The organism is Promicromonospora sp. NPDC090134, assembly GCF_044746965.1.
Taxonomy (GTDB): Bacteria; Actinomycetota; Actinomycetes; order Actinomycetales; family Cellulomonadaceae; genus Promicromonospora.
The window spans coordinates 169,961-285,303 of record NZ_JBIVCZ010000001.1; the positions used below are offsets into that span (position 1 = coordinate 169,961).

Below are 115,343 nucleotides of genomic sequence, written 5' to 3' on the forward strand. Positions count from 1 at the left end.
CGGCTCCCGCCTCGGGCCGCGCCGACGCGGGCTCCGGCTCGGGCGCCCGCTCCCCGACGCCGGCAGGCGCGGGCGGCCCCATCACCGACAGGACCCGCTGGATCTTGGCGATCTCGCGGAGCGCGGCGGCCGGGTCGGCCTCGTGGCCCACCGTGCGCAGCACGTCCCCGACGGCGGCACGCGTCGCCGCCGGCCCCTGCACCACCGCCTCGCCGAGCGCGATGACGTCGGCGAGCCCGGCCAGCCGCACCGTGATGGCGACGCGCCGCGTCGTGGGCCAGCCGACGCCCGCGGCGTTCAGCCGCTGGACCGAGCGGGCGATGGTCTCCGGGCTCATCGGGTGCCCTCCGCCGTACCGACGTCGACCCTGCGCTGCTCTGCCATCCAGCTCCCTCTCCGGCGTCCCCGCACGTCACAGGGATTTTCGGCAGCCTAGGCGGCGGGCGACCGGCGCGACATGGGGAGCGATCCCCATCGGAACGGCCGGATGCCGCGCGGCGCCGGGCCGGCGCCGTCGGGCGCCCGGGGCTGTTGACGGATCGCCGCATTGCCGTGAGTCTGGTCGGGCCGCCGGCCCGCGGGCCGCGTTCGCACTGCTCCACTCTCCATCGACGGACGAAGTACGAGCACAGGGAGAACCGATGACAACGCTGTCAGAGACGCCCCCGAACCGCACGCACCGACGCATCAGGAGACACCCCGGCGCACGCGCCGGGCGGCAGGCCCGCGGCCGCACCGCGGCGCTCGTCGTCGCCGGCCTGCTGGCGGTGCCGCTCGCCCCCGCTCCCCCGGCCCAGGCCGCCTCGGCGGCTCAGCTGGCCGAGATCTGCGACATCTACTGCGACGCCAGGGACCCCGCGTCCGCGACCGGCGACCGGGTGCCCGTGACCGCCACGATCCACGGCCGGACCCTCCGGCTGCACGTCTCGGACCCGGACGTCATGGGCTGGGGCTCGATCGAGGGCGGCCAGCCGGGCGACGAGGTCTGGCTGGACCGCTCGTTCGACGGCGGAAAGACCTGGGCGTCCGGCAGCCGGCTCGGCGCCACGACCGTCCCGAGCGGCTCCACGGGCTGGCGCACGCAGATGTACAACGTCGACGACTGGAACAACACCGGCGTCGGCGCGCTGCGCGCCTGCGGCAAGGCGGGCGACCGCGCCGAGATCGCCTGCACGGCCTGGGCCCGCAACGACCGCAACGCGTGGAGCCGGTCCACGGAGGCCGCGACCGCGCTCATGATGCTCTGGGACCGGAACACGGGCCTGTTCGAGACCAACGGCTGGTGGACGGGCGCCAACGCGCTGACCGCCGTCATCGACAACGCCCGGATCAGCGGGATGAACAGCTACCGGTACGCGATCGCGCAGACCTACGACAAGAACGTGAACGCCCGCGACGGCCAGTTCCGCAACGAGTACCTGGACGACACCGGCTGGTGGGGCCTCGCCTGGGTCGCCGCCTACGACCTCACGGGTGACAGCCGATACCTGAGCACCGCCCGCGCGGACGCCGACCACATGCGCGCCTACTGGACCGACAAGTGCGGCGGCGGCGTGCAGTGGAACACCGGCATCGCGTACAAGAACGCCATCACCAACGAGCTCTACGTGCAGCTCAACGCGGCACTGCACAACCGCATCCCCGGCGACACCACCTACCGGCAGCGGGCGGTCGAGGGGTGGGAGTGGTTCCGGGACAGCGGCATGATCAACTCGGGCAACCTGGTCAACGACGGGCTGAACGACTCGTGCGCCAACAACGGCCAGCCCACCTGGACCTACAACCAGGGCGTGATCCTCGGCGCCCTGGCCGAGCTGCACCGGGCCACCGGTGACGCGGCGCTGCTGGAGACCGCCCAAGACCTGGCCGACGCCTCGACCACGTCCTCGTACCTCAACCCCGGCGGGATCCTCCGCGAGGTGAACGAGGGCGACGACTGCACCAGCGACGGCGCCTCCTTCAAGGGCGCCTACGTGCGTGGCCTGGGCAAGCTCAACGCCTACCTGGCCGACCGTCCGTACGGTGCGTACCTCGACCGGCAGGCCGACGCCGCGTACGGCAACGACCGCGACGCGCTCGGCATGTACGGCCCGCACTGGGCCGGGCCGCTCGTCCGGCCCGCGTCGGGGCACGGCTGCCAGCACGGGGCGTTGGACCTGCTGAACGCGGCGGAGGCCGGCTAGGCCGCACGCACGTGTCAGACGTACAGATCACCCCCGTGACCTGTACGTCTGACACGGCGGGGTGCGCCGGCGGGAGCGCGCGGCAAATCACCTTGCCGTTCCTGGGAGAATGGGGGGTTGTGAGTACCGAGCCTTCCTCCACCCCCGTGTCCGACGGCGATAGCGGTCGCCCGGGCGGAGGCCGGAACCGTCGGCGCGGCTCGGGCCGGCGGACGGACAACCAGAACCGCCGGCCACGCCGCTCCGGGCCGCAGCGCGTCACCGCCGCGCAGCTCGAGGCGGCGGCCGCCAAGCGCGCCGCCGTCGAGATGCCGCCCATCACCTACCCGGCTCAGCTGCCCGTCTCGGCCCGGCGCGAGGACATCGCCGCGGCGATCCGGGACAACCAGGTCGTGATCGTCGCGGGCGAGACCGGCTCCGGCAAGACGACGCAGATCCCCAAGATCGCGCTCGAGCTGGGGCGCGGCCGGACGGGCCAGATCGGCCACACCCAGCCCCGCCGCCTGGCCGCGCGCACCGTCGCGGAGCGCATCGCCGAGGAGCTCGGCACGCAGCTCGGCGGCGTCGTGGGCTACCAGGTGCGGTTCACCGACCAGTCCAGCGACGAGACGCTGGTCAAGGTCATGACCGACGGCATCCTGCTCGCCCAGATCCAGCGCGACCCGCAGCTGCTCGCCTACGACACGATCATCATCGACGAGGCGCACGAGCGGTCCCTCAACATCGACTTCCTGCTCGGCTACCTGTCGCGGCTGCTGCCCCAGCGGCCTGACCTCAAGCTGATCATCACGTCGGCCACCATCGACTCCGAGCGGTTCGCCGGCCACTTCTCCCCCGCGGCCCTGGCCGGGCGGGCCGGCGCTCCCGAGTACGTCACCGACGTGCTGCCGGACCTCGCCCCGATCGTCGAGGTGTCCGGCCGCACGTTCCCGGTCGAGATCCGGTACCGGCCGCTCTCGCCGGACGAGGGCGAGCCGGGTACGGACGGCGACCGACCGTCGTCGGCCCGCGACTCGGGCAGCCCCAAGAGGAAGGGCAAGGCGCGCGGTGAGGACGAGAAGGACCTCGTCACCGGCATCATCGAGGCCTGCGACGAGCTCATGCGGGAGGGCAGCGGCGACATCCTCGTGTTCCTCTCGGGCGAGCGCGAGATCCACGACGCCGCCGACGGCCTCGCCGGCCACCTCAAGGAACGCGCGCGCGACCCGAAGCACCCGCAGCACGTCGAGATCCTGCCGCTGTACGCGCGGCTGTCGAGCGCGGAGCAGCACCGCGTCTTCCAGCAGCACGCCTCGCGGCGCATCGTGCTGGCCACCAACGTCGCCGAGACGTCGCTGACCGTCCCGGGCATCCACTACGTCGTGGACCCCGGCACCGCGCGCATCAGCCGCTACTCCAAGCAGACCAAGGTGCAGCGGCTGCCCATCGAGCCGGTGTCGCAGGCGTCCGCCAACCAGCGCAGCGGCCGCTCCGGCCGTGTCGCCGACGGCATCGCGATCCGCCTCTACTCGCAGGAGGACTTCGAGGGGCGGCCCGAGTTCACCGAGCCCGAGATCCTGCGTACCTCCCTGGCATCGGTGCTGCTGCAGATGATCTCGGTCGGTGTGGTCAGCACGCCCGACGACGTCGCCCGGTTCCCCTTCGTCGAACCGCCGGACACGCGTGCGATCCGCGACGGCGTGCAGCTCCTGACCGAGCTGGGCGCGCTGGAGGAGGTCGACGGCGTCACGCGGCTCACCGAGGTGGGCCGCACGCTCGCGCAGCTCCCGATGGACCCGCGCCTGGCGCGCATGGTCATCGAGGGCTCGCGGCACGGCGTCGCCCGCGAGGTCGCCGTCGTGGCGGCCGCGCTCTCGATCCAGGACCCCCGCGAGCGCCCCGCCGAGCAGCGCGCGCAGGCGGACCAGCTGCACGCCCGGTTCGCCGACCCGCGCTCCGACTTCCTCACCTACCTCAACCTCTGGGAGTACGTGCGGGAGCAGCAGCGCCTGCTGTCCAGCTCCGCGTTCCGGCGGCAGTGCAAGGCCGAGTACCTGAACTTCCTGCGCATCCGCGAGTGGCAGGATGTCGTGGCGCAGCTCCGCGAGATGGCCAAGCCCCTGGGCATCGAGATGTCGTTCCAGCCCCGGCACCGGCGGGACGGCGGGGCTCAGCCCGGTCCGGCGGAGGGCTCCTCCGAGGTCGAGCCGCCCTCGTACCGGCAGACCTGGGACGACGACACGATCCACCGGTCGCTGCTGGCCGGGCTCCTGTCACAGCTCGGCATGCAGGACACCGGGGAGGTCAAGGCCTCCGCCGTCGCGCACCTGCGTGGAGCCCAGCGCGAGATCGCGCTGAAGCGGGCGAAGAAGCAGGCCCGCAACGAGTACATCGGCGCCCGTGGGGCGCGGTTCGCGATCTTCCCCGGGTCGCCGCTGTCCAAGAAGCCGCCCGTGTGGATCATGGCGGGCGAGCTCGTGGAGACCAGCCGCCTGTGGGCGCGCGACGTCGCCCGGGTCCAGCCGGAGTGGGCCGAGGAGCTCGCCGGGCCGCTGGCGAAGCGCACCTACTCCGATCCGCACTGGTCCAGCAAGCAGGGCGCCGCGATGTGCACGGAGAAGGTGCTGCTGTACGGGGTGCCCATCGTGTCCGACCGCCGCGTGCTCTACGCGAAGGTGGACCCCGAGGCGGCACGCGAGATGTTCGTGCGGCACGCGCTCGTGCAGGGCGAGTGGACCACGCACCACCGGTTCTTCCACGACAACCGTGCCCTCCTGGAGGAGGCGGGCGAGCTCGAGGCCCGCTCCCGGCAGCGCGGCCTGGTCGCGGACGAGGACGACCTCTTCGCCTTCTACGACGAGCGTGTCCCCGACTCGGTCGTGTCCGCCGCGCACTTCGACCGCTGGTGGTCGCAGGCGCGCAAGGAGACGCCCGACCTGCTCACCTTCACCATGGAGCAGCTCGTCGGCGACGCCTCCGTGGACACCGCCGAGTTCCCCGAGACCTGGCCGCAGGGCGAGCTCTCCCTGCCGCTCACCTACCAGTTCCAGCCCGGGTCCGACGCCGACGGCGTCACCGTGCACATCCCCGTGGCCGTGCTCGCCCGCGTGGTGCCGGACGGGTTCGACTGGATGGTGCCGGGGCTCCTCGAGGAGCTGACGGTCGCCACGATCAAGTCGCTGCCCAAGACCGTGCGGCGCGAGCTGGTGCCGGCGCCCGACGTGGCGCGCGACGTCGTCGCCTGGCTGCGCGCCGAGACCCCGGCCTGGGAGGACATCGCGCGGGCCGGCGACATGGCCGAGCCGTACACCGCGGCGTTCACCCGGGCGGTGCGCGCGCTGCGCGACGTCGTGGTGCCGCCCGAGGTGTGGGACGACGAGCGGGTCTCGCGGCTGCCGCGGCACCTGCGGGTCACGTTCCGCGTGATCGAGGAGCGCGGGCGCGGGCGGTCGGCGTCTGCTGTGGTGCTGGACGAGTCGAAGGACCTGGTGCTGCTGCAGCGGAAGTTGGCTGGGCGTGCTGAAGCGGCTGTGCGTTCTGCGGTGAAGGGTGCTGTCGGTCGTGCTCTTGCTGAGGCTCGGGTTGCTGCTGTTGCTGGCGGTGCTGGGGCTGGGGCGGGCGCGGACGGCGAAGACCCCCGCGCGGACGCGTTCACGGGCCCCAGGGGGCCCTCCACCTCGGGAAGGGATACGTCCGCGCGGGGGTCTTCGCCGTCCGCGCCCTCCGTGGTTCCCTCGCCCTTGGGGATGGGCGGCCGCTCCGGTGATGGGGTGGGTGGCGGGGGTGTCGGTGTTGGCGGGCTTGCTGGTGGTTCTGGTGCCGGGGTTGTGGTCGGGGAGCAGGGTGGGCTTACTACCTGGCCTGTTGGGTTGGCCGACGGCGGGGTGTTGCCCGGGTCGGTGGCCACCGATGTGGGGGCCGGTGTCGTCGTGCGCGGGTTCCCGGCGCTCGTCGAGGAGGTCGCGCCCAAGGTGAAGGGGCAGGCGCGGACCGTCGGCGTGGCCTTGCGGATCCTGGCCGACGAGAATGCTCAGGCCGCCGCGCATGCCGCCGGCGTGCGCAGGCTGCTGGTGTCGGAGGCTGCGCTCGGGACCGGGCGGATCACGTCGCGGTGGACCGGGACGCAGTCGCTGACCCTGGCGGCGTCGCCGTATGCGAGCACCGAGGCGCTCGTGGCGGACCTGCAGCTCGCGGCCGTCGTCTCGCTGACGTCGCCGACGGACGAGGCGCGGTACGACACCCCCGCTGGCGGGCCGGACGCCGCCTCGGTGCGGTCGGCGGCGGCCTACGGGGACGCGCTCGCGTTCGTGCGGAAGCACCTGGAGGACGAGGTGCACCGCGTCGTCGGGCACGTGGTCGCCGCGCTGTCGGCGAGCCGGACGCTCGAGGCGGAGGTCCGCGCGTCGGGCAGCCTCGCGCTGCTCAACACGCTGCAGGACATCCGCGAGCACCGCGCGAGCCTGATCCACGACGGGTTCGTGTCGGCGACGCCGCCGCGGCGGCTGCCGCACGTGGCGCGCTACCTGCGGGCGGACTCGCACCGGCTGACCAAGGCGACGGAGAACCCGGCGCGCGACTCGGACCTCGCCTGGCGGATCGGCGACGTGACCTCGGCCTACGAGAAGGCTCAGGCCACGTACGCCGTGGGCTCCCCCGACGCCGCTCGCGCGGCCGAGCTCGCCGAGGTGCGCTGGATGCTGGAGGAGCTGCGCGTCTCGCTGTTCGCGCAGCAGCTCGGCACGGACGGCCCCGTCAGCGAGAAGCGGATCCGGAAGGTGCTGGCGCCGGGCGGGTGGTGAGCCCGGCGCAACGACGGAGGGGCGGGGTGCGGCTGTCCGCACCCCGCCCCTCCGTCGTCCGGCGGTCAGCGCTTGTAGGCCGCCCGGCCGTAGGCGCTCATCAGGGGGCGCTCGCCCTTCTTGACGAGCACCGCCTGCACCGCCGTGTTGCGGGACCCGTACGACTCGGTGCCGGCGCCCGCGCCGTTCCTCGCCCAGCCGAGCCAGCCGGTGCCGGCCACGTGGACGCGGTAGTAGATGTCGTACTGCTTGGCCATCTCACCGGTGAGTCGCATCTTGTACGCCGACGTACGGTCGGTGCGGTGGTACGTTCCCGCGACCTTGGTGTCGCCCACCCAGGACCGCCAGCCGTCGCCCTCGACCTTGGCCGACACCTGGACACCGCCCGAGTACCGCAAGCCGTCCACGTCCACGCGCACGGCGTTCAGGCGCTGCGAGGTGTTGGTGAGCCCGGCGGTCGAGCCGCCGTGCACAGTCGTCTTCCAGCCCGCCGGCCGCAGGTAGGGCTGAACGGTCACCTGGTTCTGGGTCGCCTTGTCGTAGAAGGGCGCGTTCCCCGTGCCCGACGTCGTGGGTGCCTTGCCCTTGGGGAGCACCCGAATCTGGACATCCTCGATGCCGTAGCCGAATCCGGTCGTTCCCGCTGCCTCCCCGTTCTTGGCCCAGCCGAGCCACCCGAACTTCGGCACGTACGCCCGGTACCAGACGTCGTAGAACGGAGCGTGTGGGCCGCCGGGCGTGATCCGGATGGCCTCGAGACGGCGCTGCTCCCCGATGCTGCCGACGTAGTAGATACCGTTCTTGGCCTTCGGACCGACCCATCCGCGACCCTGGACATAGCCCTCCGTCTCGAACCAGAAGGCTGCCGGCATCTCGCTCTCGGCGCTGGTCGGCGGCACCAGACCTGTCGTGTACGACTGCGACGACGGGAAGGCGACCAGAGCCTGCGCCGCCCTTCCGCTGCCTGCCCGGCCGGTGCTCTGGCCGTCCGTGGCGGTGCAGTAGCAGTAGCTGTTCGACAACGAGGACCCGACGGGGCTGAGGTCATAGTTGACGTGCATCGCGTCCCGCGGCTTGACCGTGAACGGTGTCGAGGTGACCGAACGCGGGCTCATGGTGGGCCCCTGTGCCGTGACGCGGACGGAGATGCTGTGTCCGATGTCCGCCGGTGAACTCAGATACAGCTCGCTCGTCGCGTCCTTGATGGCTGCACCGTTGCGGAGCCACTGGTATGTGTAGGACGCCGGTGCCGGGCTGAAGCCCTCGGCCACGGCCTGGTAGGAGCTGTTGTAGCTGGGATGGGAGTTGGTACCCGACCAGAAGGTCGACCGGACCGTCGCAGACCCACCGGTGAACGGGCACGACACGACGCAGACTCGCAGCGTGGTCGTCACGGTCGGAGCGCCGGTGAACTGCTCGTACTCGACACGGAGATCGCGATGGCCCGGGCCGATCTGGCTCTGCCGCAGCACCACGTCCTTGACGCGTGCGTCGAACGTTGTCCGGCCGAGCTCTGTGGCGCCGTCGTACAGCGTTGCCTGCCCCGCCACCGCCACGAGATCGTCCGTGAGAGTGAGGCGGACCGTGACCAGGTCGTCGTCCGGCTGCGTGTCCGTGAGCTTGCGGGCGGTGACGGCAGGAGTGACCGTCTCGGCCTGATCCGGGCGCGCGACGAAGACCTTCTGGTTGGTCGCCATACCGGTGAGGCCTGTCTCGTCGACCTCGGCCACCTTGAGCACCTGTTGTCCCGCGGCCGTCGGGACGAACGGGATCACTGCGTGCTCCGTCGCGGGCACGGTGGTCCAGACCGCAGGCTCCGCGGTGTCCTTCGCGGCGTATCCGTACGCGAAGGCGACGGTGTCCGGGGACTGGGGAGCGACGACTGCGAACGCACCGGCCACGCCCACGCCGCCTCGGACGGACCAGGAGCTGTAGACGGTCTCGGCACCGAGCACCGGGACGATCGACAGTTCGGCGACAGGACCACGGTGCAGCAGGAACGTGCACTCGGCCGCGGGGCCGCTCGTCCCGTCCTCGGCCAACGCGCTGACCCGAAGCATGTTGACGGCGTTGTCGGTGAGGTCCCTCGCCGGAAGCGTTCCCTGCACGACCTGGTTGTCAGCGGCGTATATCCACGTGGCGACGGCGTTGCCGACCGCGTCGAGGGCGACGGCCGTGACACGGTTGACCCCTGCGTCGACCTCGGCGGTGAACGGCAGGTCTTCGGAGCCTTGCCGGTCGCGGACGACCGTCACCGGGTCCGCCCCGCAAGCCTGGCCGCCCACCGTGACACCGGACGGAGCCGGCAGGTCCGCCACCGATGCGATGGCCGGGACAGCAGGGACCAGTATCGACGACGCGACGAGCGCACCACCGGCGAGGGCCGCTGCGGCCCGGAACCTCACGGGAAAGACAGGAACAGCAACAACCACCACGGCCTCCGGTCGTCGATCGAGCGGCCCAAGACTAGGCGCCGTCGAAGGGCCGTCCGGACCGTTTCGAGGAACTTCACCCGTGCCAGTTCTCGGGGACGCTCCACCCTCTGTCAGGGGCAAGATCCGGGTGAGCCCGGATGTCGCCCTGCCCGCGGCGCACGTACCGTCGAGGACATGAGCACACAGACACTCTCCCGTCCCCGCCAGGGGCGCGTGATCGCCGGCGTCTGCGCCGGCATCGCCCGCCGGTTCGACTGGAACCCCACCGTGGTGCGGGTCGTCGCCGTCGCCTCGATCCTTATCCCGGGCCCACAGTTCCTGGCCTACCTCATCTGCTGGGCCGTCATCCCGAACGAGCGTCAGGCTGCCTGACGCCGGACGACCACGCCCGGCTCAGAGCGGCTGCGGACCGGGCAGCACCACGGCGATCCCGGCGTCGGCCGCCGCGTCCCGCAAGCCGACGAAGTCGGAGCACGTGACGGCCACGTGGCTCTCGTCGGGCAGCACGAGCCACTGCTTCCCGTCACGCATCTGCTGACCGACGCCGCTGATCAGCGCTTTCACGGGCACCTCCACCTCCTGGACGTCACCCTCCAGGGGGTACAGGTGTGCACGTCCGTCCGAGAAGGTCAGGGTCGCGTCCCCCGGCGGCACAGCGGTGGTCGGCACGGGAGAAAGGTCCGGAACCTCGACCCGGACCACGAAGCCGCCTCCGTCCCGGCCGACGGGCTGCCGCCCCGACCGGTGCCACAGCACCAGCGCCCCGCAGACCAGCGCGGCGAGCGCGAGAACACCTGCGAACACGAGCGCCTTGCCGGGCTCCGTCTGCGCGAGGAGCACGGCCACCAGCCCGAAGACCCCGAAGAGGAACACGGCACCGACGACGATGACTGTCCGCGCCCCGCTCTCGTCCGCGCGCAGGGCGCGCGGGCTCACAGGCGGACGACGGCGCACGTCCTGGGGCCCCGCCGACCCGCAGTGGCCGTCCTCCCGAGCCGGCGCGTCGGAACCCACCACCCCGTGCAGCTGCTGCCAGCCCATCCAGCGGTGACGCTCCTCCGTCTCCGCCCGGGCAAGGGCCGCGCAGAAGGCGATCCGCCGGAAGAAGCGGACGAACGCCCAGGCCACCGGGGGCAGCACCGCGAGCAGCCAGGCGGCGAGCAGCACGCCGTACTGCCACGGGCCCGCCCCCCACCTGAGCTGTCCCCCGGCGATCGCGGCGCCGACCGTCGTCATGAAGGGGACCACCACCAGCACGTACAGGCGGGCAACCTCCCTCCTGCGCACCCGGTCGGTGAACGCGCCGCCGACCGTCAGCTCGGCGAACGGACGGTCCTCGATCCAGACGTGCGACCGCGCCCGGTAGGGATGAGCCATCTCCGGGTCGGTGTCGAGGTCACGCTCCTCACCCGGGGCCAGCGGCCGCACGGGCAGGGCCAGCACCCGAGGGTCGTCGATGGCCCACGACCAGGCCTTGCGCAGCGCCCAGGCCCGGTTCCACCGGCGCCGGTACACGGCCCAGCCGGTCCAGACGACGGCGAGCAGGGCCGTACCCGCGAGCGCAGCCCAAGGGGCAGGAGCCGCCACTGCCACGCCCGGCAGCGCCGAGGCGGCGAGCTGCACCAGGGGCAGCAGGCCGGCGAACTGGAGGAGGATCAGGAGGCCGCCGGCGCACAGGCGGACCAGCGAGAGGTCCACCTGCTCCGCGCGCCAGAGGTGACCGCACGCGACGTCGTACCAGTCACCGAAGGTCCCGGCGGGCGGCGTCTCATCGGGATGGGGCGGCAGCCCACGTTCAGGCCGGCCCGGCCTGAGCGGGACAACGCCCCAGTACGTGCTGCGGTCCTTGGCACCCAGCGGGCCGGCCCACGCCGGTGTCCTGTGGACGTACCCCAACGCTGACCTCCCAGGTGGACCGGTGCGACCGGGAGCCAGCGTACGGGGGTGCGGTGATCCACCCTTGGCCTCGGTGGTGTTTCACCCCGACGATTCCCAGGGCCGGTTCAGGGACGGTCCGGGGGATCACCGGATACCCGGCGACCCGGTCCGCACGTACCGTCGAAGACATGACCACACAGACACTTTCCCGTCCGCGCCAGGGGCGCATGATCGCCGGTGTCTGCGCCGGCATCGCCCGCCGTTTCGGCTGGGACCCGACGCTCGTCCGGGTCCTCGCCGTCGCCTCGATCTTCATCCCGGGGCCCCAGTTCCTCGCGTACATCGCGTTCTGGATCCTCATGCCCAACGAGGACTGACCCCGCTCAGACCACCGACACGCCCGGCCCGGGTTTTTCACCCGGGCCTCTGGCGTGTCGCCGTACGCTTCTGCAAGGCTTTGCAGCAAGATCCGGAAACGGCCGTGCAACGCCGCATGCGCCTCAGCCGGGACGACGCCGCAAGGAGCCGCCATGACGCGCCATCCGAACGTGCCCCGACGCCTGCTAGCCACCCTGACGACATTCGCCACCGCACTCACGCTGGGCCTGGTCGCGAGCGCCGCCACGCCTGCCGCCGAGCCCGCCCGGGCAGCGACCCCGGAGCACGGCGACGGGGACGTCATCCTGAACCTGTTCCAGTGGACCTGGGACTCCGTCGCCGCGGAGTGCAGAGACGTCGTCGGGCCCGCCGTGTTCGGCTACGTGCAGGTCTCCCCGCCGATGGAACACATCCGCGGCTCGCAGTGGTGGACGTCGTACCAGCCGGTGAGCTACCGGATCGAGTCGAAGCTGGGGACGCGCGCCGAGTTCGCGAGCATGGTCGCCGCGTGCGACGCCGCCGGGGTGGGCGTGATCGCGGACGCCGTCGTGAACCACATGGCGGGTGCCGGCCAGTCCGGCACCGGTGTGGCCGGCACGCAGTTCTCGGACGACAGCTTCGCCGGGACGTACGGCGCGGCTGACTTCAACGACTGCCGCAGCAACATCTCGGACTACTCCGACCGCTACCAGGTGCAGAACTGCCGGCTGGTCTCGCTCCAGGACCTGCGCACCGGCTCCGACTACGTGCGCGGCCGGCTGGCCGCGTACTTCGACGACCTGGTGTCCCTCGGCGTCGACGGGTTCCGGATCGACGCCGCGAAGCACATCCCGGCGTCGGACCTCGAGGCGATCAAGGCCCGGATGGGCAACCCGAACGTGTTCTGGGTGCACGAGGTGATCGGCGGCGCCGGCGAGCCGATCCAGCCGTCCGAGTACCTGGGCAGCGGCGACTCGCACGAGTTCGACTACGCCCGCCAGCTCAGGTCGGACTTCGACGGGCAGATCAAGAACCTGCGGTTCATCGGCGACGGCAAGCTGCCGTACGACCGGGCGGGCGTGTTCGTGGACAACCACGACACGGAGCGCAACGGCGAGTCGATGAACTACAAGTGGGGCGCCAAGTACGTCCTGGCCAACACGTTCCTGCTGTCGTGGCCCTACGGCTCACCCTCGGTCTACTCGGGCTACGAGTTCTCGAACAACGACGCCGGCGCGCCGGGCGCCACCGAGACCACGGTCCCCGACGCGACCTGCGGTGCCGGCCGGTGGACCTGCACGCAGCGCTGGACGGAGATCCGCGGCATGGTGGGCTTCCACAACGAGGTGGCCGGCACCGAGGTCACCAACTGGTGGGACGACGGCGGCAACCTCGTCTCCTACGGCCGCGGTGCCAAGGGCTACGTGGTGCTGAACAACACCGCGTCGGCCGTGCAGCGCTCGTTCCAGACGTCGCTGCCCGCCGGCACGTACTGCGACGTCGTCGCGGCGACGGACTGCTCGGTGAAGCGCACCGTGGACGGCAACGGCTGGTTCACCGCCTCGGTCCCGGCCTACGGGGCGCTGGCGATCCACGCGGGCGCTCGGGGCTGAACCGGAGGCGCCGGGGGCATGCTCGTCAGACCCTCCCGCACGTGTCAGACGCTCAGGTCACGCGGGTGACCTGAGCGTCTGACACGTGCTCGAGGATCTGACAGGTCAGCGGAAGATCTTGCGGGCGCTGCCCAGGTCGAGGAACACCGTCTCGCCGGTCGCGTCCTGCACGCCGTCGTTGTCGGTGATCACGTACACGCGGCCGTCCCCGCCGATCGTGAGGCCCTCGAGCTTCTCCTGCGTCCAGCCGTTGGTGGCGCGGAGCGCGGGCAGCACGTCGATCGCGAGCATCTTGCGCAGCACCGGGACCGTCCCCGGACGCGGGTCGCGCTTCGGCAGGTCCACCGTGTACACGGCCTTGAGCTTCGCCGCGGGCCCGTTGAGCTTGTCGCGCTCGATCACGGCGAGGGTGTCGCGGTCGACGACGGTGATCTCGGACAGGCCCACCCAGTCGCCGTCGGCGGACGGCTCGGACAACTCGTAGCCGAACCAGGTCCACTCCTGGGTCGCGACGTCGTACCTCCCGATGCGGGCGTAGCCGCCCACGCCGTCGTCGCTGGTCAGGCCGCGCTGCAACGCGACGAACAGGTGCTCGCCGTCGCGGTCCACGGTCCCGGCCACGCCCTCGATGCCCCACTTGCCGAGGCCTGCGGCGACGTCGTCGGGCAGGCTGACGCGCTCCTGCACGCGGCCCGACGCCGAGACGCGCACCAGTGCGTTGTCCGGACCGGTCGCGCCCTCGACGCCGAGCCAGAACCCGCCCGCCTTGCCGCGGACCGACGGCCGCGCCCAGATGCCCTCGGCGTCCAGCCCCACCGGCTCACCGTTCTCCGTCACGACGATCTCGCGGTCGATGACGGCGGGGCCGTTCTTCGTCCCGCGCGAGCCCGCGGTCGAGACGGAGAGGATCGACGTCGGCGACTTCGCGGCGTCGGTCACGGTCCACAGGCGGTCGCGCTCGGCCGGGTCGGCCGAGAGCGCGCCGAGCGCGGTCCAGCCGATCGGCTTGCGCTCTCCCGTCGCGGTGCGGGCGTCGGCCGACACGATGGACGGGAACTCCGCGGCTGAGGAGTGAGCTTGCGAGCCCCGCAGAGCCGCGGCATCAGGCAGGGCTGTCCCGGCCACACGCGCGTACCGCTGGCCCTTGCCGAACAGCGAGACCGACGCGCGGACGCCGTCCTCGGCCGCGTCCTCCTCGGAGGAGACGACGAGCAGGTTCCGCGACGGGACCGGCAGGATCCCCTCCGGGCCGTTCGTCGTCGCCAGCACCTGCACGAACCGCGGCTTCGCCGGGCGCGACACGTCGTAGACGGCCACGAAGTTCGACCGCTCGGAGCCGACGAACGCGTAGCGGACGCCGTCGAGCGTGGCGACGGCGAGGCCCTCGATCTCCACGCCCTTCTTGCCGGCCCGGTCGTCGTTGTGCAGGCCGACGCGGACGGCGAGCTCCTCCACCGAGGAGCCCGCGTCCCAGACGACGTCGCCAGTCGCGGCCTCGAAGACCGTCCAGCCGCGCGTGCCGCCCTTCCAGTCGCCCTCGTTCGCGGTGGCGAGGCGCTCGTCGTCGATCCAGCCGATCGCGTCGGGCTCGCGCGGGGCCGCCTCGACGGAGCCGGTCTGGTCGATCGCGCCGTCGTCCTCGGCATCCACGCCCTCCAGCGCGACGGACCCCGCCGAGAAGACGTTCTCCAGCTCGCCGGACTCGACGTCCAGCACGGCGACGCCGTTGTTCTCCTGCAGCGTCACCGCGACCTTGGTGTCGGACGGGTTGATCGAGACGTACTCGGGCTCCGGGTCCTGCGGGGTGTCCAGGCCGGCGGCCGCGAGCGCCGCCTCGTCGAGCGCGACGGGGCGCACCTGCCAGGCGGCGGGGTCGGTGCCCGGCAGGTCGACGAACTGCAGGAACCCGCCGGGCGCCTGCGGGAGATCGCCGTCCTCGCCCTCGCCGGTGTCGGGCAGCACGTCCTCGTCGCGCTGGTTCTCCATCGCGATGACGGCGTGGGCGCCGTCGTGCGTGACGGCGATCGAGTCGGGCTGGCCGCCCAGGTCGATCGAGCGCACCAGGGTGCGCGTCGCGAGGTCGACGACGTCGAGGCGGCCGGACGGCGCGGTGAACGACGTCGAGCTGTCGACGACGACGAGCACGTGGTCGCCGACGATCGCGACCGACGTCGGCTCGTCGTGCTCCGAGCCGAGCTCCGCGAGCGACAGGGTGCCCAGCCCCCGCGGCGTCGCGGGGTCGCTGATGTCGACGAAGCCGATGCGGCGCGCGGCGGCGTCGGTGTGGACGAGGGTCCGGCCGTCCTCGCTGACCGCGGAGATCTCGGCGACGGTCGCGTCGGCCGGGTCCGTGCCCGCGGGGACGTTCTCGAAGACGGGGTAGGTGGCGAGGCGGTGGAACGTCTCGCGTGCGCTGGTCCCGCCGAACGATCCGGTCGATCCGGTCGGGACGTGCTGGCCGGCGGCGACCGCCGGGAACGTGCTCAGGCCGAGCGCGAGAACCGCGCCGGAAGCGATGAAGGCCGCATGGCGGCGGTGAGGAGACACGCTCGGCACCGTCGCGCGATCCGGTGTCGGTGGGAGGACCACGGGCTGGCCCGGGGGTGTCGCGCAGGTGAACTTCCGGGCGGCCGAACCAGGTGGTATCCGAAACACGCGGATAGGCTCGACCGCGTGACCGTCCTTGCCGAGCTACGCGCTCTGCTGCGCCTTCCCGGGTTCCGCAAGCTGTTCACGGTGCGGCTCGTGTCCCAGGCGGGCGACGGCATGTTCCAGGTCGGCCTCGCCAACCTGTTGTTCTTCAGCCCGGAGTCGCAGGGGTCGGCGTCCGCGATTGCCGGCGCGTTCGCCATCATGCTTGCGCCCTTCACCCTGGTGGGCCCGTTCGCCGGCGTGTTCCTGGACCGCTGGCAGCGGCGTCAGGTGCTGGTGTACGGCAACGCGGTACGCGTGCTGATCACCGGCACCATGGCGGTGCTCATGCTCACGCAGGGCGTCACGCCCGCGATCTACGTGCTGGGCCTCGCGGCCCTGAGCGTCAACCGCTTCCTGCTCGCCGGCCTGTCGGCGGGCCTGCCGCGGGTGGTCCAGGGCGACCTGCTGCTCACCGCCAACGCCCTCACGCCGACGCTCGGCGCGGGCGCGGCGTTCCTCGGCGGCGGCCTGAGCTTCCTGCTCGGCTTCGCGATGCCGGCCGGCCGGGTCCACGACGCGACGGCGCTGGCGTGCGCCGCCGTCGTCATGGGCTGCGCCTCGCTGCTGGGGCTGCGGATGTCGCGGACGCTGCTGGGCCCGGTGCGGCCCGCCGTCGGCTCGATCAGCAACGACCTCGTGGCTGTCGCCCGCGGTCTGGTCGACGGCGCCCGCTACCTCGCCGCTCGCCGCACCCCGGGTCAGGCGCTGCTGGTGATGGCGGTACACCGTTTCCTGTACGGGGTGGTGTTCATCGCGGCGATCCTGATGTCACGCAACCTGCTGGTAGAACCGGGCGACTCCAGCGCCGGGCTCGCGACCTTCGCCACGGTGATCGGCGCGACCGGCGTCGGCGGCGGGCTGGCGATCCTGCTCACCGCGGTGCTGGCCCGGCGCATGGCCCCGCAGTCCTGGATCGCCGTGATGCTCCTGGTCGCGGGCGTCTCGCAGCTCATCCTGGTGCCCGAGCCGAGCTTCGCCACGGTGATCACCGCCGCCGGGCTGCTGGGCCTCGCGGCCCAGGGCGCCAAGATCGCCGTCGACACCATCGTGCAGCGCGACGCCGAGGACGCCTATCGCGGCCGCGCGTTCGCCTTCTACGACGTGCTCTACAACGCCGCCTTCGTGGGGGCGGCGGCCCTCGCGGCCTTCCTCGTGCCCGACGCCGGCTGGTCGCCCGGGCTCTTCGTCGCCCTCTCCCTGGGGTACGTCGCGGCGGCGCTCCTGTTCGGGATGCGCGGCACTCGCACGGCAGCTCTGGTGCGGCAACCGGTAAGCGGGTGAATTTATGGATGAGGTCCGGTCTTTTGAGGCGAACATGCCTGTTTTGCCGGTCGAACGGTGCAAGGATTGAGACTAGTTACCTACAGGGACTGGAGGTTCTAGTTCATGTCCGACGCACCCGCCGTCACATCCACGCCAACTTGGGGAGAAGTGTTCCCCTGGTTCCGTGAGGTCATGGCCGAAGACGACGCCTGGTACGTCGGCAAGGTCGACAACCAGACCGATGTCGGCGTCGCGCGCCTCGCCGACGCCGCAGTGACCCGGCTCAAGCCGCTTCCCGTCGGCCGCCTCTACCCCGCAGTGCGGCGGGTCGAGCGGCTCGACGACCTGACCTGGCCCAAGCACCGGCTGCTCAACGCCCTGCACCGGGGCGGCTGCTTCACCGGGGACGACCTGTCCTACATGGTCATCGCCGAGATGCTCTCCTGGGAGTCGGTCGGCCCGATCATCGTGAAGCAGATCCTCGAGGTCGTGGCCCTCGAGGAGATCAGGGCCAGCTCCGCGAAGTAGTACACGTTCTATGCCTCGACGGTGGCCGGATCAGGGGTAACGGCCACCGCCAGGCGCCGGGCCGCGACGACGGCGCACGGCACGGCAGCCAGCATCAGCACCCCCTGCAGGATCTGCACCACCGCGTACCCGGCGCCGAGCACGCCGAAGGAGCCGGCAGCGGCCAGGAGGCCGAGCACGGCGACCACCGCCGCCAGCGCCGCGCCGATCCGCCGCGTGGTCGGCGACGCCCACCCGCACAGCGCGGCGGCCGCGACGACGAGCAGCGCCAGCGCAGCGCTCAGGACCAGGGAACCGACCATCCCGGGCAGCAGTCCGCCGAAGGACAGCATCGAGACGACCGGGAGCAGCACGCTCGTCCACAGGGTGTGGATGACAGCCCCGACCAGGGTGACGACCAGCCCGGCCCGGCGGGCCGTCCACGGGTCACGCAGGAGCAGTGCGAGCAGCACCCCGGTCGCCATGACGGCCAGCACGAAGACCTCGGCCAGCGTGCCCAGGAGCAGGTCGGGGCGGGCGCCGAGCACGAGCTGCACGACCGCCGTGCCGATCTGGACCAGCAGGTGCACACCGACCACGACCACGGCCCCGATCAGGAGCCGCCGGGCCCGGAGCGCCGCCGATCCCACCGCCACCAGGACCGTTCCCGCCGTCGCCGCGTTCACCACGACGAAGACCGCGTTGTTCACGGTGAACCCGAGGTCGAGCTCGGTACCGGGGATCACCAGGCGCAGTGGCACGGCCGTCCACGCCGCGAGGGCGAGGGCGAGCACGCTGAGCGCGGCGGGCCGGCGGCCGGCGTCGGGCAAGGGGTTCATGCCGACACCCTCCCAGAGACCACCGACATCCGTGATCTGCGGCACGCTGTGGATAACTCGGCTCTGCCGGCTCCACGCCGTGGAACCATGGACGGGTGCCCCCGCCGACCTCCGCCCCGCGCATCCACCCCGCGGCCATCAGGCTGCTGGTGGGCAGCGGCGCGTTCCAGCGCGGCGAGGACTACCAGCAGCAGGGCCGGGTCATCTCGTGGGAATGGCTGCCGGACGACCTGCTGCTCATCTCGTGGGTGCGCGGCAGCGGCCGGAGCACGTACTCGTGCTCCGTCGAGTTCAAGGCGGACCCGGCCGGCCCGCCGGTCGTCGTCGGCTCGGACTGCACCTGCCCGGTCCGGTCCGCCTGCAAGCACGTGGCCGCCACGCTCCTCGAGTCCGGCACGGACGGTCTGGCGTCGATGGTCCGGCCCGCCTCGTCGCTGAACCGGGCCCCGCAGGTGCCGGAGTGGAAGGCGGTCGTCCAGCAGCTCGTGCCCGCGACGCCCGCGCCGCTGCCGGCCGGTCCGGCGACCGACTCGGAGACGACGCTGGCGCTGCAGCTGCGGATCGACGGCTCCGCCGCCGCACACACCCTGTCCCTGTCGATGCGGCCCGTGCAGCGCAACGACCGGGGAGCCTGGGTCGGCGGCAACGCCTCGTGGAGCTACATCCGCAACGGCTTCCTGCGCGGCGTCGACCCCGCCGTCCGGGAGTGGTTCACCACGCTCGACGCCCTCCGCGCCACGAGCCCGCGCGGCTACGGGTACCTCAGCACGGGCGACTGGATCAGCCTGGACGACGTGCTGCCCCGCCCGTTCTGGCACCACCTCGCCGACGCCGCCGAGCTCGGGATCGAGCTCGTCGGCAAGTCGAGGCGGGAGTCGGTGCGCCTGGCCCACGAGGCGTCCGTCGCGCTGGACCTCTCCCTGCCGGACGGCGGCGCGCGCCTCGAGCGGACCGTCGCCTTCGACGGCGTGGTCACGGGCACGGCGTCGGTCGGTCCGCTGCGTCATCACGGCCTGTTCGCGGTGGAGGAGTCCTCCTCGGGCCGCACCATCACCCTGGGCCCGACGGCGGCGCCGCTCACCGACCAGGAGCGCACCGCGGTGCACTTGGCCGACGTCGCGATCCCCGCCGACGCGGTCGACGAGTTCCTCGCGGACTACCTGCCGCTCCTGCGCCGTGAGGTGCGGGTCAGGGCGGACGCCGGCGTCGAGCTGCCGGAGCTTCCCCACCCGGAGCTCGTCGTGTCCGTCGAGGCGGTCTCGGCGGCGGAGGTCCGGGTGACGTGGCGGTGGGCCTATCCGCCGTCGGACAAGGAGTACCCGCTGACCACCGCGCTGGAACCGGGCTCCGACCTGCGCGATCTCGCGGCGGAGGCCGCGACCCTCGGCCGGGCCGTCGCCGCAGTGCGCGAGGTGCCCGGCTTCGGCCACTTCCGGGTGGCACCCGAGGTGTTCCGCGGGCTGCAGGCGATGGACTTCGCCACCACGGCGCTGCCCGCGCTGCGTGCCCTGCCGGACGTCCGGGTGGAGAGCGACGAGCTGCCCGAGTACCGCGGCCTGGAGGCCACACCCGTCGTCAGCATGCGCGCCACCGACAGCGGCGACATGGACTGGTTCGAGCTGGGCGTCACCGTCACGGTCAAAGGGCACGAGATCCCGTTCGGGTCGCTGTTCGACGCGCTGGCCCGCAACCAGAAGCGGTTCATGCTGACCGACGGCACCTGGCTCCGTACCGACCTGCCGGTGTTCGCGCAGCTCCGGGCCCTCATCGAGGAGGCGCAGCGGCTCTCCGACCAGCCGGGCAAGCTGCGGATCAGCCGGTTCAACGCGGGTCTTTGGGCCGAGCTGGAGGACGTCGCCGACGTCGTCGAGCAGTCGGACCGGTGGCGGCGCTCGGTGAGCGACCTGGTCGCCCTGACCGCCGACGGCGTCGACGGGCCCGAGCCGCTGCCGCCGCCCGTCGGCCTCAAGGCCGAGCTGCGGCCGTACCAGCAGCACGGTTTCGAGTGGCTCACCTTCCTGTGGCGCCACGGGCTGGGCGGGATCCTCGCCGACGACATGGGCCTGGGCAAGACCATCCAGACCCTCGCCTTCGTCGCCCAGGCCCGCCAGGAGGGCGCCCGGCCGCCGTTCCTCGTGATCGCGCCCGCCTCGGTGGTGAGCAACTGGGCCGCCGAGGCCGCGCGGTTCACCCCGGACCTCAAGGTGGTGACGCTCCCGACCACCGCGCGGAAGGCGGGCACCTCGGTGGCGGACGTCGCCGCGGGGGCGGACGTCGTCGTGACGTCGTACGCGATCTTCCGGCTGGACTTCGACGCGTTCGCCGAGGTCGAGTGGAGCGGCCTGATCCTCGACGAGGCGCAGTTCGCGAAGAACCACCAGACGCGCGCCAACGAGTCCGCGCGCCGCCTGCGGACGCCGTTCAAGCTGGCCATCACGGGCACGCCCATGGAGAACAACCTCATGGAACTGTGGGCGATGCTCGCGATCGTCGCGCCGGGGCTGTACGGGTCGGCGATGAAGTTCCGGGAGGACTACGTCAAGCCGGTCGCGGGCGAGGGCGACTCGGGGCCACTGCTGAACCGGCTCCGCCGTCGGATCAAGCCGCTCATGCTGCGCCGGACCAAGGGCCAGGTCGCACCCGAGCTGCCCGAACGGCAGGAGCAGGTGCTCCGCGTCACCCTCGATCCCCGGCACCGCCGGATCTACGACACCCACCTGCAGCGCGAACGGTCCCGCCTGCTGGGTCTGCTGGACAGCTTCGACGAGAACCGGGTGGCGGTGTTCCGCGCGCTGACGACTCTGCGGCGCCTGGCGCTGGACGCCTCGCTGGTCGACCCGGAGTACGAGGGTGTCGGGTCGGCCAAGCTGGACCTGCTCGCGGAGCAGCTGGCGGAGGTCGCTGCCGAGGGGCACCGCGCGCTGGTGTTCTCCCAGTTCACGTCGTTCCTGACCAAGGCGGCCGAGGTGTGCCAGGAGCTGGGGATCCCGTACGAGTACCTGGACGGGTCCACTCGGCGGAGGCCGGAGGTGATCGGCCGGTTCAAGGACGGGTCGGCGCCGGTGTTCCTCATCAGCCTCAAGGCCGGCGGGTTCGGGCTCAACCTGACGGAGGCCGACTACGTCTACCTCCTTGACCCGTGGTGGAACCCGGCGACGGAGGCGCAGGCGATCGACCGGACGCACCGCATCGGCCAGACGCAGAACGTGATGGTCTTCCGGCTGGTGTCCGAGAACACGATCGAGGACAAGGTGATGGCGCTCAAGGAGCGCAAGGCCCGGCTGTTCGACGCGGTGCTGAGCGACGACGCGGGCGCGTTCGCGGGCGCGCTGGGGGCGGAGGACATCCGGGGGCTGCTCGAGGGCTGAGCTCCTGCTACTCGTCGGGGCGTCCCACCCCATGGCCCCTGACCGGTACGTTTGCCCCCGTGACTCCCGTTGCCGACCTGATCGGGGCTGTCGCCAGCCTCCTGTGGCCCCTGCTCGTCATCGTCGTGCTGCTGGTGTTCGGCCGGCAGCTCCTGTCGAAGCTGCGCAGCTCCGACGACGTCACGCTGGAGATCGGCGGGCAGCGGCTCAACCTCAAGCAGGCAACGGACCAGCAGTCCGACATGATCACCGACCTGCAGCACGAGGTGGCTCTGCTGAAGCGGCAGCTGGACGGCGTCCTGCCGAACCCCGAGACCGCGGCCGCCGGGCAGTCCCAGGGTGCGACCCCGCACCCCGACGAGACCGACTGGACGTCGCCGGAGCAGGAGCGACAGGTCTCGGTCCCGGCGAACCTCCCGGTCCTCTGGGTCGACGACCACCCGGAGAACAACGCGATGGTCACAGAATCGTGGCGGCGCGAGGGCGCCGAGGTCGACACCGCGCGCTCGACCGCCGAGGCGATGCGCCTCCTCGCCGGTCGCCGGTACGGGCTGGTGATCTCGGACATGGGCCGGCACGAGTCCGGCGTCGACGTGCCCGACGCCGGACTCCGCTTTCTCGCCGAGGTCCGCGCGGCGGACGCTCACCTGCCGTTCGTTCTCTACGGGAACGTCGAGCCCGTCTCCGACGTGGCGCGAGCTGCCGGCGCGACCCTCGTGACGGGCTCGACGTTCGAGCTGGTCGACTTCGCGAGCAAGCTGGGAATGCTCCAGGGCGTCTGACGCCCGGCGTCAGCTCCCGGACTTTGCGGAACGGTTCCGCGTCGACGCGAGAGCCCACGCGACAAGGACCGGCTGACCGAGGAGCCGCAGGGCGCGCTTGCGGTCGGTGTCCAGGCCGAACGCGTCCCGGCGTCCCGCGTACTGCGCGATGTTCCCGGGGAAGACCGCGACGAAGAACGCGGCGGCCAGGGCCCCCAGCCGTCGTCGGGCCGGCTGCTTCCAGGTGGCCACCAGGGCGGTGCCGAGGCCGATCTCGACGATGCCGGACCCGACCACGACGGTGTCGGGATCGGCCGGGAACCAGGTGGGTACCTGGGCCTGGAACTCCTTGCGGGCCGTGGTCAGGTGACTGATGCCGGCCGTGAGCAGGGCGGCGCCGAGTGCTACCTGACCGATGCCGCGGAGGACGGAGGAGGTGGATGCCATGGGGTCCATCCTGGACTCCACGCTGCGACCGGGCATCCCACGAGGGGGATGCCGGATCGCATCAGTTCCGGAGGAGCGCCTGGAGCTCGCCGATCCGGATCTGTGTCGTTTTCGGCTCCGCCGTGAAGAGGATCTGGCCGCGCTCCCCTCCGGTGCTCTGCCATTCGACGACCCAGTGCGCTGTACCAGTGAGGGTCAGCGTGCCCGGACTGCTGTTCAGGTCGGCCCCGAACCCGCAGGTGGGCGACGGCTCCGCACTGTTGCGCCCGTCGTACGGCGTGCCGGGCGCGTTGGCCCCGTCGCACGAGATGGCACCCACCGTGGTGCCGTTCGCAGACGAAAGGGTCCACTCGACACGATCGAGTGTGCCCGTGGCCGTGACGGTCAGCCCGATGCCGGGGGACTGGCTGGTGATCGGACCAGTGGTGTTATTGGCGGGGTTCGCGATCCACAACCAGATGGGCAGGCCGATGGTTCCGACCGCGTTCTGGTTGTTGGTGGACGCCGGCGGGGTAGAACCGATCTCACCCGTGGAAAGTTCCATGGCAGCTACGGCGCGCTGGGCGAGCTCTTCGGCGCTGGGGCCTACGGGCGCGGCCGGGTCGGCAGACCAGTAGTACGAATGGCCCGGGCAGTTCTCGAGATCTCCACCTGCTTCTGCGCAAGCCCGCGGCGTGCACTCGAGAACAGTTCCGTCACCAGGCTCGTGGCCTTCCCATGCCGGGTCTCCAGCGGGAGGTTGCGGGCTTGCATTCCGCACATAACACCGACCGTTCCACCCGCCGTACTCGGTGGAACAAGGAACCTCCTCGTCGAAACGCTCACATATCGGGGGGCCACCGCCTCCATTGCCGCCATCGCCTTCGTCTCCGTCACCCCCACCACCGCCGTTGTCCTCGCATGGAATCAAAACTCCGTCTGGCGTCGTGGATGGAATGCATTCGTCCGCGGAAACAACCGGAGCTGGCACGAAAAGGACGAGCAGAGTTGCGATCATCCCTACAGATGCGACCAAGACTCGCCCGAACCGAACGGCCGCCGGTGAGGTCAGCATGCCTGCTCCGGGTGAGGTACCTGCTCGTTCACGGTCCAGATGCTGTCGACACCCTGGTGCCGCATGACGTAGTCGAACCTGTAGCGAACTGGTGCTCCTGCGGTACGGGCAATCGCCTCGCCGTCTCGTGCGAAATTCTGCACCTTGCGGAAGTCGATACATGCACCGAGGTGCACTTCTTCGTTACCAACATTCGAAGTCTTGTAGTTAGTTACCGCCATCGACTCAACTGAGGCCGCACCCGTGGTGTATTGCCCCTGTTCGGCCAAATCGTCGTAAGAAGTTGCGAGGTGAACCCAAACATCCGGATGACCCCAGAATGGGTCGAGTTTCTCGTCCCAGTCCTTGTAGCCGTTGTTGGCCACCTGCGCCGTCGTCTCGTAGTACTTCACGAGCCGCGCCTTCGCGTCCGCGATGTTCTTGGCCTTGATCTGCTCCGGGGTTGTCGGCGTTGCAGAGGGCTCCGGGGCCGGCGTCGCAGAAGGACTCGCGGAAGCCGACGCCGAAGGAGACGATGATCCCGGCCCGGGGATCGCACCCTGGACCGTCTCCGGCTCGAACACACCCGACCGCACGACCGCGAACGCCGCCACCGCTATGACTGCGACCCCGATGAGGACGGCGATGGTGCGCTTGGGCGTGATGGCGGACGAGACCATCGGCGACTCCCTCAACTTCGGGCACAACTCAGTGAACACGGCCGGAACAAGGGTGCGCTACATCCGTCTTCCCGGCAAGGCGCCTCCGTGATAATTCACAACATCTCGCCAACACAGGGCAAGCACGAGCCACAAACTTGCCATGCCCCGACCTCGACGGGGGCCGCGCTCATGTCGATTCGTTGCGTATACGCAACTCGGGTGGCGAATGTTGCAATGCCTCTACAGGCTTGTGCCATGAACCTTCTGGCTGCACGATCTGAATCCGTCTACCGGACCGGTGAGCGATGAACATGTTCCGGCGCTCCGACTCCGGACCCGAGGGGTTCGAGGACGTCATCGACGAGATCACCGAGTCGATCCGCCGCACCTTCACCGGCATCGTCGTCGATCACCTGGAGGACCTCCTCGCCCTGCCGCACCGGCACATGTGCGTGGTTGACCGGCACATGGAGCTGATGGAGGACGAGCGCGACTACACCGTGGACCTGCTGCTCTTCCATGTGACCCAGCTGCGCTACATCGCGATCCAGGTTCACGTCGGTCGCTTCAATCCTGTCCTGATCGGCCGCACCCGATACACGGTGTCACTGGTGGACGACCTCGTACGCATTCCTGAAACGCACCGCCCGACGGTCGGGATCCTGCTCTGCACCGACGCGCCGGCCGACCAGCTGGCAGGTCCGGTCGCCATCGCCCTGTACGACGATCTGTCCCACGCAGAACAGGCGGATTTGCCGCTCCCGCTTGAGCTCACCGCACTGGTCGATCGCTGCGTTGACACCACGACCGCCAAGCACGCGATGTCGTGAGCACCGAGAGAACGGCGGGCCGAACCGCCCGGGGGCTGGCCTCAGCCGCCGTACAGATCCTCGACCAGTCGCGCTCTCGCCTCCAGGATCTCCAGGCTGCCCGACGACGACGCAGTGGTCGCCTCTCCCGGCACGTCACGCCAGGTGGGCTCTCCGGCCAGGCGGAACTGACCGCTCCAGGTGGTGGTGAGCGAGATGGTCGCTGTGCCCTGTTTCGCGTAGGCGTGCGCGATGGTGTGTGCGGGATAGGGAGCACCCGGGTCGGTGGTGTTCAGCGGAGCGGTGCCGTCGCCGAAGTCCCAGGAGTAGCTGGCTGGAACTGCGCGGATATCCACAGGGATGCCGAACAGTTCGGTGCTGACCGTACGGGGTTCCCGATCAGTGAACGCGATGGTATCGGCGTTGACGAGCGTCCAGCCGTCCGGCGGCTGCACGTTCACCTCCGACGGCGCGATCTGCATCTCCTGGAACGCCCGGGCCGCGGCGGCAGGGATGTCGACCTGCCGACGCCGTTCGGCCAGGCAGGACTCGTCCTCGACCAGTGCGGCGTCCGACCACTCGCCCGAGACCTGACGCTGTTCGAACAGGGCCCCGACCGCTTGCTCGTCGTCCTCGCACTCGATGCCCTCGTAGGCGAGCTGGTGGCCCTCGTCGCAGGACTCGGCGAGCACGGTGGCCCCACCGAGGTCACGCAGGTAGCACAACGCAGGAGTAACACGCCATTGGCGTTTTGGAGGCGAGGGCTGGTCGGGACCACCGCTAGAAGCTGATCTTAGAGCGGGAGCATTGGCCGTACGGGGTGCATAGCGTTCGGCGGACACGTGCACTGACTCGTCACTCATTTGACCGGCGATGTCATCGAAGCCGTCTACAGGAACAGTCGCACCAATCGCGAGGCTGAGCCCGATCAGCCCGATCACTGCTGGCCCACTGGGATCGGTGCCACCGTGACAACAACCCAGCTGCCGCCACGGATCCCCATCTCAACCCGCGACTCGGAAATCTTGTCCACTGTCGAGTGGACTTCCTTGCCATTGCTATCCGAGATCTGCGACGACTTCTGGGAGATTTCCGTGTCCAGCGGATAGATCCCGGTGACATCATCTCGAACGTAGGTTTCAGTCACTTCGAGAGTCGCATCGCCACCCGCGTACGTGTATCCGTGCTCCTTGATTCGCTTCGCCTGCTCAAGCGCGTCGCTGCAGAACCCGCACGCCCGGTGCGACATCGCCTCGAACTCCTCCGTGTCCCCCGTGGCCATCACGTACGGGTAGAGCTCGATGAAGTACTCCGCCGCAGCCGCCGCCCCCTCCGCGTCCGTGCGCTTCATCGCCTCGGGACGCACCGGCTTGACGGGCGACGACGGGGACGGGCTCGCACTGGCCGCTGGCGTCGGTACACCGGTAGGGGCCGGGGAAGAGACGTCGGGCTCCGACGGCGATCCCGTGCACGCCGTCAGCGCCAAGCCAGCCGTCACGATCAGCCCGACCGCGCGCATCACCATGCCGCTCATCCACGCACCCCGCCCCCTCGGCCACGCCGTTGCGTATCCGCAACGGCCGGGAATGACGCTAGCCGGGCCCTCGTGATCCGGAAAGTGGGCCCTGTGGAAAACCTTGGGGACAGAGCGCATCAGCGCCTGCCGGAAGGGCCCGTCACACCCGACATATAGGTTGATATCACCGCTAATAGGTGGCCAATATGAGTTTCAAGTAGCGGATCACAATGTTCCTCTACAGGCTTGCCATCATGACATCTCATCACGTCGCCATCACCGCGCCACGGCCGGCGAGCCCGGAATGAACAGGTACACCGTGGTCGCGTACCGCGACGACCAGCGTTGGACGTTGCGCGCGGTCGGCGTCCCCGGCGCCGTGAGCCAGGCGGTCTTCCTGGACGACGCCGAGGCCACCCTCCGCGCCCTGCTCGCGCGCCTCACCGGTGAGGACGCCGAGAGCTTCGCCATCGACCTCGCGCCGATCCCCGGCCCCGGCGGGTTCGACTGAGGGCAAAGAGTTGCGGACAGTAGACGTTGTCTACTGTCCGCAACACAACCCCAGCGGCAACGCCCTCGGCGGGCCCGACCTCAGCCCCCGGTGCGCTCCCGCCGCCTCTCCTGCTCGTCCACCTGCGCCAGCAGCTCCTCGGTGTCCGGCTCGGGCTCCATGGCGAGCTGCTCCAGGTGGTCGCGCAGCCGGTCCACGAGCCGGCCCACCGCGTCCCGCCGGCCGGAGGCGATCTCCGCGCGGATCCCGTTGCGCCATGACCGCTCGTCCACCGGGTCGGCGAGCCGCCCCACCTGGGACGCGTGCCGCGCGGTCGCCACGTCACCCTCCAGGAGTGCGCGACGGGCCACCTCGTGGGACACGTCCACCACACCCGACGAGATCGTGTGCATCAGCTGCTCGGCCCACACGTACTTGCGCAGCGGCACACCCTCGAACGGCTTGCCCCGCACCATGTCCAGCGCGGCGAGCAGGTCCGACGTCGGCGTCTGCGTGAGGTCCGGGCCGACCAGGTCGCAGAACTTGTGCCAGTCCGTGGCGACCCCGCGCAGGCGGTAGCCGGCGGACTCGACGTCGGCCTGTCCGCCGTCGTCCGCGGACCAGTAACGCGGCAGGTACTCGAAGCCGCTCGGGTCGGTGCCCAGCCAGCGCCGCGCGCGCGAGACGGCGGAACGCCGGGTCGCCAGGTTGGGCTCGCGCGAGGGCCACAGCGCCTTCGAGATGTCCGAACCCCGCGAGCCCGGGTTGAACGCCAGGAACGCGATCAGCTCGGTCGCCTGCCGCTGGTGCGTGGAGGGCAGCTCCACACCCGTCGTCCCGGCGAGCTCGACGTTGCCCAGCACCCGCACGATCGGCGGCTCGACCACGACCGGCTCCGGAGCCGGTTCGGCCGGCCCCGACGCCTCGGCCGGCCCACCCGTCCCGACGACAGGCGTGCCCAGCGGCGGGGTCGCCACGCTGACCGCGGCGCGCGCCCACGGCGAGAAGCTCTCGGGCAGCCTGCCGTGGGTCGCCGGGGCCGCCGGGCCGGCAGCCGTCCCCGCCCCGTAGGCCGACGGCGCGAGCACTGTCGCCTCACCCACCGCCACGTCCGAATCCGCGACACCAGCGCGGACAGCTTCCACAGGGATCTCCTCGAGCGTTGGTTCGGTGCGGTCGATCGAACGGCTCCACTCGGGGCCGGGCGCGGTCTCGGGCTCGGCCAGGAGGGCCAAGGCCTGTGCGTAGGTCTCGGCGTCGAGCTGTTGCGGGCGCACCGCGATGTAGGCCGGCATGAGGATGCCGCGGGTGGTGTCGCCGTTGGTCAGGTCGCCGGTCAGGTCGAGCACCCAGTCCCCCACCTCCGCGCTGGACGTCACGGCCGCGATCCCGACGCTCGGCACGCGCTCGACGAGGCTCTCCAGCCTGGCGCGATCGGTCAGTCCGAGCCGCTCGCCGACGAGCAGGATCTCCGGCGTCCAGGCGTCGGTCGCCAGCCCACGGCCGCGCGCCTCGGCCACGGAGGTGGCTCCGACCTGCGCCAGCGTACGGTCGACGTCGGCGGCGCGCGCCTCGAGCTCGCGCACGATCTCCGCGAGGCCCGCGACGTGCCGCACCCGGCCCGTGTCGACCACGCCCGGCAGCTCGCCGAGCGTGCCGACGACGGTGACCTGCAGGTCGTCCGCCCACAGGCTCGTGGCCAGCTCGACCGCGAGCGCCGCGAGGGTGGCCTGCGCGGCGGCGTCCGTGCCGCGGATGTCGAGGCATGCGAGGTTCTCGAGGTCGAGCATGAGGTGCGCGTCCTCGTCGTCGTGGCCGACGGTGACGAGGGCCGGGTAGGGCGCCTCCCCGTCCTCGGTCTCGGTTGCTCCTGCAGAGCCGACCTGCGCGGCCACGTCGGCGTCGCCTGCCCCGAGCTGCCAGATGAACCGGTCGGTCGTGCTGGCCCAGGGTTCGGGCAGGTCGGAGGCGCGGTCGAGGTAGAGCTCGACGAACTCGCCGCTCTTCAGCCGCGCGATGCGCACCCCCGGCAGCGGCAGGCCACGCTCGCGGTGCCACAGCGCGAGGCTGCGCAGCGCGCGGTCCACCTGGTCGCGCCCGAAGGGGTCCTCGACGCCGTGCAGGTCGCGTTCCAGCGTCCCCGCCGGCGTCTCCGGCCCGGGTACGACGACGGTCTCGCCGGGTTCGCGGCCCTTGCGCACCCGGCGCCGCTTCACGGCGACCAGGGCGAGCAGCCCCGCGGCGAGCAGACCGCCGACGCCGGACGCGGTGCGCACACCCACCGACTCGTCGATCTCGTCCACGAGGTCGGAGGCGACGTCGGTCGCCGAGTCCAGGAGCGACGGGTCGCTGGCGGCGGCAGTGGCACCGGCCGCCGTCGTCCCGGCCGCCACGACGCCGGGCTGGGCGTCCGGGATGGCCGGCTCCGCGGGGCCGTCGGCTTCCACCGGTGCCGCCGCCTCCTCGGGCGGCGACGACTCGACGGCGACCTCGGGAACGGACTCTCCCGCGACGGGCTCGTCGCTCGTGAGGTCCCCGGGCAGCACGTCGTCCGCCCCCTGGGACGGGTCGATGCCCGCGCCTCCGACCGTGGTCGGCTCCACCTCGTCCTCCGGGACGAGCTGGGCGGGCTCCTCGATCACGCCCTCCAGCGCGTTGCCCGTCGCCGGCTCGTCGACGGACGCCGGGTCGCCGCCCCAGGTCGTGCCGCTCCCGGACGACGTCTCCTTTGCGGCCGGCTCGTCGGCGGCCGGCTCGTCGCCCTGGTCCTGTGGGAGGAGCTCGTCGGCGATCAGCCCGCTGCCGGGGATCGACTCGTCGAGCGAACGCCCCTCCGGCGCCGACTGGTCCGGCTCGAGGTTCGGATCGTTCTCGAGGTCCTCAGGCGTGACCTCGTCGTACTGGGGACCCTCGGTCTCCCGCGGTGCGGGCGGCGCCTGCGGGACGAGGTTCCCCTCGGCGGTCTGCTCGGGCTTCGGTTCGGGCTTGTCGCCGTCGGTGCCGCCGTCGTCCGTGCCCGCGTCGTCCTTGGCGTCCCGGCCGCCGATACCGGCCGTACCGGTCGCGACGTCGGCAGGGTCGGGCTGGTCGGCACCGTCGCGGCCCGCGTCGTCCCGCCGCTCGCCGGCTGCGCCGTCGGCCGGCGGCCTCGGGGCGGCGTTCTGCCCGGCACGGTTCGGCTCGTCGGCGGCCGGGGCCTCCCCGGTCGGCTGCTCGCCGGCGGGCCGCTCGTCGGACGGTGTCTGCTCGTCCTGCACGACGTCGTTCCCCGCGCCGCCCGGCTCCTCGATGTCCTCGGGCTCGACCTCGACCGTGCCCTCGGCGGACGGCGTGGCCGGCTCGGGGGCGGGCTCCTTCGCGTCGGCCCGCTGGCCGATCCTCGTGGCGCCCACCGCCCCCGACACGCCGCCGTCGGCCTGGGCCTCGTCGCCCGAACCCTCGGCCTCCGGTGCGGACCCGGCCTCGTCCGGCGTCGCAGCATCCGAGCCCGCGGCGTCCGAACCGGCATCCGACTCGGCCGGCTGCTCCGCACCCGCGTCCGCGGACTCCCCCTCGGACGCCGACTCGTCGGTGTCGTCCGGCGCCGGCTGCGCGGCGTCGTCGCCCCGCGTGCCCTCGGCGGCCTCGTCCGGCGCGGACTCCCCCGCGCCCGGAACGGTCACGGTCCAGCCCGGGTAGATGAGGTCGGGGTCGGTGAGCCGCTCCCCGCCCGGCTGGTCCGTGGCACGCGACGCCTCGAAGACCTCCGGGTACTTCGTGCCGTCGCCGAGCTCCTCCTCGGCGATCCCCCACAGGGTGTCGCCCGGCTCCACGACCACCTCGGCCGCGGCCTTCCCGGAGCTGGTCACGTCGACGGCGTCCCCGTCGTCCGCGCCAGACTTCGAGGGACCGATCCCGACGGGATCGTCGCCGTCCGCGTCGGTGAGGACGACGTCAGCAGCCCCGGCAGCCTCCGCGGGCAACCGCAGCACCCAGCCCGGCTCGATCCAGTTGCCGGCGTCGAGCGCGCTGCCGTCCGCCTGCGGCACGCCGTAGTTCAGGTCGGCGATCTGCTTGAACCGCGCGCCGTCGCCCAGGGTCTCCTCGGCGATCCGCCACAGCGAGTCGCCGGGCTGCACGGTGTAGGTGGGCGACGGTGCCTCGTCCGCGCCGGCCTTCTGCTCCGTCGCTCCCGTGGAGACGTCGGCCGGGACGACAGCCTCCGACGAGACCGGAGCCGTCACGACCGTCCCGGTCTCGGCGACCTCCACCGGCGTCGTCGCCGCCATGGCGGGCGACACGGACGGCGCCGCGACCAGCATCGTGATCACCGCACCCACGAGTACCGCCGCCGCGCGCTGCTGCCCGCCGAGCCCGCGCACGTGCGGCGACCGGCGTCCGCGCAGGGCCGCGACCACCTCGATCACCACCGCGATCGCGAAGGTCAGCCACGCGACCCAGCCGACGATCTTGATCAGCCCGATCAGCACCGAACCGGTCACGTCGGGGCTGCTCAGGATCGAGATGATCTGGCCCACGCTGACGGGTCCGGTCCAGACCGGCCCGCCGAGCACCCACAGGCCCACCGGGATCCCGACGACGAGCGCGCACAGGAGCAGCGCCGCACCGAGCCCTCTCAGCACGCGTGCGCCGGTACCCCGCCGCGGTCCGCCGGGCTCACCGGTCACCGCACGACCCTGGACTGTCGAGGTGCTCATCAGGATTCCTCCTGTCCTATGCCGCGGACCGCCCGCGCCTCGGCATCGGCCGTGACACGGAGCGAGCTGATTCCGATCAACGTCAGGAACGTCGTCTTGTAGGTGACCTGAGTGCCCACGGTGACGGTGGCGCCGTTCACGGCGGTCACCCCGCCCTGCACTCCCAGCGCGCCGAGCGTGTCGGCGGCAGCCTGTGTCGCGCGCGCGGGATCCACCTCCGGGGGCAGTCCCATCTGCGCGCGATCGATCCGGATCTGCTGTGCGGCGGCCCGAGCCGCCTGGTCAGCCGCGTACTCGGCCTCGTCCTCGGCGTGCAGTCGCCCGCCGCCGTCGACCACGAGACCGATCGCGATGATGAGTGCAGGCACCATGCCGGCCGCGAGGATGTTGATCTCGCCCCGCTCCCGCACCCTCCGCGCTCCCGCCGGCGTCGCCGCCGTCCGCCCACGCCGTACCCACATGCGCCCAGCCCCCCTGGTCATGACCGCCCCCGATAGGCGTCGAGCACCGATGTCCCGGTCGCACTGATCGTCCGCGAACCGGGCGCGCCCGGCAGCCCGAGGTCGCGGAGCGGCACCACGCACTCCACCCGCACGGTGATGGTCCCGACCGTCCCCAGCGGCAGGTCGAACGCGTCCGTGGTCGGCCGGACCGACGTCGACGAGCACCGCACCCCGGAGTTCACCAGGGTCGACGTCGCCGTCGACGTCGCCTGCACCCCGGCCACGGCCGCCGTCCGGCTGATCGACGCCGCCCGCGCGGCCTCGTTCGCGGCCGACTGCACCACGCCCTCGGCCAGCACGATCCGGCCCGCCATGATGAGCAGCAGCCCGATCAGCAGCAGCACGGGAAAGATCACGGCGGTGTTGATCGCCACATTGCCCCGGTCGTCGGAGCCCTCGCCGGCACCGCCCATCAGCCGTTCACCGCCGACGTGAACCTCTCCACGGGACCCGTCGCCGACTGCTCCACCCGCAGCCCGCGGAAACCCGGCACGATCGACGGCGCCAGCCCGGTCACCGTCGCGGTCGCCATCTCCTCGCCGCGCGTCACCGAGACCCGGACCGAGGCGAACGCGTCGCCCCCGCGGGCGAGCCGCGAGGCGGCCTCCGCGTACCCCGAGTCGACGCTGCCGCCCTCCACGCGCGCGGCCTGCACGGCCCCGTTGGCCACGGACTGCGCCGTGTTCTGCGCGTGGAAGTAGAGCACCCCCTGGACCATCCCGAAGATGAGCATCAGCACGATCGGGTAGGTCAGGACGGTCTGCAGGGAGGCGGCACCGCGCTCGTTCATCCGCTACATCCCTAGAGCTGAGACATGTACTCGTCGACCAGACCCTTGATCGCCGCACCCAGCGCGATGGCGATGCCGAGACCCACGACGGACAGCACGACCACCTCGATGGACTCCAGTCCGGCGTCGTCGGGCTCGCCCGCGCGACCGGCGGACAGCCGACGGCGGAGCTCGGCCGAGCGCTCGGCGAAGCGGGCGTTGAGGGCGTCGACGCGACCGCGCGCAGCGGCCGCGCGCAGCGACGCCCGCGCGGCGACTCGCGACGCCGCCGTCCGGCCCTGGCTCAGGTGCTGGTTCATGGTGACTCCTGGGGTGATGTCGACTTCAACAAATGGGTAAGAAGCGGCTCGTGTGACACCGCGACGCCGCCGGGGGCGAGCCGGCTCAGGGTGCAGTCTGAAACATAGTGACCCCGATTGGAAAGATGAGCATCAAAAAGTACACAAATACGGTAAGTGTCCCAGGGACGGTCATCCGGACCGTCGCGTCGTGCGCGAGCTGCTGCTCGACGTCGAGCTGCGCGTCCCGCATCGCGGCCGCCTTGGACTGCAGCTGGTCGTGGATCGCCGAGCCCTGCGTACCCGCGAGCTCCACGATCGAGGCGACCTCGCCCAGAGCGTCGACCTCGACCTCCTCGCCCAGCTCGCGCAGCGCCACCCACGGCGCCTGACCCTCCCAGCGGCTCCGTTCGAGCGCCGCGGAGATCCGCCGGAACGGCCACGACTCCGCGACCTGCGCCGCGGCGAACGTCGCCTGGGTGGCGCCGGCCCCGGAGACGCGCTCGATCGCGAGCAGCTCGAGGTACGTCGAGACGGCCCGCGCGAACTCCTGCCGGGCCCGCCTGGCCTTCGACCTCGCGTCGAGGTCGGGCAGGAACCAGGCGCCGAGCGCGAGCACGAGTGCCGCACCGAACGGCACCGAGACCGGCATGCCGAGGTTGAGCAGCCCGACGCAGAGCCCCAGGAAGGGGACCGCCACCAGCACGATCACCGTGCCGAGCGCCTTCTCGCCGTAGTGGTCGGTGGCGGTCTTGCCGATCAGGTCCAGGTCGGCCCGGGTCGGGCCGCCGCGCCCCAGCAGGGAGAGTGGGAGCCGGCGCTGCGCCCACGCCCCGAAGACCTGTGTGTACCGCTGGGTCGCGGTGAGCTCGGTGCCGTCGGACACCGTGATGGGCTCGACCTTGTCGTCGCCGCTCATCCGGTCAAGCGCGGACTGGAGCCGCGGGGTCGACGGGAGGAGCTCCCGCACCACGAGGAACAGGCCGAGTCCCGCGACCAGGCCGCTGCCGATTGCCCAGGGCCACATGTCAGACCTCCCGCTCGTGCGGCAGGAACCGCGGGATCGGCTGGCCGAGGCTGATCTTGCGCATCCACAGCAGGCAGACCACGTAGGCGCAGAACAACACCACGGCCACGACCTGACCCAGCGGCGAGTCGTACCCGCTCAGGTACCCGGACATCGCCGTGGCCCCCAGCACCACGAGGGTCACGATGGTCACCCAGCGCACCGTCGCCCGGCCGGTCGCGCGCTCGGTCTCGATCTCGCGCCGCGCCTTGGCCTGCGCCGACAGGGACTCGGCAAGCTGCCGGAGTGCGGGCGCCACGGCGCCGGTCCGGTTGTCCGACTCCAGGATCATGGCCGACGCGATCATGTCGGCCGAGTAGTCGTCCATCTCCTCCGCCCACCGGTACAGGGCGGGCTTGATGGGCTGGCGCGCCTCCAGGCGCGCCACGAGCCGTGCGAGGGACGGCCGTACGGACGGCGCGGCGCTGTGCAGCGTCGCGGCGATCCCCTGCTCCAGCCCGACGGCGCCGCCCGACAGCACGCCGATCAGCGACCGCACCCAGGCCGTCAGGTCGGTCAGCTTCTCCACCTCGTTGGACTGGGTGGTGGTACGGAACAGCGACGGCAGGCCCACGATCAGCACCGGCACGATGAGCACGAGCGACCACCAGCCGGTGACGATCCCGACCACCAGGCCCACGGCCGCGCCGATACCCAGGATCTTGCGCTGTGGGTAGAGCGGTCCGCCCTTGGTCAGGCCCAGCAGGCGGAGCAGCCCGTGGAACGGTGGGGTGGTGCGCTTCGGCTTCGGCGTCGGCTCGTACCGCTGCGCGCCGACGACGACGAACCACACCCCCAGGCCCAGGCCCAGGCCGGTCAGCACCGCGATGAGGGTGGTCATGACGCCTCCCAGAGCCCGTCGCGATAGTTGAGGAGGCTCGCGTCGAAGCCCTCGGCCTCCAGGTCCGCGAGGAACGACGGCGTCACCTTGGGCACCGCGCGACCGCCCGGCCCCGGTTCGAACACGTCGGTGATCGCCACCGGGTTGCCGGCCTCGCCGCGCGTCACCTCGATCACCTCGGAGACGTAGCGGACGCGCCGCCCGTCGCCCTCGGAGTCGACCCGCAGGAAGACGATGAGGTCGATCGACTGCGCGACCTGCCGGTACGCGTACGTCTCCGACAGCGTCGAGTCCTGCACGGCCATACCGACCAGGCGCTCGACGACGTCGCGGGCGCCGTCGGCGTGCACCGTGGACAGCGAGCCGTTACCCATCTGCATGGCCTGGAACATGGACACGATCTCGGGCCCGCGCACCTCGCCGACGATGACGCGGGAGATGTTGTGCCGCAGCGACTCGTACACGTTGACGTTCGTGTTGATCTCGCCGACGCGGCGCCCCGACGTATTCATCTCGCCGGAGCCCTCGCGCGTGCGCAGCGCGACCACGCGCTTGTGCTTGTCGGGCTCAAGATGGAGGTAGAGCTCGTAGTCGGTCTCGATCGTCGCGATGGACTCCCACGGGTCCAGCCCGGCGCAGAGCGCGCGCAGCAGCGTCGTCTTGCCGCTGCCCTGGCCCTGGCCGGACACCACGATCGACTTGCGCGCGCGCACCGCCGCCGTGAGGAACTCGACCAGCACGGCGTCGATGGTGTGGTTCTCGCGCAGCAGGTCGAGGTCGACCGACTGCAGTCGCTGCAGGCGGATGGTGACGCGCGGCCACGGGACCACCCAGCCGACGGCGGCCAGCCGCACACGCCCGGGCAGGTCCAGGTTGAGGAACGGGTTGGCCCGGGTGAACGACCGCTCGTTCGCCGGGTCGCGCGCCGCGAGGAACTGCAGGAAGTCGATGAGCTCCGCGTCGGAGTCCGCGATGGGCTCCGCGTACATGCGGCGCCCGTCGCCCATCAGCAGGAGCACGGGTGCGGTACCCGTGATCTCGATGTTCTCCACGTCGGGCGTGTCGATGAGCGGCTGCAGCCGGCCCAGGCGGAACAGCGCGTCGAACAGCGCACGCGTCACCTCGACCTGGTACTCGGTGGTCCAATTGCGCTGACCGCCCGACAGCAGGGCGTCGTTGTGGTCGCGCACGACCTGCTGGATCAGCTCCTGGCCCAGGGCCTCACGCTGCTCCTCGTCCAGCTCACGCGTCGAGAGCGCCGTCGTCAGCCGCGAGGACACCTCGCCGCGCAGGCTGTTGACCTGGCGCCAGAACTCGGAGTCGCGCAGCCGTGGGTTGCCGGGCTGGCCGTGGTACTCCCGCTCGGCCCGGGCCAGCGCCCCGACCCAGGGCGAGGCCCCGCCGCCCGACGACGGCGGCGTACCCCCCGCGGGTCGTGCCGGGCCCGCGCCCCCGGGGTCGACGGCGCGGGGCCCGCCGTTGCCCGGTTCCGCGGCCGGAGGGGTCCAGGTGTTCTGCACGGCGGCAGGGCGTCGGCCCGGCATGGTCTCCGCATCGGTGGCAGGGGCACGACGCGGGAGGGCCGGGGCCCGGTCGTCCGCGTCGTGGAAGATCGGCAGGGAGGAGAGGTCGGGGAACTCGGGTGTGCTCACGCGTCACCCCTTCCGTCGCCCTGCCACGGTCCGGCACCCTGCACGCTCCACGACGCGGAGCGTGCGCTCGTACCGGACTGCTCGGGCGGACGCCGCGGGCCGGTTCCCCGGCCGGCCTCGCGCGGCCCGGTGGAGAACCGGGCGCGCCGCTTCTCCGTGCGGTCCTGGAGGCGGGCGATCACCGGGGCGGCGGAGCGGACGAGCGGGGACGTCGAGTAGCGCCGTCCGGCGGGCGAGCCCACCGACAGCACCTCGGCGTTCACCGGGTCCCAGGCGAGCGAGCCGACGGTGCCCAGGCCGAGCGTCCGCGCGATCTCGTTGGCGTCGTAGGGCCGGCCGGGCCCGATGGTGAGGGCCGTGAGGTTGGTCAGGTCGCGTGCCGCGGCGTCGACGACGGACGTGCGGGACTTGACGAGCTCGCGCGTCACCGCGATGTCGGGCAGGCGGGACCCGGTGGTGATCAGCACCTGGTCCGCGAGGCGGACGATCGGCTCGCGGTCCTCGCGCACGGCACCGCCGGTGCCGAGCCGGCCGAGGTCGACCAGCACGTCGATGCCCCCGCGCTCCAGCGCGACGAGCTGGTTGGCCAGCGGCCCCCAGAGGTTCGCGACGGCGGGTGCGGTGTGCGGGCTGACGATGCCGGGGAGCACCTTCTTGTCCGGATCGTTTCGAACGAGGGGAATCGTCTGCTCCCAGAAGGCTGCCTCGAGGTCGCCGTGGGAGTGCGCGATCGCGAGCGGCTGCAGGCCGCGGTCGTGCGGGAGCTGGCCGCGGAAGTACCCGGCCAGGATCGACGACCCGGCGAGGTCGGCCTCCACGAGCAGCACGGGGCGGGGCCACTGGAGCGCCAGCACGAGGGCCGCCGTCGTCGTACCCGGCGAACCCTTCGCGTTGGCCAGGGCGATGAGAGCCACCGGATCACCCGGCCCCGACGGCGTCGATGACGATGGCGACGCGGCCGGTCGCCGCGCGCGCAGCGAGCGCTGCGGCGTTGGACGAGGCAACCTGCACGTCGACGACGGTCTGGTCGCCGAGGGCGACATCGGTGCTGACTCGGACCACCGTGGCGGCGATGGCGAACGGCGCCTCCACGGGCGGCTCGCCGCCGGTCGCCGGCGTCTCGACCACGCGGACGGCGTCGCCGGCCTGCACTGGTGTCGTGGGCATCTGGTTGGGAGCGAGTGCGACACCCACGATCGACTGTCCGGACGGGGGCGAGAGCTCCGGGACGACACCCTTGCGCGTCAGTAGCTGCCCCTCCTTGAGGTCGGCAGCCGCGACCTGGCCCTCGATCTGGTCGAGCTGATCCGCCGGGATCGCCTGGAGCAAGGTCGGCCCGGTGGGCAGGTCCACCGGCGCGAGGTCGCTCGCCGTGATCTCGGTGCCGCGCGGGATGTCCTTGTTGACGGCCAGGACCGGGTACGTCTCGCCGAGCGAGCTCGTCAGGTAGACGCTCGCGAGCACGCTCAGCGCCACGAGCGCGAGGCCCAGGGCGATGAGGGCGGGCCTGCGGCGGGCGCGCGTCGGTTTGAGCGGCCCGGGGGGTGCGGGTCGCTGGGGTCTCGTCGCGGACCGGACGTGCTGTTCCTGGTTCGCGACCTTCGTGCCACTGCTCACCGTGCCGTCTCCTCCGAGCCCATCGACAGAGTCCGCCAGGGGTCTTCCCGGAGCGGAACCCGTCGAGGATCCCATGCCTGCGCCTGTCTCCACCGTGCTCCCGCCCGTGCTGTCGAGGGCTACCTGCGGTGTCACATGCGTGTCACCGCAGGTAATCCTCATCCAGACGGGCGAACCCGGCAGGTTGAACGCTAATCAGCGTCCAGGATGCCCGCTAGGTCAAGGAGACTTCAAAAGTGTGGAGATGGCTTGAATATTGAGTGACCCTCAGACAATCGTTCCCTGGCACGTCAGAACCACAGATGTGGCATTGACTCTGCAGGTCAGCCATGAGATGGCGGGTCTTCCACCCGGCGTCGGCCGTGGAGGAATCGTCGAGGCGGCCTTGACGATGCCGTGCCGACGAGCACCCTCGACCGGCCTCAGCTCGGCCCCGGACAGAACGAGAGGGCCCCGCTGGCGGTGGGACCCTCTCGCGATGAGGCGAACTTCGGACGACTTCAGGGCATCACGCACCCCCCAGTGCTCAGCCCGTCGGCCGTCGTCGTCCCTCACCATCCCGTTCGCCCGGTTGTCCCCCAGACAGACCACCGGACTGAACGGCTTCCGCCAGCCGTCGCACTGCGCGACTCGCCCGCTGGCGCAAGGCTGCGTGCGAGATGCCCAGCTCGTGGGCCACCCGCCGCTGATAGTTCCCGCGACCCGAGCCGAGCTCGGCGTACTCCGGGAGATCGGGGTCCGGCGCGTAGAGCCGCGCCAGAAGTGCTGACTCGTCGCGTGTCAGGACGTCCTTGTCCAGCCCCCACGCGATGACATCCAGGACCTCGCCCGTCGGGCCGAGGGACAGGCTCGCGAGCGAGTAGACCGCATCGGGGCCCGGCTCGGGCACGATCGGCCGCTCGAGGACGGTCAGCATGTCCGTGTCGGTGGGGATCTCCGCCACCTGGGGGCCGCGGCTCGCCCGGCCACCCCGGGCGTGCGGGGCCCGGTCGCCGACGACGCGCGTCAGGGTGTGCCCCTGCAGACGCATCGCGACCCGGCTGCTGCGCTCGAGGTCGTAGTGGGTGATCGCGTCCCACATCGCGGCGGCGGCCTCCTGCTCGAGGTCCTGCACGTCCGGGTAGTGCCGGCGCGACCGCCGCACGATGGTGCGGACCGCGGGCAGCATGCACTGCAGCACCGCGCGCCCGGCGGCGAAGCTGCCGCTCGCGTGCTCGACGATGAGCGCGTACAGCACCTCGTCCGCCTCGTCGGGCGCGAGCCGCACGGGCTCGCCTCGGCGCAGCCCTGCGAGCCGGGGGAACCGTGCGACGAAGCGGTCGATCTCGGTGGCGAACGACCGCGTACGGACCAGGTCTGCCCAGTCGTGGTCAAGCTCTCGCATCAGTGTTCCTGATGCCGACGCCGGTGTGCGTGCAGGCATGGCGGTTCCCCCCTCCGTCTGCCCCGAGTCCATCGGGAGGGTGTTGCCCGCCACTGTTGCCCGCTCGCTCCAGACCCATGTGACCTGCGTCACACTCGGGCAAAACCCCTGCTCGACCGATGTCACACGAACACATCACCAGCCATTTGTGCTGAGCAGACGCAACTGACGGATCAACGGGAGAGGCGAGATGAGCAAGGACGAGCTCGACCAGGCGCCCGGCGCCGGACTCGGCAGCACCGACCTCGGCAGTACGGACCTGCAGGCCGCGGACCCCGGTCCGACGGCCTTCGACCACACGTGGTCCCTGCTCCGGGACACCGCCGAGGTGCATGCCGCACGCGGTGAGGTGGCGCCTGTGGTGCGCGACCTCATCGCATCGCTCGCCGAGGACCCCCTCGGTGAGAACGACACGACGATCCGCCTGACCGAGGCGCTCGACAACCCTCGCGTGCGCAGCGCGCGCGAGGCCCGCGCGCGCATCCGGGCGGACCTGCAGAACGAGGTGCACACCCGATGAGCTCGCTCCTCGTGCGCCGTCGGGGCAAGAAGGCCGCCAAGCCGGCCGAGCTGCCCGGCTCCGCCGACGGCGCCACCGGCACCGCCTCCCCCTGGGCGAACGGTCCCGACCGGCCCGCGACGCCCGCGTCGTCGGGCGGCGGAGGTGCGGACGACGACCCGCCGCCCGCCGTCGTGGAGTGGTCCAACGGCCCCGCCCTGGCCACCAAGGCCTGGGGGGCGCTGCTCGCGCTGGCGCTGCTCGCCGGCCCCGCGGCCCTGGTGTGGACCGTACTGCGGCCCGCGCCTGCCCCCGTCACCGCGGCCGCCGGCACGGCGAGCACCGCGGAGTCCGCCGCGGCGACCGAGCGCGCGGTCGAGCTCGTGGAGACGTGGCTGCGGGCCGACAGCAACGACCAGCAGCTCATCGCCTCCCTGACGAACGCCCCGGTCGGCACTCTCCCCCAGGAGGGCCTGACCATCCGCGACTCGTCGGTGGCACAGGTCGAGGAGGCGGAGAACGACGTCTGGTCCGTGACGGTCGGCGTCGACGTCGCCGAGCCGGCCCCGGGTTCGACGCCCCCGCCCGCGGACGGACAGGCGAAGGAGGGCGAGCAGGCCGAGGTCCCGCTCGTGTGGGTGCGCCGCTACTTCCAGGTGCCGGTGCTCGTGCAGCGCACGGACACCAGGTACTCCGGCCCGGACCTCGCGGTCACGGCCCTCGCGCTGCCGTCGCCCGTGCCCGGTCCCGCGGCCGCCGCCGACCCGCCGGACCTCGGCTACTCCGAGACCATCTCCCCGACGTCGCCGGCGGGCCAGTCCGTGGCCGGGTTCCTCGCGGCCATGGTCGCGGGCGACGGCGAGATCACGCGCTACCTGCGCCCCGGCACCTCCGTCTCGGCCGTGACCCCGGCCCCGTACACGGCCGTGGCCGTGACGGGCATCAAGGGCTCGCACGAGGTCACGGAGGACCCGGCCGACGGCGACGGCACGCACGCCCTGACCACCGTCGAGCTCACGCGGCTCGACGGCAACAAGACGACCGCCCAGTACGTCCTCACGCTCGTCGCGCGGGACGGCCGCTGGGAGGTTGCCGGCGTTGAGCCGGCTGTCCGTATCGACACGACGCCAACCGGCACGACCGACCCCGGCACCGCCGGGGAGTAACGAAGGAGAGAACCATGATCAGCGAGATCGTTATGGCCGACGGCTTCCTCGACCTCATCACCGTGAAGTCCGAGGAGGTCAAGAGCGCGATCGAGTCCGTGACCTTCGTGGTCGTCATCCTCATGGTCGTCATCACCGCGGTGAAGACCAAGATGTCGATCGCGGCCATCCTGATGTCCGCGATCGTGGGCGGGATCGTCCTGTGGCTCGTGAACGGTGGCATCAACGTCACCTCCGAGCTCGCCCGGGACGAGTTCGACTCCGCTCCGGCGATCGTGAACACGCAGACCGTCCTCTGACGGTCGCGGGAGCAGAGCAGCAGGTCAGGAACATGGGCATGGCGCTGGGGGCAAGGCACAGGGTTGGTCGGACGGGCGCGTTCGTGCGCCCGGCGTGTGGTGAGGAGGGTGTCCGGTGACCGAGACCGCGAAGTTCTACACGAAGGCCCGACGCATCCCCATGCTCGTGGGGAAGCTGCCCAGCGGCGGGCGCATCTGGGGTGGTCCGTACACCATCACCCAGGTGGGAGCGGGCGCAGTTGTGGCGTTCGCCCTGTGGAAGACCGCCCCCTTGTGGGCTCAGCTCGGCGGTTTCATGAACATCGTGGTCGCCGTCGGGGTGGTCGTCGGGGTGGTCTGGGCCACCGGCAAGCTGCCGAGCTCCGGTCGTAACCCGGTCGCGTTCGTCATGGACGCGATGAACCTGACGTCGAGCCCGGGCCGGCTCGTGGGCGGCCAGGTGTCCCTGCCCAAGCCACGCCTGCTGACGCACCGCGTCATGGTCGTGGTGCCGGGCGCCGCGGTCCGGAGGGAGCAGCTCGCCGAGCCGACGCCGCGCCCCGTCGTACCCGCAGTGCCGGCCGGGGCGACGCGACCCGTCGTCGTGCAGCCGGTGCCGACCGAGCTGCTGCCGGAGCTGACCAGCCGCGGTCCCGCGGACGCCACGTCGGAGGGCCGCCGGCTCGACCCGGGCCCCGGGCCGCAGACCGGCCACCAACCAGGACGGCAACCCGACCCGCAACCCGCCGCACAACCCGCTTCACCACCCGGCAGACGCTCGCCGGCGGACTGGGCGGCAGCAGCCGCGACGGCCGCGGCGGACCGCCGGAACGCCGACCTCACCGGCGTCGGCCAGCTGCTGGCCGGGAAGCCGAAGAACACCGACCGCCCCGCACCGACCACCCCGCGAGAGGACTGAGCCCCCATGCTGAGCCACATCTCCGCCCTGACGGACGGCCTCATGTGGACCCGCACCGGGACCGTGTGGGCGGTCTGGCGCGTGTCACCTGTTCCCTACGCCTTCCAGCCGGACGACAAGAAGCACGCCGCGCGGCGGCACCACACCGCGCTGTACCGCGCACTGCGCGGCGAGTCCCTGCACCTCGGCCTGACGGCGGCCACCGACCCGGCGTCGGTGGTGCTCTCGATGATCGAGGGCGTCGACCTGTCCGAGCGCGAGGCCTGGGCCGCCGAGTGCGAGGCCACCCTCGACTTCCTGGAGCAGATCCCGATCGGGCGCCGCGTCCACTGGATCGCCGCACCGCTCGCGAACCCGGGCGCCAAGGCCTTCATGGAGCCGCTGCACGCGAGCTGGACCACGCTCCAGGACACGCTGATGATGCCAAGGTCCGTCCCGGGCCGGCACGCGATCGGTGAGCGGGCCGCCCAGGCGGAGGCGCTGCGCAAGGAGATGCCCTCGGCGTTCGACCCCCAGCCGGCGTCGGTGGCCGAGATGGCGTGGATGTTCGGCCACGCGATGCAGCGCGGCCTCGGGCTCGACACGGCGGTCCCGGTCGACGGGTCGCTGGACGCCGAGATGCACCTGTCCGGTCCCTCGGTCCTGCCGTCCGCGCTCGTGGACCCGGCCGGGCAGACGGACTCGGAGAAGAAGCTGGGGCCGCTGCAGATCCTGAAGCGGCCGTACGTGAAGGTGCTCGACCCGACCAACCCCGAGCTCGCGTCGTACCAGACGACGCTCGTGGTGAGCGACACGCCGTCCGGCGGGATCGTCTACCCGGGGTGCGAGTGGATCGGGCGCGTCGACGAGTCGGGTGTGCCCTGCGACTGGGCCATCCGCATGACGGTGCGCTCGCGTGACGAGGTCACCAACCGCAACCGGCGCGCGGTGCGGACCCTCAACGACCAGTTCGACCAGCGCTCCGAGGAGGAGCGGGCCGGGTCGTCACTGGACACGACGGCGCGCGCGCTGGGCGAGTACCAGGCGGTCATGGACGCCGACGAGCTCGAGGTCGAGGTCGACGCCACCACGATGTTCACGGTCTCGGGCCACACCCCGGAGCAGGCCCTGGACGACGCGCGCGACCTGACCAAGTACTTCGCCGCCATGCAGTTCTCGCTGCGGACGGACCCCACGATCCAGCCGACCCTCTTCGAGGCCACCCTGCCGGGCATGCCCACGCCGCGCGCGGTGCGGGAGTACTCGCAGATCACGACGGCGCGGGCCTTCTCCGCCGCCGTGCCCTTCGCGACCACCGAGCTCGGCGACACCTCCGGCGCGCTGTTCGCCCTGGAGATCTCCAACGGCGCGGCCCGGCCCAACCCGGTGTTCGTGAACCTGGCCGGCGCCACGGACAAGCTGGACGTCGCGCTCGCGATGGGCTTCGTGGGCGAGCTGGGCTCCGGCAAGTCGGTGAGCATGAAGACCGTCGCCATGGACAACGTGGACATGGGCGCCACGCTCATGGCGGTGGACCACACCGAGATGGGCGAGTGGGGCATCGCCGTCTCGGAGATCCCCGGCTCGCAGGTCGTGGAGATCTCCGAGGACGCGACGGTGTCGATGGACCCGCTGCGGATCCTGCCGCCCGCGCAGGCACCGCGGGTCGCGCGCGCCTTCCTCACGGTGCTGCTGTCGGTGCAGACCAAGTCCGAGCAGAACGTGCTGCTGTCCAAGGTGCTGCAGACCGAGTACATGTGGCGGCACAAGATCACGTCGCTCGGCTCGCTCGCCCGGCACCTCGAGGAGGACTGCGAGTACCCGGGCGCCCGGATGCTGGCCGACGAGATGCGCATCTTCTCCGAGCTCGACTTCGGGCGCGCCCTCTTCGACGACACGTTGCCGCCGCTCGACCTGAGCTCGCCGGCGATCGTGCTGCACACGCACAAGATGCAGCTGCCCTCGCGCGCCGACATGGAGCACGGGCACCTGTTCGCCGAGCTCAAGGCGGAGAAGGTGTTCGGCCGCGCCACGTTCGCGCTCATCGCGGCCCTCGCCCGCTACCGCTGCTTCGCGGACCGCTCACGGCTCGACATCTTCGCCGCCGACGAGGCGTCCAAGACCATGTCGTCCCCCGAGGCGGCCGAGGAGATCGGCACGTTCATCCGCGACGGCCGCAAGCACAAGGCCGCGCTGCTGCTCGGCAGCCACGACGCCGAGGAGGACTTCGGCAACGAGGTGGTGCGCGGTCTGATCCCGTTCCGCGTGCTGCTGCGCCACCGTGACTCCAACCTCGCCCGCAGAGGCCTGCGCTGGCTGCACGGCCTGCCGACCGACGCCCCCGTGGACGAGGGCCTGGTCAAGCTGGTCACCGAGGGCACCGCCCCGGTGACGGACGCCGCCGTCGGCGTGGTCGAGGAGCGCCGCGGCGAGTGCCTCATCCGCGACTTCCAGGCCCGGTACGGCCGGGCGAAGGTCATGGCGCCGCTCGTGGAGAAGCGCGCCCAGACGGTCAAGACGACGCCGACGAGCTCGACCGGTGCGGTGATCGGGGCATGATCGGGCTGGCGCCCCTCCCGTTCGCCGACCCGCAGGGTGGGCTGAACCTGGAGGACACGCAGGGCGTGGCCGTCGACCGGTTCATGCTCCAGTGGGACACGGGCTCGCCGTGGAACCCGCTCAACGTCGACTCCGAGATCTTCTCCACCCTCGCCGGCATGTTCTGGGTCTGGTACCGCGACATGGTCGCGGTACAGATCTGGGTGCTCGACTGGGTGCTCGGCATGGACTGGCTCGGCTACATCCTGGCGCCGCTGGCCGGGCTGAGCATCATCGTGCAGGGCATGGTCGCGCAGATCGGCCTGCTCAACCTGATGCTCATCATCCTGGCGTTCGTCGTGGGGTTCTGGCTGCTCAAGGGCCGGTACGCGGGCGGTTTCATGGAGCTGCTCATCGGCTGCGTCATCGCCGCCCTGGCCACCGGGTTCCTCGCCAACCCCATGGCGACCATCGGCGGTGAGCAGGGCGTCATCATGCAGTCGCGCAACGCCGGCATGGACATCGCCACGGGCTTCGCCACCGAGGGTGCGTCGTTCGAGCGGGATTCCACAGTGATCCGCGACGGTCTCAAGGGTCAGCTCGTGGACACGCTGCTGCGCGCACCGCACCAGATCATCAACTACGGCTCGGTCATCGACGGCACGGGCTGCGAGGACACCTACACCGAGAACGTGGGCCGGGAGAACGCCGTCGACGAGATCGGCGGGTGCGACGCGGCCTACAAGGAGGCGGCGTCCACCGTCGACGCCGGCACAGTCGTCTCGACACTCAGCCTGCTCACCACCGGGTTCGTGTTCCTGCTGCTGTCCGTGGTGATCGTGGGCGGCACCATCTTCGCGGTGCTGCTGCTGGGCTGGTCGGCCATCAAGCTGCTCTGGCAGCTACCGGTCGGCGTGATCTCCAGCGGCACGCGGGCCCAGCTGTTCCGCACGTTCGCGAGCGTGGCCTTCGGTGCCGTCCTCGTCGCGATGGCCACGATGTTCCTGGTCGCGTGGATGAAGATGCTGCTCGGCTTCTACGACGCGACGAGCGGGCTGCCGTTCCTCGTGCGCCTGTACCTCTTCAACACCCTGGTCGTCGCGGGCGCCGTGTTCTACGTGCTCATGGGCGCGAGCGTGCGGCAGGGCCTGCGGGCGCTGGCCGACAAGCTCGCGGCGGCCGGCGTGCCGTCCCAGATCGGCGAGCCGGCCGCGATGCCGTGGGACGGCACAGCGAAGTGGCGCGACCGGTACAACAAGGCCAAGTCCTGGGCGGGTGTCGGGCTCGGCCCGGCCCCCGTGCAGCCGAACGGCAACGCGGTCGAGGTCGACGGCGACGACACCCCGGCCGCGGGTCCGTCCGCCATGGACGGCACCCCCGGCGGCGGCACGGTCGGCGGTGCCGCCGCCGGAGCCGCCGCGGGAGCGGTCGCGGGGCGCGCGACCGGCGACGACAACCGCACCGTCCCCATCCCGGTCGACGGTTCCGGCTACGACGGCGGACCGGACGGCGGGCCGGGGAACGGGACCGGCGGCGGCAACGCCTGGAGCACCGCCGCCAGGACCGTCCAGGACGGTTCGCCCGACGGCGGACGTGTGGGCGGCGGCGACCAGGTCCCCGACGCGGCGAACGCCGGCGAGAAGGCGGGGAACGAGCCGTCCCCCCACCTGCCGCCGACGGCCGGCGAGCGGCTCAGCGACCGGCTGGGCAGCGCGGGCCGCGCGGGAACCTCCGTCGCGCTGCAGGCGGGCGCCATGGTCGCGAGCGGCGGCACGTCCGCCGCTGCGGCCGGGGCATCCAAGGCGCTCACGGTGGTCCGCAAGGCGGGACAGGCCAGGCAGGTGCTGGGCGCGGTACGCGGCCTCGGGCGGCGGGGCGAGCGGTCGCAGAGCGCAGCGCGGCTCGCCCAGTCCCTCAACGCCGCACGCCAGGGCGGTGCGGCGCCGGGCGCCGGACCGCAGCCCTCCGCCATCGTGCACAACCCGGGACGGCGTCAGATGCGAGGGCTGGGCCGCTGATGAAACGCACGGTGATCGTGGTGCTCACGGTGGTCGCCCTCGCGATCGGGACCTGGATCGGCTGGCCCCGCGAGGGCGGTCCCGCAGCCGACCCGACGGCGGAGGTGAACCCGGGCGCCGCCGCTCCCGGGAGCCAGGACGACTTCGACAACCCCGTGGGCACGTCCGACGACGCCGATGACGCGGTCGCCACCGACGAGGTCGACGGCGACCCGGGGGCCGGGGATCCCGCGGTCGAGGTGACGGCCGAGCCGGAGTTCGACGAGACCGCGCCCACCGAGCCCGTCGAGGCGACGTGGGACGAGACCGTCCGGCAGGCCGCGCGGGACGCCGCCGTCGCGACCGTCAGCGCGTTCGCCGCCACCGACCAGGCCGAGGACGCGTGGTGGGACGGCCTGAAGCCGCTCCTCACGCCACAGGCGCAGCCCGTCTACCAGGACGTCGACCCGCGCCTCGTGCCGGTCACCGACGTGACCGGTGACCCGGAGGTCACCGACGAGACGTCCACGCTGCTCGCGGAGGTCGCGGTGCCCACCGACGTCGGCCCGTACACGGTGCTCCTGACCCGGGCCGACGGTGCGGCGCCCTGGCTGGCCGAGCAGATCAGGCCGCCGGAGGGGTCGTGAGCGGGCGGGACACCGTCGGGCTCGCGACGCGGGTCGTCTCGCAGGCGGCCCGGTCCTCGCGGTCCGGCAGAGGCAGGAAGAAGGACGACGGGACCCGGCGCGCGGTGCTCGTGCTGGCCGTTCTTGTCGCGGCCGTCCTGGCGGTGCCCGCGGCGGTGGTCGCGATGGTCGTGCTGGTGGGCGGCGCCGTGAGCGAGAACCAGTCGCAGAACGGCTGCAGCATGTCGGCGTCGGTGGTGCCCGCGGGCGGCCAGCTTCCGGCGGCCGGCGGCTTCACGGGTGAGCAGCTGCAGAACGCCGCGGTGATCCTGCAGGTGGGCCAGGAGCGCGGGGTCCCGGCCCGCGCCCAGGCCGTCGCGGTGATGACGGCGCTCGGCGAGTCCGGCATGCGCAACCTCGACTACGGCGACGACCGCTTCGGCGTGCGCAACCCGGACGGCTCGCTGACCTCCTCGATCGGGATGTTCCAGGAGCAGAAGTGGTACGGCACGGTCGAGGAGCGACTCGACCCCGTGCAGTCGTCCGGCCGGTTCTACGACCGGCTGCTCGCCGTCACCGGCTGGGAGACCCTGGAGCCGACGATCGCCGCCCACAAGGCGCAGCGCAACGCCGACCCGTACCACTACCAGAAGTACTGGGACCAGGCGCTCCAGGTGATCCAGCTGGTCAGCGGCGCCGACGAGGCGGACCTCGACGCGCTGTCGCAGTCCATCCAGGGCTCCGCGGCCGCCGCGCCCTGCATGTCCGGCTCCATCGGGCAGGCCGCCGTCAGCGCCGGCGGCTGGGCCAACCCGGCGGTCGGGTCCAAGGCCTCCGGGTTCGGGCCCCGCAGCACCGGCATCGCCGGGGCGTCGACCTACCACCTCGGCCAGGACATCGCGGCGTCCTGCGGCACCCAGGTGTACGCGGCCGCGGCCGGGCGCGTGGTGATCTCCGGCGCGACCGGCTGGGGCACCGGCAACACGATCCGCATCGAGCACGGCATGGGCCTCGACTCGACGTACGGCCACCTGCTCACCGGCACCAACCTGGTGCGCGTGGGCCAGACGGTGCAGGCAGGACAGCAGATCGCGTCGATGGGCGGCGACTCGCGCATCGACCCGGCGGGTGCCGGCACGTCGTCGGGCTGCCACCTGCACTACGAGGTGCGGATGAACGGCCAGGCCGTGGACCCGGAACCCTTCATGGCGGGCCAGGGCGTGACCCTCGGCGTCGCGACGCCGGTCACCGAGCCCGTCTCCCCGGACGGGTCGGACCGGTCGGACGGCACGGACGCCTCGGCGAACTGACCGATGATTTCTGCTGACCGCAGACGTCGACAAAAACAGGTCGCGATCATCATCGGGAATACCGCACGATGATCCGGCGTCGTTAGACGTAGGTCGTGTGCAATGTCGCTCTCGATCTCGGCCCGCGTTCCGTACCGAGAGGGCATACCCCATGACGACCGAAATCCTTGACACCGCTGATCCGCTGGACGACCGTCCGGCCACCCGACCGCCGTCGGGCAGCGTCGACGCACCCGCACCGGCGCGCGCCGACAAGCTCGCCCCGGGCCATTTCCGTGCCATCGCGCTGCTGATGGCGAGCGCCTTCACCGTGATCCTCAACGAGACCACCATGTCGGTGGCGCTCCCTCCGATCATGGACGAGCTGGGCGTGACCCCGACGGTCGGCCAGTGGCTCACCACGGCCTTCCTGCTGACGATGGCGGTCGTCATCCCGGCGACCGGGTTCCTCATCAACCGGCTCGGCACGCGCGGCGCGTACCTGCTGGCGATGTCCCTGTTCACCGCCGGTACCGCCCTGGCGATGATCGCGCCCGGCTTCGGGGTCCTGGTGACGGGACGTGTGGTGCAGGCGACTGGCACGGCCATCATGATGCCGCTGCTCATGACGACGATCATGACCATCGTGCCCCCGCACATGCGCGGCCGGGTCATGGGCAACGTCGGTCTGGTCATCGCCGCGGCGCCGGCGCTCGGTCCCACGCTGTCCGGCGCGATCCTGGAGCCGCTCGGCTGGCGCGGCGTGTTCGGCGTGGTCCTGCCGATCTCGGTGCTGGCGCTGGTCGCCGGCCTGCTCTGGATCCGCGACGTCAACGACAAGGAGCACCACACGCTCGACCCGCTGTCCCTCCTGCTCACGCTCGTCGCGTTCGGCGGTCTGGTGTGGGGCCTGTCCGGCCTGGGTGAGGGCGCGCACGCGAGCGGCGGCACGCTGAACCCGTGGATCCCGCTGGGCACGGGTCTGGTGTTCCTCGGTCTGTTCGTGTGGCGGCAGATCGTGCGGCAGCGCACCGACTCCGCGCTGCTGGACCTGCGGACGTTCCTCGAGCCCAACTTCCGGGTGGCGATCGGCATCATGGCGGTCGCGATGCTCGCGATGCTCGGCACCCTGATCGTCCTGCCGCTGGTGCTGCAGGAGGCGATGGGCCTGACGCCGCTCCAGTCCGGGCTGATCGTGCTCCCCGGCGCGCTCGCGATGGGTCTCCTGGGCCCGGTCGTGGGCCGGTGGTACGACCGCGTGGGTCCGCGTCCGATCCTCGTGCCCGGCACGGTGCTCGTGACCCTCGGCATCGGCATGCTCGCGTTCCTGCACCCCGGCATCTCGCCGTTCTACGTGCTCGGCGCGCACATCCTGCTGAGCCTGGGCCTGGCCGCGGTGTTCACGCCGCTGTTCAGCGCGGCGCTCGGGGTGCTCAAGCCGCACCAGTACTCACACGGCTCGGCCACGATCAACACGGTGCAGCAGGTCGCGGGTGCCGCGGGCATCGCGCTGTTCATCGCGATCATGACGCTCCGCTCCGACACGCTGACCGCCGCCGGGGAGTCCGCCGCCGACGCGCTCACGTCCGGTGCGAGCCTGGCGTTCGGGATCGGCGCCGGCGTGATGGCGCTGACCATCGCTCTGGCCGCGATGATCAAGCGGCCCGAGACCGACGGCGAGGTCCACGGCGGGCACTGACGCCTGAGCGACCGGTCGCCGCGCGCGCCTGACGAGGGCGGGAACCCATCCGGGTTCCCGCCCTCGTCGCGTCGCGCGCCCAAGCCGACGCGCTCTCCCGGCACCCTCGGACCGGGTATGCCTTCCGACGGAGCGGAACCCGTCAGCGATCGAGGAGACGCCCGAGCAGACCCGTGCGCCGCGGACGATCCGTATTCTCCGGGGACCTCGTGGACTCCGGACGGCCGGTCCCCTCCGGGCGCGTCAACCGGGTGACCTCGATCAACGCCTGGCTGTGCAGCTCCAGCAGCCGGTTCGCCACCGCGATCGCCTCGGGCAGGGCCGGCGGGTTCGCCCGGTCGGGCACGAACCCGGCGGCATCGAGGCCGGTCGGCACGGTTCCGGCGTCGAGCCGCTCGGCCCATGCGGCCGGGTCGAGATTCAGGAACTCGGTGTCCGACGACGAGCGCGGGCCGGCCCCGTCGCCGTCCGCCGCCTGGCCGGAGCCCGCTCGACCGGAGCCGTCCGGAACGGCGTCGTCGGTCCCGGACACCTGCCCCACGAGCAGCGCGGCCAGGCTCTCCGCCCGGTAGGCCGCCCCGGCGTGCTGCTCGTGGTCGAGCAGCACGATCTGGCCCAGGTGCCCCCGCGCCGCGGGCGCGAGGTCGGCGGCGTAGACGTTCCCGGCGCCGTCGGTCCCCACGGGGAACCAGAGCGGTGACCCGATCGCGGCCTGCACCCGGCCGGCCGGGTCGTTGGGGGCGAACGTGTCGGCGTCCGCGCTCCAGGTGTCGAAGCGGGCCGCGGGCAGGAACGCCTCGCGGAGAAAGCTCCCGCGCAGCGGCACGATCTCGAAGCCGGCGAACCGGCCCTCCTCCTCCGCGAGCTTCAGGTTGCCCGAGGCCGCCGCCGCGTAGAGCGCCCGCACCTCGTCGGGCAGCCGTGCGCCGGCGGGAAGCGCGGCCTCCGCCTCGTCGATCTCCGCGGGTGGCGCCCCGACCGCGTCGGGCATCCGTTCCGCGACCAGTCGGGCCACGGCGTCGGGATCGGCCGACGCCGCCTGTGCGCCGCCCGACGGTGGCGTGATCGTCGCCCGGTACTGCGCCGGGAGCGCACCGGGCTCCAGCACCACCTCGAGCACCGGCGTGGCCGGCCCCGACACGACAGCGGGCGGGAGCGCGACGAGCTCGACCGCGTCGTCGCCGGGTCGGGCGCCGGCGACGACCCGGACGACCTGCTCGGTGTCGGGCAGGAGGCCGGCGATCGCGCGCAGCGCGTCGTCGAGCTCGGCGCGTGGCCCGGGACCGCCCGTCCTTGCGGCCTCCCGCGCGAGCTCGCGGTGGTGAGCGCGGCGGGCGGCGGTGTCGCCGTCGTCCGCGTAGGTGCCGTCCCACGCGCCGCGGCCGACCGTGCCGGCGAACTCGCTGACGCCCGTCCCGGGCGGTGCAGACCTGCGCAACGCGTCGACGAACGGTTCCCAGGTCTGCCACTCGGTGAGGCTCACGGTCCACATGATGCCTGCTCCTGCTGGGCGTGTCGGCTCGAGTTTCCGTAGACTCCAGCCATGGCCGAGGTGAGGGTCTTTGCCGGTACCGGTGGTCAGCGTTTCGCTCGGGAGATGTGTGCCGATCTCGACGTCCCGCTGAGCCCGATCAACATCCAGCGCTTCGCGAACGACTGCCTGCAGGTCCAGCTCCTGGAGAACTGCCGCGAGCGCGACGTCTATCTCGTGCAGCCCGTGGTGCGTCCCGCCCAGGAGAGCCTGATGGAGCTCCTGCTGATGATCGACGCCGCCAAGGGCGCGTCGGCCGCCCGGATCACCGCCGTCATGCCGCACTTCGCGTACGCGCGCTCGGACAAGAAGGACGCGCCGCGCATCTCGATCGGCGGCCGCCTTGTCGCGGACCTGCTGGAGACGGCGGGAGTGAACCGCATCCTCACGATGACGCTGCACGCGCCGCAGGTGCACGCGTTCTTCCGCGTGCCGACCGACCAGCTCAACGCGCTGCGCGAGCTGGCGGCGCACTTCATGACGAACGACCTCTCCAAGGCCACGGTGGTCTCGCCCGACCTGGGCAACGCGAAGAGCGCGTCAGCGTTCGCGAAGATGCTCGGGGTCCCGGTCGCGGCGGCCGCGAAGGAGCGGTTCGACGGCGACCGGGTCGTGATCACGTCCCTGATCGGCGACGTCACCGGCCGCGACATCATCGTGCTCGACGACGAGATCGCCAACGGGTCCACGATCCTGGCGATCCTCGACCTGCTCCGCGAGCACGGCGCGCGCAGCGTCCGGATCGCCTGTACGCACGGCATCTTCGCCAACGACGCCGCCCACCGCATCGCAGCCGACCCCGACGTCGTCGAGATCGTCACCACCGACACGGTGCCGTCGACCGGACTGCTGGCGCACGACAAGCTGTCGGTGATCAGCGTGGCCCCGGCCTTCGCCGAGGCGGTCCGCCGGATCCACAGCGGCGAGTCGGTCAGCGCCCTCTTCGACCCGACCCACGTCTAGGCCCGCTCGGCCCACCACTTCTTGAGCTCCTCGGCCGCGGCGTCCTCGCCCAGCGGTCCGTGCTCCATGCGGAGGCCCAGCAGGTACTTGTAGGCCTCGCCGACGGCGCGCGACGGCGAGATGCCGAGGATCTCCATGATCTGGGTCCCGTCGAGGTCCGGCCGGATCGCGTCGATCTCCTCCTGTTCGCGCAGCGCCGCGATGCGGTTCTCCAGGTCGGTGTACGCGTCGGACAGGCGCTTGGCCTTGCGCTTGTTGCGCGTGGTCGAGTCGGCGCGGGTGAGACGGTGCAGGCGCTCCAGGAGCGGGCCGGCGTCGGTCACGTAGCGCCGGACGGCGGAGTCGGTCCACGCGCCGTCGCCGTACCCGTGGAACCGCAGGTGGAGCTCGACGAGTCGCGACACGTCCTTGACCACCTGCTTCTCGTACCTGAGCGCCCGGAGCCGCTTCGTGGTGAGCTTGGCGCCGACCACCTCGTGGTGGTGGAAGCTCACGCCGCCGCCGGACTCGAAGCGGCGCGTGGCCGGCTTGCCGATGTCGTGCAGCAGGGCGGCGAGGCGGAGCACCAGGTCCGGCGCGGGCACCGCACCGTCGGCCCCGGTCTCCTGCGCGATCGCCTGGTCGAGCACGGTGAGCGAGTGCTGGTAGACGTCCTTGTGCCGGTGGTGCTCGTCGATCTCGAGCTGGAGGGCCGGCAGCTCGGGCAGCACCTGCTCGGCGAGGCCGGTGTCGACCAGCACCTCCAGGCCCGCACGCGGGTTGTCGCTCAGGATCAGCTTGGTGATCTCCGCCTGGACCCGCTCGGCCGAGACGATCTCGATCCGCTCGGCCATCGCGACCAGCGCGGCGAGCGTCCCTGGTTCCACGTGAAACGACAGCTGGGCCGCGAACCGCGCGGCGCGCATCATGCGCAGCGGGTCGTCGTCGAACGAGCGCTCGGGCGCGATCGGGGTGCGGAGCACGCCGGCGGCGAGGTCGCTCAGCCCGTTGAACGGGTCGACGAAGGTCAGGTCGGGCACGCGGACCGCCATCGCGTTCACGGTGAAGTCGCGCCGGGACAGGTCGCCGTCGAGGTTGTCGCCGAACTCCACGAGCGGCTTGCGGGACGCCGGGTCGTACTTGTCGGTGCGGTACGTCGTCACCTCGACCACGACGTCACCCCGGCGCGCGCCGATCGTGCCGAACTCCTTGCCGATGTCCCAGTGCGCGTCGCCCCACCGGGCGAGGATCCGCTGCGTCTGGTCGGGCGAGGCCGACGTCGCGAAGTCGAGGTCGTTGCTCGTCCTGCCGAGAAAGGCGTCACGGACCGGACCGCCGACGAGCGACAGCTCGTGTCCGGCGGCGCGGAACTGCTCGCCCAGCTCGAGCGCGGCGGGCGCCATCTCGGTCAGCACGCCGAGCGCACGACGCAACAGATCCTGTTCAGGGGTAGACACAGCCCAAGATTCTCCCAGACCCGGCGCGGCCTTACTCACCGAGATTCACTCGCGGGGCGCGCGCCAGGCACCCGCAGGGCACCCGCCAGGCCCACGCGAGGCCTCCTGCGGGTCCGCCCCGCCCTCATGCGGACATGGTGCGAACGTGCCGAGTCGACCGGGTGCCCGAAACCGCCCGCGCCCCGCGCCTGACCAGATCAACGGTGGTCAGTCGGTAGTGTTGGGGCATGTCCACCCCTGTCCCGGCGAGCGACGGTCCAGACGGTCGCCCGGAGGTGCCCACGCCGCCCGGCGGGGCCCCGTTGCGGGTGAACCCTGCCCGGCGTGCCGCGGCCGCGACCGCCCCCGTGCATCTGCCGATCGTGGACGAGACCTCGGCCGGCGGACTTGTGCTGCGGGCCGAGTCCGACCGGCCCGAGGAGTTCAGTGCCGCGGTGCTGCTGCGCCGCAACCGCACGGGCCGACTCGAGTGGTGCCTCCCCAAGGGTCACCTCGAGGGCCGCGAGACGCCGCAGGAGGCCGCGATCCGCGAGATCCACGAGGAGACCGGCATCCACGGCTCCATCCAGGCGGAGCTCGGCGTGATCGACTACTGGTTCACCGGTGAGGACCGGCGGGTGCACAAGGTGGTGCACCATTACCTCTTGCGCGCGGAGGGCGGTCACCTGACCGTGGAGAACGATCCGGACGGCGAAGCCGAGGACGCTCTCTGGGTCAGGGTCGACGAGCTCGCCGAGCGTTTGTCGTACCCGAACGAGCAGCGACTGGCCGCGGCCGCCCTGGATCTCCTCGTCTCGTCGAGGAACCTCCGGGACGCACTGCGCGCCGACGCCTTCCCCACGGAGCGCCCAGACCTGCCATGACGCAGCACGCCGACTTCTCCCGCAGTCCCGCCCCCAGCCGGGCGGCCCGCCGTACCGGCGCGCTCGGCGCCGTGCTCCTGGCGGGCGCGCTGCTCGTCGGGTCCGCGCTGCCCGCGGCCTGGGCCACCGGTCCGACGGCGGCCCGCACCACCGCGGACGCCGCCGCCCAGCCGCTCGCCACGACTTCCTCCGCCGCCGCCGGGGCGCTCGACGTCGCCGTCACCGACATCTCGCACCCGGTGTCGCACCCGGGTGACAAGGTGACCATCCGCGCGAGGGTCACCAACACGAGCGACGCCACGGTGTCCGACGCGGTGGCCCAGCTGACCATCGACTACGTGGCGATCACGACGCGCACGGAGATCGACGAGTGGACCACGGCAGACCTGCTCGACCCGACCCGGGGCAGGCCCATCCCGAAGACGATCGGCGACCTCGCGCCGGGCGCGTCCAAGAACGTCTCGTTCACCTACGACCCGGGTGCCGAGACCTTCAAGGGCTTCGGCGCGCGCAAGCTCGCCGTCGCCGCCGGCGACGCCACGGGTCGCCTCGGCATCGCGCGCTCGTTCCTCGTGTACGACGCCGACGGTCTGGAGCGCCAACCCATGCACGTCAGCGTCCTGGCCGCGGTCACGAGCCCCGCCGTCGATCCGGCCGACCCGAGCACGGCGGAGCTGGAGCTGGCCCAGCAGGCCGCCTCCGGCCAGCGGCTCGACGGCGTGCTGCAGGTCGCGGAGAACACGAAGCTCTCGCTGGCGATCGACCCCGACACCATCGGCGTGGCCGCGGCGTCGGACGACCCGGCGCTCATCGAGTGGTCCGAGCGCATGACGGCGGCCGCCGCGAGCACCACCACGTACGCCCTCCCCAGCCACGACCCCGACCTCGCGGCGCTCGCCCACGCGAACGTGCGCACCACCGGCGCGCGCAGCTTCCTCCAGGCGCCCCGCCGGGGGAACTGGGAGGTCCCGGAGTCGTGGCGGGGCAACCTGTCCTGGCCCGCGGACGGCGTCGTGCCCGACGTCGAGACCCTCAGCCTCGGGATCGCGGCGAAGCGTGGGCACGTCGTCGTCGGCAGCGGCGGGCTCGCGTACGAAGGCGCCGGCACCGTGGCGGGCCGGGCGGACGTCCGCACGCCGTCCGGCACCGCACGCGCGGTGGTGGCCGACACCGACCTCACGCGAGCCTTCCTCGCCGCCACCGACCTGTCGGGCGCGGACACCGAGACGGCTGCCGAGAGCTCCGCCTCCACGAACGCCGCCACCACCGCGTCCACCCCGACCGAGGGCGCGCAGCGGCTCCTCGCCGAGACGGCCGCCGTTGTCACCCAGACGCCGGTCGACCCGCCGTCGTTGGCCATCGTCGCGCCGCGGACCTGGACGCCCGACGCCGAGGGCGCGAGCAAGATCCTGAACGAGCTCGACGAGGCGGGCTGGGTCGACGTCACCACCATCGACACCCTGTTCGCGCAGGACGCCCCGGACGTGGCCCGCACGGCCCTGTCGAAGCGCGCCGTGGCCAAGGCCGAGCTCGGCGCGACGAACGTCGCGGCCCTGGAGCGGGCGCGCGACGCCGTCGTCACGTTCTCGTCGGTCGCCGTCGACCACTCCTCCCAGATCTGGCGACCGGGTGTCACCCGCCTGATCGCCCCGCTCGCCGTCGCGCACCGCGCCGACACCGGGCTACGGGAGTCGCTCGTCAAGCAGACTCTGGAGGCCTCGAACGCGCTCACGCAGCAGTCCGTGACCGTGGTGCCGCGCCAGGACGTCAACTTCATCACGGACAAGGGCAACATCCCGGTGCGCGTGCGCAACACGCTCGGCGTGGACGCGACGGTCACGGTGGTGCTGCGCCCCGACCACCCGCGCCTGACCGTCGACGCGCGCAGCACCGAGGTCATCCCGGCGGGCCAGGAGATGGACGTGCAGGTACCGGTGCGGGCCATCGGCTCGGGCGACGTCGCGGTGACCGCCCAGGTGCTCACGCCGACCGGCGCCAAGATCAGCGACGACTCGTCGTTCCAGGTCCGCGTCCGGGCGGGCTGGGAGGAGCTCGGCACCTGGATCGCCGCCGGCCTCGTCGCGCTGCTGTTCCTGTCCGGGATCTGGCGCACCGTGCGTCGCGGCCGTTCCCCGTACCGTGCCACCAGCAAGGACGTCGAGGAGGCGACCGGGGCGGCCGTTGAGACGCCGGAGCCCGCCGAGGCGGCGACGGCGGACTCCGTGGCCGCCCGGGCAGAGTAGTGTTTCGGCCGCCGCACACGTCGGCCGAACAGCGCCGGGCAGGGGCCCAGACCACGGGAGTAGTCGCTTGACCCAGGAGAACGCCGTGACCGCACCGACCGACCCCGCGTCGGATCCCAGCGCCGAGGCCTCGGGCGGGCCGGGTACGCCCGCGACGCCGCCGTCGTCGACCAGCAGCCTGGGCCGCAACTCGATCGTGATGGCGGCCGGCACGGCCGCCTCCCGCCTCGGTGGCCTGGTCCGCAACATGATGCTGGTGGCCGCGATCGGTTCCGCGGGCACGGTCGCGAACGCGTTCGACGTCGCGAACAAGCTGCCCAACGTCCTGTTCGCGATCCTGGCGGGCGGCATGCTGAACGCCGTGCTGGTGCCGCAGATCGTCAAGGCGTTCCGTGCGCACAACGCGCAGGAGCGCGTCGACAAGCTGCTCACCGTCTCGGCCGTCGGCATCCTCGCCATCACCGCCGTCCTCACCGGCGGCGCCGCGTGGGTCGTGATGCTCTACACGGACGGCTGGTCGGCCGAGCAGCTCGCGCTGGGCACCGTCTTCGCGTACTGGTGCATCCCCCAGCTCTTCTTCTACGGCCTGTACACGCTGCTGGGCCAGGTGCTGAACGCGCGCGAGCAGTTCGGTCCGTTCATGTGGGCACCGGTGGCCAACAACGTGGTCTCGGTGCTCGGCTTCGCCGTGTTCCTGATCGTGTTCGGCGGCGCCCCCGACACCGGCATCAACGACCTCTCCGAGTGGAACACCCCGCGCACGATCCTGCTGGCCGGCACAGCCACGCTCGGCATCGTCGCGCAGGCCCTCGTGCTGCTCGTGCCGCTGCTGCGCTCCGGCTTCCGCTGGAACCTCCGCCTGGGCCTGCGGGGCATCGGCCTCCGCTCGGCCGGGGCCGTCGCCATGTGGACGTTCGCCGCCGTGGTCCTGGAGCAGGCAGGCGTGCTGTACCTGACCCGGGTCGCGGCCGAGGCCGGCAACGCGGGCGAGGCCGTCGCGGGCAACGCGTCCTACACCCAGGCGCTCCTGATCTACCTGCTGCCCCACTCCCTGGTCACGGTCTCCATCGCGACGGCGCTGTTCACGGGCATCAGCAAGGCCGCGCAGGCGGGCGACACCGACCGGGTCCGGTCCGACCTGTCCCTGGGCCTGCGCACCATCGGCGTCTTCACCGTGTTCGCCACCGCGGCCCTCGTGGTGCTCGCCGGTCCGGCCACGGCGTTCATCGTCCCGACCGCGGGCGAGCAGGGTACGGCGCTCATCGCGCCCGTCCTGGTCGCGCTGTCGTTGGGGCTGGTGCCGCTCGGCGGCATGGCGCTCATGAAGTGGGTCTTCTACGCCTACGAGGACGGCCGCTCCGTCTTCTGGATCACCGTGCCGTCGACGGTCGCCCTCGTGGCCGGCCTGGCCGCGGCGCAGATCTGGCTGCCGGTCGAGCTCTGGGTCATCGCCGCCGGTGGTGCCTACGCCCTCTCGAACTGGATCACGGTGCTGCTGCGCACCGGCGGCCTCAAGCGCAAGCTCGGCGGGCGGCTCGACGGCGGGCGCATCTTCGTCCTGCACGCCAAGACGGTGCTCGCCGCGACGGTCGCCGGAGGCGCCGGGTGGGGCGTCTACCAGCTCGTCGGTGGGTTCGACGTGCTGTCGTTCGGGAAGGGCTGGGTGCTCACCATGCTCAGCGGGCTCTGGGTGACGGCGCTGTGCGGCCTGGTCATGCTTGCCGTCTACGTGCTGCTCCTGCGCCTGCTGCGGGTCGAGGAGCTCAACGGGCTGCTCGGCCCGGTCCTCGCGCGCCTGCGGCGCTGATCCGCCCGCCGTCGTACCGGAAGCGCAGCCCGCGCGCGTGGGCTGCGCTTTCGTACATACGGACGATGCCTCGGCGGGTGGGCTGCGGTTCCGCGTAGCATGGCGACGGTGCGTGACGGTCGTGGTCACGTACCTGCTAATGTCCCCCGACCGAGCGAGGAGGTCCGTGTGAGCATTGTCGAACCTGGCACCGTGCTGGTCGAGAGATACCGGCTGCGCCAGCAGGCGTCCACCGACCTTGCCGCGGCGACCGCCTGGGAGGCGCACGATCTGATCCTGGACCGTGAGGTCCGCGTCACCCTCGTGACCGGGCCTTATACCGGTGACGCCCTGGACTCCGCCCGGCGTGCGGCACTCGTGACGGACCCCCGCCTGGTCCGCGTGCTCGACGCCGGATCCGACGCCGACGGCCGCAAGTACGTGGTCACCGAGCCCTACACCGGCACCACGCTGACCGAGATCATCTCGAGCGGCCTCGTGGACGAGCAGCAGGCCCGCGCGATCGTCGGCGAGGCGGCCAGCGCCCTCGCCGTCGGGCACGCCCGCGGCGTGCATCACGCCGCGCTCCGCCCGGAATCCGTGCGGGTCGACGGTCACCAGGTCCGCGTCACGGGCCTCGGGCTGGACGGCGGGCTCGCCTCGGGCGACACCCTCAACGTCAAGCCGGCCGAGCTCGACGCCCAGGGCCTCGTGGCTCTCCTCTACTACGCGATGACGGCGCGCTGGCCCGGCCAGGACCTCGAGGCCGACTGGATCGCGAAGGACACTCTGATCCCGCTGCCAGCGCAGCTCGACGACTCCGGCGCCGTGGCGCCACTTTCCAGCTTGGTCCCGCACGTGGACACCGAGATCGACGACCTGGTGGCCCGGACGTTCGACACGTCCGGCGGCACCGCAGGGCCGAAGAACCCCGACGACGTCACCGCGGCTCTCCAGCCGTGGGGAGAGGTTTCCGTAGTGGCATCGCTGCCTGGATTCGTGCAGCCCGAGCCGGAGGAGCCGCGGCGGCAGTCCATCGCCGACGCCTTCGGAGGCGAAGGAGCTCCGCCCGCGCGGCGCCCCGTCACCGGCCGGATCGCACGTACCGACGAGACAATGGCCATGGGGGCGGGCGGCAACGTGCCCGCCGGCTATCCCGAGCCCCAGAACGACTACACCTACGAACCACAGGCCTACGGGCAGCACGCGCCCGTGCCTCCCCCGCCGCCCGAGGCGGCGCCGGCCGGCTACCCGCCGGTGGGCTACGACCAGTACGGCCAGCCCGTCGCACCGGCCCAGCCCGGCTACGACCAGTACGCGCAGCAGCAGCCGCAGCAGTACCCCCCGCAGTCCTACGCGCCGGGCGGCTACGACCCCAACACCGGTGGCTACTACGAGCAGGACGGCGGTTTCGCCACCCAGCCCGCGCCCAAGCGCGGGGGCGTCAACCCGACGCCGATCGTGCTCGGGCTCGTCGGTGTGGCCGTCGTGGCGGGCCTCATCTGGGCCATCAACGCCGTCCTCTCGCCGACCCCGGACGTGATCGCCGACGCGACCCCGTCGCCCACGGTCTCCACCTCCGCGGGCGAGGAGGGGGGCAGCAGCGAGCCGTCGGCACCCACCGAGACAGAGGCGCGTCCGGTGATCGACTCCGGGACGCTCCTGGGCCAGCTCGACTGGGAGGGCAGCACGCTCGACCACCCTGAGGCGGTCGAGCGGGCCTTCGACACCGACCCGGCCACGTTCTACTTCACGACCACCTACCAGCGGGCGGAGTTCGGCGGGTTCAAGGACTTCCTGGGCATGGAGCTGCGGCTGCGCGAGCCTGCGTCGGTCTCCAAGATCGAGCTGCTCACCAACACCCCCGGCGGCAAGGTCCAGATCCTCAAGGGTGGCGAGGGCGGCGAGGTGCTCGCCGAGGGCACCTTCGCGGAGACCACCACCTTCGAGCTGCCGGAACCCGTCGTGAGCGACTCGTTCACGATCTGGGTCACCGAGCTGCCGCAGGTCTCGGACGGTTTCCGGCTCGAGCTGAGCGAGGTCGTGCTGAGCTGACCGATGGTCGTCGCGGACGACCACGAACTGACGACCACGAGCAATACGGAACGCCGGCGGGTCCGAACCACATCATGTCGATGGGTTCGTTCCCGCCGGTGTTCTTTCGTGACAGGATCGGCTCGGACAGCGAACGCATCGACGAATGTCGATGTTGTGTGGCGAGATTCACGTTCACGACCGAGCCCCAGGGGACCAGGGCTGGAACACTGGGACCCGCTCGCGTGTTGTTGCGTGTGCCCATGGAACTCGAGGAGAACACCTTGACCGAACAGACCACCGCTCCGGCCGCCGGCACCACCGACGCCCCCGTGCTCGACGTCGTAGTCGTCGGGTCCGGTCCCGCGGGATACACCGCGGCCATCTACGCGGCTCGTGCCGGCTTCGCGCCCGTGGTCATCGCGGGTTCGGTCACCGCTGGCGGCGCCCTCATGAACACCACCGAGGTCGAGAACTTCCCGGGCTTCCCCTCCGGCATCCAGGGCCCCGACCTGATGGACGCCATGCGGGAGCAGGCGGAGAAGTTCGGCGCCAAGGTCATCTGGGACGACGCGGAGCAGGTCGAGCTGACCGGCGACGTGAAGACGATCGTCACGGGCGGCGGCGACACCTACCGCGCCCGCTCCGTGATCCTGGCGACCGGTTCGGCCTATCGCGAGCTGGGGCTGCCCGACGAGAAGCGGCTCTCTGGCCGCGGCGTCTCGTGGTGCGCCACCTGTGACGGCTTCTTCTTCCGCGACCAGGACATCGCCGTCGTCGGCGGCGGTGACTCCGCGATGGAGGAGGCGACGTTCCTGACCCGGTTCGCCTCGAAGGTGACCGTGGTGCACCGCCGCGACGACCTGCGCGCCTCGAAGATCATGGCGGAGCGCGCCACCGCGGACCCGAAGATCGAGTTCGCGTGGAACAGCGAGATCGCCGGCATCACGGGCGACAACAAGGTCGCCGGGCTCAGCCTGCGCGACACCGTCACCGGCGAGGTCCGGGACCTGGACGCGACCGGCCTGTTCGTCGCGATCGGTCACGAGCCCCGCACCGACCTGGTCAAGGGCCAGGTCGACCTCGACGAGAACGGCTACATCCTCGTGGAGGGCCGGAGCACCCGCACCAACCTTCCCGGCGTCTTCGCCTGCGGCGACGCCGTCGACCACACCTACCGCCAGGCGATCACGGCCGCCGGCTCGGGCTGCTCCGCGGCGCTCGACGCCCAGGCGTTCCTCGACTCGCTGAACGACTGATCTCCGGCCGGCTGCCACCGGCCGCGCCCCACTGGGCCCCCCGCGGGGCCATGAACAAGGAGATGCTGGATGAGCACCATCAAGGTCACCGACGACACCTTCAAGAGCGAGGTCCTCGACTCTGACATTCCCGTCTTCGTGGACTTCTGGGCTACCTGGTGCGGGCCGTGCCGCATGGTGGCGCCCATCCTCGAGGAGCTGTCCGACGAGTACGAGGGCAAGATCAAGATCGTCAAGATCGACACCGACGAGAACCGTCAGACCGCCATGGACTACGGCATCGTCTCGATCCCGACGCTCAACGTCTACAAGGGCGGCGAGGTCGTGAAGTCGATCATCGGCGCCCGTCCGAAGCGCGCGCTGACCGAGGAGATCGACGAGGTCCTCGCGGGCTGATCTGCCTGCCCGCCGCGTGATCGAGCGCGTGTCCGGCCCACCCTTCACAGGGTGCGGCACCGGGCACGCGCTCTTCGTTCGCCCTGGTCCGAAACTGTCGGCCGGCGCCCAGGTCCGGCGCCCGGCCTCGGCACAGGAGCCGCGTAGTCTCACCGTTTCGCTACGAACGGGTACTGGGTCGAGCACACGGTGCGTGCGAGACTGGCGTGCGTGAACGAGCTTCCCGAGACCGCCGGTAACCGCCTCGACCCGTGGTTCGGTTCGTACGCGGCGCGAGCGCACGGCATGCGCGCCTCGGAGATCCGAGCGCTCTTCTCGGTGGCCAACCGCCCTGAGGTCGTGTCGCTGGCAGGCGGGATGCCGTACCTGGAGGGCCTGCCGCTCGACGTCATCGCCGACGCGATGCAGCGCCTCATCGCCACCAAGGGCACGACGGCGCTCCAGTACGGCTCTGGCCAGGGCGAGGAGGTGCTCCGCGAGCACATCACCCAGGTCGTCGCGCTCGAGGGCGTCTCCGCCCATCCCGACGACGTCGTGGTGACCACCGGCTCGCAGTCCGCGCTCGACCTCGTGACCCGCATCTTCGTGGACCCGGGCGACGTGGTCATCGCGGAGGCGCCGTCGTACGTGGGTGCGCTGGGAGTCTTCCGGTCGTACCAGGCCGACGTCGTCCAGGTGCCGCTCGACGCCGACGGCCTGGTCCCGGCGGAGCTCGACGCCACGCTGACCCGTCTGACGGCCCAGGGCCGGCGCGTGAAGTTCCTGTACACCGTCCCGACCTTCCAGAACCCGGCCGGCGTCTCGCTCTCCGTCGAGCGGCGCCCCCAGATCCTGGAGATCTGTCGCCGGCACGGCGTGCTCGTGGTGGAGGACAACCCGTATGGGCTGCTCGGGTTCGACACCGAGCCGATGCCCGCGCTGCGCTCCTACGACACCGACGGCGTGCTCTACCTCGGCTCGTTCTCCAAGACCTTCGCCCCGGGTTACCGCGTCGGCTTCGTCATCGCACCGCACGCGGTGCGGGACAAGCTCGTCCTCGCCAGCGAGTCCGCGGTCCTGTCCCCGTCGAACGCCTCCCAGCTCGCCGTGGCGACGTACCTGGAGACCTGCGACTGGAAGGCCCAGATCAAGGCGTACCGCGAAACCTACCGCGAGCGGCGCGACGCCCTCGTGGGGGCGCTCGGCGAGTACCTGCCCCGCGCATCGTGGAACGTGCCGAAGGGCGGTTTCTTCGTGTGGGTGCGGCTGCCGGAGGGCCTCGACGCGCGGGCGATGCTGCCCCGCGCCGTGACCGCGCGCGTCGCGTACGTGCCGGGCACCGCCTTCTACTACGACGGCAGCGGCTCGGACCACATGCGTCTCTCGTTCTGCTTCCCCACCCCGGAACGCATCCGGGAGGGTGTGCGGCGGCTGGCCGGCGTCGTCAACGGCGAGTCCGAGCTGGTGCAGATCTTCGGCACCTCCGCGCAGCCCGGCACCGACACGGACGACGTCGAGGGCCCCGCTCCCGACCTGGCGTAAGCCCATTCCCCTCGATAGACGTGCAGGTCACCCGGTGACCTGCGGGTCTGACACGATGGCAGCTGACCGTTCTCCATCCCCGACCGAGTGAGCCCTCGATGACCAGTCCTGCTCCCGTCCCGACCGAGCCGGCCGCGCCAGGTGCACCCCTCGACCCCGAGTCGCACGACGCCGGGCGCCGCTCGCCACTGGTGGTCGTCCTCGCCGGTGGCCTGTCGCACGAGCGGGACGTCTCCTTGCGCTCCGGGCGCCGGGTCGCCGAGGCGCTGCGCGCCACCGGCCTGGAGGTCCTGCTGCACGACGTCGACGCCGACCTCCTGTCGTTCCTGCGCACGACCCGGCCCGATGTCGTCTGGCCGCTGCTGCACGGCGCCTCCGGTGAGGACGGCTCCGTGCGCGACGTACTCGACATGGTCGGCCTGCCGTACGTGGGCACCGGGCCACGCGCAAGCCGCGTCGTCTGGAACAAGCCGATCTCGAAGGCAGCGCTGCTCGACGCCGGGCTCGCGACGCCGGACTACGTGACGCTCCCCCAGAGCCTGTTCCGGGACCTCGGCGCGCAGCCGGTGCTCGACACGATCCTGCGGCGCATCGGCCTTCCCCTGGTGGTCAAGCCCACCGAGGGCGGCTCCGCGCTCGGTGTCACGGTCGTGACCCGCGCCGAGGACCTGCCCCGGGCGATGGTGGAGTGCTTCGCGTACGGCGAGACGGCCCTGGTCGAGCGGGCGGTCGACGGTGTGGAGCTCGCGGTCAGCGTGATCGAGGGCGCCGACGGTCCCGACGCCCTCCCCGCGGTCGAGATCGTGGCCGACGGCGGGTACGACTACGCCGCACGCTACGTGGCCGGCGAGACCGAGTTCTTCGCCCCTGCCCGGCTCTCCCCGCAGCAGGCCGACCTGGTGTCGGACGTCGCGGTGCGCGCACATCGCGCACTGCACCTGCGGCACCTCTCGCGCACGGACATGATCCTCGACCGGTCCGGCACGGCGCACGTGCTCGAGGTGAACGTCGCGCCAGGTATGACAGAGATGTCGCTTCTGCCCCAGGCAGTTGCCGCGAGCGGGCACGACCTGTCGGCGCTGTACCGGACGATCATCGACACGGCGCTGGTGTCCGCGCGATAACAGGCCGTTCTCGCAGTCCCGGCATGCCGAACGCGTCGGCATCGCCCGACACAAGGCTCAGGGCCGGCATCCCTCGTGGGTGCCGGCCCTGAGCTCTGTGCCTGTCCGCTGAGCGTCCGCGTCAGTCCTCGGACGCCGGCCGCAGCAGGCCGCGCTCCTCGGGTGCCATGACGTTGAGGATGCGGTTGAGGTCCTCGACCGAGGCGAACTCGACGGTCATGCGGCCCTTGTTCTTGCCGAGCGCCACCTTGACCCGCGTCTCGAAGCGGTCGGAGAGCCGGGTCGCCAGCTCGTCGACCGCTTCACTGCGCGTACCGGCCCGCGGCGTCTTGCGCGCCTTGGTGCCGTTGCCGTCGGACTCCGTGAGCATCACGATCTCCTCGGTCGCCCGGACCGAGAGACCTTCGGACACGATGCGCTGCGCGAGGCGCTCGATCTCCGCACCGTCGCTCAGGCCGAGCAGGGCACGCGCGTGGCCGGCCGAGAGCACGCCCGCAGCGACGCGGCGCTGCACCAGCGGGGGCAGCCGCAGCAGGCGCAGGGTGTTGGAGATCTGCGGACGGCTGCGCGCGATCCGGTTCGCCAGCTCCTCATGAGTGCAGTCGAAGTCGTCGAGCAGCTGGCGGTACGCGGCAGCCTCTTCGAGCGGGTTCAGGTTCGAGCGGTGCAGGTTCTCCAGAAGCGCGTCCCGGAGCATGTCGCCGTCGTCGGTGTCGCGAACGATCGCCGGGATGGTCTCCAGCTCGGCGGCCTGCGTCGCGCGCCAGCGCCGCTCACCCATGATGAGCTCGTACTCGCCCGGGTGGTCCTTGTCCGGGCGGACGACGATCGGCTGGAGAACACCGATCTCCTTGATCGAGTCGACCAACTCGTCGAGGTCGCCCTCGTCGAAGACCGTGCGCGGCTGCCAGGTGTTCGGCCGGATGGCCGTGACAGGCAGCTCCGCGAACCGCGCGCCCGGCACGGGGACAAGATCCGGTGTTTCACGTGAAACGGCTTCGGGTGCGCTCTCCTCCCGGCTGAAGAACGCATCGTCCAGTGCCGACGCCCCGGTGCCCTCGCTTGCCTCGTTGGCGACCGACAGCCGGCCGCTGGCGATCGCGGAGTCCCACTTCACCGTGCTGGGACGCGGGCCCGTGTTCTTCGGAGCGGCCTTCTTCTCCGCGACCTGCTCAGAAGCCTGCTCCGCGATCGTGTCGGCGGGGACGGCACCCGCAGGCACCTCGTCCGTCGGAGTCTCGACCGAAGTCGGACGCTCCTCGACGACGGTAGCGACCGAGCCGCCCAGCACGCTGTCCGTGCCGTCCGACTCCCCAGCTGCGGAAGCCCGCTCGTCCAGCTCCGGACCGGTCGGGATCAGGGCGCCCAGGCCCCGCCCGAGCCCGCGTCGCTTCGCAGTCATCGTGTCTCCTCGTCGGTTCCGGTCCAGCGCAGAGCGTGGACGGGCTTCATCTCAAACACGGGATGCAACGCATCTCGTTCGTCACTGCCGAGCATCAGTCCTGCGCTCCGACGGGCTCCGCCTTCAGCGCGCGGCGCGGGCTCGATCCGCCCTGCCCACGCTCGGCCAGTTCTCGGGACGCCTGAAGATACGCGAGTGCCCCCGTGGATGTCGCGTCGTAGGTCATCACCGTCTGGCCATAGCTCGGCGCCTCGGAGATCCGGACCGACCGCGGGATCGTCGTCTTGAACGTCTCGGCGGGAAAGTGCGACCGCACCTCCCCCGCCACCTGCTGCGCCAGGTTGGTCCGGCCGTCGTACATCGTCAACAGGATGGACGAGACCCGGAGCTCCGGGTTGAGGTGGGAGCGAATCAGGTCGATGGTCTTGAGCAGCTGGCTCAGGCCCTCGAGCGCGTAGTACTCGCACTGGACAGGAATGAAGACCTCGCGGCCCGCGACGAACGCGTTCACCGTCAGGAGGCCGAGGCTCGGCGGACAGTCGATGAGCACGTAGTCGATGCGCTCCTCCCCTGCGGCGACCCTGTCGGCCAGGTACTTGTCGAGCGCCTTGCGGAGTCGCGTTTCACGTGAAACAAGGGAGATCAGCTCGATCTCGGAACCCGACAGATCGATCGTCGCGGGAACGCCCCAGAGGTTGGGGATGTCCGGGCACTGCTGAATCGTGTTCGCCAGGGGCTCACCCTCGACGAGGATCTCGTAGACCGAGGGCGTCCCCGCCCGGTGCTCGATCCCGAGCGCCGTGGAGGCGTTGCCCTGGGGGTCGTTGTCGATCACGAGGACGTTCAGGCCGGACTGCGCGAGCCCGGCCGCGATGTTGACCGTGGTGGTCGTCTTGCCGACGCCACCCTTCTGGTTGGCGACCGTGATGATGCGGGTCTTCGGCGGGCGCGGGAACTTGCGCCCCTGGAGTTCGATGCGTCGGCGAGCGTCCATTGCGAGCTCGGCGGCGACAGGAGTCGTCTCGTCAACGGCCGGGACGGTCGCGATGAGGGCCGATCGCCGCTCGTCATCGCCACCGTGCGGGCCGCCCGTGGGCTGCTGAGTGCCATTGGGCGTCTGCACGGACCCGGTCGTTTCACGTGAAACACCGGGAGCGGAGAGGCTCTGCACAGGAATCGGATCCGTCACGCGGACACTGTAATCGCTGGCCCCTGCTTCTGGCTCGGCCTCCGGGGCGGTTTCTCCGTCGAAATGTGTGAATTCGGCGTCGACGAAGTCGACCATTTCGTCGTCCACCGTCATGGTCGCCGAGCCGATCACAGCAGGAGCGGCGTTCACTGCCGCGTCGAGTGCCTCACTTGCCCGCTTGATCGCATCTGCCGGGATCGGACGACGTGAGGGCAGCTCCTCCATCCGATCCGGGTCGTCTGCCACTGCATCTGACGGGGGCGGTACCTCGACCTGATCCGGCACCGGCTCCAGCACTTCCGTCATCTCGTCGATCTCCAGTACCTCTGCCACCTTCGTGGCCTCGTCGTCGCCGGCCGTGGCCGACCTCGTCACGGACTCGATCAGCTGGCTGAGCTCAGCCACGTTCTTTCCCTCGGGGTCTGGCTTGTCCTGGCCCCACACCTCATCACGCGGACGACCGGTCACGATCTCGGCCGGCGGCGGTGCCATGTCCTGGGACGGCGGCACGCTGGCGTCCTCCGCCGGCTCCTCACCCGGGCTCGCCAGGGAAGACATCGCGGGCGTCGGCGCACCGATCGCCTCCTGGTTCGGCTCGACGGCGGCCTCGCCGTTCCGCTCCTCTTCGGCCGACGACCTGGACATGTTGGACGAAGCGACCTCGCTCGCCGCCGCGGTGGCCGAGCCGAGCGTCGCGGAGTGTGCCTGTGCCGCTGCTTCGGCCTGTGCCTCGGTGTCGGAGAACTGGGTGCCGCTCTCGACGGGGTCCGGAGTGTCGCTCCCCGCGCGGACCGGGGCGTTGCTTTCGGCGCCGTCCGGACCGGCGCTGCCCGCGACGTCGTCCGGCGTGTGGCGCGCGGTCCCGCTCAGGACGGCGACGGCGGGCGATCCCTCCGAGGACTCGTCCGCGACGCGGTCCGACCCTTCTCCCTCGGTGACCACTCCAACTGCCGCCGCGTCCTTGGCCCGAGGTTCAGCCGACAAAGAGCTGGGTGCTGACGGCGCCGCCGACTCCACCTCCACGGACAGCCCATCGGTCAGCTCTTCCGCAGAGAGCGCCGCTGACGGCGCCGCTCGCGACGCGGAATCCACCGAACTGGCGCTCCGGACCGTCGCTGCCGATTCCGAAGCGGACGAGTCGGACGTATCTGCCTTCGCGGCGGACGCCGCCAGAGCCGCAGCCGCCGCCGCTCGCTTGGACTTTCGTCTGAAGAAGCACACCCGTGTAACGCTACGGTCGGGTGCCTCTTCGAGCGTGCCGAAACGCCGTCGCGGAGGCGATCAGATCCTCCTCGACCAGCCGAGGCACACCGAGTGCGCGACGTCGGGTCCGGAACACGACGAACCGAGGCGCAGAATCGACCGCCACCCCTCTTCGCAGGGCCGATTCCACGCCGACCGTTTCTCAGATCGCCACCGCTCGGTTTCACGTGAAACGGCTCCGACCCCCTAGGAGCAGCCCGAGCAAGCGTCGCATGTGCTCAGCCTCGTTTCACACCTGCTTCCGTGTTTCACGTGAAACGGACTCTGCCTGCATGCCCTCACCGCCCGAGGCCCGACGACTCGCCGACAGGCCGCCCGCACGTCCCCGGCCCCTCACCCCGGCTCGCCGATCCCTCGCGAACAGCGGAGCTCACAACTCCGTCCAGGTCTGGCCCCGTTAAGGTCCGCCGTCGCTCAGGTCTGCACGGCTCATCTCGACCCAGGCCGTCCCCGGCGCCGGGGACGGCGCCGCCTCAGGTCAGCACCCCCCGCCAGTCCGCCGTCGCTATGTCAGAACTGGTATGCCCAGACCCGTCCCGTCTCCACCTATCCTCGAATCGCCCAGGTACGTCTGACTCCACGCAGGGAGGCGTCTTGTCCGGACCCATCACCCGAGCCACCGCACTGATCACCGCGTTCACAGCAGCGCTCGTGCTCGCCTTCGCGGCCCCCGCCAGCGCCGCGACGTTCCTCACTCACGCACAGGCGACCGCTCAGCTCAGCGCAGCCGGCATCTCCTGGACGTCGAGCGGCGGATGCAGCAATCGCAATGTTGCCACGTGCACCTCTTTCGACCAGGTGCGGCAGACCACGATCGACGGGATCAAGACGCTCCGCTCGGCCAGCGGATGCGCCATCACGATCACCGGCGGCACCGAGACCGGACACTCCAGCGGCACCTACAGCCACTGGAACGGCTACAAGCTCGACACCCGGCAGAGCACCTGCATCGACAGCTACATCAGCAACAACTTCACGTACGTCGGGTACATCTCCGGCTGGGGCTACCAGTACCGGTCCGGCGCCGGGAACCTCTACACCGACGAGGGCAACCACTGGGACATCCTCTACTACAACTGCGGCGGCTGCTGAGGTCGGCAGGCCGGCCCGCCCCGCTCAGCACGGGGCCATCCGAGAACCAGGAACGGGAGCGATCGCCAGAGGCGACCGCTCCCGTTCCACGTGAAACATGACTGCCCGGAGACCTACTTCCCGCGGCGCACCCGAACGATCGTCGTCGTCTCGACGCCCTCCACCGTGGCGCCCTCAAGAATCTCCGGATCCCCTGTGGCGTACTTCCGCAGCACCTTGCGTGCGGGCTCGACCTCCTGAGCCACGTTGCGCCCCTTGAGGATCACCAGCTCGCCGCCCACCCGGACGAGAGGCATGCTCATCCGGACCAACTTCGACAGTGCGGCGACGGCTCGCGAGGTAACGGCGTCCGCCTCGAAGGCGCCGTGATACTCCTCGGCTCGCCCACGCTTGATCTCGACGTTCGCCAGGCCGAGCTCGGCCACGACCTCGGCCAGCCACGTCGTCCGTCGCTCCATCGGCTCGACGAGGATCACCTGCAGCTCGGGCCGCATCGCCGCGATCACGACGCCCGGCAGCCCGGCACCTGATCCGATGTCGGCGACCGATCCGGCCTCCGGAAGGTACGGGACGACGGCCGCGGAGTTGAGGATGTGCCGCTCCCAGATGCGCGGCACCTCACGAGGACCGATCAGCCCACGCAGCTCCCCCTGATCACGGAGCAGCTCCGCGAAGCGCACCACGCCGTCATAGGCGTCGCCCAGGTACGCCTTGACCGCATCACTGGCACCCAGCGTCTCGCCGTCGAACACCTCGACGTCGGTCGAGCCGGCATCCCCTGCCACGTCCGAACCTTCCACGTCCCGTCCCTCCACTTGCTGTCGAAAAGAAGCCAAACACACCGAGGGCCGGTGCACGTCCTCGGGACGCGCACCGGCCCTCGGCCGAAACCATCGGATCAGTCGGTGACCGCGGCCGTCCCGGCCGGCTGGACCACGACGTACCGCTCCGGCTCGACACCGCGCGAGTCGCTGACCAGGCCGGCGGCAGCAACGGCGTCGTGCACGACCTTGCGCTCGAAGGCGTTGAGCGGCTCGAGCTCGACCTCGGCACCGAACTCCTGCACCTGCTCGACGGCCCGCTCGGCGATCCGCGTGAGCTCGACACGGCGTGCCGCACGGTAGCCGCCGATGTCGAGCATCAGCCGGCTCCGGTCCCCCGTCCTGGTCTGCACCGCCAGGCGGGTGAGCTCCTGCATCGCGTCGAGCACCTCGCCCTCCCGACCGATCAGGTGCGCGAGCGACTCGGGGTCGTCGGCGACCACCTCGACCGCCGCGCGGTCGTGCTTGATGTCCAGGTCGATGTCGCCGTCGAGGTCGGCGATGTCGAGGAACTCCTCGAGGTAGTCAGCGGCGATCTCGCCCTCCTCCTCGAGGCGCTTGGTGCGGTCCTCCGGATCCGCGACCGTGGCCGCGGGATCGGGTGCGGCCGTACCTGTGCTCGCGTTCATCGCGTCTCCTCCTACTTCTTCTGCTTGCGCTTGCCCGACGACGCCGGGGTCGTCCCGGGTGCGGTGCCGGACTGCTTGGGCTTCGATCCGGGCTGCGTGCTGGACTGCTTGGGCGAGCCGGACTGCTTCGGTGTACCGGACTGCTTGGACGTGCTCGACTGCTTCGACGAGGCGACCTGCTGCTTGCCGGTCGATCCGTCAGTCGGCGCATCGGTCGATCCGTCAGTCGGCGCATCGGCCGGTCCGTCGGTCGCGTCCTGCGGAGCGGACTGTGCGAGCGCCGGGCGCGTGGGCTCCGGACGGGCCCCGCCCTTCTGCCGGTTCTTCCGCTTGGGCTGCACGCGCTGGCCGCTCTTCGGCTCCTCGACCACCGGGACATCCTCCTCGATGATCCCGCCGTTCTGGGCAGCCTTGCGCGCGGCCTTCGCGGCCTGCCGCTCCTTCATCTGCTTCTCCGCGACAGAACCAGGCGTCGGCATCCGCTTGATCGTGTAGTACTGCTGGCCCATGGACCAGAGGTTCGTGACGGTCCAGTAGATCAGCACACCGACCGGGAAGTTCACGCCGGAGATCGCGAAGACGATCGGCAGCATGTAGAGCATCAGCTTCTGCGTCTGCGCCATCGGGCCCTCGAGGGCCGACGGCGGCATGTTCTTCATCGTCAGCTGGCGCTGCGTCGTGAAGGTCGTGACGCTCATCGCGACGATCAGCACGATGACCACGATGCGGGAGGTCATCGAGTCGGTCTGCAGGAAGACGTCGCTCAGCTGGGCGCCGAACAGCGTCGACGACTCGATGTCACCGGCGACCGCACGAGTGATCGGGCCGATCGGATCCTGGGCACCGGTCGAGATCGGCTCCAGGCCGTTGAGCACCCGGAAGAGGGCGAAGAAGATCGGCGACTGCAGCAGGATCGGCATGCAGGAGGCGAACGGGTTGGTCCCGTGCTTCCGGTACAGCTCCATGGTCTCGCGCGTCATGTTCTCGCGGGACGCCGGGTCCGTCTTGCCCTTGTACTTCTTCTGCACGGCCTGCAGCTCGGGCTGGATCATCTGCATCCCGCGCGAAGCCTTGATCTGCTTGAAGAACAGCGGGATCAGTGCCACACGAATCACGATCACCAGTGCGACGATCGACAGCACCCACGCGGTCCCCGGGCCGCTGGACATCCCGAGCGAGGTGAACAGCCAGTGTGACCCGTACATGATCCAGGCCACGACCCACTCGATGGGGTAGAGGAAGGCGAAGAAGTCCATCGGTCAAGAAGCTCCAGAGTTGGTGACGCGAAGTCTGCGGTAGGTGCGAGGGGTCGTGTACGGCGGCACGAACCGGGGCAGGTCAGCCCTCGGCGTGAGTGTGCGTGCCGCGCGCGGGCGGCACGTCGTCGACGCCGCCGAGACTCCACGGGTTGCACCGCAGCAGGCGCCACAGCGCAAGACCGAGCCCGCGCAGCGCACCGTGTCGGCGCAACGCGATCAGGGCGTACTGCGAGCAGGACGGGTAGTACTTGCAGCTCGGAGGGCTCATCGGGCTGATGAACGCCTGGTAGAACCGGACCATCCCCACAAGGAGGGTCACCGGGAGCCGGCCGATCAGCGAAGGCTCACGCGTCGGCGCCTCACCCTCGGGTGCAGGAATGGTGGTCATCTCTTCCCGTCTCCGGAGACGCGCGCTAGAGCACGCCGAAAGCACGAGTCGAGGTCGCGGTCGAGGTCCGCGTAGGTCGCGTCTGCAGACGGCGGCAGTGCGCGCACCACAGCACGAGCGGAGCTGGGCAGCACGGAGAGCTGGCCGAACGCGGCGGCACGGAGCCGACGCTTCACCAGGTTGCGCTGCACGGAGTTACCCACAGCCTTGGAAACGACAAAACCGACCTGTGGAGTTCCCGATCCTGGGTCCGGGACATTTTCGTCCGGGACCAGGAGGTGAACCACCAAGGTCGATCGACCTGCGCGCGTGCCGCGGCGCACCGTCCGCTCGAAGTCGACGGAACGGCGCAAACGGTGCGCCGCGGGCAACATGGCTCAGGCTGAGAGCTCGGCGCGACCCTTACGCCGGCGAGCTGCCAGGATGGCGCGGCCGGCACGGGTGCGCATGCGCAGCCGGAAGCCGTGGGTCTTCGCACGACGGCGGTTGTTCGGCTGGAAGGTCCGCTTGCTCACGAGGTACTCCAAGAACGTCGGGGTAGGCACACCGTCTGTCCTCGACGATGCAGTGAATGGTGGCCGCTCAGTAGTTCGATCGACCTAACCGACCCGGGGCCTGGCCCATCGGTCCTGGCCGACGTCGGAGGACGTGGCTCGAATCCGTGTATGGGCGCGCAGAAGTACCTGGAACGGCTGTCTGACGTTACGCCGCGCGGGCCCCTCGGGTCAAACCAGAACCGCGGGATCATGCGTGTCGTACGCGCCACACCGCGCGCCTCGCCGGCCTTCCCCGCCGGGCCGTCCTCCCTGGCTACGTACCACTTACCCAGGCATGATCCGCGCCATCCACAACCTGTGGACAACTGTGTGGACGGTGCCTCATCATGGCAGACTCCAACACACCCCCAGCGTCGCGCACCACCCCACGCACGAGACTAAGGAAAGCCAGTGGCCAACCCGGACGAGAACATCGGCGACGTCTGGGCGCAGACCCTGACAGCGCTCGAGGCCCGGCCCGACATGAGCCCCCGGCAGCTCGCCTTCATCCGTCTCGCCAAGCCCATGGCGGTGCTGGACGACATGGTCTTCATTGCCGTCCCGCACGAGCAGACGCGCACCTATCTGGAGACGGCCGTCCGCGACGACCTGGTCTCCGCGATGTCGTCGGTCCTCGGACGCGACGTCCGCTTCGGCATCACCGTGGACCCCGAGCTGAGCAGCAGCACGCTCGCCGGCCCGTCCCAGATCTCCGGCCCGGCGGCTCTCTCCCTCGAGCACGAGCCCCCGGAGCCCGAGCAGGCGCAGATGCCGATCGCGCCGCAGCCCGCGCCCAAGCCGTCGGCCGAGCCCACCCGGCTGAACCCGAAGTACATCTTCGAGACGTTCGTCATCGGCTCGTCCAACCGGTTCGCGCACGCGGCGGCCGTCGCCGTGGCAGAAGCTCCGGCCAAGGCGTACAACCCGCTCTTCATCTACGGCGACTCGGGACTGGGCAAGACCCACCTGCTGCACGCCATCGGGCACTACGTCCACAACCTCTATCCGCACATCCGCGTGCGGTACGTGAACTCCGAGGAGTTCACGAACGACTTCATCAACAGCATCGGCGAGGGCAAGGCGGGCGCGTTCCAGCGCCGGTACCGCGACGTCGACGTGCTCCTCATCGACGACATCCAGTTCCTGCAGGGCAAGGAACAGACGATGGAGGAGTTCTTCCACACCTTCAATGCGCTGCACAACGCGAACAAGCAGGTCGTGATCACGTCCGACGTCCCGCCCAAGCAGCTCAACGGCTTCGAGGACCGGCTGCGGTCCCGCTTCGAGTGGGGCCTCATCACGGACGTCCAGCCCCCGGACCTCGAGACCCGGATCGCGATCATGCGCAAGAAGGCCGCGAGCGAGCACCTCGACGTGCCGGCCGACGTCCTCTCCTACATCGGCTCCCGCATCTCGACGAACATCCGTGAGCTCGAGGGCGCACTCATCCGGGTCACCGCGTTCGCCAACCTCAACCGGCAGCAGGTCGACCTGGCACTCGCCGAGATCGTCCTGAAGGACCTCATCACCGATGACGACGACAGCGCGGAGATCACACCCGCCGTCGTGATCGCGCAGACGGCCGCCTACTTCGGCCTCACCATCGACGACCTGTGCGGCTCGTCACGGTCCCGCGTGCTCGTCACCGCCCGGCAGATCGCCATGTACCTGTGCCGTGAGCTCACCGACCTGTCGCTCCCCAAGATCGGGCAGCAGTTCGGCGGCCGCGACCACACCACGGTCATGCACGCCAACAAGAAGATCGCCGGCCAGATGGCGGAGCGCCGCTCGACCTACAACCAGGTCACCGAGCTCACCAGCCGGATCAAGCAGCAGCAGCGCGGCTGACGAGCCGCACCTCACACGTGCCGCCTTCCCCGGCCGCGCGCTGCCCGAAATCCGGGCATAGAGCCCACTTCCACATCTTTCAACACCCCTGTGCACAGCCGGACCGGTGCACAGGGGTGTTGCGTATACGCACCTCCACAGGGCTGTCCACACGCGGAACGGCGGAATACCTGGACTCGGCTTCGGTTGTCCCCAGCACTGTGGACACGACCTGTGCAGAACTTGGTGTGCCGCGCTGACCAGCCGATACACACCTGGGGACAAGCCTGTGGACGGGTGTGGACGAAGGCCTGTTTTCTGTGGGCGACGGGACCCCGATCGGTGGACAGCCTGTGTGTAAAAACTGGCCGTCCACAGCGGTCCCCAGTTCATACACAGATCGACCCACAGCTCCTCCACAGGACGAAATGCCCTCTGACCTGCGGAAAGACACGATTTCCCCAGTTTCCACAACACCGACTACTACTACGACAGTTATCTATCAGGGGGAATCCACACGCCTTCATAAGCCGGTCGAGCGCTTCGGCTACCTCTTCGAACACTAGTACGAGAGCCTCCATGAAGTCCATCCACAGCCCTGGCCTGTCGAGTGCCGCGAGGTCCCCAACTCGCGTAGGGTTTCCCTCGACAGCCCAGGAACAAGAGGAGATGTAACGGCATGAAGTTCAGGGTCGAGCGCGACGTTCTCGCCGATGCCGTGACATGGACCGCCCGTACGCTCCCCACGCGCCCGCCGGCACCGGTGCTTGCCGGTGTCCGGATCGAGGCCGACGCGCAGGGCGTGATCAACCTCGCGAGCTTCGACTACGAGACGTCCGCGCGCTCCGAGATCCCCGCCGAGGTGGCGGAGCCGGGCACCGTGCTGGTCTCCGGCCGTCTGCTCGCCGAGATCTCGCGTGCGTTGCCCAACAAGCCTGTGGACGTGGTGCTCGAGGGCAACAAGGTCGTCGTCACCTGTGGCGCCAGCCGATTCACACTCCTCACCATGCCTGTGGACGAGTACCCGGCGCTTCCGGGGCTCCCCGAGGTCAGCGGCACCGTGTCGGGTGACGCGTTCACCCACGCCGTCGCCCAGGTGACCGTCGCGGCCAGCCGCGACGACACGCTCCCCCTGCTGACCGGCGTGCGCGTCGAGATCGAGGGTGAGCGCATCACCCTCCTGTCCACGGACCGTTACCGCCTCGCGCTCCGCGAGCTGACGTGGACTCCGGCCACGCCGGGCTTCTCCGCGGTCGCACTCGTGCGGGCACGCACGCTGAACGACGTCGCCAAGTCGCTCGGCTCGGGCGGCCTCGTGAACGTCGGTCTGTCCACAGGCCAGGGCCTCGACCTCGTCGGCTTCGAGGCCGGCGGCCGGCAGACCACCTCCCAGCTCGTCGACGGCGACTATCCCGCCGTCCGCCGCCTGTTCCCGGACAGCACGCCCATCCACGCCGTCGTCGCCACCGCCCCGCTGATCGAGGCTGCAAAGCGTGTGAGCCTGGTCGCGGAGCGCAACACGCCGATCCGGCTCTCGTTCAGCGAGGGGCAGGTCGTGCTGGATGCCGGCCAGGGGGACGACGCGCAGGCGTCCGAGGCACTGGAGGCAGTCCTGGTCGGCGAGGACATCGCGGTCGCGTTCAACCCGCAGTTCCTCCTCGACGGCCTGGGCGCCCTGGGCACGGACTTCGTCCGGCTGTCCTTCACGCACCCGAACAAGCCGGTCGAGTTCACCGGTCAGGGCAGCCTGGACGGCGAGGACGACTCCGCCTACCGGTACCTGCTGGTGCCGATCCGCTTCACCGGCTGACGGGTTCGACGCACCGTCCTGATCGACGGCGCGCGCCCTCAAACCGACGTCAGCCAGCACCAAGGACGGCCGCCACGAGCGACCCCGTCGAACGACCCAGGAGGATTTCACGCACATGGTTACCCACATCGGTCTGGTCGGCCTGGGGAAGATGGGCAACAACATGCGGGCCCGTCTGCGCAAGGGCGGCATCGAGGTCACCGGGTTCGACCCGCGGCCCGAGGTGTCCGACGTCGCGACGCTCGCGGACCTCGCCGCCGCGCTCCCCGAGGACAAGCGGGTCATCTGGGTGATGGTTCCGGCGGGCGAGCCCACCCGCGGTGTGCTCGACCAGCTCGGGGAGATCCTCTCCGAGGGCGACATCGTCATCGAGGGCGGCAACTCGCACTACGTCGAGGACCAGGAGCGGGCCGCCGAGCTCGCGAAGAACGGGATCGGCTACCTCGACGTCGGCGTGAGCGGCGGCGTCTGGGGCCTCGAGAACGGGTACGGCCTGATGGTCGGCGGCGCGGCCGCGGACGTCGAGAGCGTGCTGCCGGTCTTCGACGCACTGCGCCCCGAGGGGCCCCGCGAGGAGGGCTTCGTGCACGCCGGCGGCGTCGGCGCCGGCCACTACGCCAAGATGGTCCACAACGGCATCGAGTACGGCCTGATGCAGGCCTACGCCGAGGGCTACGAGCTCCTGGCCGCCAAGTCCGACGTCATCACCGACGTGCACGGCACCATGAAGGCCTGGAGCCGCGGCACCGTCGTGCGCTCCTGGCTCCTCGACCTAATGGTCAAGGCGCTGGAGGAGGACCCGAAGCTCGCCCTGCTCGACGACTGGGTCGACGACTCCGGCGAGGGCCGGTGGACCGTGGACGAGGGCATCGACATGGCCGTGCCGCTCCCCGTGATCTCTGCCGCCCTGTTCGCGCGGTTCGCCTCGCGCCAGGAGCAGTCGCCGGCCATGAAGGCCGTCGCCGCGCTCCGCCAGCAGTTCGGCGGGCACGCGGTGAAGTCGGCGGAGTAGCGGCCGGGACGTACGATCTCCTACCGATGTACGTCTCCCACCTCTCCCTGCTGGACTTCCGGTCGTATGCGTCGGCCGACCTGGAGCTCGAACCCGGGGTCAACGCGTTCGTAGGGCGCAACGGCCGCGGCAAGACCAACCTGGTCGAGGCCATCGGTTATGTCGCGACGCTCGGTTCGCACCGGGTCGCCACGGATGCGCCGCTGGTGCGGTCGGGGGCCGAGCGAGCCGTCATCCGGACGCGGATCGTGCGGGGCGACCGGGCGAGCACGATCGAGCTGGAGATCACCCAGGGCAAGGCCAACCGTGCCCGGATCAACCGGGGCCAGCCGGTCCGGGCGCGAGACGTGCTGGGGGTCCTGCGCACGGTGCTCTTCGCACCCGAGGACCTCGCCCTGGTGAAGGGCGACCCGGACGGTCGGCGGCGGTTCATGGACCAGCTCCTGGTCCTGATGATGCCGAGGGTGTCCGCCGTGCTCTCCGACTACGACCGCGTCCTGCGGCAGCGTTCGGCACTGCTCAAGTCGGCGCGGTCGACCCGGCGCTCCGGTGGGTCGTCGCGGTCCGAGAGCTCGGCGGCCGCCGAGCTGGCGACGCTCGACGTCTGGGACGCGCGACTGGCCGAGCTCGGCGCGGAGATCCTCTCGCTGCGGGTGCAGCTGGTGAACGCGCTGCGTCCCGCGGTCGCCGCCGCCTACGAGCAGGTGAGTGATGCCGACGGCGACGCGGAGATCGCCTACCGGTCGTCGCTGCCAGCCCTCTCGGCGGACAATCCACCGGAGTTGTCCACAGCCTCTGGGGATAACTTTTCGGACGTCGGCCGCCTCCGTGACCTGCTGCTCGAGGCCCTCGTCGAGGCCCGGCCGCAGGAGCTGGAGCGTGGTGTCAGCCTCGTCGGCCCGCACCGGGACGACCTCGTGCTGACGCTTGGCGGACTACCTGCGAAGGGGTACGCGAGCCACGGCGAATCGTGGTCGTTCGCGCTCGCGTTGCGGCTCGCATCGTTCCGACTGCTGGGCGGGGATCCGCAGAATTCGGCGGATTCACCCGCTTTCTGGGACCCAGATCTGGGTACCGACGCCGACCCGGTACTCATCCTCGACGACGTGTTCGCCGAGCTCGACGTCCGGCGCCGGGAACGCCTCGCCGACCTGGTGCTCCCGGCTCGCCAGGTGCTCGTCACGGCGGCCGTGCCCGAGGACATCCCGTCGGCTCTGGACGGCGTACGGTTTCACGTGGAACCCGGGACGGTGACCCGTGACTGACGAATCTCCACAGGGGCCTGTGGATAACTCTGAGCCCGCTCTGACGCCGCCGTCGGAGGTGGCTCGCGCTGCCCTGAACCGGGCCAAGGCGGCGGCCCGGGCCCGCGGTCTGCGACCCGGATCCCCCTCCCGCCGGTCTCCCCTGGCCGAGCCCCGGTCGAGCGGTTCGGGGCCTGGCGCGCGGGATCCACAGCTCCTCGGGGCAGTCGTCGGCCGGCTGCTGCGCGAGAAGGGCTGGACCGAGGAGGTGTCGGTGGGTGGCGTCGTGGGCCGCTGGCGCGAGGTGGTGGGTTCGGAGATCGCCGACCACTGCACGCCCGAGACCTTCGAGGAGAAGGTGCTCGTGGTGCGCGCGGACTCGACGGCCTGGGCGACCCAGCTCCGGCTGCTGGTGCCGACCCTGATCCGGCGTATGGCGGAGGAGATCGGGGAGGGCGTCGTCGAGGAGGTCACGGTGCTCGGCCCGGCCGGCCCCGGGTTCCGGCGCGGCCCTCGGTCCGTGCGTGGCCCCGGCCCCCGGGACACCTGGGGCTGACGGCCCACTATCCACAGGCAGCAAGTTGCCCGCCGGCGGGACCGCGCACACGGCACGTACCAGGTCCGGAACGGGCCGCAGACGCACGAAGGGCTCCCCGGCCGATGCCGGGGAGCCCTTCGTCGCTCAGCTACGCCGTAGCGTCAGCCAGGAGCTGTTTGATCAGGCGTTCTGCTGCATCCGCTTGCGGGCCCAGACCAGGGCGACGCCACCGAGGGCGAGCAGCGCGGCGAACGCGATGGCGCCACCGACGGTCGCACCGGTCGCGGCGAGCTCCGCGGGCTCCTCAGCCTCGGGGCTGGGCGACGCGGAGGGCTCGGCGGCGGGCGGCACGGAGGCCTCCTCGCTGGGCTCGACCGACGGAGACGGCTCCGGCGTCGGCTCGGCGCACTCTTCCTCGATCACGATGTACTCGGTCGGCAGCAAGGCCGTGCCGTCCTCCTGGAGGACGTAGTTGCCCAGGTCCTCCGGGAAGGCGTACTTGTCGGACACGAGGGCGGCGACGATCCCGGCCTCGGTCTTGGTGTACGTGATCGACTCGGTGTTCTCGGGGAGCACCACGTCGTCGAGGCTCGCGGCGCAACCGGCCACGGTCTCCGGCGTGGCCGGGGAGACGACCTCGGCGGGCGGCGTGGTCTCGCAGGCCGTGGTCGAGCCGGACTGCTGGTAGTCGTAGCGGTCGTTGTCGTGCGCCTGCACGTCGATCGACCACTCGTGGTTGGCGGTGCGGGTGATCTCGTACGACTTCACGTACTCGCGGTCGAACGTGACGGTTTCCACCTCGACGCCGTCGATGACGACCGTGAGGTCGGCGCCCGAGTACTGGCGGAGGTCCACGTTCACAGCGCCGCAGTCGGCGGTGACGTTGGGGGTGTGTGCGGAGGCGGGTGCGGCGCTGGCAATCATGCCGCCGAATGCCAGGATGGCGAGAGTTCCGCCGGCAAGAAGCTTCTTCACTCTGTAGCCCTTCGAAGTGAGAGTGCGCGTGCGCGCGCATGTGACCGGTCGGCGCTATTAGAGCAGAAAACGACAAATCAACGAAATGTCACCTTCTGCGTGCAAATTTTCAGACCTTCAACAGACGGCGACATGACGATTCGAAGGGGAATCGCATGCCGGGACGCGCTCTCGACGAGTCGTCCGGAGCGGCGTCGTCGAGGTCGTCGACCGCGGCCGTCCGAGGGCGGGATCGGACCGCCGGACGGGACCTCCGGCGAGGGTCGGATCGAGGCTCCGGAGGCCGTTCGGGAACCGCTTCAAGGCCCCAGGAATCACCCTGTGGAGAAAGGTTGTGGAGGAGTGGCTACAAACACCCCAGGATCCCGGGTTTTCGCCGCTCAGAAGGTAGTATGAGGGGGTCAACCGCGCCGGGTTCCCAGGAACGTCCTGAGGGCCCGGAACGCTGAGCACCGACGAGCCGTCGGACCGTACGTGGCACCCGAGCACGGCATGGACCTCACCTGGTCCGAGCCGCTCGCGCAGCAGCTGGTACGTCCGTCGTCGTGCACATCGTGTGCCTGAAAGACGAGGAGCAACCCCGCCCGTGACAGAGCGAATCGACGGCGGCTACGACGCCGGGAACATCACAGTCCTGGAAGGTCTCGAGGCCGTTCGTAAGCGACCGGGCATGTATATCGGATCGACCGGTGAGCGTGGGCTCCACCACCTTGTGTACGAGATTGTGGATAACGCTGTGGACGAGGCCCTCGCGGGCCACGCCACCGAGATCGACGTACGCCTTCTGGCCGACGGCGGAGTGCGAGTCTCCGACGACGGCCGAGGCATTCCGGTCGCCATGCACCCGACCGAGGGCAAGCCAACGCTTGAGGTCGTGATGACGATCCTGCATGCCGGCGGCAAGTTCGGCGGCGGCGGGTACGCCGTCTCCGGCGGCCTCCACGGCGTCGGCATGTCCGTGGTGAACGCGCTGAGCTCCCGGTTCGTGTCCGAGGTGCGCCGCGACGGGTTCAACTGGCGCCAGGAGTACACCGACGGCGGTAACCCGATCACCGGCGTCGAGCAGCTCGAGCCGCTCGGCCCCGACGAGCACACCGGAACCACGCAGACGTTCTGGGCCGACGGGTCGATCTTCGAGACGACCGAGTACGACTTCGAGACGCTGCGCGCCCGGTTCCAGCAGTACGCCTTCCTCAACAAGGGCCTGAAGATCACGCTCACCGACGAGCGCGCCGGCCACTCGTCCGCGACGGACGAGGTCACGGGTGCCGAGCCCGAGGCGACGGCCGACGGCGTCGAGGAGGTCGCGGGAGCCGACGGCCAGCCGGACGCCGAGGGCACGTCCCAGGACGCGGGCGCCTGGCGCACCGTCACGTTCAAGTACGACGACGGCCTCATGGACTACGTGCACCACCTCAACTCGGCGAAGCGGGTGGAGCTCATCCACCCCGACATCATCTCGTTCGAGAGCGAGGACACCGAGCGCAAGATCTCGGTCGAGGTCGCGCTCCAGTGGACCAGTGCCTACAGCGAGTCGGTCCACACGTTCGCCAACACGATCTCCACCACCGAGGGCGGCACGCACGAGGAGGGCTTCCGTGCCGCGATGACCACGCTGGTCAACAGCTACGCGCGGGACAAGGGGATCATCAAGGAGAAGGACGAGAACCTCACGGGTGACGACATCCGCGAGGGCCTGACCGCCGTCATCTCCGTCAAGCTCGGCGAGCCGCAGTTCGAGGGCCAGACCAAGACCAAGCTCGGGAACACGGAGGCCAAGACCTTCGTGCAGCGCGTGGTCCGCGAGCAGCTCGTCGACTGGTTCGACGCGCACCCGAACGAGGCCCGCGACGTCATCCGCAAGGCGATCCAGGCCTCGCAGGCCCGGATCGCGGCGCGCAAGGCGCGCGAGGCGACCCGCCGCAAGGGCATCCTCAACGGCGGCGGCATGCCGGGCAAGCTCAAGGACTGCCAGTCCCGCTTCCCCGACGAGTGCGAGATCTACATCGTCGAGGGCGACTCGGCCGGCGGCTCGGCGGTGCGTGGCCGCAACCCGCACAACCAGGCGATCCTGCCGCTGCGCGGCAAGATCCTGAACGTCGAGCGCGCCCGCCTGGACAAGGCGCTGTCCAACGCCGAGGTCCAGGCGCTGATCACGTCATTCGGCACGGGCATCGGCGAGGACTTCGACATCTCGAAGCTGAAGTACCACAAGATCGTGCTCATGGCCGACGCCGACGTCGACGGCCAGCACATCTGCACCCTGCTCCTGACGCTGCTGTTCCGGTACATGCGACCCCTGATCGAGCACGGCCACGTGTACCTCGCGCAGCCGCCGCTGTACCGGATCAAGTGGAGCAACGCCCCGCACGACTACGTGTACTCGGACCGGGAGCGCGACGCGTTCCTGGAGGCCGGCGCCGCGCAGGGCAAGCGGATCCCCAAGGACAACGGCATCCAGCGCTACAAGGGTCTCGGCGAGATGGACTACTCCGAGCTCTGGGACACCACGATGGACCCGGACCACCGGACGCTGCTGCAGGTCACCATGGACGACGCGGCCGCGGCCGACGAGATCTTCTCGGTGCTCATGGGCGAGGACGTCGAGTCCCGCCGCACCTTCATCCAGCGCAACGCCAAGGACGTGCGGTTCCTCGACATCTGACCAGGGTCGTCGCAGCAGTGCCCCACGGGGCCCTGCGACGTCCTGCGTCGAGACGGTGGCCCACGAGACGAAGTGACACGCCCAGCGGCGTGGAAAGGAAGTACAGACGGTGACGGACGAGACCCCCGGCGTGGAGAACTCCGACGACGGCATTCCCCTGGAGGACGCGCGGGTAGCGGTCCACCACGGTCGTGTCGAGCAGGTCGACCTGCAGCTGGAGATGCAGCGGTCGTACCTCGACTACGCGATGAGCGTGATCGTGGGGCGCGCGCTGCCCGACGTGCGCGACGGCCTCAAGCCGGTGCACCGCCGCGTCATCTACGCGATGTACGACGGCGGGTACCGGCCCGACCGCGCGTTCTCCAAGTGCTCGCGCGTCGTGGGTGACGTCATGGGCAAGTACCACCCGCACGGTGACACCGCGATCTACGACACCCTGGTGCGCCTGGTGCAGGACTGGGTGCTGCGCTACCCGCTGGTCGCCGGCCAGGGCAACTTCGGCTCGCCGGGCAACGACCCCGCTGCGGCCCCGCGGTACACCGAGTGCAAGATGGCGCCGCTCGCGATGGAGATGGTGCGCGACATCGAGAAGGGCACCGTCGACTTCCGGCCCAACTACGACGGCCGCACCCAGGAGCCCGTCGTCCTCCCGGCGCGCATCCCGAACCTGCTGGTCAACGGCTCTGCGGGCATCGCCGTCGGCATGGCCACCAACATCCCGCCGCACAACCTGCGCGAGGTGGCCGAGGGCGTCCGGTGGCACCTCGCCCACCCCGACGCCTCGCGCGAGGAGCTGCTCGAGGCGCTCCTGCAGCGCATCAAGGGCCCGGACTTCCCCTCCGGCGCGCAGATCCTGGGCCACAAGGGCATCGAGGACGCGTACCGCACGGGCCGTGGTTCGATCACGATGCGCGCGGTCGTGAACGTCGAGGAGATCCAGAACCGGATCTGCCTGGTCGTCACCGAGCTGCCGTACATGGTCAACCCGGACAACCTCGCCTCGAAGATCGCGGACCTCGTCAACGACGGCCGCATCCAGGGGATCGCGGACATCCGGGACGAGACGTCGGGCCGCACCGGCCAGCGCCTGGTCATCGTGCTCAAGCGCGACGCCGTGGCCAAGGTGGTGCTGAACAACCTCTACAAGCACACGCCGCTGCAGGAGAACTTCAGCGCCAACATGCTCGCGCTGGTCGACGAGGTGCCCCGCACGCTCAGCGTCGACGCGTTCGTCCGGCACTGGACCACGCACCAGATCGAGGTCGTCCGCCGGCGCACCGAGTACCTCCTGGCGGAGGCGCAGGACCAGATCCACATCTACGAGGGCTACCTCAAGGCGCTCGACGCGCTCGACGAGGTCATCGCGCTCATCCGTCGCTCCCCCGACGTCGACGAGGCCCGCACCGGCCTGATGGACCTGCTCACGATCGACGAGCAGCAGGCCAACGCGATCCTGTCGATGCAGCTGCGCCGCCTGGCCGCCCTCGAGCGGCAGAAGATCCTCGACGAGCACGCCAAGCTGCGCGCCGAGATCGAGGACTACCTGGACATCCTCGCCAAGCCGGACCGTCAGCGGGCCATCGTGGGCGAGGAGCTCGACGAGGTCACCGAGCGCTGGGGCGACGAGCGTCGCACCACGATCCTCCCGTACGACGGCGACATGTCGATGGAGGACCTCATCCCCGAGGAGGACGTGGTCGTCACGATCACGCGCGGCGGCTACGCCAAGCGGACGCGGACGGACAACTACCGCTCGCAGAAGCGCGGCGGCAAGGGGGTGCGCGGCGCGCAGCTGCGCGAGGACGACATCGTGGACCACTTCTTCACGACGACGACCCACCACTGGATGCTGTTCTTCACCAACCTCGGCCGGGTCTACCGGGCCAAGGGCTACGAGCTGCCCGAGGGCGGCCGGGACGCGAAGGGCCAGCACGTCGCCAACCTGCTGGCCTTCCAGCCGGGCGAGAAGATCGCCCAGGTGCTCGACATCCCCGACTACGAGGCCGCCGATTACCTGGTGCTGGCCACGCGCCGCGGGCTGGTGAAGAAGACCCGCCTGAGCGAGTACAACTCGCCGCGGTCGGGCGGCCTCATCGCGATCAACCTGCGGGAGGACGCCGACGGCGCCGCGGACGAGCTGGTCTCGGCCCGTCTCGTGAACGCCGACGACGACCTCATCCTCGTGTCGCGCAAGGGCCAGTCGATCCGCTTCCACGCGGACGACGAGTCGATCCGCCCGCTGGGCCGCGCGACGTCCGGCGTCACCGGCATGAAGTTCCGCGAGGAGGACGAGCTGCTGTCCGCCGACGTGGTCATCGACGGCGCCGACCTGTTCGTCGTCACCGAGGGCGGGTTCGCCAAGCGCACCCGGATCTCGGAGTACCGGATCCAGGGCCGCGGCGGCCTCGGCATCAAGGTCGCCAACCTCGTGGAGGCGCGCGGTGACCTCGTGGGCGCGCTCGTGACCCACGCGGACGACGAGGTGCTGGTGATCATGGAGCGCGGCAAGATCGTGCGTTCGGCCGTCGCGGAAGTTAACCTCACCGGCCGGAACACGCAGGGGGTAACCTTCGCAAAGCCGGACAAGGGGGACAGGATCATCGCCGTCGCGCGCAACGCGGAGCGTGAGGACGCGGGCGATGCGGTGGCTGCCACCGACGAGAACTCCGACGGTGAACCCGCCGAGCGGGTTACCGTGGAAGACAATCCGACCCCCGACGAAGTTCCGAGCACCCCTGAGCAGGACAGCACCGGACGCGAGGACAGCTGATGACGAGTGACAAGAACGGGCACGTGCGCATCGCGACGCCTTCGCTCGAAGAAGACCTGGAGATCACCCGGGATCGCAAGGCCGTGACGCAGGAGAAGGACGCGGCCGAGACCTCGGGCGCGGAGTCGGCAGGGGCCGGCTCGGAGAAGACCTCCGCGTCGAACGGTTCGGCCACGGACAAGCCCGCCGACGGCGGCAGCGCGTCGAACGGCGCCGCTGCCGGCGCCGGCCAGGCCACGGGCGGCGAGAAGCTGTCCGAGCCCGTCGTGGTCGCCTCCCCCGAGGCGAAGGGGGACCAGTCCACGGAGAGCAAGGCCACGAAGACGCCCGCTGCGGACGACACGGCCGTCCCCACCACGGGTGGGGTCTGGCGGTCCGCCTACGAGGCGGGCAAGCAGGGCAAGGAGCAGAAGCCCGCCGCGGAGTCGAACGGCGGGTCCAAGGACTCCACGGGCCTCGTCTCGGCGATCGGGCGGGCCTCGACCAAGACCGACACCGCGGCGTCCCAGAGCGCGCCCGCGGCAGAGCCGGACGCGAAGTCGTGGAACCGGGTCCCGGCGCCCGGCACTCCGGCGGCCGCTCCGACGGGAGCCGCGGACGGCGTGAAGGCCGGCGCGATGAAGGCCGCCCAGGCCGCCCTCGACGCGGCCCGCAGCGCTGCGAAGAAGGTGTCCTCGATCATGCCTGACGACGATGGGCAGACGGCGGCTCAGAATGAGCCCAAGCCGCGGCCCGAGATGCACTACACCGCGGGTGGCGTGCGCGGCAGCGCCGTTCCGGTCGGTACGCCCGCGGACGGCGCGCAGGGCCAGCCCACGCACCCGGCGTCGACCCCCACGCCCGAGGTGCCGCGTCCGGCCCCCGCCGGCCCGCGCCGCGTGCGGCTCGCGATCTCCCGGGTCGACCCGTGGTCCGTCATGAAGCTGGCGTTCCTGCTGGCCGTCGCGGTCGCGATCATGACCGTCGTGGCCACGGCGGTGTTCTGGTCGGTGCTCAACAGCCTCGGCGTCTTCACCACGGTGCAGAGCTTCGTGGAGGACGCCGTGGGCCCGCAGAGCAACGTGAACCTCACGCAGTTCGTGGAGTTCCCCCGCGTCATCTCCCTCGCGACCCTGATCAGCATCTGCAACATCGTGCTGCTGACGGCGATCGCGACGATCATGGCGTTCCTGTACAACATCACGGCAGCACTCGTCGGCGGCGTGCACATGACGCTGACCGACGACTGACCAGCGCTGCCAGAGCGTTCTCGTGCGTTCGCACGCACGGCTCGGCGCACGTCACACCGCGGACCATCATTTCGGTTTGGGACATCGTCCCGACCTGGGGTAACCTCCAGTGTCGCAAGAGCGTGCGTAACGCTCGTCCGGGGCTATAGCTCAGACGGTTAGAGCGCTTCCCTGATAAGGAAGAGGTCGGAGGTTCAAGTCCTCCTAGCCCCACTCCCGGACCTGCAGAGGCTCCCCAGGAGGAACTCGTGAAGAAGCTGCTGATAGTGCTGCTGGCGGCCGGCGCCGGCTACGTCCTCTGGCGCAAGCTGAGTGAGGACGCGGCTGGCCGCGATCTCTGGTCCGAGGTCACCGACTCGATCGACTGAGCGGCCCTCGTCGGGGCCATGGCGCAATTGGTAGCGCACCTGCTTTGCAAGCAGGGGGTTGGGGGTTCGAGTCCCCCTGGCTCCACCCCTGACCGAAGCCCGGATTCGTCCGGGCTTTTGTCGTTCCCGGGGTCGGTCGGCCCGCTCTGCCGTGGACGGACGCCGCCTGTCCGAGGGATCACTGAGGCGCGTGTAGTGGGATACCCGTATGTTCGGCCGGTCCGGCGAATTTTTCACCCCTGATCCGCCTTGGGCTACTGACAAGGCAGGACCCCTTCCATATCGTCGAGCGCGAGGGGCAGCACCACCCAACTGTTCGGCCCCTCGTGATCCGAGGAGGACAGCGTGTCCCTGACCAGGAAGCTCATCGGCACCGCCGCCGCAGTGACCGCAGCCCTGTCGGCTGCCGTGGTCGCCACGCCGACAGCCACCGCAGTGCCCAGCACCATCCCGCTCACCATCACCAACGACTCAGGTCGTGGCGACCAGGTGTTCGTCTACGTACTGGGCGAGTCCGGCGGCCAGCTCGGCTACGCCGACGCCCAGGGCACGTTCCACCCCTGGCCGGACGCCGGGAGCGTCCCCGAGCCGGCGCCGGACGCATCGATCGCGGGTCCGGCGGACGGGCAGGACGTCACCATCCAGATGCCCAAGCTGTCGGGCCGCGTGTACTTCTCCTACGGCAGCAAGCTCGACCTCAAGATCGTGAACGACGGGCAGCTCGTACAGCCGGCCGTGCAGAACCCGAGCGACCCGAACCGCGACATCCTGTTCAACTGGACGGAGTACACGCTCAACGACTCCGGCCTGTGGATCAACAGCACCCAGGTCGACTTCTTCTCCGCGCCGTACCAGACGGGCCTGCGCTCCTCGAGCGGTGAGCTGCTGCGCACGGGGATGCTCAAGCCCGACGGCTGGGACAACGTCGTGTCGTCGCTCTCGCAGCAGGACGGCTGGGACGGGCTCGCGCAGACCGGACCCGACGGATCCGTGCTGCGGGTCCTCTCCCCCGGCCACGGCGTCGGGACGGGTCAGGTCGACGCGAACGTCCTGTCCGACTACGTCGACCGCGTCTGGAGCAAGTACGCGAGCGAGACCCTCACCGTCGTGCCGTACGGCGACCAGCCGGACAAGAAGTTCCTCGGGACCGTCTCGGGCGACACGATGACGTTCACCGACACGTCGGGCGCCGTCGTCACCACCTTCCCGAAGCCGTCGGGCGAGTCGATCTTCGGCTGCGCGGGCGACCTGGCCGCGCCGAACAACGACATCGGTGCCATCGCACGCACGCTGTGCGCCGGGTTCAACCGGTCCTCGCTGCTCGACAGCAGCACACAGCCGACCCAGGATCCGGCCGGCTTCTACCAGGACTCGGTGACGAACTACTACGCCAAGTACATCCACGAGCAGATGGCGGACGGCAAGGCCTACGCGTTCGCGTTCGACGACGTCATGGCGCAGGAGTCGCTGGTGCACGACGGTGACCCGACCGAGGCTTTCATCCAGCTCGACCCGTTCACGGGGGCGGCCACGCCGATCGGCGGCTGATCGCGACCCGCACAGGACAGGAGGGCCCGGCCGTTTCGGCCGGGCCCTCCTGGCGTGCATGAGACAGGCTGGGGGTCAGCCGCCCTGCTTGCTCTCCCCCGGCGGGACCTGGTCCACGATCGGCTCGTCCTTGGCGGGCGGGGCCGGCTTGGCGTCCTTCGGCTCCGTCGCCTTGACCGGAGTCTCGGGGCTGTCGGAACCGGCCTTCTGCGCGGCGTCGGACACCGCGCTGCTCGCCTTCTGTGCCGTGGACTTCGCGGCGTCGATGACGGGACCGGCCTTCTCCTTGGCGGCGTCGATCACCGGGGCTGCCTTCTCGAGCACCGGACCGGCCTTCTCCTTCGCCGCCTCGAACGCGGGGCTCGCGGCCGAATAGGCCCGGGCACCGAGGTCCTTGGCCGTCTGCGCGGCCTTGGCCCCCGCCTCCTTGCCCTTGGCGATGGCGGAGCCTGCTGCCGAGCCGACGCCGGAGGAGTGCTTGGCGGCGCCGTCGGAGTAGTCGGCTCCCGAGCTCTGTTCCCAGGGCTCGGCCCACGGGTCGGTCTGGGGCTGTGCACGCTTCCAGAACACGTAGCCCGCGACGGCCGCACCGCCCGCGGCCAGCGCGATGAGCCAGCCCTTCTTGGAGCTCTTCCTGCTGGCCTTGTCCACCGCGTCCGTGACGGTCTCGGCGAGCGAGGTCTTGCCCTGTGCCGCCGCGGCGTTGGCCGCCGCGACGTTGAACGCGGAGACCATCTTCGGGAGCAGGTCGTCCACGAGCTTGTCGTGCGCGGAGTCGATCAGGGGCGCGGCCTTGCCCGCCGCCTTCTCGACCTGGGGCGCGGCCGCCTGCAGACTGTCCTGCCAGGCCTTCTCGGCGCGCGGTGTGAGCCATGCGATGAAGTCGTTCACGCGGGGCTGGGCCCAGTCCTTCGCGTTCGAGGCCCGGTCCTTGGCCTGGGCCGCGATGGACCCGGCCTGTGACGCGGCCTTGGAGCTGACGTCGGAAAGCAGAGCTGTGGCCTCCACGGCCCTCTCCTTGACCTTCTCGGTGTCGATCTTGCTCGTGTCCACGTAGTCGGTCACCTTCTTGCGGGTCATGTAACTCCCCCCGAACTGTTCAATACTCCTCAAGGTGCCACTCTGCCATCGCCTGCCCTTACTGGCGAGGTAAGGCGGCGACGCTGCAGCATCCGCGGGCCGCTCCGTGGGAGGATTGATGCATGTTCGCAATCCTGCACACCACCTCCGGTGACATCCGCATCGAGCTCTTCCCGAACCACGCGCCCAAGACTGTCGAGAACTTCGTCGGCCTCGCGACGGGTGAGAAGGCCTGGACGGACCCGCGCACGGGCGAGGAGCGCAAGGACCCGTTCTACGACGGCCTGATCTTCCACCGCGTCATCGACGACTTCATGATCCAGGGCGGCTGCCCGCTCGGGACGGGAACCGGCGGCCCGGGGTACACGTTCAACGACGAGATCCACCCTGAGCTCCAGTTCAACGAGAAGTACATCCTCGCGATGGCCAACGCCGGCAAGCGCCGGAACCCGGTCACCGGCGAGATCGAGGGCACCAACGGCTCCCAGTTCTTCCTCACCACCGCGGAGACCCCGTGGCTCAACGGCAAGCACACGATCTTCGGCAAGGTCGCGGACGACGCGTCGCGCGAGGTCGTCGACAAGGTCGGCAAGACGCGCACGCGTCCCGGCGACCGTCCCGTCGAGGACATCGTCATCGAGTCCGTCACCATCGAGCCCTGAGCCGTCGCGGCGCTCGCGCCGCCGGCCCGGACACGTACGACCGAGCACCGATGACCGAGGGGACTGAGGACGTATCGCGATGAACGACCCGGCCGCCGAGGAGCCGACCGAGGCCGAGGCTCCCGTCTGCCCGCGACACCCCGACCGGGTGGCCTACGTGCGCTGCCAGCGCTGCGGTCGCCCGACGTGCCCCGAGTGCCAGCGACCGGCCGCGGTCGGCGTCCAGTGCGTCGACTGCGTCCGGGAGACGAAGCGCGCCGCTCCGCGCATCCGGACGGCGTTCGGCGGCTCGGCCACCAGCACCGCCGCCAACGGCCGGCCGGTCGTCACGCTGACGATCATCGGCATCTGCGTCGTGAGCTGGCTGCTGCAGCTGGTGACGAGGGGCGCGTGGACGGAGGCGCTGTGGTTCTGGCCCTGGGGCGGCGCGATGGAGCCGTGGCGGTTCCTCACGGCGTCGTTCCTGCACTCCACGTCACCGCTGCACATCCTGTTCAACATGTACGCGCTGTGGATCACGGGCCAGTTCCTCGAACCGCTGCTCGGCCGGGCCCGGTTCGCGGTCCTGTGCCTGCTGTCCGCCGTGGGTGGGTCGGTCGGCGTGCTGCTCCTGGCCGGCGACCCGTTCACGTCGAGTGCCTGGGTGACACCGGTCGTCGGCGCGTCCGGCATGGTGTTCGGGCTGTTCGGGGCGATGCTCCCCGTGATGCGCCGCCTGGGCCGCAGCATGGGTCAGGTGCTCGTCCTGCTCGCGATCAACGGCGCCATCGGCTTCTTCGTGCCGAACATCTCGTGGCAGGCGCACCTCGGCGGTCTCGTCACCGGTGCGCTGGTGGCGACCGCGTACGCGTACGCGCCCAAGGACCGGCGCGCGCTCGTCGCATGGCTGGTTCCGGTGGTCGGTATCGCCGTCCTGATCGCGCTGGCGGTGTGGCGCTACAGCGCGGTCGGCGTCCTGTGAACAGGCCGCGGGACTAGCGGGCGGACCGTCGCCAGTCTCTTTTCCCCAGCTTTACCCACAGCTGTGGATAAATGGGTACACGGCTCCGCGGCCGCCTCGGTGGGGCCGCGGAGCCGCCGTTCTCAGCGCCAGCGGGTGGTGAGCCCGAAGCCCACGATGATCAGGCCGAAGCCGACCGCGAGGTTCCACTGGCCGATCTGCGGGATCGGCAGGGCGAGGTCTGCGCTGGTCAGGTAGTACGTCACGATCCAGGCGAGGCCGAGGACCATGAGGCCGACCATGACGGGGGCGAGCCAACGCGGGTTGACCGCCTCACCGGGCAGCGCGACCTTGGCCTCGGCCTTGTCAGCCTTGGGCGTGGCCTTCTTCTTGTTGCGGGACTTCGACTCGGGCACGAGGCGGGCTCCTGTCCTGGGGGGTCTGCCCGACGGGTGTGCCGAGCCGACGTCTGCTTGCTCGTGGACTAGCGTAGTGGTCGACAGCCCGAGTCGTGACCAGACGCGTCCGCGGGTTTGTCGAATGTTGCAGGAGGGACGCGTGTGACCGAGCCGGAGCCGACGCCCGCGCCGTCGTCCAAGGGCGGTGCCGGAGGCTTTCTTGGTGCCCTGACCCACGCACGATGGCGTTCGTGGCTCAGTGTGGGAGCGGTCGCCGTGCTGGCCGGCCTGATGTTCAGCGCCAGCGCCCGGCTGGCCGACGGCGGCGGCGCCGGCAACCGCGACCCGCAGGATCTCGCGCAGCTCGTGGACACCGAGACGAACCGCGTCACCGACCTCACCGAGCGCAGCACCGAGCTGGACCGCGAGATCGAGGGGCTGAGCGCACGTGCCGGCACGACCGTGCCGACGCTGGACGACGACCTGGTGCGGCGCGAGGGCGTGGTGTCGGGATCCGAACCGGTGCGGGGCGCCGGGCTGACCGTGACGCTCGACGACGCGCCGTCGACGTCGGTCGGCGCCGGGCCTGGCGGCGTCGAGCCGCAGCCGGACGACCTCGTGGTGCACCAGCAGGACCTGCAGCACGTCATCAACGCGCTCTGGGCCGGCGGGGCCGAGGCGATGACGCTGCAGGGTGAGCGGGTGACGTCGACGTCGGCGTTCCGGTGCTCCGGAAACATCCTGCTGCTGCACGGCAAGGTCTTCTCACCACCGTACAAGGTGACGGCGGTGGGAGACCCGGCGAAGATGGAGGCGTCGCTCGACGGGTCCGAGGGTGTGCAGACGTACCTCGAGTACGTGGACTGGGTACACCTGGGCTGGGACGTGCGGCGTAGCGACCACCTGGACCTCCCCGCGTACGACGGCGGCGGTCTGCAGTACGCGACGGTTCCCGATGGTACGGAGGTCTTTGGATGACCCACGCGCAGGCCGGCCACAACGTGCCGCTGCCACAGGAGGTGTTCCCCATCGCGTATCAGCGCGGTCCGTCCGGGATGGGGCCGCGCAACGCGCGGCGTCCCCAGTCGTCGGGATCCCCCATGCGGCCCGTCGCCTGGCTGATCGGCGTGATGGGCGAGCTCCTCGTGACGGCAGGTCTGGTGCTCGGGCTGTTCGTGGTGTGGCAGCTCTGGTGGACGGACGTCGAGGGCGCGCGCGCCCAGAGCGAGATCATCGCGGAGATGGACTGGGAGGCCGCGCCGACCGGCCCGCAGACCGCCCCCGAGAACCACGGCCCGCCGCCGCTCATGGAGGAGCCACCGGAGGCCGGCACGCTCTTCGCGCAGATGTACATCCCGCGGTTCGGCGACGACTACGTCAAGCCGATCGCCGAGGGTACGGACAAGGCGACGGTGCTCGACACCATCGGCATCGGGCACTACGTGGGCACCGCGATGCCGGGTGACCTCGGCAACTTCGCGCTCGCCGCGCACCGCACGACCTACGGCAAGCCGTTCAACCAGATCGCCGAGCTCAAGCCCGGTGATCCCCTGGTCGTCCGCACCGAGGACACCTGGTACGTGTACAAGGTGACCGAGTCGCAGATCGTCTACCCGCAGAACGTCGAGGTCATCGCCCCGGTCCCCGGCGTGACCGCCGACGAGCCGATGCCCGAGCTGACCAAGCGGTTCATCACGCTGACCTCCTGCCACCCGATGTTCTCCGCGACCGAGCGGTACATCGTGCACGGTGAGCTCGAGTACTGGTCGCCCGTGGGCGAGGGCAAGCCGAAGGAGCTGGTGAGCTGATGTACGCGCTGTTGTGGCGGGCCATCCCCGGCCCCGGGTGGTTCAAGTTCCTGGTGTGCCTCGTGCTGGCGTTCGGCGTGATCGCGGTGTGCTTCACGCAGTTCTTCCCGTGGCTCAGCGACTACATGCCGTTCAACGACACCACCGTCGGCGCGTAGCATGCCTGCATGACGCGCATCCTCGTCGTCGACAACTACGACTCGTTCGTCTACACGATCGTCGGCTATCTCGACCAGATCGGCGCCCGGACCGTGGTGGTCCGGAACGACGCCGTGCCCACCCCCGACGCCGACGGCCGCTTCTGGTACGACGGCGACGACGGCGCGCCCGTGCCCTACGACGGCGTGCTCGTCTCCCCCGGCCCCGGTACCCCCGCGGAGGCCGGCGCCTCCGAGGACGTGATCCGGGCCTGCGCCCGGTCGCGCACCCCGATGCTCGGCGTCTGCCTCGGGCACCAGGCGCTGGCCGAGGTGTTCGGCGGCAAGGTGACGCACGCGCCGGAGCTCATGCACGGCAAGACGAGCCTTGTGGAGCACTCGGGCCAGGGCGTCCTCGCCGGCCTGCCCGCGCCGTTCACCGCGACGCGCTACCACTCGCTGGCGGTGACGCCGGACAGCGTGCCGGCCGAGCTGGAGGTGACCTGCTCGACGGCGTCGGGCATCGTCATGGGGCTGCAGCACCGCGAGCTGCCGCTGCACGGCGTGCAGTTCCACCCCGAGTCCGTGCTCACCGAGGGCGGGCACCGGCTGCTGGCGAACTGGCTGGAGACCTGCGGGCTCGAGGGCGCCGTGGAGCGGGCACAAGGAATGGCGCCGCTGGTCATCTCGTGACCTGCGACGCCATGTGCGCGGTGCGGCCCCTGACCGGTCTCCGGTCAGGGGCCGACTGCGTTACGGGATGATGTCCTCGCCGTCGCCTTCCCCGCCGTTCGCGGGGCCGGTGGAGATCACGAGGTTGATGTACGAGCCCACGTCAACGGTGGAGCCCGGATCCGGGTCGGACCGGATCACCTGGCCGGCGGCGAAGATGTCCGAGGGCTCCTCGGACGCCTGCTGGCACGTGATCTGCACGCCGGTGCACGCGACCTGGGCCTCGTCGAGCGTCTTGCCGACCAGGTCCGCGGGGACGGTCGTCTCCGTGGGTGCCGGCGCCTCCGCGATGTAGACCGTCACCGAGGTGCCCTGCTTCACGTCGCCGGCCTCGGGGTCGGTGCGCGACACCGTACCCGGGGTTACCTCGTCGCTCTCCTCGGTGTCCCACTGGATCGTGCCGAGACCGAGGTTCGCGAGCTGTGCCTCGGCGCCCTCCTTGGACTGCCCGACCACGTTCGGGAGCGTGGTGTTGCCGGTCGAGAGGTAGAGGACGACGTCCGAACCCTCCTGAGCGGTCAGGCCTGCGCCCGGCTCAGTCTTGGTGACCTGGCCCTGGCTGACGTCCGGGCTGTTCTCGGACTCGGTGCCGCTGACCGTGAGGTTCAGCTCCTCGAGCTTGGCCCGGGCGTCCGCCTCGGACAGGTTCTTCAGCTCGGGCAGCGTGACCTGGCCCGGCGCGCCCGCCACGAAGACGGTGACCGTCGAGTTCGGCTCGACCTCCTCGCCCGCGCCCGGCTCGGTCGTGCCGGTGGTCTGACCCTCGTCGAGGTCGGACTCCTTGTCGATGGCCGACTGGAACGTCAGCCCGGCGGCCTCGATCTGCGATCGTGCCTCCTCGGCGCTGATGCCCTCCGAGATCGTGGGCACGGCGACCTTCGTCGGCTCCTCCTCGCCACCGCCGTTGATGACCATGGCGATGATGATGGCCGCGACCGCCGCGAGGGCGATCCCGAGCAGCCACCACATCAGGGCCTTGCTCTTCTTCTCGGGCTCGCGCTGGCCGTTGCGGGTCTGCGGCCCGGGGTAGCCGTTGCCCGGCGTGATCGGGCTCTGCTGCGCCGTCGCGGGACCCCAGCTGCCCTGGCCCGGCGTCATGACCTGCGTGGCCCCGTACGCGGGCTGGCCCGCGACCTGGGTCGCGCCCATCATCGCGGCACCGACCATGGGTGCGGTGACCTGGCCGCCGCGCATCGCGGCCTCCAGGTCGCGGCGGAACTCCGCCGCGGTGCTGTACCGGTGGTCGCGGTCCTTGGTGAGGGCCTTGAGGGTGATGCGGTCGAGCACGTCGGGGACGTCGGTGGCGACCTCCGACGGGCGCTGCGGTTCCTGGCCCACGTGCTGGTAGGCCACGGCGACCGGGGAGTCGCCCTGGAACGGCGGCCGCCCCGTGAGCAGCTCGAACAGCATGCAGCCGGTGGAGTACAGGTCGGAGCGGGTGTCCACCTGCTCGCCACGGGCCTGCTCCGGCGAGAGGTACTGCGCGGTACCGATGACCGCGTTGGTCGCCGTCATCGTCGCGGCGGAGTCGGCCATGGCGCGGGCGATGCCGAAGTCCATCACCTTGACCGCACCCGTGGGCGTGATCATCACGTTCGCGGGCTTGATGTCGCGGTGCACGATGCCCGCGTGGTGCGAGTACTCCAGTGCGCTCAGCACGCCGACCGTGATCTCGACGGCCTCCTCGATCGGGACCGCGGCGCCGTCCGTCAGGATGTCGCGGACGGTGTGCCCCTCGACGTACTCCATGACGATGAACGGCACGTGCACGTCCTCGCCGGAGGCGTTCTGGTGGATGTCCTCCCCCGTGTCGTACACGGCGACGACCGCGGGGTGGTTCAGCGCCGCGGCGGACTGCGCCTCGCGCCGGAAGCGGGTGAGGAACGACGGGTCGCGGGCGAGGTCGGAACGGAGCACCTTGATCGCGACGGTACGACCGAGACGGGTGTCGTGGCCGATGTGCACCTCGGCCATGCCGCCACGGCCGACGAGCTCGCCGACCTCATAACGGCCGGCGAGTACGCGGGGCGTGTTCTCCACCACTCATAGGTCCTTTGATGTCGTGGCCGTCTGCCTCAGGGCATACGACTCGTTGAGGAGCATCATCCCAGAAGCGGCCAGTCCGGCCGCTGCCGGGGGATTCAGCGTTTCGGCGTAGATTTCGGAGGAACCCCACGGCTCCCGCAGAGCGCCGTCGTCGCCGCCCCCGGTGACCAGCATGATGAGGATGACCACGAGCAGCAGCCCGACCAGTGCGACGAGCGGCCAGGACACGCGGATCCCCAGACGATCCTCGATCCCGTTCACCCAGCCCCGGATGTCGGACGACAGGCTGCGCCGTCCCTTCCCAGGGTGCCCTCCCGAGCGCCCCTGCTGGGGGACCCGGCGCCCGTCCTGGCGTGTCGAGTGCAGGTCGCGGCGCGACGGATAGGCTCGTGCGGCCCCGCTGCCCCCGGCCGCAGGCGGCGGGACGTAGCCGGGTGCGGCCGGCCTGCCGTAGGAGTCGGAGCCGTAGGCGCCCGACGTCGTGCCGTACCCGGCCGAGTCGGAACCGTAGCCCGCCGAGTCCGAGCCGTATCCGGCGGAGTCGGCGCCGTACCCGGCCGAGTCCGAGCCGTATCCCCCGGAGGCCGGTCCGCCGGCGGGGTTGCCCGGAGCCGGTGAGTAGGGCCGTCCGTAGGCGTCCGTCCCGTAGGTGCCCGACGTCGTGCCGTACCCGGCCGAGTCGGAACCGTAGGACCCGGAGCCGAACGGCCCGGAACCGTAGCCGCCCGCCGGGGTGCCCGGGCCGAAACCGCCTGCTGGACTGCCGGAACCGTAGCCGCCCGCCGCGGTGCCCGAGCCGTAACCGCCGGCAGGCGCCCCCGGACCGGGGGACGGCTGGGGCGGTGCGGACTGGGCGTTGGCCACGGTGGTGTGCCGCCCGCCGCTGGTCGGGCCGAACGGGGACTGCCTGCGGGCGTGCGAGGGGCCGGGCTGCGGCGCGCTCGACCGGCCGCTGCCGGAGCGCTGTGTAGAGGATGCCTGACCGTCGCGGCGCGAACGGCGCGCGTAGCGCGAGCTGCCGAACGGGTCCTCGGCGATCTCCGCGGCGAGCATGTCCAGGTGCCGCGCGAGCTGGTCGGCCGAGGCGATGCGCTGCGCCGGGTCCTTCTCCAGCATCTGCGTGATGGTCTCTGCCAGTCCCGGGTGCACCGAGGTCGGCAGGAGCGGCATCGGCGCGTTGACGTGCGCGATCGCGATGTCGACCGGCGTCCGGCCGGTGAAGGGACGGCGGCCCGCCGTCGCCTCGTAGGCGACCACGCCGAGTGCGTAGATGTCCGAGGCGCCCGTGGCCGACTGGCCGACGGCCTGCTCGGGCGACAGATACTGCGCGGTGCCCATGACCATGCCCGTGGCGGTCATGGGCACCTGGTTCTGGGCCACCGAGACACCGAAGTCCGTGATCTTCACGGTGCCCGAGTGCTCCAGCAGGATGTTGCCCGGCTTCACGTCGCGGTGCACGACGCCGGCGAGGTGCGCGGCGTGCAGGCCGCGCGCGGTCTGGGCCAGGATCGGCAGCAGCCTGGCAGGCTGCAGCACCGGCTCCCGTTCGAGCAGGTCGGCGAGCGGCTCGCCCAGGACCAGCTCCATGACCAGGTAGCCGGCGCCGTTCTCCTCGCCGTAGTCGAACATCTGCGCGATGTTGGGGTGGACGAGGGTCGACGAGTTCCGGGCCTCCGTGCGCAGGCGGCGGAGGAAGTCCTCGTTGCCCGTGTACTCCTCGCGGAGCACCTTCACGGCGATCTCGCGCGCGAGCTTCTCGTCGCGCGCGACCCAGACCTCGCCCATGCCGCCCATGGCGATACGCCGTACCAGCTTGTAGCGATCACCCAGCGACAGACCCTCGACCGGTCTCATTTCGAGATCGCCGCCTGCATGATCTGCGCGGCGATCGGGCTGGCGAGGGCGCCACCCGTGGTCTCGTTGGTGGACTGGCCCTCGTTCTCCAGCACCACGGCCACGGCGACCTGCGGGTCGTCGGCCGGCGCGAACGAGGTGAACCACAGCGTGGGCGATCGGGGGTCGTCCTCGGCGGTACCGGTCTTGCCGGCCACCTGGACACCCGGGATCTGCGCGCCCGTGCCGGAGCCGTCCTCGACCACCGCGACCATCATCTCCGTCAGCGCGTCGGCCGTGGACGACGAGAACGGGCTCTTGTAGCGGTTCGGCTTGGTCTGGCTGACGAGCTCGAGGTCGCTGTCCCGCACGCTCTGGATGAGGTACGGCTCCATGAGGTCGCCGTCGTTCGCGATGGCCGCGGACATCATGGCCACCTGGAGCGGCGTCAGGCGCAGGTCGCCCTGGCCCATGCCGGACAGTGCGATGCGGGCGTCGGAGTCGTCCGTCGCGGTGTCGGAGAGGCCCGGGTAGACACCGACCGACGTGGTCATCGGGATCTCCAGGGACTCGGTGAAGCCGAAGTCCTGGAACATCTGCTGCATGCCGTCCTTGCCCACCGTGTTCGCGAGTCCGAGGAAGGCGGTGTTGCAGGAGATCCGCAGGGCGTCCTTGAGTGTCATCGAACCGCTGGCGTCACAGGTCTCGCCGTCGAAGTTCTGCACCTTGCCGCCGTCCCCGGTCGTGCCGGGGAGCTGGTAGACGTTCGGTGCCGGGATCCGGGTCTCAGGGGTCATCCCGTCGTACTCGATGGCGGCGGCCGACGTCAGCAGCTTGAACGTGGAGCCGGGCGGGTAGATCGCGTTGATGGTGCGGTTGATCGTGGGGCCGTAGGGGCTGAGCCGCTCCTCGCCGCCGATCGAGTTGACCTGCGGCTTCTCGTTGAGGACCTTCTCGGCGGCTGCCGTGGCTGCATCGTTGTCGTGCGAGGACAGCGCGTTCGGGTCGAACGAGGGCTTGGAGACCATCGCGAGGATGGCGCCCGTCTTCGGGTTGATGGCCACGGCCGCGCCGACGTTGTCGCCGAGGGCGTCCCAGGCGGCCTTCTGCACCTTGGGGTCGATCGTGAGCTCGACCGAGGAGCCCTGCGCCTCCTCGCCCGTGATGAGGTTCTGGAGGCGGTCCAGCCACAGCGAGTCGTCCTCGCCCGCCAGGTAGCTGTTCGCGTACCGCTCCATGCCGGTGATGGTGCCGTTGATGCTGAAGTAACCCGTGACCGGCGCGAACACGGCGGCCGCTCCGGCGTCGCCCTCGGAGTAGGTGCGCTGGTACTTGAAGTTGTCGTCCACGGGGACGGACGTGACGATCGGGTCGCCGTTGCTCACGACGATGGGGCCACGGTCCCGGCCGAGTGCGCTGTAGGTGCCCCGGACGTTCCTGGGGTCCTCGTTCAGGCTCTTTGCCGAGACGAACTGGATCCAGGTCGTCGAGACCATGAGGGCCAGGAACATCACCATGACGACGGTCGACAGGCGGCGCAAGGTCGCGTTCACAGGTCCACCCCCCGCACGATCTGGGTCGCCTCGTTGGGCGTCGGGCCGCGGCCCGCACCGGCGTCGGTCCCCGCCTGGACCGGGGCCGCACCCGGCCCCCCTACCTCGATCGCGCCGCCGCCCACCACGGCGGGCGCGGGGTCGGCCAGGGTGCCGCGGGTCGGCAGGGCCGACGGTCGCCGGGCGGCGTCGGAGATGCGCAGCATGAGGGCGATGACTATCCAGTTCGCGAGCAGGGACGATCCGCCCTGCGCCATGAACGGCAGGGTCAGACCGGTGAGCGGGATGATGCGGGTGATACCGCCCACCACGACGAAGAGCTGCAGCGCCATGACGAACGCGAGGCCGCCCGCGAGCAGCTTGCCGAAGCCGTCACGGACGCCGATCGCGTGGCGCAGGCCGCGCTGCACGATCACCAGGTAGATCAGCAGGATCGCCAGGAGGCCGGTGAGGCCGAGCTCCTCGCCGAGGGCGGCGTACACGAAGTCCGAGAAGGCGAACGGCACGCGGTCCGGGAAACCTTCGCCCCAGCCGGCGCCGAACATGCCGCCGTACGCCATGCCGAACATGCCCTGGACGATCTGGTAGGACCCGCCGAAGTCGCGCTCGTAGAGCTCGGCGTTCAGCGGGTCGAGCCAGACGTCGACGCGACCCTGCACGTGGCTGAAGATCGACCAGGCGACGACGGCGCCCGCGGCGAACATCGTGAGGCCGATGACGATCCAGCCGACCCGGTCGGTGGCCAGGTACAGCATGCCGACGAACAGGCCGAAGAACAGCAGCGAGGTACCAAGGTCCTTCTCGCCGACCAGGACCGCCAGGGAGACGGCCCAGACGATGAGGATGGGGCCGAGGTCGCGCAGGCGCGGGAGCTGGAGGCCCAGGAACTTCTTGCCCGCCAGTGCCAGGGTGTCGCGGTTCGCGACCAGGTAGCCCGCGAAGAACACGGCGAACGCGATCTTGGCGAACTCGGCCGGCTGCAGCGAGAACGGGCCGATGAAGATCCAGATCTGCGCGCCGTTGATCTCCTCGCCCAGGCCGGGGACCAGGGGGAGGATCACCAGCACGATGCCGACGATCATCGCCGTGTAGGTGAGGCGGCGCAGGCTGCGGTGGTCGCGGATCACGAAGATGACGATGCAGCCGAGGATGATGCCGATCGCGGACCACATGATGTGCCGCGGCGCGTTGGCACCCGCCATGGCGACGTTGGTCGACAGGTCGAGCCGGAGCACCATCGCCATGCTGACGCTGTTCAGCAGCACGACGGCGGGCAGGATCACCTGGTCGGCGTAGGGCGCGCGCAGCCGCAGCACGATGTGTGCCGTGAAGGCCAGCGCGGCCAGGACGAGCGAGTACGTCCAGAACCCGTCGGGCAGGCCGTCCTCAAGGGAGTAGCCCACCATCCACATGCCGCCCATGCCGAGCGACAGTGCGACGACCAGCAGGATCGCCTCAGCGATGCGGGTCGGGGCCTTCTCCTCGGGCTGGAGGACGCTCATCCGTTCCCTCCCGTACCGGTCTCCTTGGAGGCGGTGGGCGTCGACTTCGGCGACGAGGTGCTCGCCGGCTCGCTCGTGGTCGGCGTCGGGGTGGACGAGGGCGACGGCGATGCCGACGGCTCGGTCTCCTCGGTCGCCTCGGCGATCAGCCGCTCGGCGCGCCCGCGGGCGTCCTCGAGCGAGGTCGCGCGGATGGTCTCGTTCACGCGGTCCGCGACGAACGCGGGCAGCTCGTCGACACGGGTGCCCGTGAGCTCGACCGCCGTCGAGAACGTCAGTGGTCCGGCCGTGGCCGGGATGCCGCGGAACACCGCGACCTGGCCGTCGGACTCACCCACGTAGTACTGGGTCTGGGTCCAGCGGTAGCCGCCCCAGCCCGCCAGGACGAGGCCCACGACCAGCAGCAGCGCACCGACCACGGTGAGCCAGACGCGCTTCTTGCGCGTCGGCGCCTCTTCGTCGGCCTCCTCGGCCAGGTCGTCGTCGGGCTGGATGTCCGGCTGGTACTGCTCCTCGTCGGTGCCGCCCGCGATCATGGCCTGCTCGAGCGTGTCGGCCAGGTTGTCCTGCGCCGCCGGGTCGGACAGCACGCCCACAGCCACGGGGACCGGCGCCTGCTGCCCGCCCTGCGCCGCGCCGCCGCGGCTGAAGCCGGTCACGGTGTCGCCGTCGATCTCCGCGTGCGGGGCGGCGCTCGCGGAGGGCGTGCCGCTGCCGGCCGCGGTCACGCCCGCGAGGGCGGCCGAGCCGACGATCTCCGGGGTGACGGTGGCCGTGGTACCCGCCGCGGCGGCGTCGTCCAGGACGTCGGCCACGACGACGGTGATGTTGTCGGTGCTGCCCGCGCGCATGGACATCGAGACGAGCCGCTCGACGGCGTCATACGGGTCGGGGACGGTGCTGAGTACCTCGGCGATCTCGCCGTCCGGCACGAATCCGGACAGACCGTCGGAGCAGAGCATCCAGCGGTCGCCGGGCACCGCCTCGCGGATCGACAGGTCGGGGGTGAGGTCCAGGTCGAAGTCGCCGAGGACCCGCATGACGACGTTGCGCTGCGGGTGGCTCTCGGCCTCGTCCGGCGTGATGCGGCCGGTGTCGACGAGGTGCTGCACGAAGGTGTGGTCCACCGTGACCTGCGCGAGCGTGCCGTCCCGCAGCAGGTACGCGCGCGAGTCGCCCAGGTGGGCCATGGCAAGCGTGTTGCCGGACTTCAGCAGCGCGGTGACGGTGGTGCCCATGCCGGCCAGGTCCGGGTCGGCCGTGGTGGCGTCGACGAGGTCCTGCCGGGCGCGGTCGATCGAGCGTTCCAGCTCGGACATCGACTGGTCGGAGCTGTGGTCGGGCCGGTCGAGGCCCACCAGGGCCGCGATGGTCAGCGCGGACGCGACGTCGCCGCCTGCGTGTCCGCCCATCCCGTCGGCCACGACGAGGAGGTTGGGCCCCGCGTACGCGGAGTCCTGGTTGTTGGAGCGGACGAGGCCGACGTCGGAGCGCGCGGCATACCGCAAGGTCACGGTCACGTGGTGGTCATCCCTGGAGCTCGACGACGGACTGTCCGATCTGCACGCCCACACCGGGACCGAGCGGGATGACGCCCTGCACCCGCTCCTCGCCGATGTAGGTGCCGTTCGTGGAACCGAGGTCCTCCACGAACCACTGGCCGCCCTGGGGGAAGATCCGCGCGTGGCGCGAGGACGAGTAGTCGTCGTCGAGCACGAGGGTGCAGCTCGGCGCACGCCCGATCAGCACTCCGGAGGAGGTGAGGGGAATGGTCGTCCCGGTGAGCGGGCCGGCCACCACGACGAGCCGCGACGGGCCACCGCGCTGGGGCGCGCGGGGCGCACCGCCGCCGGGGGTCGGCGTCGCCGCCGGCCCTGCCAGCTCGGGCCGGCGCCGCCGGCCGCTGGACGTGCGTGGCCCCGCGAGGTCGCGCCGGAGCACTGCGACGGCGGAGAGCACGAACACCCACAGCAGCACGAGATAGCCCAGCCGGAGCAGGGTGAACGTGAGCTCACTCATTTCGGTTTATTCACCAGTCCTCGTTGTCCGCACCGGACGCGCTGCCGGTCCAGAACATGATGCGGGTACGGCCGATGGTCATCGTGTTGCCATCGAGCAGGGTCGCGGCAGGAACCTGGTGGCCCTCGACGTACAGGCCGTTGGTGGAGCCCATGTCGGTCGCCACGACGCCGTCCGGCGTCACGCGGATCTCGAGGTGACGCCGGGAGACACCCGGGTCGTCCACCACGATGTCCGCCTCGGCGTCGCGCCCGATGACGGTCACCGGTCCGGTGAGCAGGTAGCGCTGACCATCGATGTCGATGAGCGGGTGCCGTCCCGTCGGCGCGCCGGAGGTCGCCGGGGCGACACTTCCCTGCACGCTGCGCGACCGCACGGTGAAGCGGCCGGGCACCAGCTCGTACTGCTCGTCGAACGTCACGCTCACGGGGCCCACGAACGCGTAGTGCTGCGTCGCGGCGTACGCCGTGATGTTGGACGCGAGCTCGTCGGCGAGGGTCTGTGCACCCCACGCCTCGATCTGGGCGAAGTCGTCGGGAGCGAGCTCGATCGTGAACTCGTTCGGTGCGACGGTACGGTCGCGTCCGACGACCGCGGCACGGTCGTCCAGCTCACGCCGCAGCCTGCTCGCCAGCTCGACAGGCTTCACTTCGCCACGTCCCACCTTGGCGAACGCGTTGTTCATCATGCGCTCCACGCTCTTCTCGAAGCGGTCCAGGGCGCCCATGCCACCTCCTTCCAGGGTCTGCGCCGGGCAGACTACCTAGATCGTATAGACCGGTAGGTCCCCGCAGACTCCAATACTGTGGATGTCCTGCGGATCTTCTCCGATCTTCCCTCAGGTGGCGCGGCGAGGAGAGGCGTGGGCGGATCCGCACGCTACTAGACCTGCGGCGGGACGTGAACCACTTCACGGTTATTGGATTCGGAACTGCCCTCCGAGTCGTGCTAGCGTCATCCTCGCAGCGCGCGAGTGGCGGAATAGGCAGACGCGCACGGTTCAGGTCCGTGTGCCCGAAAGGGCGTGGGGGTTCAACTCCCCCCTCGCGCACGTTGTACGCAAGGCCCCGACTCAGAGAGTCGGGGCCTTCGTCATGTCCCGGCTTCGGGGCCCGGGTCGGGTGTCCGAGATGGGTACTTCTCCCCCGATATTTCCGGGGTCACGCGTGGAAAAGCCGGGGTGGCGACGTCGGAGGACATCGCCACCCCGGCTGGTCCGGGCCGTCGCGCGGCTCAGCGGATGGTCACCGTCCGGACGCTCGTCACCGACTTGGCCGTGTACCCGGCCCGCGAGCCGGTCACCGTGACCGTCAGGTGCTTGCCCCGTGCTCGCGCCGGGATCACGAACCGGTTGCTCGTCCGCGTCGAGATGGTCACCCCGTCCGCCTTCCACACGTACTTCACTGACGACGGCGCGGGCGACCACGTCCCGCGGCTCACCGTGAGCGTCGACCCGACGCGCTTGGTCCCCGTGATCGTGGGCCGCGGCGCGGTGAAGGTCCCCGCGGCGACCGTCGAGGTCGCGGCGCTCGCGACCGTTCTCGTCGTGTAGCCGGTGCGCGAGCCGATCACGGTGACCGTCAGCCGCTTCCCCTTCGCCGACGCCGGCACCACGAAGGTGCTCGACGTTCGCGTCGAGATGGTCGTTCCGTTCGCCTTCCACACGTACTTCACGGACGACGGCGCGGGTGACCACGTCCCGCGGGTCGCCGTCAGCGTCGCGCCGACCTTCGCCGTGCCCTTGATCGTCGGCTTCGGGGCCGTGAACGTCCCCGGGGCCACGGCGGCCGTGGGGGCGCTGGTCGCCGACGACTCGTAGTACTGCTTGAGGCCGGTGACCGTGACGGTGACCTGCTTGCCCGCCGCCGAGGCGGGGACGGTGAACGTGCTCGACGTCGCGCCGGTGACGGCGACGCCGTCGACCTTCCACGCGTACCGGAAGCTGGTGGGTGTCGGCGACCAGATGCCGGTGGCGGCGGTCAGGGTCGAGCCGACCTTCGCAGTTCCGGTGACCCTCGGTGTCGCCGCCGTGAAGACACCAGGTTTGACGGTGACTGTCCGCTCGAGGCGGGCGGGAGCGAAGCCGTAGCCGCCTCGATACAGCACGGTCATGGGGTGGGTGCCGGGAGCGAGCTCATCCTCGTGGCCGATCGATATCTTCCCGCGACCATCCTCGTCGAGCTGGGCACCGGCTCCGAACCAGGTCCCGTCGTCGAGCTGCAGGCCCGCGACTCCCACCGGAACGATCGAGTCGGACTGCACTTCGAACGAGACGAAGTCCGGCATCTGGCCGTAGCGCCACGAGGACGGCAGGTCGCTCTCGACACGTGTGGCGGCGGGCGGCAGTACGACTACCTGACCGGTCCACGACACCGAGTCGGCCTCGCCCCAACCTTGGTAGTCGAAATGGACCGTGTGGGTCCCAGGCTCCAGGAAGAAGTAGTGCATGCACGATTCGGCCGCGCCGCCAGCCTCCCGGGGCTGCTCCAGATCCCAGATCTGGTCAGGATCGCCTTCCACCCGCATGGCGGCCGGCTGCTCGCTCGTCCACCAGAGCGACGATTCGTCTTCCGTGGCCAGCGCGAAGCAGAGCGTGTTCTCGGTGCCTTGGTGCCAGGTGGTCGGGCCAGAGGTGGTGAGCACGACCGGGCTGGGCTCGGTGAAGTCGAGCGTGGTCGCCACCGTGGTGGTGACGTAGGGCGACCCCGAGAAGGTCACGTCCAGCCGGTAGGTACCGATCTGCTCGTGCTGGTCGGTCGGAAACCTGATCTCCTCGGGATCGGACGGACTCACGGCTACGGACGCAAGCGTGCGCTCCTGCCCGTCTGGCACATGCGTCGTCGTTTCCGCCTGACCAGGTACCGGCGTCCCGTCGGGAAGGGCAGCGGTGATTTCGAACCCAACCCAGTCCGTGACGCGCAACGGATGGCCCGACGGCAGCACTGGCCGCAGGGAGACCTCCACCGGGACGGGGTCGCCGACCACGATCGCCCAGTGCTGTGCAATGGTGCTGTATCCGACGACGGCGGAGAAGACGGCGCGCTGGGCCGGAACCAGCGGCAGCACCGCGTCCCTGCCGATGAGTCCCCAGCTGAGGATCGACCCGTCGTCGAGTGCGGCACTGCCCTGTCCAGGGTCCATCGCAGCGAGCGAGACGACTGAACGTCCCGCCGGGGCGGCAGCGAGCTGCGTCCCGCCCGACGAGATGACGCGTCCGTCCGCGGTGGCGCCGACCACCTCCCCGTTGCCCATGTCGACGCCGATGAACCGTGTGCCCGCCGGGGGGTCGACGACCCGGGTCTCCCACCCGTCGACCAGTTCGTGGCAGCTCAGCATGACGCCGTCGCTGCGCAGCGCGGCCCAGTCTCCCGAGTCCCGCCGGGCTGTGATGGCGGTGTAGCGAAGGTCGGCACCCGGATCGCGTGCCGCGGAGCACGACTCGCCCGGGGCGGAGGCAGGGTCGAGTGTCCCGTCCGAACGCAGTGCCAGGTGCCCTGAGATTGCTGTGTACCTCAGACCCTGGGGCGGTGTCTTCACCGGCGTCCCCGACGCATCGACCACTATGCCGTCGGACCTGAGGATCTGTGGGGTCCAGCCCGATCCCGCCGACACGGCAGTAAATGTCGTGCCTTCCGGTGGCGTGAGGTGGCGGCCCGATCCGCTGATGGTGCCGGACCCATGGATGTCCACTTCTCCGTCGCTCCGCAGTATCAGGATCTGGCGATCGTCGGCGGAGAGCGCCACGGCATGAACACCGTCCGGGAGCGCTCGCGGCGAGTTGCCGTTGAACGCCCCGCTCAGGCGGCCCCATCCCACGACCTGTCCGCCGTGCGTGCTCGGCATCCCCTCCTGCACGAAGCTGGGATCGAGAGGTTCGGCATCCGCCGCGAGGGTTGGCGCAACGACTTCTGTCGTGCTCGCCGCGAGCGCGTCCATGGCAGGTGACGCACCAGCGGTCGTCGCACCCAGTCCGAGCACGAGACCCGAGGCCACCAGCGACACGCACGTCCGCCGGGCTGAGGGAAGGAATCGCCGTATTACCGAGGTCGACATCGAGCGCTCCAGCAGTAGCCGCGCATGGTTCACACGCGGGACGACAAGTCGCGTGACTGTATCCGCCGCGCAGCCGCGTTTGCCCCGAAATAAGGGGCGCCTCGCCCATCTTCACCCGGTGCCGTTCCGGCGCCTCAGGCCGGCCGCAAGATCTCCAGCCGCCCCGGCACCCCCACACCCGAACCTCGCCCCGGCGGGTACCGCCCGTCCGCCCCCGGCGTCACCGACCCCAGCACGCTCGCGTGCCGCGCCCCGGTCGCGCCCGGCAGCACGCCGGGCAAGCCGTGCCACGTGTGCCAACCCAGCACCGCGAACGCCAGCGCCTCCTTGGCCTGGCTCGGCACGCCCAGCTCGTCCGAGGTGCGGACGGCGACCCCGGGCAGCTCGGACCGGAGCGCCGCCATGAGCACCGGGTTGCGGGTGCCGCCGCCCGAGGCGACGACCTCGGCGGCGGTGTGCCGCACGGCGTCGGCCACGGTGCGGGCCGTGAGCGCGACCAGGGTGGCGAACAGGTCCTCCGCCGTCGGCTCCGTGGGGCCGAGGCGGTCCAGCAGGTAGGAGAGGTGGAACAGCTCCTTGCCCGTCGACTTGGGCGCCGGGCGCGCGTAGTACGGCTCGTCGAGCAGCCGCTCCAGGAGCCGAGGAAGCACCCGGCCGCGGGCGGCGAGCGCGCCGTCGGCGTCGTAGGTGAGGCGTCCGCCCGTGACGTGCCGGGTCGCGGCGTCGAGCAGCGCGCAAGCGGGGCCCGTGTCGAAGGCGACCGGCGTCGCCCCGGACAGCACGGTCACGTTCGCGATGCCGCCCAGGTTGAGCGCGACGGCGCCGGGGCGGCCGGCGAGCCACAGCGCGTCGAACAGGCCGACGAGCGGGGCGCCCTGCCCGCCCGCGGCGACGTCGCGCGTGCGCAGGCCCGAGACGACGGGGAGCCCGGTCGCCTCGGCGATCCACGCGGGTTCGCCGATCTGCAGGGTGCCCTGCACACCGCCGCCCGCCGGCGCCCAGTGGAAGAGCGTCTGGCCGTGGGAGACCACGAGGTCAGCGCGCCCGCCGCAGAGCTCGGCCACGGCGCGGGTCGCGACGTCGGCGAAGGCCTGTCCGACGCCGGTGTCGAGCCGGCACACGGCCTCCGCGGTGGTGGCGGCCGGCGGCAGGGTCGCCACCAGCCCGGACCGGAGGGCCGCCGGGTACGGGGTGGAGAGGTGTCCGAGGGGCGTGAGCGTCAGCGTGTCGCCGGCGAGCCGGAGATCGCACGCCGCGCCGTCGACCCCGTCATGGGACGTGCCGGACATCAGGCCGACCACCCGCAGCGAGAACGCGGGTTCCACCGGTGAAATGTGCGACGTGGGTATGGGATTCACCATCACGGCGACGCCTCCGGTCGTGTTTGCACCAGTGTTAGCCCTTACTCCCCGTTTGCGTCACAATCTCCCACATGCTTGACGTCTCGATCGCCCCTGCTCCGGCGCCGGACGCGCCGTTCGAGGACCACGTCGAATGGGCGCGTAACGCCCCTGCGACTCCTGCTACACCCGCGGCGCTGTTCACGGGTGGTCTCGACAACGCTCCCGTCGACGACCGTCTCACGATCGACGCGCCGGAGTGGGACTACCCCACGCTGGCCCGCGAGATCGTGCTCAAGTCCCGTGGTGCCGTGCTCGACATCGGCACCGGTGACGGTGACTTCTTCGCGGGCCTCGGCCCGCTCCCCAAGGGTTCGGCCGCCACGGAGCTCGGTCCGGCCTTCCTCGCCGCCCGACGGCGCCTGGAGCCGCTCGGCGTCGACGTGCGCCGCGTGGAGCCGTCCTGGACGGGTGACGTGCTGCTGCCGTTCTTCGACGGTCAGTACAGCGCGGTGCTCAGCCGGTTCAGCACCATCGACCCCGACGAGGTGGGTCGCGTGCTGGAGCCGGGCGGGACGTTCCTCACCGAGCAGGTGGACACGCGCGACGGCTTCGTCCTCAACCAGGCGCTCCGGGTGCCGCTGGGCTGGGACCCGGACGGCGTGACGATCGACGTCATCTCCGACGGGCTCGTCGCCTCCGGCCTCGAGATCGTGGAGGCCACGGAGTACGCGGGGACGCGCACCTTCAAGGACCTCTCCTCCGTGCTGTGGTACCTGCGGGTCGCGGCCTGGCAGGTGCCCGACCTCGCCGACCTCACCCCGGCCGCCGTCGCCCGCCACGAGGCGGCGCTGCGCGGGCTGCACATGCACTTCGCGACGGGCAACGTGCTCGTGGACGAGGCGCCGCGGATCCTGGTCACGGCTCGCCGCCCGTTCTGAGACCGCCCGTTCCGAGACTGCCAGGGCCTGTCGAGACACGCGTCTCGACGGGCCCTGCTGTGCCGAAGGATTCACGGCGGGTGAATCCAGGGGTGAACTTCGACGGTTTTAAGCCGATTCCCGCTCAATGTTGCTTCCGGCAGCATTCGCGGCAGGTTACGTTCGCGAAGCCCGGGACCGACGGCGGTCCCCGGTGCCCCGTCCTGTCACGGATCGCGAAGGACCCCCATGAAGCAGATACCCCTCGGCGACGCCCACCCCGCGTTCGCCGCCCCCACCCCGAGAACCGCCCGGCGCTGGCGCGCCGGCGCATCGCTCGCCACGCTCGCCCTGGTCGCCGGGCCGTTCGCCGCTGTGCCGGCGTCCGCCGCGGAGGCCGACGCGCCCGTCTTCACCGGAACCCTCGCGGTGAACGGTGCGGCGGCGGTCGGCTCGACGCTCACCCTCGACCAGACGGGCGGCACCTGGGCACCCGAGCCCGAGTCCGTCGCCTACGCGTGGTACCTCAGCGCCGACCCGGTCCTGGACGCCGCGGACACCCTCGTCGAGGGGGCCGGTGACACGACGCTCGACGTCCTGCCCGCCTACCTCGACCAGTACGTGATCGGCACCGTCGCGGCGACCGCGGGCGGTCTGACGAGCGACCCCGTCGCGGCAGCCTCCGGCGTCGTGACCGTCGGCGACCTCGTCGCCGGCACCCCGACCGTCTCCGGCACGGTCAAGGTCGCCTCGAAGCTCACCGCCCGGCCCGGCACCTGGCCCGAGGGCACCTCCCTCGCCTACCAGTGGAAGATCAGCGGCACCACGGTCGCCACCACGACGACGTTCACGCCGCAGGCCGCGCACGCGGGCAAGACCCTGCGCCTCGTCGTGACCGGCACGAAGGCCGGCTACGCCCCGAAGACCGCCTACAGCGCGTTCTCGACCGTGGCGAAGGCCAGCTTCGTCACCACGACGCCCAAGATCAACGGCACGGTCAAGGTCGGCGGCCTGGTCGGCGCCACGACCGGCCTCTTCTCGCCGACGGCCACGCTGAAGTACCAGTGGAAGGCGAACGGCAGCTCGATCTCCGGCGCCACCAGCCGCACCTACACGATCCCCAGCCGCCTCCACGGTGACAAGCTCACCGTCACGGTGACCGGCTCCAAGGCGGGCTACACGACGAAGAGCCTGACGTCGGCCGCCGCCGTCGTCTCCAAGCCGTTCGCCCGGACGTCCGCGCCGACGATCAGCGGCACCGTTCGCGTGGGCCAGACCCTCACCGCCAACCGCGGCACCTGGTCGCCCACCCCGTCGGTGGTCAGCTACCAGTGGCGCGCCAACGGCACGCCGATCGCAGGCGCGACCAGCCGCACCTACCGGCTCACGACCAAGGAGCACGGCAAGAAGATCTCGGTCGAGATCGTCGGCCGCAAGTACGCCTACCTGCCGGCCAAGCGCCTCAGCTCGGCGACCGTCACCGTGAAGTGGCCCGTCGGCATCAGCACGCCGAACGTCACCACGCAGCCGACGCGCTACGTGGACACGACGGTGGGCAAGACCGTCACGCTCAAGGTGTCGGCCACGGGTGGCGGCCTCAAGTACCAGTGGCAGCGCTGGACCCCGGCGTCCGGCACCTGGACCAACATCGGGTCGAACAGCTCGACGTACCGGTTCACCGCCGCGCCCGCGCACGAGCTCAACCAGTTCCGCGTGGTCGTGTCGAACATGGCCGGCAAGGACACCAGTAACCGGACCTACCTGTGGGTGCGGTCCACGCAGTCGTCGCCCTTCGCGGCCTACCAGTGGTTCAGCCTCTGGAACTACAACGCGGTGATGAGCGAGTCCTTCGTCTACGACGGCTACCTGGCGGCCGCCGTCGCCATCTGCGCCGCGCCGGGCTACTACGGCACCGGTGACCTGTCCGTGCAGTTCATCGGCAGCAACGGCGTGGTCTACCCCGGCGCCGGCCAGGAGGAGGCCGACCACATCTCCCGGGGCGTCGCGCTCGACGGCGACGGGTGCGGCGAGTTCGGCGCGTACACCGAGGCCCCGCGGTCGGTCTGGGTGGGTGGCCGCTGGCGCATCACCGACCGGTCCGACGGCCAGGTGTACCACCAGTACGTGAAGTACGACAGCCTCGACACCACCCTCGCGGGGACGTCCGCCCGTACGCTCGCCGGCTCGGGCTCCGGTGCGTCCCAGCTCGGCGGTCTGATCGGCTCGTCCCCCGTCGTCGGCTCCCGCGCCTCGCTCACGGACTGACGACACCCAGGAGGCCCGCGACGGCCTCCGCCATCGCTTCCGGCGGCACGTCCGCCCCGTGACCGGGAACGGTCACGCGGCGTGCCGCCGGAAGCACGGCCACCAGCGAGCCGGCCGCCGCCGCGACGGCGGCGGCGCTCGCGGTGCCGTGGACCACGAGCACCGGCTGGGTGATCAGGTCCCACCGGCACATCAGGGCACGTCGCCCCAGGGCGACGGCCGCGAGGACGCGGCCGTCATAGGCGATGGTCGGCGCCATCGACTCGAGGTCCGCCCACGACGCCGACGCCCGCATCCGCGGCACCAGCCGGCACGGCATGCCCACCACGTCGAGGAACAGCTCGACGGCGCTGCCCGGGTCGCCCGCCTCCACGCACGCCTCCACCCCCGCGATCATCCGGGGATCGGTGGGCGGCTCACCGCTGGCCACGTCGTAGCCCGGCTCGAAGCAGAGCACCCCGGTGACCAGGGAGCCCAGGTCGGCGGCCGCGCGCAGCGCCAGGAACGCCCCCGTGGAGATGCCCAGCAGCACGGCTGGGCCCGTGACCTGCAACAACGCGGCGATGTCGTCGACCTCCCGGTCCACGCTGTACGGCGGGGTGTCGCCGCTCCCGCCGCGCCCGCGCCGGTCGTACCGCAGCGTGGTCACGCGGTCGCCCAGCTCCGACGCCACGGCGAGCGTGACGGGCATCCGGTGGGCGAGGACGCCGTCGACAGCGACGACTGCCGGCGCCAGGCCGCGGGCCGGGCCGGTGAGATCGAAGGCGATCCGCGTGCCGTCGGCCGACGTCGTGAACGCGTCGACGGTGGTGATGGTCATGCAGGGCAGACGCGCCGGTCCCCC

92 protein-coding genes, 3 tRNA genes and 1 pseudogene (1 of these 96 cut by a window edge) are annotated in these 115,343 nt (G+C 70.9%); 52 read left to right on the forward strand and 44 right to left on the reverse strand.

Features of this window, described 5'->3' with window-relative positions; translation table 11 throughout:
- Nucleotides 1-337 carry the 5' portion of a hypothetical protein gene (locus ACIPN7_RS00770; RefSeq protein ID WP_400536996.1) on the reverse strand. It extends 119 nt beyond the left edge of the window, so the window shows 337 of its 456 coding nt (coding positions 1-337); the start codon lies at nucleotides 335-337; the stop codon falls past the left edge of the window.
- Between the two features lie 304 nt (nucleotides 338-641).
- Here ACIPN7_RS00770 and ACIPN7_RS00775 point away from each other — a divergent pair, with 304 nt between their 5' ends.
- Both ACIPN7_RS00775 and hrpA read left to right on the forward strand, forming a co-directional pair.
- The gene (locus tag ACIPN7_RS00775) at nucleotides 642-2,183 is read left to right on the forward strand and encodes a glycoside hydrolase family 76 protein (protein ID WP_400536999.1); all 1,542 of its coding nucleotides are present in this window, start codon (nucleotides 642-644) and stop codon (nucleotides 2,181-2,183) included.
- Nucleotides 2,184-2,302: 119 nt separating this feature from the next.
- Nucleotides 2,303-6,961 carry an ATP-dependent RNA helicase HrpA gene (gene hrpA / locus ACIPN7_RS00780; RefSeq protein WP_400537001.1) on the forward strand — a complete coding sequence of 1,553 codons (4,659 nt, stop codon included), beginning with the start codon at nucleotides 2,303-2,305 and terminating at the stop codon, nucleotides 6,959-6,961.
- 65 nt (nucleotides 6,962-7,026) lie between these two features.
- On the opposite strand, the gene ACIPN7_RS00785 is transcribed toward hrpA, so the two are convergent.
- Nucleotides 7,027-9,366, reverse strand: a complete 2,340-nt coding sequence (locus ACIPN7_RS00785; RefSeq protein WP_400537004.1) for a hypothetical protein — start codon at nucleotides 9,364-9,366, stop codon at nucleotides 7,027-7,029.
- A gap of 204 nt (nucleotides 9,367-9,570) precedes the next feature.
- Between ACIPN7_RS00785 and ACIPN7_RS00790 the strand changes: the two genes are divergently transcribed.
- Entirely contained in the window at nucleotides 9,571-9,768 is a 198-nt protein-coding gene (locus ACIPN7_RS00790) for a PspC domain-containing protein (protein WP_400537006.1), read from the forward strand.
- Nucleotides 9,769-9,789: 21 nt separating this feature from the next.
- Here the strand turns inward: ACIPN7_RS00790 and ACIPN7_RS00795 are convergent, their stop codons facing one another.
- Nucleotides 9,790-11,292, reverse strand: coding sequence for a hypothetical protein (locus tag ACIPN7_RS00795; protein WP_400537009.1), 1,503 nt, complete (start codon nucleotides 11,290-11,292; stop codon nucleotides 9,790-9,792).
- Between the two features lie 170 nt (nucleotides 11,293-11,462).
- Between ACIPN7_RS00795 and ACIPN7_RS00800 the strand changes: the two genes are divergently transcribed.
- Together ACIPN7_RS00800 and ACIPN7_RS00805 are read left to right on the forward strand one after the other, a co-directional pair.
- Nucleotides 11,463-11,651 (forward strand): PspC domain-containing protein, encoded by a 189-nt coding sequence (locus ACIPN7_RS00800; protein WP_285100509.1) that lies wholly within the window; start codon nucleotides 11,463-11,465, stop codon nucleotides 11,649-11,651.
- Nucleotides 11,652-11,804: 153 nt separating this feature from the next.
- Nucleotides 11,805-13,244: an alpha-amylase family protein gene (locus tag ACIPN7_RS00805; protein ID WP_400537013.1), complete on the forward strand. Its 1,440-nt coding sequence runs from the start codon at nucleotides 11,805-11,807 to the stop codon at nucleotides 13,242-13,244.
- 105 nt (nucleotides 13,245-13,349) lie between these two features.
- Here the strand turns inward: ACIPN7_RS00805 and ACIPN7_RS00810 are convergent, their stop codons facing one another.
- A complete protein-coding gene (locus ACIPN7_RS00810) occupies nucleotides 13,350-15,791 on the reverse strand; it encodes an esterase-like activity of phytase family protein (RefSeq protein WP_400537015.1) in 2,442 nt (813 codons plus the stop codon).
- Nucleotides 15,792-15,917: 126 nt separating this feature from the next.
- Here ACIPN7_RS00810 and ACIPN7_RS00815 point away from each other — a divergent pair, with 126 nt between their 5' ends.
- Nucleotides 15,918-17,219, forward strand: coding sequence for an MFS transporter (locus ACIPN7_RS00815; protein WP_400537018.1), 1,302 nt, complete (start codon nucleotides 15,918-15,920; stop codon nucleotides 17,217-17,219).
- Between the two features lie 174 nt (nucleotides 17,220-17,393).
- Complete coding sequence (locus tag ACIPN7_RS00820) at nucleotides 17,394-17,729, forward strand: hypothetical protein (protein WP_400537021.1); 336 nt, start codon at nucleotides 17,394-17,396, stop codon at nucleotides 17,727-17,729.
- A gap of 8 nt (nucleotides 17,730-17,737) precedes the next feature.
- On the opposite strand, the gene ACIPN7_RS00825 is transcribed toward ACIPN7_RS00820, so the two are convergent.
- On the reverse strand, nucleotides 17,738-18,547 hold the full coding sequence (locus ACIPN7_RS00825) for a hypothetical protein (RefSeq protein WP_400537024.1): 810 nt from the start codon (nucleotides 18,545-18,547) through the stop codon (nucleotides 17,738-17,740).
- A 95-nt stretch (nucleotides 18,548-18,642) separates the two neighbouring features.
- On the opposite strand from ACIPN7_RS00825, the gene ACIPN7_RS00830 reads away from it, so the two are divergent.
- On the forward strand, nucleotides 18,643-21,915 hold the full coding sequence (locus tag ACIPN7_RS00830) for an SNF2-related protein (protein WP_400537027.1): 3,273 nt from the start codon (nucleotides 18,643-18,645) through the stop codon (nucleotides 21,913-21,915).
- Between the two features lie 59 nt (nucleotides 21,916-21,974).
- Nucleotides 21,975-22,697, forward strand: a complete 723-nt coding sequence (locus ACIPN7_RS00835; RefSeq protein WP_400537030.1) for a response regulator — start codon at nucleotides 21,975-21,977, stop codon at nucleotides 22,695-22,697.
- Between the two features lie 9 nt (nucleotides 22,698-22,706).
- Here ACIPN7_RS00835 and ACIPN7_RS00840 read toward each other — a convergent pair whose 3' ends face one another.
- The 3 genes from ACIPN7_RS00840 to ACIPN7_RS00850 form a co-directional block, all read right to left on the reverse strand.
- Nucleotides 22,707-23,123 (reverse strand): hypothetical protein, encoded by a 417-nt coding sequence (locus ACIPN7_RS00840; RefSeq protein ID WP_400537033.1) that lies wholly within the window; start codon nucleotides 23,121-23,123, stop codon nucleotides 22,707-22,709.
- A 61-nt stretch (nucleotides 23,124-23,184) separates the two neighbouring features.
- The gene (locus ACIPN7_RS00845; protein WP_400537036.1) at nucleotides 23,185-23,667 is read right to left on the reverse strand and encodes a hypothetical protein; all 483 of its coding nucleotides are present in this window, start codon (nucleotides 23,665-23,667) and stop codon (nucleotides 23,185-23,187) included.
- Between the two features lie 503 nt (nucleotides 23,668-24,170).
- Nucleotides 24,171-24,836: a hypothetical protein gene (locus ACIPN7_RS00850; protein ID WP_400537038.1), complete on the reverse strand. Its 666-nt coding sequence runs from the start codon at nucleotides 24,834-24,836 to the stop codon at nucleotides 24,171-24,173.
- A 287-nt stretch (nucleotides 24,837-25,123) separates the two neighbouring features.
- Here ACIPN7_RS00850 and ACIPN7_RS00855 point away from each other — a divergent pair, with 287 nt between their 5' ends.
- Entirely contained in the window at nucleotides 25,124-25,648 is a 525-nt protein-coding gene (locus ACIPN7_RS00855; protein WP_400537041.1) for a PDDEXK nuclease domain-containing protein, read from the forward strand.
- Nucleotides 25,649-25,689: 41 nt separating this feature from the next.
- Here ACIPN7_RS00855 and ACIPN7_RS00860 read toward each other — a convergent pair whose 3' ends face one another.
- The gene (locus ACIPN7_RS00860) at nucleotides 25,690-26,568 is read right to left on the reverse strand and encodes a PKD domain-containing protein (protein WP_400537043.1); all 879 of its coding nucleotides are present in this window, start codon (nucleotides 26,566-26,568) and stop codon (nucleotides 25,690-25,692) included.
- Nucleotides 26,565-27,161 carry a DUF6318 family protein gene (locus ACIPN7_RS00865; protein WP_400537045.1) on the reverse strand — a complete coding sequence of 199 codons (597 nt, stop codon included), beginning with the start codon at nucleotides 27,159-27,161 and terminating at the stop codon, nucleotides 26,565-26,567. Before ACIPN7_RS00865 ends, ACIPN7_RS00860 begins: the two co-directional genes overlap by 4 nt.
- A gap of 286 nt (nucleotides 27,162-27,447) precedes the next feature.
- Between ACIPN7_RS00865 and ACIPN7_RS00870 the strand changes: the two genes are divergently transcribed.
- Nucleotides 27,448-27,654 carry a hypothetical protein gene (locus ACIPN7_RS00870; RefSeq protein WP_400537047.1) on the forward strand — a complete coding sequence of 69 codons (207 nt, stop codon included), beginning with the start codon at nucleotides 27,448-27,450 and terminating at the stop codon, nucleotides 27,652-27,654.
- A gap of 80 nt (nucleotides 27,655-27,734) precedes the next feature.
- Here the strand turns inward: ACIPN7_RS00870 and ACIPN7_RS00875 are convergent, their stop codons facing one another.
- The 11 genes from ACIPN7_RS00875 to ACIPN7_RS00925 form a co-directional block, all read right to left on the reverse strand.
- Nucleotides 27,735-32,330, reverse strand: a complete 4,596-nt coding sequence (locus ACIPN7_RS00875; RefSeq protein ID WP_400537049.1) for a LysM peptidoglycan-binding domain-containing protein — start codon at nucleotides 32,328-32,330, stop codon at nucleotides 27,735-27,737.
- Nucleotides 32,330-32,740, reverse strand: coding sequence for a pilus assembly protein TadG-related protein (locus tag ACIPN7_RS00880; protein ID WP_400537051.1), 411 nt, complete (start codon nucleotides 32,738-32,740; stop codon nucleotides 32,330-32,332). Before ACIPN7_RS00880 ends, ACIPN7_RS00875 begins: the two co-directional genes overlap by 1 nt.
- A 68-nt stretch (nucleotides 32,741-32,808) precedes the next feature.
- Entirely contained in the window at nucleotides 32,809-33,246 is a 438-nt protein-coding gene (locus tag ACIPN7_RS00885) for a TadE/TadG family type IV pilus assembly protein (protein WP_400537053.1), read from the reverse strand.
- On the reverse strand, nucleotides 33,246-33,623 hold the full coding sequence (locus tag ACIPN7_RS00890; protein ID WP_377227347.1) for a TadE family protein: 378 nt from the start codon (nucleotides 33,621-33,623) through the stop codon (nucleotides 33,246-33,248). Before ACIPN7_RS00890 ends, ACIPN7_RS00885 begins: the two co-directional genes overlap by 1 nt.
- An 11-nt stretch (nucleotides 33,624-33,634) precedes the next feature.
- Complete coding sequence (locus ACIPN7_RS00895) at nucleotides 33,635-33,922, reverse strand: hypothetical protein (protein WP_377227348.1); 288 nt, start codon at nucleotides 33,920-33,922, stop codon at nucleotides 33,635-33,637.
- Between the two features lie 85 nt (nucleotides 33,923-34,007).
- Nucleotides 34,008-34,928 (reverse strand): hypothetical protein, encoded by a 921-nt coding sequence (locus ACIPN7_RS00900; RefSeq protein ID WP_400537057.1) that lies wholly within the window; start codon nucleotides 34,926-34,928, stop codon nucleotides 34,008-34,010.
- A 1-nt stretch (nucleotide 34,929) separates the two neighbouring features.
- On the reverse strand, nucleotides 34,930-35,808 hold the full coding sequence (locus ACIPN7_RS00905; protein ID WP_400537059.1) for a type II secretion system F family protein: 879 nt from the start codon (nucleotides 35,806-35,808) through the stop codon (nucleotides 34,930-34,932).
- A complete protein-coding gene (locus ACIPN7_RS00910; protein WP_400537062.1) occupies nucleotides 35,805-37,460 on the reverse strand; it encodes an ATPase, T2SS/T4P/T4SS family in 1,656 nt (551 codons plus the stop codon). Before ACIPN7_RS00910 ends, ACIPN7_RS00905 begins: the two co-directional genes overlap by 4 nt.
- Nucleotides 37,457-38,374, reverse strand: coding sequence for a hypothetical protein (locus tag ACIPN7_RS00915; protein ID WP_400537064.1), 918 nt, complete (start codon nucleotides 38,372-38,374; stop codon nucleotides 37,457-37,459). Before ACIPN7_RS00915 ends, ACIPN7_RS00910 begins: the two co-directional genes overlap by 4 nt.
- 4 nt (nucleotides 38,375-38,378) lie before the next feature.
- Nucleotides 38,379-39,077, reverse strand: a complete 699-nt coding sequence (locus ACIPN7_RS00920; RefSeq protein ID WP_400537067.1) for an SAF domain-containing protein — start codon at nucleotides 39,075-39,077, stop codon at nucleotides 38,379-38,381.
- Between the two features lie 526 nt (nucleotides 39,078-39,603).
- Complete coding sequence (locus ACIPN7_RS00925; RefSeq protein ID WP_400537069.1) at nucleotides 39,604-40,461, reverse strand: hypothetical protein; 858 nt, start codon at nucleotides 40,459-40,461, stop codon at nucleotides 39,604-39,606.
- 229 nt (nucleotides 40,462-40,690) lie between these two features.
- Here ACIPN7_RS00925 and ACIPN7_RS00930 point away from each other — a divergent pair, with 229 nt between their 5' ends.
- The 9 genes from ACIPN7_RS00930 to ACIPN7_RS00970 all read left to right on the forward strand — a co-directional run bounded on the left by ACIPN7_RS00930 (nucleotide 40,691) and on the right by ACIPN7_RS00970 (nucleotide 51,490).
- Nucleotides 40,691-41,020 carry a hypothetical protein gene (locus ACIPN7_RS00930; protein ID WP_400537072.1) on the forward strand — a complete coding sequence of 110 codons (330 nt, stop codon included), beginning with the start codon at nucleotides 40,691-40,693 and terminating at the stop codon, nucleotides 41,018-41,020.
- On the forward strand, nucleotides 41,017-42,165 hold the full coding sequence (locus tag ACIPN7_RS00935) for a hypothetical protein (RefSeq protein WP_400537074.1): 1,149 nt from the start codon (nucleotides 41,017-41,019) through the stop codon (nucleotides 42,163-42,165). Before ACIPN7_RS00930 ends, ACIPN7_RS00935 begins: the two co-directional genes overlap by 4 nt.
- Before the next feature lie 14 nt (nucleotides 42,166-42,179).
- Nucleotides 42,180-42,464 carry a hypothetical protein gene (locus ACIPN7_RS00940; RefSeq protein ID WP_285100538.1) on the forward strand — a complete coding sequence of 95 codons (285 nt, stop codon included), beginning with the start codon at nucleotides 42,180-42,182 and terminating at the stop codon, nucleotides 42,462-42,464.
- 115 nt (nucleotides 42,465-42,579) lie between these two features.
- Nucleotides 42,580-43,362: a hypothetical protein gene (locus ACIPN7_RS00945; RefSeq protein ID WP_400537077.1), complete on the forward strand. Its 783-nt coding sequence runs from the start codon at nucleotides 42,580-42,582 to the stop codon at nucleotides 43,360-43,362.
- A gap of 6 nt (nucleotides 43,363-43,368) precedes the next feature.
- Nucleotides 43,369-45,900 (forward strand): ATP-binding protein, encoded by a 2,532-nt coding sequence (locus ACIPN7_RS00950; RefSeq protein WP_400537079.1) that lies wholly within the window; start codon nucleotides 43,369-43,371, stop codon nucleotides 45,898-45,900.
- On the forward strand, nucleotides 45,897-47,897 hold the full coding sequence (locus ACIPN7_RS00955; protein WP_400537081.1) for a hypothetical protein: 2,001 nt from the start codon (nucleotides 45,897-45,899) through the stop codon (nucleotides 47,895-47,897). The genes ACIPN7_RS00950 and ACIPN7_RS00955 overlap by 4 nt, the downstream gene beginning before the upstream one ends.
- Nucleotides 47,897-48,523 carry a hypothetical protein gene (locus ACIPN7_RS00960; RefSeq protein WP_400537083.1) on the forward strand — a complete coding sequence of 209 codons (627 nt, stop codon included), beginning with the start codon at nucleotides 47,897-47,899 and terminating at the stop codon, nucleotides 48,521-48,523. Before ACIPN7_RS00955 ends, ACIPN7_RS00960 begins: the two co-directional genes overlap by 1 nt.
- Nucleotides 48,520-49,812 (forward strand): M23 family metallopeptidase, encoded by a 1,293-nt coding sequence (locus ACIPN7_RS00965; protein ID WP_400537085.1) that lies wholly within the window; start codon nucleotides 48,520-48,522, stop codon nucleotides 49,810-49,812. The genes ACIPN7_RS00960 and ACIPN7_RS00965 overlap by 4 nt, the downstream gene beginning before the upstream one ends.
- Nucleotides 49,813-49,963: 151 nt before the next feature.
- Nucleotides 49,964-51,490 carry an MDR family MFS transporter gene (locus ACIPN7_RS00970; protein ID WP_400537087.1) on the forward strand — a complete coding sequence of 509 codons (1,527 nt, stop codon included), beginning with the start codon at nucleotides 49,964-49,966 and terminating at the stop codon, nucleotides 51,488-51,490.
- A 142-nt stretch (nucleotides 51,491-51,632) separates the two neighbouring features.
- Here the strand turns inward: ACIPN7_RS00970 and ACIPN7_RS00975 are convergent, their stop codons facing one another.
- Nucleotides 51,633-52,973: an SMI1/KNR4 family protein gene (locus ACIPN7_RS00975; protein ID WP_400537089.1), complete on the reverse strand. Its 1,341-nt coding sequence runs from the start codon at nucleotides 52,971-52,973 to the stop codon at nucleotides 51,633-51,635.
- Nucleotides 52,974-53,033: 60 nt separating this feature from the next.
- Here ACIPN7_RS00975 and ACIPN7_RS00980 point away from each other — a divergent pair, with 60 nt between their 5' ends.
- Entirely contained in the window at nucleotides 53,034-53,984 is a 951-nt protein-coding gene (locus ACIPN7_RS00980) for a ribose-phosphate diphosphokinase (RefSeq protein ID WP_400537091.1), read from the forward strand.
- On the opposite strand, the gene ACIPN7_RS00985 is transcribed toward ACIPN7_RS00980, so the two are convergent.
- On the reverse strand, nucleotides 53,981-55,420 hold the full coding sequence (locus ACIPN7_RS00985) for a CCA tRNA nucleotidyltransferase (protein ID WP_400537093.1): 1,440 nt from the start codon (nucleotides 55,418-55,420) through the stop codon (nucleotides 53,981-53,983). The two genes, ACIPN7_RS00980 and ACIPN7_RS00985, sit on opposite strands and share 4 nt — an antisense overlap.
- Nucleotides 55,421-55,647: 227 nt before the next feature.
- On the opposite strand from ACIPN7_RS00985, the gene ACIPN7_RS00990 reads away from it, so the two are divergent.
- From ACIPN7_RS00990 to ACIPN7_RS01025, 8 genes are all read left to right on the forward strand, one after another.
- Nucleotides 55,648-56,283, forward strand: coding sequence for an NUDIX hydrolase (locus ACIPN7_RS00990; RefSeq protein ID WP_400537095.1), 636 nt, complete (start codon nucleotides 55,648-55,650; stop codon nucleotides 56,281-56,283).
- Entirely contained in the window at nucleotides 56,280-58,526 is a 2,247-nt protein-coding gene (locus ACIPN7_RS00995; RefSeq protein ID WP_400537097.1) for a DUF6049 family protein, read from the forward strand. Before ACIPN7_RS00990 ends, ACIPN7_RS00995 begins: the two co-directional genes overlap by 4 nt.
- Nucleotides 58,527-58,611: 85 nt before the next feature.
- Nucleotides 58,612-60,333, forward strand: coding sequence for a murein biosynthesis integral membrane protein MurJ (murJ, locus tag ACIPN7_RS01000; RefSeq protein WP_400537099.1), 1,722 nt, complete (start codon nucleotides 58,612-58,614; stop codon nucleotides 60,331-60,333).
- Between the two features lie 168 nt (nucleotides 60,334-60,501).
- The gene (locus tag ACIPN7_RS01005) at nucleotides 60,502-62,367 is read left to right on the forward strand and encodes a protein kinase family protein (RefSeq protein WP_400537101.1); all 1,866 of its coding nucleotides are present in this window, start codon (nucleotides 60,502-60,504) and stop codon (nucleotides 62,365-62,367) included.
- Between the two features lie 263 nt (nucleotides 62,368-62,630).
- On the forward strand, nucleotides 62,631-63,605 hold the full coding sequence (trxB, locus tag ACIPN7_RS01010; protein WP_400537103.1) for a thioredoxin-disulfide reductase: 975 nt from the start codon (nucleotides 62,631-62,633) through the stop codon (nucleotides 63,603-63,605).
- Between the two features lie 69 nt (nucleotides 63,606-63,674).
- Nucleotides 63,675-64,001: a thioredoxin gene (trxA, locus tag ACIPN7_RS01015; protein WP_377227371.1), complete on the forward strand. Its 327-nt coding sequence runs from the start codon at nucleotides 63,675-63,677 to the stop codon at nucleotides 63,999-64,001.
- Between the two features lie 210 nt (nucleotides 64,002-64,211).
- Nucleotides 64,212-65,522 carry a PLP-dependent aminotransferase family protein gene (locus tag ACIPN7_RS01020; protein ID WP_400537106.1) on the forward strand — a complete coding sequence of 437 codons (1,311 nt, stop codon included), beginning with the start codon at nucleotides 64,212-64,214 and terminating at the stop codon, nucleotides 65,520-65,522.
- A gap of 98 nt (nucleotides 65,523-65,620) precedes the next feature.
- Nucleotides 65,621-66,646, forward strand: a complete 1,026-nt coding sequence (locus tag ACIPN7_RS01025) for a D-alanine--D-alanine ligase (RefSeq protein WP_400537108.1) — start codon at nucleotides 65,621-65,623, stop codon at nucleotides 66,644-66,646.
- 121 nt (nucleotides 66,647-66,767) lie between these two features.
- Here the strand turns inward: ACIPN7_RS01025 and ACIPN7_RS01030 are convergent, their stop codons facing one another.
- A complete protein-coding gene (locus tag ACIPN7_RS01030) occupies nucleotides 66,768-68,048 on the reverse strand; it encodes a ParB/RepB/Spo0J family partition protein (protein ID WP_400537110.1) in 1,281 nt (426 codons plus the stop codon).
- A gap of 94 nt (nucleotides 68,049-68,142) precedes the next feature.
- A complete protein-coding gene (locus tag ACIPN7_RS01035; protein ID WP_400537112.1) occupies nucleotides 68,143-70,329 on the reverse strand; it encodes an AAA family ATPase in 2,187 nt (728 codons plus the stop codon).
- Between the two features lie 765 nt (nucleotides 70,330-71,094).
- Here ACIPN7_RS01035 and ACIPN7_RS01040 point away from each other — a divergent pair.
- On the forward strand, nucleotides 71,095-71,592 hold the full coding sequence (locus ACIPN7_RS01040; protein WP_400537114.1) for a hypothetical protein: 498 nt from the start codon (nucleotides 71,095-71,097) through the stop codon (nucleotides 71,590-71,592).
- Nucleotides 71,593-71,705: 113 nt separating this feature from the next.
- On the opposite strand, the gene rsmG is transcribed toward ACIPN7_RS01040, so the two are convergent.
- From rsmG to rpmH, 6 genes are all read right to left on the reverse strand, one after another.
- The gene (rsmG, locus tag ACIPN7_RS01045; protein WP_400537116.1) at nucleotides 71,706-72,377 is read right to left on the reverse strand and encodes a 16S rRNA (guanine(527)-N(7))-methyltransferase RsmG; all 672 of its coding nucleotides are present in this window, start codon (nucleotides 72,375-72,377) and stop codon (nucleotides 71,706-71,708) included.
- Between the two features lie 113 nt (nucleotides 72,378-72,490).
- Nucleotides 72,491-73,042 (reverse strand): protein jag, encoded by a 552-nt coding sequence (locus tag ACIPN7_RS01050; RefSeq protein WP_400537118.1) that lies wholly within the window; start codon nucleotides 73,040-73,042, stop codon nucleotides 72,491-72,493.
- Between the two features lie 11 nt (nucleotides 73,043-73,053).
- Entirely contained in the window at nucleotides 73,054-74,298 is a 1,245-nt protein-coding gene (gene yidC / locus ACIPN7_RS01055; protein WP_400537120.1) for a membrane protein insertase YidC, read from the reverse strand.
- A gap of 82 nt (nucleotides 74,299-74,380) precedes the next feature.
- Nucleotides 74,381-74,689 (reverse strand): membrane protein insertion efficiency factor YidD, encoded by a 309-nt coding sequence (gene yidD, locus ACIPN7_RS01060; protein WP_400537122.1) that lies wholly within the window; start codon nucleotides 74,687-74,689, stop codon nucleotides 74,381-74,383.
- A complete protein-coding gene (gene rnpA / locus ACIPN7_RS01065) occupies nucleotides 74,686-75,063 on the reverse strand; it encodes a ribonuclease P protein component (protein WP_400537124.1) in 378 nt (125 codons plus the stop codon). Before rnpA ends, yidD begins: the two co-directional genes overlap by 4 nt.
- Before the next feature lie 3 nt (nucleotides 75,064-75,066).
- Entirely contained in the window at nucleotides 75,067-75,204 is a 138-nt protein-coding gene (rpmH, locus tag ACIPN7_RS01070; RefSeq protein ID WP_010849920.1) for a 50S ribosomal protein L34, read from the reverse strand.
- A 432-nt stretch (nucleotides 75,205-75,636) separates the two neighbouring features.
- On the opposite strand from rpmH, the gene dnaA reads away from it, so the two are divergent.
- From dnaA to ACIPN7_RS01095, 5 genes and pseudogenes are all read left to right on the forward strand, one after another.
- Nucleotides 75,637-77,073: a chromosomal replication initiator protein DnaA gene (dnaA, locus tag ACIPN7_RS01075; RefSeq protein ID WP_400537126.1), complete on the forward strand. Its 1,437-nt coding sequence runs from the start codon at nucleotides 75,637-75,639 to the stop codon at nucleotides 77,071-77,073.
- Between the two features lie 658 nt (nucleotides 77,074-77,731).
- Entirely contained in the window at nucleotides 77,732-78,862 is a 1,131-nt protein-coding gene (gene dnaN, locus ACIPN7_RS01080) for a DNA polymerase III subunit beta (RefSeq protein ID WP_400537128.1), read from the forward strand.
- A 37-nt stretch (nucleotides 78,863-78,899) separates the two neighbouring features.
- Nucleotides 78,900-79,874: pseudogene (gene gnd, locus ACIPN7_RS01085) on the forward strand (phosphogluconate dehydrogenase (NAD(+)-dependent, decarboxylating)); the annotation flags it as partial.
- 26 nt (nucleotides 79,875-79,900) lie between these two features.
- Nucleotides 79,901-81,139, forward strand: coding sequence for a DNA replication/repair protein RecF (gene recF / locus ACIPN7_RS01090; RefSeq protein ID WP_400537130.1), 1,239 nt, complete (start codon nucleotides 79,901-79,903; stop codon nucleotides 81,137-81,139).
- A 19-nt stretch (nucleotides 81,140-81,158) separates the two neighbouring features.
- Nucleotides 81,159-81,674 (forward strand): DUF721 domain-containing protein, encoded by a 516-nt coding sequence (locus ACIPN7_RS01095; protein WP_400537132.1) that lies wholly within the window; start codon nucleotides 81,159-81,161, stop codon nucleotides 81,672-81,674.
- A gap of 162 nt (nucleotides 81,675-81,836) precedes the next feature.
- Here the strand turns inward: ACIPN7_RS01095 and ACIPN7_RS01100 are convergent, their stop codons facing one another.
- A complete protein-coding gene (locus ACIPN7_RS01100) occupies nucleotides 81,837-82,631 on the reverse strand; it encodes a hypothetical protein (protein ID WP_400537134.1) in 795 nt (264 codons plus the stop codon).
- A gap of 586 nt (nucleotides 82,632-83,217) precedes the next feature.
- Between ACIPN7_RS01100 and gyrB the strand changes: the two genes are divergently transcribed.
- The 7 genes from gyrB (at nucleotide 83,218) to ACIPN7_RS01135 (ending at nucleotide 91,211) form a co-directional block, all read left to right on the forward strand.
- On the forward strand, nucleotides 83,218-85,296 hold the full coding sequence (gyrB, locus tag ACIPN7_RS01105; protein WP_400537136.1) for a DNA topoisomerase (ATP-hydrolyzing) subunit B: 2,079 nt from the start codon (nucleotides 83,218-83,220) through the stop codon (nucleotides 85,294-85,296).
- A 109-nt stretch (nucleotides 85,297-85,405) separates the two neighbouring features.
- Complete coding sequence (gene gyrA / locus ACIPN7_RS01110; protein WP_400537138.1) at nucleotides 85,406-88,066, forward strand: DNA gyrase subunit A; 2,661 nt, start codon at nucleotides 85,406-85,408, stop codon at nucleotides 88,064-88,066.
- Nucleotides 88,066-89,295, forward strand: a complete 1,230-nt coding sequence (locus ACIPN7_RS01115) for a DUF3566 domain-containing protein (RefSeq protein ID WP_400537140.1) — start codon at nucleotides 88,066-88,068, stop codon at nucleotides 89,293-89,295. The genes gyrA and ACIPN7_RS01115 overlap by 1 nt, the downstream gene beginning before the upstream one ends.
- 139 nt (nucleotides 89,296-89,434) lie before the next feature.
- Nucleotides 89,435-89,508, forward strand: a tRNA-Ile gene (locus ACIPN7_RS01120).
- Nucleotides 89,509-89,543: 35 nt separating this feature from the next.
- Nucleotides 89,544-89,663 (forward strand): DLW-39 family protein, encoded by a 120-nt coding sequence (locus ACIPN7_RS01125; RefSeq protein WP_253874143.1) that lies wholly within the window; start codon nucleotides 89,544-89,546, stop codon nucleotides 89,661-89,663.
- A gap of 12 nt (nucleotides 89,664-89,675) precedes the next feature.
- Nucleotides 89,676-89,748, forward strand: a tRNA-Ala gene (locus ACIPN7_RS01130).
- A gap of 260 nt (nucleotides 89,749-90,008) precedes the next feature.
- A complete protein-coding gene (locus tag ACIPN7_RS01135; protein ID WP_400537142.1) occupies nucleotides 90,009-91,211 on the forward strand; it encodes a beta-1,3-glucanase family protein in 1,203 nt (400 codons plus the stop codon).
- A 75-nt stretch (nucleotides 91,212-91,286) separates the two neighbouring features.
- Here the strand turns inward: ACIPN7_RS01135 and ACIPN7_RS01140 are convergent, their stop codons facing one another.
- Nucleotides 91,287-92,291: a hypothetical protein gene (locus ACIPN7_RS01140; RefSeq protein WP_400537144.1), complete on the reverse strand. Its 1,005-nt coding sequence runs from the start codon at nucleotides 92,289-92,291 to the stop codon at nucleotides 91,287-91,289.
- 122 nt (nucleotides 92,292-92,413) lie between these two features.
- On the opposite strand from ACIPN7_RS01140, the gene ACIPN7_RS01145 reads away from it, so the two are divergent.
- Nucleotides 92,414-92,953, forward strand: a complete 540-nt coding sequence (locus tag ACIPN7_RS01145) for a peptidylprolyl isomerase (RefSeq protein ID WP_285100572.1) — start codon at nucleotides 92,414-92,416, stop codon at nucleotides 92,951-92,953.
- A 79-nt stretch (nucleotides 92,954-93,032) separates the two neighbouring features.
- Nucleotides 93,033-93,914 (forward strand): rhomboid family intramembrane serine protease, encoded by an 882-nt coding sequence (locus tag ACIPN7_RS01150; protein ID WP_400537147.1) that lies wholly within the window; start codon nucleotides 93,033-93,035, stop codon nucleotides 93,912-93,914.
- Between the two features lie 122 nt (nucleotides 93,915-94,036).
- On the opposite strand, the gene ACIPN7_RS01155 is transcribed toward ACIPN7_RS01150, so the two are convergent.
- Complete coding sequence (locus ACIPN7_RS01155) at nucleotides 94,037-94,309, reverse strand: cell division protein CrgA (RefSeq protein ID WP_285100574.1); 273 nt, start codon at nucleotides 94,307-94,309, stop codon at nucleotides 94,037-94,039.
- A 144-nt stretch (nucleotides 94,310-94,453) separates the two neighbouring features.
- Here ACIPN7_RS01155 and ACIPN7_RS01160 point away from each other — a divergent pair, with 144 nt between their 5' ends.
- The 4 genes from ACIPN7_RS01160 to ACIPN7_RS01175 are packed head-to-tail and all read left to right on the forward strand — an operon-like array spanning nucleotide 94,454 to nucleotide 96,929.
- Nucleotides 94,454-95,269: a DUF881 domain-containing protein gene (locus tag ACIPN7_RS01160; protein WP_400537149.1), complete on the forward strand. Its 816-nt coding sequence runs from the start codon at nucleotides 94,454-94,456 to the stop codon at nucleotides 95,267-95,269.
- Nucleotides 95,266-96,099: a class E sortase gene (locus ACIPN7_RS01165; RefSeq protein WP_400537151.1), complete on the forward strand. Its 834-nt coding sequence runs from the start codon at nucleotides 95,266-95,268 to the stop codon at nucleotides 96,097-96,099. Before ACIPN7_RS01160 ends, ACIPN7_RS01165 begins: the two co-directional genes overlap by 4 nt.
- Entirely contained in the window at nucleotides 96,099-96,257 is a 159-nt protein-coding gene (locus ACIPN7_RS01170; protein ID WP_285100577.1) for a hypothetical protein, read from the forward strand. Before ACIPN7_RS01165 ends, ACIPN7_RS01170 begins: the two co-directional genes overlap by 1 nt.
- A gap of 9 nt (nucleotides 96,258-96,266) precedes the next feature.
- Nucleotides 96,267-96,929 (forward strand): aminodeoxychorismate/anthranilate synthase component II, encoded by a 663-nt coding sequence (locus tag ACIPN7_RS01175; protein WP_400537154.1) that lies wholly within the window; start codon nucleotides 96,267-96,269, stop codon nucleotides 96,927-96,929.
- Nucleotides 96,930-96,989: 60 nt separating this feature from the next.
- Here the strand turns inward: ACIPN7_RS01175 and pknB are convergent, their stop codons facing one another.
- From pknB to ACIPN7_RS01210, 7 genes are read right to left on the reverse strand one after another with little or no spacing between them, the layout of a single operon-like run.
- A complete protein-coding gene (gene pknB, locus ACIPN7_RS01180) occupies nucleotides 96,990-99,008 on the reverse strand; it encodes a Stk1 family PASTA domain-containing Ser/Thr kinase (RefSeq protein ID WP_400537156.1) in 2,019 nt (672 codons plus the stop codon).
- Nucleotides 99,009-99,011: 3 nt separating this feature from the next.
- On the reverse strand, nucleotides 99,012-100,868 hold the full coding sequence (locus ACIPN7_RS01185; RefSeq protein WP_400537158.1) for a protein kinase: 1,857 nt from the start codon (nucleotides 100,866-100,868) through the stop codon (nucleotides 99,012-99,014).
- Complete coding sequence (locus tag ACIPN7_RS01190; protein WP_400537160.1) at nucleotides 100,865-102,400, reverse strand: peptidoglycan D,D-transpeptidase FtsI family protein; 1,536 nt, start codon at nucleotides 102,398-102,400, stop codon at nucleotides 100,865-100,867. Before ACIPN7_RS01190 ends, ACIPN7_RS01185 begins: the two co-directional genes overlap by 4 nt.
- Nucleotides 102,397-103,902 carry an FtsW/RodA/SpoVE family cell cycle protein gene (locus tag ACIPN7_RS01195; RefSeq protein WP_400537162.1) on the reverse strand — a complete coding sequence of 502 codons (1,506 nt, stop codon included), beginning with the start codon at nucleotides 103,900-103,902 and terminating at the stop codon, nucleotides 102,397-102,399. Before ACIPN7_RS01195 ends, ACIPN7_RS01190 begins: the two co-directional genes overlap by 4 nt.
- A complete protein-coding gene (locus tag ACIPN7_RS01200) occupies nucleotides 103,899-105,422 on the reverse strand; it encodes a PP2C family protein-serine/threonine phosphatase (protein WP_400537164.1) in 1,524 nt (507 codons plus the stop codon). Before ACIPN7_RS01200 ends, ACIPN7_RS01195 begins: the two co-directional genes overlap by 4 nt.
- 7 nt (nucleotides 105,423-105,429) lie before the next feature.
- Nucleotides 105,430-105,921 (reverse strand): FHA domain-containing protein, encoded by a 492-nt coding sequence (locus ACIPN7_RS01205; protein WP_400537166.1) that lies wholly within the window; start codon nucleotides 105,919-105,921, stop codon nucleotides 105,430-105,432.
- A 10-nt stretch (nucleotides 105,922-105,931) separates the two neighbouring features.
- Nucleotides 105,932-106,648, reverse strand: a complete 717-nt coding sequence (locus tag ACIPN7_RS01210) for a DUF3662 and FHA domain-containing protein (RefSeq protein WP_020017306.1) — start codon at nucleotides 106,646-106,648, stop codon at nucleotides 105,932-105,934.
- A gap of 240 nt (nucleotides 106,649-106,888) precedes the next feature.
- Between ACIPN7_RS01210 and ACIPN7_RS01215 the strand changes: the two genes are divergently transcribed.
- Nucleotides 106,889-106,972 (forward strand) — tRNA-Leu (locus ACIPN7_RS01215).
- Between the two features lie 182 nt (nucleotides 106,973-107,154).
- On the opposite strand, the gene ACIPN7_RS01220 is transcribed toward ACIPN7_RS01215, so the two are convergent.
- The gene (locus tag ACIPN7_RS01220) at nucleotides 107,155-109,257 is read right to left on the reverse strand and encodes a hypothetical protein (protein WP_400537169.1); all 2,103 of its coding nucleotides are present in this window, start codon (nucleotides 109,255-109,257) and stop codon (nucleotides 107,155-107,157) included.
- Nucleotides 109,258-109,599: 342 nt separating this feature from the next.
- Here ACIPN7_RS01220 and ACIPN7_RS01225 point away from each other — a divergent pair, with 342 nt between their 5' ends.
- Nucleotides 109,600-109,866: a hypothetical protein gene (locus tag ACIPN7_RS01225; protein WP_400537171.1), complete on the forward strand. Its 267-nt coding sequence runs from the start codon at nucleotides 109,600-109,602 to the stop codon at nucleotides 109,864-109,866.
- Nucleotides 109,867-110,108: 242 nt separating this feature from the next.
- On the opposite strand, the gene ACIPN7_RS01230 is transcribed toward ACIPN7_RS01225, so the two are convergent.
- On the reverse strand, nucleotides 110,109-111,299 hold the full coding sequence (locus ACIPN7_RS01230) for an anhydro-N-acetylmuramic acid kinase (RefSeq protein ID WP_400537173.1): 1,191 nt from the start codon (nucleotides 111,297-111,299) through the stop codon (nucleotides 110,109-110,111).
- Nucleotides 111,300-111,406: 107 nt separating this feature from the next.
- Between ACIPN7_RS01230 and ACIPN7_RS01235 the strand changes: the two genes are divergently transcribed.
- Complete coding sequence (locus ACIPN7_RS01235; RefSeq protein WP_285100587.1) at nucleotides 111,407-112,255, forward strand: class I SAM-dependent methyltransferase; 849 nt, start codon at nucleotides 111,407-111,409, stop codon at nucleotides 112,253-112,255.
- A gap of 228 nt (nucleotides 112,256-112,483) precedes the next feature.
- Nucleotides 112,484-114,499, forward strand: coding sequence for a hypothetical protein (locus tag ACIPN7_RS01240; protein WP_400537175.1), 2,016 nt, complete (start codon nucleotides 112,484-112,486; stop codon nucleotides 114,497-114,499).
- On the opposite strand, the gene ACIPN7_RS01245 is transcribed toward ACIPN7_RS01240, so the two are convergent.
- On the reverse strand, nucleotides 114,489-115,319 hold the full coding sequence (locus ACIPN7_RS01245; RefSeq protein ID WP_400537177.1) for an alpha/beta fold hydrolase: 831 nt from the start codon (nucleotides 115,317-115,319) through the stop codon (nucleotides 114,489-114,491). The two genes, ACIPN7_RS01240 and ACIPN7_RS01245, sit on opposite strands and share 11 nt — an antisense overlap.
- Nucleotides 115,320-115,343: the final 24 nt, after the last annotated feature.

Bases quoted from the DNA above. Each gene is read 5' to 3' on its own strand.
- ACIPN7_RS00775 (WP_400536999.1), top strand. From the start codon at position 642: ATGACAACGCTGTCAGAGACGCCCCCGAACCGCACGCACCGACGCATC.
- ACIPN7_RS00790 (WP_400537006.1), top strand. From the start codon at position 9,571: ATGAGCACACAGACACTCTCCCGTCCCCGCCAGGGGCGCGTGATCGCC.
- ACIPN7_RS00800 (WP_285100509.1), top strand. From the start codon at position 11,463: ATGACCACACAGACACTTTCCCGTCCGCGCCAGGGGCGCATGATCGCC.
- ACIPN7_RS00805 (WP_400537013.1), top strand. From the start codon at position 11,805: ATGACGCGCCATCCGAACGTGCCCCGACGCCTGCTAGCCACCCTGACG.
- ACIPN7_RS00820 (WP_400537021.1), top strand. From the start codon at position 17,394: ATGGCCGAAGACGACGCCTGGTACGTCGGCAAGGTCGACAACCAGACC.
- ACIPN7_RS00825 (WP_400537024.1), bottom strand. From the start codon at position 18,547: ATGAACCCCTTGCCCGACGCCGGCCGCCGGCCCGCCGCGCTCAGCGTG.
- ACIPN7_RS00840 (WP_400537033.1), bottom strand. From the start codon at position 23,123: ATGGCATCCACCTCCTCCGTCCTCCGCGGCATCGGTCAGGTAGCACTC.
- ACIPN7_RS00845 (WP_400537036.1), bottom strand. From the start codon at position 23,667: ATGGAACTTTCCACGGGTGAGATCGGTTCTACCCCGCCGGCGTCCACC.
- ACIPN7_RS00850 (WP_400537038.1), bottom strand. From the start codon at position 24,836: ATGGTCTCGTCCGCCATCACGCCCAAGCGCACCATCGCCGTCCTCATC.
- ACIPN7_RS00855 (WP_400537041.1), top strand. From the start codon at position 25,124: ATGAACATGTTCCGGCGCTCCGACTCCGGACCCGAGGGGTTCGAGGAC.
- ACIPN7_RS00865 (WP_400537045.1), bottom strand. From the start codon at position 27,161: ATGAGCGGCATGGTGATGCGCGCGGTCGGGCTGATCGTGACGGCTGGC.
- ACIPN7_RS00870 (WP_400537047.1), top strand. From the start codon at position 27,448: ATGAACAGGTACACCGTGGTCGCGTACCGCGACGACCAGCGTTGGACG.
- ACIPN7_RS00875 (WP_400537049.1), bottom strand. From the start codon at position 32,330: ATGAGCACCTCGACAGTCCAGGGTCGTGCGGTGACCGGTGAGCCCGGC.
- ACIPN7_RS00885 (WP_400537053.1), bottom strand. From the start codon at position 33,246: ATGGGCGGTGCCGGCGAGGGCTCCGACGACCGGGGCAATGTGGCGATC.
- ACIPN7_RS00890 (WP_377227347.1), bottom strand. From the start codon at position 33,623: ATGAACGAGCGCGGTGCCGCCTCCCTGCAGACCGTCCTGACCTACCCG.
- ACIPN7_RS00895 (WP_377227348.1), bottom strand. From the start codon at position 33,922: ATGAACCAGCACCTGAGCCAGGGCCGGACGGCGGCGTCGCGAGTCGCC.
- ACIPN7_RS00900 (WP_400537057.1), bottom strand. From the start codon at position 34,928: ATGTGGCCCTGGGCAATCGGCAGCGGCCTGGTCGCGGGACTCGGCCTG.
- ACIPN7_RS00905 (WP_400537059.1), bottom strand. From the start codon at position 35,808: ATGACCACCCTCATCGCGGTGCTGACCGGCCTGGGCCTGGGCCTGGGG.
- ACIPN7_RS00925 (WP_400537069.1), bottom strand. From the start codon at position 40,461: ATGCGAGAGCTTGACCACGACTGGGCAGACCTGGTCCGTACGCGGTCG.
- ACIPN7_RS00930 (WP_400537072.1), top strand. From the start codon at position 40,691: ATGAGCAAGGACGAGCTCGACCAGGCGCCCGGCGCCGGACTCGGCAGC.
- ACIPN7_RS00935 (WP_400537074.1), top strand. From the start codon at position 41,017: ATGAGCTCGCTCCTCGTGCGCCGTCGGGGCAAGAAGGCCGCCAAGCCG.
- ACIPN7_RS00940 (WP_285100538.1), top strand. From the start codon at position 42,180: ATGATCAGCGAGATCGTTATGGCCGACGGCTTCCTCGACCTCATCACC.
- ACIPN7_RS00950 (WP_400537079.1), top strand. From the start codon at position 43,369: ATGCTGAGCCACATCTCCGCCCTGACGGACGGCCTCATGTGGACCCGC.
- ACIPN7_RS00955 (WP_400537081.1), top strand. From the start codon at position 45,897: ATGATCGGGCTGGCGCCCCTCCCGTTCGCCGACCCGCAGGGTGGGCTG.
- ACIPN7_RS00960 (WP_400537083.1), top strand. From the start codon at position 47,897: ATGAAACGCACGGTGATCGTGGTGCTCACGGTGGTCGCCCTCGCGATC.
- ACIPN7_RS00970 (WP_400537087.1), top strand. From the start codon at position 49,964: ATGACGACCGAAATCCTTGACACCGCTGATCCGCTGGACGACCGTCCG.
- ACIPN7_RS00980 (WP_400537091.1), top strand. From the start codon at position 53,034: ATGGCCGAGGTGAGGGTCTTTGCCGGTACCGGTGGTCAGCGTTTCGCT.
- ACIPN7_RS00990 (WP_400537095.1), top strand. From the start codon at position 55,648: ATGTCCACCCCTGTCCCGGCGAGCGACGGTCCAGACGGTCGCCCGGAG.
- ACIPN7_RS00995 (WP_400537097.1), top strand. From the start codon at position 56,280: ATGACGCAGCACGCCGACTTCTCCCGCAGTCCCGCCCCCAGCCGGGCG.
- trxA (WP_377227371.1), top strand. From the start codon at position 63,675: ATGAGCACCATCAAGGTCACCGACGACACCTTCAAGAGCGAGGTCCTC.
- ACIPN7_RS01025 (WP_400537108.1), top strand. From the start codon at position 65,621: ATGACCAGTCCTGCTCCCGTCCCGACCGAGCCGGCCGCGCCAGGTGCA.
- ACIPN7_RS01030 (WP_400537110.1), bottom strand. From the start codon at position 68,048: ATGACTGCGAAGCGACGCGGGCTCGGGCGGGGCCTGGGCGCCCTGATC.
- ACIPN7_RS01050 (WP_400537118.1), bottom strand. From the start codon at position 73,042: ATGAACGCGAGCACAGGTACGGCCGCACCCGATCCCGCGGCCACGGTC.
- yidC (WP_400537120.1), bottom strand. From the start codon at position 74,298: ATGGACTTCTTCGCCTTCCTCTACCCCATCGAGTGGGTCGTGGCCTGG.
- yidD (WP_400537122.1), bottom strand. From the start codon at position 74,689: ATGACCACCATTCCTGCACCCGAGGGTGAGGCGCCGACGCGTGAGCCT.
- rnpA (WP_400537124.1), bottom strand. From the start codon at position 75,063: ATGTTGCCCGCGGCGCACCGTTTGCGCCGTTCCGTCGACTTCGAGCGG.
- dnaN (WP_400537128.1), top strand. From the start codon at position 77,732: ATGAAGTTCAGGGTCGAGCGCGACGTTCTCGCCGATGCCGTGACATGG.
- recF (WP_400537130.1), top strand. From the start codon at position 79,901: ATGTACGTCTCCCACCTCTCCCTGCTGGACTTCCGGTCGTATGCGTCG.
- ACIPN7_RS01115 (WP_400537140.1), top strand. From the start codon at position 88,066: ATGACGAGTGACAAGAACGGGCACGTGCGCATCGCGACGCCTTCGCTC.
- ACIPN7_RS01140 (WP_400537144.1), bottom strand. From the start codon at position 92,291: ATGACCCGCAAGAAGGTGACCGACTACGTGGACACGAGCAAGATCGAC.
- ACIPN7_RS01145 (WP_285100572.1), top strand. From the start codon at position 92,414: ATGTTCGCAATCCTGCACACCACCTCCGGTGACATCCGCATCGAGCTC.
- ACIPN7_RS01150 (WP_400537147.1), top strand. From the start codon at position 93,033: ATGAACGACCCGGCCGCCGAGGAGCCGACCGAGGCCGAGGCTCCCGTC.
- ACIPN7_RS01165 (WP_400537151.1), top strand. From the start codon at position 95,266: ATGACCCACGCGCAGGCCGGCCACAACGTGCCGCTGCCACAGGAGGTG.
- ACIPN7_RS01170 (WP_285100577.1), top strand. From the start codon at position 96,099: ATGTACGCGCTGTTGTGGCGGGCCATCCCCGGCCCCGGGTGGTTCAAG.
- ACIPN7_RS01175 (WP_400537154.1), top strand. From the start codon at position 96,267: ATGACGCGCATCCTCGTCGTCGACAACTACGACTCGTTCGTCTACACG.
- ACIPN7_RS01185 (WP_400537158.1), bottom strand. From the start codon at position 100,868: ATGAGACCGGTCGAGGGTCTGTCGCTGGGTGATCGCTACAAGCTGGTA.
- ACIPN7_RS01195 (WP_400537162.1), bottom strand. From the start codon at position 103,902: ATGAGCGTCCTCCAGCCCGAGGAGAAGGCCCCGACCCGCATCGCTGAG.
- ACIPN7_RS01205 (WP_400537166.1), bottom strand. From the start codon at position 105,921: ATGAGTGAGCTCACGTTCACCCTGCTCCGGCTGGGCTATCTCGTGCTG.
- ACIPN7_RS01210 (WP_020017306.1), bottom strand. From the start codon at position 106,648: ATGGGCGCCCTGGACCGCTTCGAGAAGAGCGTGGAGCGCATGATGAAC.
- ACIPN7_RS01220 (WP_400537169.1), bottom strand. From the start codon at position 109,257: ATGCTGAGCTGCCACGAACTGGTCGACGGGTGGGAGACCCGGGTCGTC.
- ACIPN7_RS01225 (WP_400537171.1), top strand. From the start codon at position 109,600: ATGGATGTCCACTTCTCCGTCGCTCCGCAGTATCAGGATCTGGCGATC.
- ACIPN7_RS01235 (WP_285100587.1), top strand. From the start codon at position 111,407: ATGCTTGACGTCTCGATCGCCCCTGCTCCGGCGCCGGACGCGCCGTTC.
- ACIPN7_RS01240 (WP_400537175.1), top strand. From the start codon at position 112,484: ATGAAGCAGATACCCCTCGGCGACGCCCACCCCGCGTTCGCCGCCCCC.
- ACIPN7_RS01245 (WP_400537177.1), bottom strand. From the start codon at position 115,319: ATGACCATCACCACCGTCGACGCGTTCACGACGTCGGCCGACGGCACG.